98 protein-coding genes and 1 riboswitch (2 of these 99 running past the window's edge) are annotated in these 115,343 nt (G+C 42.3%); of the genes, 52 read left to right on the top strand and 46 right to left on the bottom strand.

The features are described from left to right. The 3 genes in view from fdhF to GNIT_RS13590 are tightly spaced (at most 15 nt apart) and all read left to right on the top strand, a layout consistent with a single transcriptional unit that may run on beyond the window. Positions 1-1,934, top strand: the 3' portion of a protein-coding gene (gene fdhF / locus GNIT_RS13600) for a formate dehydrogenase subunit alpha (RefSeq protein ID WP_014109832.1). The gene continues 172 nt to the left of window position 1, outside the view; only the last 1,934 of its 2,106 coding nucleotides appear in the window; its start codon lies off the left edge, out of view; the stop codon is at positions 1,932-1,934. Between the two features lie 15 nt (positions 1,935-1,949). Next, positions 1,950-3,026: a 4Fe-4S dicluster domain-containing protein gene (locus GNIT_RS13595; protein WP_014109831.1), complete on the top strand. Its 1,077-nt coding sequence runs from the start codon at positions 1,950-1,952 to the stop codon at positions 3,024-3,026. Continuing rightward, on the top strand, positions 3,014-3,865 hold the full coding sequence (locus GNIT_RS13590) for an FAD/NAD(P)-binding protein (protein ID WP_014109830.1): 852 nt from the start codon (positions 3,014-3,016) through the stop codon (positions 3,863-3,865). The genes GNIT_RS13595 and GNIT_RS13590 overlap by 13 nt, the downstream gene beginning before the upstream one ends. A 100-nt stretch (positions 3,866-3,965) precedes the next feature. On the opposite strand, the gene GNIT_RS13585 is transcribed toward GNIT_RS13590, so the two are convergent. The 4 genes from GNIT_RS13585 to GNIT_RS13570 all read right to left on the bottom strand — a co-directional run bounded on the left by GNIT_RS13585 (position 3,966) and on the right by GNIT_RS13570 (position 7,213). Then, complete coding sequence (locus GNIT_RS13585) at positions 3,966-4,652, bottom strand: DUF2202 domain-containing protein (protein WP_014109829.1); 687 nt, start codon at positions 4,650-4,652, stop codon at positions 3,966-3,968. A 264-nt stretch (positions 4,653-4,916) separates the two neighbouring features. Then, the gene (locus GNIT_RS13580) at positions 4,917-5,339 is read right to left on the bottom strand and encodes a cytochrome c (protein WP_014109828.1); all 423 of its coding nucleotides are present in this window, start codon (positions 5,337-5,339) and stop codon (positions 4,917-4,919) included. Between the two features lie 192 nt (positions 5,340-5,531). Next, positions 5,532-6,182 carry a peroxiredoxin gene (locus tag GNIT_RS13575; RefSeq protein WP_014109827.1) on the bottom strand — a complete coding sequence of 217 codons (651 nt, stop codon included), beginning with the start codon at positions 6,180-6,182 and terminating at the stop codon, positions 5,532-5,534. Positions 6,183-6,523: 341 nt separating this feature from the next. Next, positions 6,524-7,213, bottom strand: a complete 690-nt coding sequence (locus GNIT_RS13570; RefSeq protein WP_041246436.1) for a pseudouridine synthase — start codon at positions 7,211-7,213, stop codon at positions 6,524-6,526. A 229-nt stretch (positions 7,214-7,442) separates the two neighbouring features. On the opposite strand from GNIT_RS13570, the gene GNIT_RS13565 reads away from it, so the two are divergent. Then, a complete protein-coding gene (locus GNIT_RS13565) occupies positions 7,443-8,279 on the top strand; it encodes a cation diffusion facilitator family transporter (RefSeq protein WP_014109824.1) in 837 nt (278 codons plus the stop codon). A gap of 162 nt (positions 8,280-8,441) precedes the next feature. On the opposite strand, the gene GNIT_RS13560 is transcribed toward GNIT_RS13565, so the two are convergent. The 4 genes from GNIT_RS13560 to GNIT_RS13545 form a co-directional block, all read right to left on the bottom strand. Further along, positions 8,442-9,878 (bottom strand): aldehyde dehydrogenase family protein, encoded by a 1,437-nt coding sequence (locus GNIT_RS13560; protein WP_014109823.1) that lies wholly within the window; start codon positions 9,876-9,878, stop codon positions 8,442-8,444. 163 nt (positions 9,879-10,041) lie between these two features. After that, positions 10,042-11,682 (bottom strand): acetolactate synthase large subunit, encoded by a 1,641-nt coding sequence (locus tag GNIT_RS13555; RefSeq protein WP_014109821.1) that lies wholly within the window; start codon positions 11,680-11,682, stop codon positions 10,042-10,044. Between the two features lie 116 nt (positions 11,683-11,798). After that, positions 11,799-12,410: a peptidylprolyl isomerase gene (locus GNIT_RS13550; protein WP_014109820.1), complete on the bottom strand. Its 612-nt coding sequence runs from the start codon at positions 12,408-12,410 to the stop codon at positions 11,799-11,801. A gap of 1 nt (position 12,411) precedes the next feature. Next, a complete protein-coding gene (locus GNIT_RS13545; RefSeq protein ID WP_014109819.1) occupies positions 12,412-13,584 on the bottom strand; it encodes a methyltransferase in 1,173 nt (390 codons plus the stop codon). Positions 13,585-13,637: 53 nt separating this feature from the next. On the opposite strand from GNIT_RS13545, the gene GNIT_RS13540 reads away from it, so the two are divergent. The 3 genes from GNIT_RS13540 to GNIT_RS13530 all read left to right on the top strand — a co-directional run bounded on the left by GNIT_RS13540 (position 13,638) and on the right by GNIT_RS13530 (position 16,341). Continuing rightward, entirely contained in the window at positions 13,638-14,246 is a 609-nt protein-coding gene (locus tag GNIT_RS13540) for an alpha-ketoglutarate-dependent dioxygenase AlkB family protein (RefSeq protein ID WP_041246435.1), read from the top strand. Between the two features lie 116 nt (positions 14,247-14,362). Further along, positions 14,363-14,677, top strand: a complete 315-nt coding sequence (locus GNIT_RS13535; RefSeq protein ID WP_014109817.1) for a BolA family protein — start codon at positions 14,363-14,365, stop codon at positions 14,675-14,677. Between the two features lie 98 nt (positions 14,678-14,775). Then, on the top strand, positions 14,776-16,341 hold the full coding sequence (locus tag GNIT_RS13530; protein ID WP_014109816.1) for a SulP family inorganic anion transporter: 1,566 nt from the start codon (positions 14,776-14,778) through the stop codon (positions 16,339-16,341). Positions 16,342-16,431: 90 nt separating this feature from the next. On the opposite strand, the gene GNIT_RS13525 is transcribed toward GNIT_RS13530, so the two are convergent. The 7 genes from GNIT_RS13525 to ccoG all read right to left on the bottom strand — a co-directional run bounded on the left by GNIT_RS13525 (position 16,432) and on the right by ccoG (position 24,181). Beyond that, on the bottom strand, positions 16,432-16,707 hold the full coding sequence (locus GNIT_RS13525) for a peptidylprolyl isomerase (RefSeq protein WP_014109815.1): 276 nt from the start codon (positions 16,705-16,707) through the stop codon (positions 16,432-16,434). Between the two features lie 13 nt (positions 16,708-16,720). Further along, positions 16,721-17,659: a class I SAM-dependent methyltransferase gene (locus GNIT_RS13520; RefSeq protein WP_014109814.1), complete on the bottom strand. Its 939-nt coding sequence runs from the start codon at positions 17,657-17,659 to the stop codon at positions 16,721-16,723. A 21-nt stretch (positions 17,660-17,680) separates the two neighbouring features. Then, positions 17,681-18,400 carry a thiol:disulfide interchange protein DsbA/DsbL gene (locus GNIT_RS13515; RefSeq protein WP_014109813.1) on the bottom strand — a complete coding sequence of 240 codons (720 nt, stop codon included), beginning with the start codon at positions 18,398-18,400 and terminating at the stop codon, positions 17,681-17,683. Positions 18,401-18,754: 354 nt separating this feature from the next. Beyond that, complete coding sequence (locus tag GNIT_RS13510; RefSeq protein ID WP_014109811.1) at positions 18,755-19,378, bottom strand: thiol:disulfide interchange protein DsbA/DsbL; 624 nt, start codon at positions 19,376-19,378, stop codon at positions 18,755-18,757. Positions 19,379-19,566: 188 nt separating this feature from the next. Further along, a complete protein-coding gene (locus tag GNIT_RS13505; RefSeq protein ID WP_014109810.1) occupies positions 19,567-21,474 on the bottom strand; it encodes a TonB-dependent receptor plug domain-containing protein in 1,908 nt (635 codons plus the stop codon). Between the two features lie 54 nt (positions 21,475-21,528). Continuing rightward, positions 21,529-21,753, bottom strand: a riboswitch (cobalamin riboswitch). 36 nt (positions 21,754-21,789) lie between these two features. Continuing rightward, positions 21,790-22,758 carry a serine/threonine protein kinase gene (locus tag GNIT_RS13500; protein ID WP_014109809.1) on the bottom strand — a complete coding sequence of 323 codons (969 nt, stop codon included), beginning with the start codon at positions 22,756-22,758 and terminating at the stop codon, positions 21,790-21,792. Then, complete coding sequence (gene ccoG / locus GNIT_RS13495; protein WP_014109808.1) at positions 22,751-24,181, bottom strand: cytochrome c oxidase accessory protein CcoG; 1,431 nt, start codon at positions 24,179-24,181, stop codon at positions 22,751-22,753. Before ccoG ends, GNIT_RS13500 begins: the two co-directional genes overlap by 8 nt. Before the next feature lie 293 nt (positions 24,182-24,474). Here ccoG and GNIT_RS13490 point away from each other — a divergent pair, with 293 nt between their 5' ends. The 4 genes from GNIT_RS13490 (at position 24,475) to GNIT_RS13475 (ending at position 26,759) form a co-directional block, all read left to right on the top strand. Beyond that, on the top strand, positions 24,475-24,825 hold the full coding sequence (locus GNIT_RS13490; RefSeq protein WP_041246433.1) for a hypothetical protein: 351 nt from the start codon (positions 24,475-24,477) through the stop codon (positions 24,823-24,825). An 80-nt stretch (positions 24,826-24,905) separates the two neighbouring features. Further along, positions 24,906-25,508 carry a DUF3016 domain-containing protein gene (locus tag GNIT_RS13485; RefSeq protein ID WP_014109806.1) on the top strand — a complete coding sequence of 201 codons (603 nt, stop codon included), beginning with the start codon at positions 24,906-24,908 and terminating at the stop codon, positions 25,506-25,508. Between the two features lie 272 nt (positions 25,509-25,780). Then, positions 25,781-26,248, top strand: a complete 468-nt coding sequence (gene ybaK, locus GNIT_RS13480) for a Cys-tRNA(Pro) deacylase (RefSeq protein WP_014109805.1) — start codon at positions 25,781-25,783, stop codon at positions 26,246-26,248. 28 nt (positions 26,249-26,276) lie between these two features. Continuing rightward, positions 26,277-26,759, top strand: a complete 483-nt coding sequence (locus GNIT_RS13475; protein WP_014109804.1) for a GNAT family N-acetyltransferase — start codon at positions 26,277-26,279, stop codon at positions 26,757-26,759. 170 nt (positions 26,760-26,929) lie between these two features. Here the strand turns inward: GNIT_RS13475 and GNIT_RS13470 are convergent, their stop codons facing one another. After that, a complete protein-coding gene (locus tag GNIT_RS13470; RefSeq protein ID WP_202945464.1) occupies positions 26,930-27,406 on the bottom strand; it encodes an Lrp/AsnC family transcriptional regulator in 477 nt (158 codons plus the stop codon). A 166-nt stretch (positions 27,407-27,572) separates the two neighbouring features. Here GNIT_RS13470 and GNIT_RS13465 point away from each other — a divergent pair, with 166 nt between their 5' ends. Then, positions 27,573-28,841 carry a methionine gamma-lyase gene (locus GNIT_RS13465; protein WP_014109802.1) on the top strand — a complete coding sequence of 423 codons (1,269 nt, stop codon included), beginning with the start codon at positions 27,573-27,575 and terminating at the stop codon, positions 28,839-28,841. Positions 28,842-28,899: 58 nt separating this feature from the next. Here GNIT_RS13465 and GNIT_RS13460 read toward each other — a convergent pair whose 3' ends face one another. From GNIT_RS13460 to GNIT_RS17735, 3 genes are all read right to left on the bottom strand, one after another. Then, positions 28,900-29,820, bottom strand: coding sequence for a DMT family transporter (locus tag GNIT_RS13460; RefSeq protein ID WP_014109801.1), 921 nt, complete (start codon positions 29,818-29,820; stop codon positions 28,900-28,902). Between the two features lie 85 nt (positions 29,821-29,905). Continuing rightward, complete coding sequence (locus tag GNIT_RS13455; RefSeq protein WP_014109800.1) at positions 29,906-31,666, bottom strand: acyl-CoA dehydrogenase family protein; 1,761 nt, start codon at positions 31,664-31,666, stop codon at positions 29,906-29,908. A gap of 145 nt (positions 31,667-31,811) precedes the next feature. Next, a complete protein-coding gene (locus GNIT_RS17735) occupies positions 31,812-32,177 on the bottom strand; it encodes an NUDIX hydrolase (RefSeq protein WP_014109799.1) in 366 nt (121 codons plus the stop codon). A 310-nt stretch (positions 32,178-32,487) separates the two neighbouring features. Here GNIT_RS17735 and GNIT_RS13445 point away from each other — a divergent pair, with 310 nt between their 5' ends. Together GNIT_RS13445 and GNIT_RS13440 are read left to right on the top strand one after the other, a co-directional pair. Then, complete coding sequence (locus tag GNIT_RS13445; RefSeq protein WP_014109797.1) at positions 32,488-33,567, top strand: efflux RND transporter periplasmic adaptor subunit; 1,080 nt, start codon at positions 32,488-32,490, stop codon at positions 33,565-33,567. Positions 33,568-33,575: 8 nt separating this feature from the next. After that, complete coding sequence (locus GNIT_RS13440) at positions 33,576-36,713, top strand: efflux RND transporter permease subunit (protein ID WP_014109796.1); 3,138 nt, start codon at positions 33,576-33,578, stop codon at positions 36,711-36,713. A gap of 326 nt (positions 36,714-37,039) precedes the next feature. Here the strand turns inward: GNIT_RS13440 and rpoD are convergent, their stop codons facing one another. The 4 genes from rpoD to rpsU form a co-directional block, all read right to left on the bottom strand. Next, entirely contained in the window at positions 37,040-38,869 is a 1,830-nt protein-coding gene (rpoD, locus tag GNIT_RS13435; RefSeq protein ID WP_174268989.1) for an RNA polymerase sigma factor RpoD, read from the bottom strand. A 370-nt stretch (positions 38,870-39,239) separates the two neighbouring features. After that, positions 39,240-41,009: a DNA primase gene (gene dnaG / locus GNIT_RS13430; protein WP_014109794.1), complete on the bottom strand. Its 1,770-nt coding sequence runs from the start codon at positions 41,007-41,009 to the stop codon at positions 39,240-39,242. Between the two features lie 4 nt (positions 41,010-41,013). Beyond that, entirely contained in the window at positions 41,014-41,457 is a 444-nt protein-coding gene (locus tag GNIT_RS13425; protein WP_014109793.1) for a GatB/YqeY domain-containing protein, read from the bottom strand. Between the two features lie 135 nt (positions 41,458-41,592). Continuing rightward, positions 41,593-41,808 (bottom strand): 30S ribosomal protein S21, encoded by a 216-nt coding sequence (rpsU, locus tag GNIT_RS13420; protein ID WP_014109792.1) that lies wholly within the window; start codon positions 41,806-41,808, stop codon positions 41,593-41,595. Between the two features lie 358 nt (positions 41,809-42,166). On the opposite strand from rpsU, the gene tsaD reads away from it, so the two are divergent. Beyond that, the gene (tsaD, locus tag GNIT_RS13415) at positions 42,167-43,180 is read left to right on the top strand and encodes a tRNA (adenosine(37)-N6)-threonylcarbamoyltransferase complex transferase subunit TsaD (RefSeq protein ID WP_014109791.1); all 1,014 of its coding nucleotides are present in this window, start codon (positions 42,167-42,169) and stop codon (positions 43,178-43,180) included. A gap of 126 nt (positions 43,181-43,306) precedes the next feature. On the opposite strand, the gene plsY is transcribed toward tsaD, so the two are convergent. Beyond that, positions 43,307-43,909 (bottom strand): glycerol-3-phosphate 1-O-acyltransferase PlsY, encoded by a 603-nt coding sequence (gene plsY, locus GNIT_RS13410; protein WP_014109790.1) that lies wholly within the window; start codon positions 43,907-43,909, stop codon positions 43,307-43,309. A gap of 83 nt (positions 43,910-43,992) precedes the next feature. Here plsY and folB point away from each other — a divergent pair, with 83 nt between their 5' ends. The 5 genes from folB (at position 43,993) to GNIT_RS13385 (ending at position 47,022) form a co-directional block, all read left to right on the top strand. After that, the gene (gene folB / locus GNIT_RS13405; RefSeq protein ID WP_014109789.1) at positions 43,993-44,346 is read left to right on the top strand and encodes a dihydroneopterin aldolase; all 354 of its coding nucleotides are present in this window, start codon (positions 43,993-43,995) and stop codon (positions 44,344-44,346) included. After that, positions 44,337-44,849 (top strand): 2-amino-4-hydroxy-6-hydroxymethyldihydropteridine diphosphokinase, encoded by a 513-nt coding sequence (gene folK, locus GNIT_RS13400; RefSeq protein WP_014109788.1) that lies wholly within the window; start codon positions 44,337-44,339, stop codon positions 44,847-44,849. The genes folB and folK overlap by 10 nt, the downstream gene beginning before the upstream one ends. Next, positions 44,846-45,646: an undecaprenyl-diphosphate phosphatase gene (locus GNIT_RS13395; RefSeq protein ID WP_014109787.1), complete on the top strand. Its 801-nt coding sequence runs from the start codon at positions 44,846-44,848 to the stop codon at positions 45,644-45,646. Before folK ends, GNIT_RS13395 begins: the two co-directional genes overlap by 4 nt. A gap of 46 nt (positions 45,647-45,692) precedes the next feature. Further along, the gene (locus tag GNIT_RS13390) at positions 45,693-46,055 is read left to right on the top strand and encodes a histidine triad nucleotide-binding protein (protein WP_014109786.1); all 363 of its coding nucleotides are present in this window, start codon (positions 45,693-45,695) and stop codon (positions 46,053-46,055) included. 133 nt (positions 46,056-46,188) lie between these two features. Continuing rightward, complete coding sequence (locus GNIT_RS13385; RefSeq protein ID WP_014109785.1) at positions 46,189-47,022, top strand: HDOD domain-containing protein; 834 nt, start codon at positions 46,189-46,191, stop codon at positions 47,020-47,022. A gap of 429 nt (positions 47,023-47,451) precedes the next feature. Here GNIT_RS13385 and GNIT_RS13380 read toward each other — a convergent pair whose 3' ends face one another. Further along, positions 47,452-47,907 carry a hypothetical protein gene (locus GNIT_RS13380; protein ID WP_014109784.1) on the bottom strand — a complete coding sequence of 152 codons (456 nt, stop codon included), beginning with the start codon at positions 47,905-47,907 and terminating at the stop codon, positions 47,452-47,454. 364 nt (positions 47,908-48,271) lie between these two features. Further along, positions 48,272-49,168, bottom strand: a complete 897-nt coding sequence (rdgC, locus tag GNIT_RS13375; RefSeq protein WP_014109783.1) for a recombination-associated protein RdgC — start codon at positions 49,166-49,168, stop codon at positions 48,272-48,274. Between the two features lie 437 nt (positions 49,169-49,605). Between rdgC and phoB the strand changes: the two genes are divergently transcribed. From phoB to GNIT_RS13320, 11 genes are all read left to right on the top strand, one after another. Then, positions 49,606-50,295 (top strand): phosphate regulon transcriptional regulator PhoB, encoded by a 690-nt coding sequence (gene phoB / locus GNIT_RS13370; RefSeq protein WP_041246875.1) that lies wholly within the window; start codon positions 49,606-49,608, stop codon positions 50,293-50,295. After that, on the top strand, positions 50,296-51,609 hold the full coding sequence (phoR, locus tag GNIT_RS13365; RefSeq protein WP_014109781.1) for a phosphate regulon sensor histidine kinase PhoR: 1,314 nt from the start codon (positions 50,296-50,298) through the stop codon (positions 51,607-51,609). Between the two features lie 68 nt (positions 51,610-51,677). Continuing rightward, a complete protein-coding gene (locus tag GNIT_RS13360; protein ID WP_238526900.1) occupies positions 51,678-52,742 on the top strand; it encodes a PstS family phosphate ABC transporter substrate-binding protein in 1,065 nt (354 codons plus the stop codon). Positions 52,743-52,954: 212 nt separating this feature from the next. Then, complete coding sequence (locus tag GNIT_RS13355; protein ID WP_014109779.1) at positions 52,955-55,741, top strand: hypothetical protein; 2,787 nt, start codon at positions 52,955-52,957, stop codon at positions 55,739-55,741. Positions 55,742-55,888: 147 nt separating this feature from the next. Then, positions 55,889-58,561, top strand: a complete 2,673-nt coding sequence (locus GNIT_RS13350) for a TonB-dependent receptor domain-containing protein (protein ID WP_041246873.1) — start codon at positions 55,889-55,891, stop codon at positions 58,559-58,561. Positions 58,562-58,795: 234 nt separating this feature from the next. After that, positions 58,796-59,563 carry a DUF3450 domain-containing protein gene (locus tag GNIT_RS13345; RefSeq protein ID WP_014109777.1) on the top strand — a complete coding sequence of 256 codons (768 nt, stop codon included), beginning with the start codon at positions 58,796-58,798 and terminating at the stop codon, positions 59,561-59,563. Between the two features lie 97 nt (positions 59,564-59,660). Then, positions 59,661-61,025, top strand: a complete 1,365-nt coding sequence (locus tag GNIT_RS13340) for a MotA/TolQ/ExbB proton channel family protein (RefSeq protein WP_085948164.1) — start codon at positions 59,661-59,663, stop codon at positions 61,023-61,025. A gap of 3 nt (positions 61,026-61,028) precedes the next feature. Further along, positions 61,029-61,556 (top strand): MotA/TolQ/ExbB proton channel family protein, encoded by a 528-nt coding sequence (locus tag GNIT_RS13335; protein WP_014109775.1) that lies wholly within the window; start codon positions 61,029-61,031, stop codon positions 61,554-61,556. Between the two features lie 24 nt (positions 61,557-61,580). Further along, the gene (locus GNIT_RS13330; RefSeq protein WP_014109774.1) at positions 61,581-61,982 is read left to right on the top strand and encodes an ExbD/TolR family protein; all 402 of its coding nucleotides are present in this window, start codon (positions 61,581-61,583) and stop codon (positions 61,980-61,982) included. A 6-nt stretch (positions 61,983-61,988) separates the two neighbouring features. Continuing rightward, complete coding sequence (locus tag GNIT_RS13325; protein ID WP_014109773.1) at positions 61,989-62,597, top strand: energy transducer TonB; 609 nt, start codon at positions 61,989-61,991, stop codon at positions 62,595-62,597. Positions 62,598-62,601: 4 nt separating this feature from the next. Further along, positions 62,602-63,939, top strand: a complete 1,338-nt coding sequence (locus GNIT_RS13320; protein ID WP_014109772.1) for a tetratricopeptide repeat protein — start codon at positions 62,602-62,604, stop codon at positions 63,937-63,939. A gap of 176 nt (positions 63,940-64,115) precedes the next feature. Here GNIT_RS13320 and GNIT_RS13315 read toward each other — a convergent pair whose 3' ends face one another. From GNIT_RS13315 to GNIT_RS13305, 3 genes are all read right to left on the bottom strand, one after another. Next, positions 64,116-64,667 carry a VOC family protein gene (locus GNIT_RS13315; RefSeq protein ID WP_014109771.1) on the bottom strand — a complete coding sequence of 184 codons (552 nt, stop codon included), beginning with the start codon at positions 64,665-64,667 and terminating at the stop codon, positions 64,116-64,118. Further along, the gene (hppD, locus tag GNIT_RS13310) at positions 64,664-65,764 is read right to left on the bottom strand and encodes a 4-hydroxyphenylpyruvate dioxygenase (protein WP_014109770.1); all 1,101 of its coding nucleotides are present in this window, start codon (positions 65,762-65,764) and stop codon (positions 64,664-64,666) included. The genes GNIT_RS13315 and hppD overlap by 4 nt, the downstream gene beginning before the upstream one ends. A 365-nt stretch (positions 65,765-66,129) precedes the next feature. Next, the gene (locus GNIT_RS13305) at positions 66,130-67,383 is read right to left on the bottom strand and encodes a diguanylate cyclase (protein ID WP_014109769.1); all 1,254 of its coding nucleotides are present in this window, start codon (positions 67,381-67,383) and stop codon (positions 66,130-66,132) included. A gap of 347 nt (positions 67,384-67,730) precedes the next feature. Here GNIT_RS13305 and GNIT_RS13300 point away from each other — a divergent pair, with 347 nt between their 5' ends. The 5 genes from GNIT_RS13300 (at position 67,731) to GNIT_RS13280 (ending at position 73,805) form a co-directional block, all read left to right on the top strand. Further along, a complete protein-coding gene (locus GNIT_RS13300) occupies positions 67,731-68,225 on the top strand; it encodes a GNAT family N-acetyltransferase (protein ID WP_014109768.1) in 495 nt (164 codons plus the stop codon). Positions 68,226-68,368: 143 nt separating this feature from the next. After that, on the top strand, positions 68,369-69,514 hold the full coding sequence (locus GNIT_RS13295; RefSeq protein WP_014109767.1) for a 2-hydroxyacid dehydrogenase: 1,146 nt from the start codon (positions 68,369-68,371) through the stop codon (positions 69,512-69,514). A 226-nt stretch (positions 69,515-69,740) separates the two neighbouring features. Further along, a complete protein-coding gene (locus GNIT_RS13290; protein WP_014109766.1) occupies positions 69,741-71,585 on the top strand; it encodes a bifunctional acetyl-CoA hydrolase/transferase family protein/GNAT family N-acetyltransferase in 1,845 nt (614 codons plus the stop codon). Further along, on the top strand, positions 71,586-72,503 hold the full coding sequence (locus GNIT_RS13285; RefSeq protein WP_014109765.1) for a histone deacetylase family protein: 918 nt from the start codon (positions 71,586-71,588) through the stop codon (positions 72,501-72,503). A gap of 249 nt (positions 72,504-72,752) precedes the next feature. After that, complete coding sequence (locus tag GNIT_RS13280; protein WP_014109764.1) at positions 72,753-73,805, top strand: aldo/keto reductase; 1,053 nt, start codon at positions 72,753-72,755, stop codon at positions 73,803-73,805. A 21-nt stretch (positions 73,806-73,826) separates the two neighbouring features. Here GNIT_RS13280 and GNIT_RS13275 read toward each other — a convergent pair whose 3' ends face one another. Beyond that, a complete protein-coding gene (locus tag GNIT_RS13275) occupies positions 73,827-74,972 on the bottom strand; it encodes an HDOD domain-containing protein (RefSeq protein ID WP_014109763.1) in 1,146 nt (381 codons plus the stop codon). A 195-nt stretch (positions 74,973-75,167) separates the two neighbouring features. After that, the gene (locus GNIT_RS13270; protein WP_014109762.1) at positions 75,168-76,337 is read right to left on the bottom strand and encodes a DcaP family trimeric outer membrane transporter; all 1,170 of its coding nucleotides are present in this window, start codon (positions 76,335-76,337) and stop codon (positions 75,168-75,170) included. Positions 76,338-76,598: 261 nt separating this feature from the next. Here GNIT_RS13270 and acs point away from each other — a divergent pair, with 261 nt between their 5' ends. Beyond that, on the top strand, positions 76,599-78,542 hold the full coding sequence (gene acs / locus GNIT_RS13265; protein WP_014109761.1) for an acetate--CoA ligase: 1,944 nt from the start codon (positions 76,599-76,601) through the stop codon (positions 78,540-78,542). A gap of 10 nt (positions 78,543-78,552) precedes the next feature. Then, positions 78,553-79,197 (top strand): response regulator transcription factor, encoded by a 645-nt coding sequence (locus GNIT_RS13260; RefSeq protein WP_014109760.1) that lies wholly within the window; start codon positions 78,553-78,555, stop codon positions 79,195-79,197. A gap of 47 nt (positions 79,198-79,244) precedes the next feature. Here GNIT_RS13260 and GNIT_RS13255 read toward each other — a convergent pair whose 3' ends face one another. From GNIT_RS13255 to GNIT_RS13245, 3 genes are all read right to left on the bottom strand, one after another. After that, a complete protein-coding gene (locus GNIT_RS13255) occupies positions 79,245-81,296 on the bottom strand; it encodes a GAF domain-containing hybrid sensor histidine kinase/response regulator (protein ID WP_014109759.1) in 2,052 nt (683 codons plus the stop codon). 180 nt (positions 81,297-81,476) lie between these two features. Next, on the bottom strand, positions 81,477-82,370 hold the full coding sequence (locus tag GNIT_RS13250) for a DNA ligase (protein WP_014109758.1): 894 nt from the start codon (positions 82,368-82,370) through the stop codon (positions 81,477-81,479). 208 nt (positions 82,371-82,578) lie between these two features. After that, complete coding sequence (locus tag GNIT_RS13245; RefSeq protein ID WP_014109757.1) at positions 82,579-83,604, bottom strand: MBL fold metallo-hydrolase; 1,026 nt, start codon at positions 83,602-83,604, stop codon at positions 82,579-82,581. Between the two features lie 362 nt (positions 83,605-83,966). On the opposite strand from GNIT_RS13245, the gene GNIT_RS13240 reads away from it, so the two are divergent. The 3 genes from GNIT_RS13240 to GNIT_RS13230 all read left to right on the top strand — a co-directional run bounded on the left by GNIT_RS13240 (position 83,967) and on the right by GNIT_RS13230 (position 85,688). Further along, complete coding sequence (locus tag GNIT_RS13240; RefSeq protein ID WP_014109755.1) at positions 83,967-84,719, top strand: PRC-barrel domain-containing protein; 753 nt, start codon at positions 83,967-83,969, stop codon at positions 84,717-84,719. Between the two features lie 68 nt (positions 84,720-84,787). Further along, entirely contained in the window at positions 84,788-85,228 is a 441-nt protein-coding gene (locus tag GNIT_RS13235) for a host attachment protein (RefSeq protein ID WP_014109754.1), read from the top strand. 85 nt (positions 85,229-85,313) lie between these two features. Further along, positions 85,314-85,688 carry a VOC family protein gene (locus GNIT_RS13230; RefSeq protein WP_014109753.1) on the top strand — a complete coding sequence of 125 codons (375 nt, stop codon included), beginning with the start codon at positions 85,314-85,316 and terminating at the stop codon, positions 85,686-85,688. Between the two features lie 205 nt (positions 85,689-85,893). On the opposite strand, the gene GNIT_RS13225 is transcribed toward GNIT_RS13230, so the two are convergent. Continuing rightward, entirely contained in the window at positions 85,894-89,331 is a 3,438-nt protein-coding gene (locus tag GNIT_RS13225; protein ID WP_014109752.1) for a PAS domain-containing hybrid sensor histidine kinase/response regulator, read from the bottom strand. 255 nt (positions 89,332-89,586) lie between these two features. Between GNIT_RS13225 and GNIT_RS13220 the strand changes: the two genes are divergently transcribed. The 5 genes from GNIT_RS13220 to GNIT_RS13200 all read left to right on the top strand — a co-directional run bounded on the left by GNIT_RS13220 (position 89,587) and on the right by GNIT_RS13200 (position 95,681). Further along, positions 89,587-89,853 carry a DUF4212 domain-containing protein gene (locus GNIT_RS13220; protein WP_014109751.1) on the top strand — a complete coding sequence of 89 codons (267 nt, stop codon included), beginning with the start codon at positions 89,587-89,589 and terminating at the stop codon, positions 89,851-89,853. Positions 89,854-89,856: 3 nt separating this feature from the next. Beyond that, the gene (locus tag GNIT_RS13215; RefSeq protein WP_014109750.1) at positions 89,857-91,569 is read left to right on the top strand and encodes a sodium:solute symporter family protein; all 1,713 of its coding nucleotides are present in this window, start codon (positions 89,857-89,859) and stop codon (positions 91,567-91,569) included. A 254-nt stretch (positions 91,570-91,823) separates the two neighbouring features. Continuing rightward, the gene (locus GNIT_RS13210) at positions 91,824-93,656 is read left to right on the top strand and encodes a DUF294 nucleotidyltransferase-like domain-containing protein (protein ID WP_014109749.1); all 1,833 of its coding nucleotides are present in this window, start codon (positions 91,824-91,826) and stop codon (positions 93,654-93,656) included. Continuing rightward, complete coding sequence (locus tag GNIT_RS13205) at positions 93,656-94,327, top strand: 3'-5' exonuclease (protein ID WP_014109748.1); 672 nt, start codon at positions 93,656-93,658, stop codon at positions 94,325-94,327. Before GNIT_RS13210 ends, GNIT_RS13205 begins: the two co-directional genes overlap by 1 nt. A 151-nt stretch (positions 94,328-94,478) precedes the next feature. Further along, positions 94,479-95,681, top strand: a complete 1,203-nt coding sequence (locus GNIT_RS13200; RefSeq protein ID WP_014109747.1) for a tetratricopeptide repeat protein — start codon at positions 94,479-94,481, stop codon at positions 95,679-95,681. A gap of 115 nt (positions 95,682-95,796) precedes the next feature. On the opposite strand, the gene GNIT_RS13195 is transcribed toward GNIT_RS13200, so the two are convergent. The 3 genes from GNIT_RS13195 to udk form a co-directional block, all read right to left on the bottom strand. Then, positions 95,797-96,636 carry a 2OG-Fe(II) oxygenase family protein gene (locus tag GNIT_RS13195; RefSeq protein WP_014109746.1) on the bottom strand — a complete coding sequence of 280 codons (840 nt, stop codon included), beginning with the start codon at positions 96,634-96,636 and terminating at the stop codon, positions 95,797-95,799. 27 nt (positions 96,637-96,663) lie between these two features. Further along, positions 96,664-97,881, bottom strand: a complete 1,218-nt coding sequence (locus GNIT_RS13190) for a NupC/NupG family nucleoside CNT transporter (RefSeq protein WP_014109745.1) — start codon at positions 97,879-97,881, stop codon at positions 96,664-96,666. Positions 97,882-98,004: 123 nt separating this feature from the next. Further along, on the bottom strand, positions 98,005-98,637 hold the full coding sequence (udk, locus tag GNIT_RS13185; protein ID WP_014109744.1) for a uridine kinase: 633 nt from the start codon (positions 98,635-98,637) through the stop codon (positions 98,005-98,007). A 418-nt stretch (positions 98,638-99,055) separates the two neighbouring features. Here udk and GNIT_RS13180 point away from each other — a divergent pair, with 418 nt between their 5' ends. Beyond that, positions 99,056-102,259, top strand: a complete 3,204-nt coding sequence (locus tag GNIT_RS13180; RefSeq protein ID WP_014109743.1) for a TonB-dependent receptor — start codon at positions 99,056-99,058, stop codon at positions 102,257-102,259. Positions 102,260-102,386: 127 nt separating this feature from the next. On the opposite strand, the gene nspC is transcribed toward GNIT_RS13180, so the two are convergent. The 4 genes from nspC to GNIT_RS13160 all read right to left on the bottom strand — a co-directional run bounded on the left by nspC (position 102,387) and on the right by GNIT_RS13160 (position 106,708). Continuing rightward, entirely contained in the window at positions 102,387-103,526 is a 1,140-nt protein-coding gene (gene nspC / locus GNIT_RS13175; protein ID WP_014109742.1) for a carboxynorspermidine decarboxylase, read from the bottom strand. 209 nt (positions 103,527-103,735) lie between these two features. After that, positions 103,736-104,938 carry a saccharopine dehydrogenase family protein gene (locus GNIT_RS13170; protein ID WP_014109741.1) on the bottom strand — a complete coding sequence of 401 codons (1,203 nt, stop codon included), beginning with the start codon at positions 104,936-104,938 and terminating at the stop codon, positions 103,736-103,738. An 88-nt stretch (positions 104,939-105,026) separates the two neighbouring features. Then, complete coding sequence (locus tag GNIT_RS13165) at positions 105,027-105,461, bottom strand: hypothetical protein (RefSeq protein WP_238526899.1); 435 nt, start codon at positions 105,459-105,461, stop codon at positions 105,027-105,029. Positions 105,462-105,592: 131 nt separating this feature from the next. Continuing rightward, a complete protein-coding gene (locus tag GNIT_RS13160; protein ID WP_014109739.1) occupies positions 105,593-106,708 on the bottom strand; it encodes a 1-aminocyclopropane-1-carboxylate deaminase/D-cysteine desulfhydrase in 1,116 nt (371 codons plus the stop codon). 91 nt (positions 106,709-106,799) lie between these two features. On the opposite strand from GNIT_RS13160, the gene GNIT_RS13155 reads away from it, so the two are divergent. Both GNIT_RS13155 and GNIT_RS13150 read left to right on the top strand, forming a co-directional pair. Next, complete coding sequence (locus tag GNIT_RS13155) at positions 106,800-107,441, top strand: chalcone isomerase family protein (protein WP_014109738.1); 642 nt, start codon at positions 106,800-106,802, stop codon at positions 107,439-107,441. Between the two features lie 115 nt (positions 107,442-107,556). After that, positions 107,557-108,114, top strand: coding sequence for a DUF3833 family protein (locus GNIT_RS13150; protein ID WP_014109737.1), 558 nt, complete (start codon positions 107,557-107,559; stop codon positions 108,112-108,114). Positions 108,115-108,211: 97 nt separating this feature from the next. On the opposite strand, the gene GNIT_RS13145 is transcribed toward GNIT_RS13150, so the two are convergent. After that, the gene (locus tag GNIT_RS13145; RefSeq protein WP_041246432.1) at positions 108,212-109,618 is read right to left on the bottom strand and encodes a sensor histidine kinase; all 1,407 of its coding nucleotides are present in this window, start codon (positions 109,616-109,618) and stop codon (positions 108,212-108,214) included. 11 nt (positions 109,619-109,629) lie between these two features. Then, a complete protein-coding gene (locus GNIT_RS13140; protein WP_014109735.1) occupies positions 109,630-110,313 on the bottom strand; it encodes a response regulator transcription factor in 684 nt (227 codons plus the stop codon). Between the two features lie 207 nt (positions 110,314-110,520). Between GNIT_RS13140 and GNIT_RS13135 the strand changes: the two genes are divergently transcribed. Further along, on the top strand, positions 110,521-110,907 hold the full coding sequence (locus GNIT_RS13135; protein ID WP_014109734.1) for an MAPEG family protein: 387 nt from the start codon (positions 110,521-110,523) through the stop codon (positions 110,905-110,907). Positions 110,908-111,030: 123 nt separating this feature from the next. Here GNIT_RS13135 and aceK read toward each other — a convergent pair whose 3' ends face one another. Then, the gene (gene aceK / locus GNIT_RS13130; RefSeq protein ID WP_014109733.1) at positions 111,031-112,902 is read right to left on the bottom strand and encodes a bifunctional isocitrate dehydrogenase kinase/phosphatase; all 1,872 of its coding nucleotides are present in this window, start codon (positions 112,900-112,902) and stop codon (positions 111,031-111,033) included. 252 nt (positions 112,903-113,154) lie between these two features. Here aceK and GNIT_RS13125 point away from each other — a divergent pair, with 252 nt between their 5' ends. Both GNIT_RS13125 and GNIT_RS13120 read left to right on the top strand, forming a co-directional pair. Then, positions 113,155-113,697: a DUF2937 family protein gene (locus tag GNIT_RS13125; RefSeq protein WP_014109732.1), complete on the top strand. Its 543-nt coding sequence runs from the start codon at positions 113,155-113,157 to the stop codon at positions 113,695-113,697. Positions 113,698-113,953: 256 nt separating this feature from the next. Then, complete coding sequence (locus tag GNIT_RS13120; protein WP_014109731.1) at positions 113,954-115,216, top strand: DEAD/DEAH box helicase; 1,263 nt, start codon at positions 113,954-113,956, stop codon at positions 115,214-115,216. 39 nt (positions 115,217-115,255) lie between these two features. Here GNIT_RS13120 and GNIT_RS13115 read toward each other — a convergent pair whose 3' ends face one another. Continuing rightward, positions 115,256-115,343, bottom strand: the 3' portion of a protein-coding gene (locus GNIT_RS13115) for a flavohemoglobin expression-modulating QEGLA motif protein (RefSeq protein WP_014109730.1). Its footprint extends 1,067 nt past the window's final position; 88 of the gene's 1,155 nt are visible here — the last part of the coding sequence; the start codon falls outside the window, past its right edge; its stop codon occupies positions 115,256-115,258.

Below are 115,343 nucleotides of genomic sequence, written 5' to 3'. Positions count from 1 at the left end.
ATAATCGTATAACTCAACCGTTAATGAAAAAGAATGGGCTATTTGAAACGGTGACTTGGCAAAAGGCTCTATCCTATATCGCAAAAAATTTAAACACCTTTATAAGTGAAAGTGGCTCTTCAACTGTAGGCATAATTAGCAGTGCGAGAGCAACAAACGAGGATAACTACGCCGCACAAAAGTTTGCTCGGGCCGTATTAAAAACCAATAACGTTGATCATTGCGCGCGAATTTGTCATAGCCCTTCAGTTGTGGGCCTGAAACAAACGGTAGGTTCGGGTGCAATGACAAACAGTATCGATGACGTGAGCAAGGCCGACGTCATTTTGGTGATCGGCGCAGACTCTACCGAAAATCATGCAATTATTGGCGGGCACATTATGCGGGCAAAGCTTCGAGGTGCTAAACTTATTGTTATCGATCCTCGCCAAACCCGCCTTGCACAGATTGCCGATTTGCATCTGCAGCTTAAGATCGGAAGCAACATCGCGCTGTTGAATGGTTTACTGAATATTATCTTTCAGCATAATTGGCAAAACGGTGACTTTCTTGCGCGCCGTTGCGAGGGCGTAGACGCATTGAAAGAACATGTTGCTAATTATTCCCTCGAAAAAGTTGTAAAACTGACTGGGGTGGAAGGTCAAAAGTTAGTCGAAGCTGCCAAACTATATAGCCAAGCAAATGCCGCTTTTCTTGCTTACGGAATGGGAATTACGCAATTCATCAGTGGTACAAATAATGTAATTGCAGTATCAAATCTTGCGCTTGTTTGTGGACAAATTGGTAGGGAAGGCACGGGTATAAATCCCTTGCGCGGGCAAAATAATGTGCAGGGTGCCTGTGACATGGGAAGTTTGCCCAACGTGTATCCGGATTATCAAAGTGTGGCTGATGAAAAAGTTCGAGCCAAGTTTAGCTGTGCTTGGCGCACTAATGTGCCCAAAGCACCAGGGTTAACCTCACTTGGAATGAGCAATCAGGCGCGCAATGGTAATTTCAGAGGGCTAATTATTTTTGGTGAGGATCCTGTTGTAACCGACCCTGATCGTAATCAGGTTGAACTGGGCATGAGGGCGATGGACATGCTGGTGGTTGTGGAGCTGTTTATGACTGAAACAGCCAAAATGGCAGACGTTATTTTGCCTGCTGCTAGTTTTGCTGAAAAACAAGGAACCTTCACAAACTGCGAACGCCGAGTTCAACTAATCCATAAAGCCATTGAACCACCAGGAGAAGCTAAGGTTGATTGGCAAATACTTTGTGCGCTTGCCAAAGCCATGGGCGCAGGTAATTTGATGAATTGGCAAAGTAGCGAGCAGGTCTTTGATGAAATGGCGCAATTGACTAACTCGTTCAGTGGGATGAATTACGCTCATTTGGCTGAACGAAACGGCTTGCAATGGCCATGCAACGCTGAGCACCCAATGGGCACTCGTTGGCTACACACTAATGTATTTCCCATCGGAAAAGGAAAGCTTATTGCGGTTGATCAAGTGTCCAGTGATGAGCAACCTAATGCTGAGTATCCTTTTTGGTTTACGACGACAAGACTGCATTATCATTATGGTTGTGGTTCCATGACTCGCCAATCGCCTTTACTTGAGCGAGAGACACCAAACGGGATGCTGTTTATTCACCCTCAAGATGCTGTGGATCTTGGCTTAAAAAACCATCAAGCGGTAACTGTTTCTTCTCGGCGAGGTTACCTTGAAACACGTATTGTTTTGAGCGATCAACTGGTGCCGGGCTTGCTGAGTATGCCTTACCATTTTAAAGAGGCACCTTCTAACTTACTAACAAATGATGCGATGGACCCTACAACTGAAATGCCAGAGCTTAAGGTTTGTGCAGTTAGGCTTGTCCCATTGCCAGACAATCAATCGCCTCACCCTTCTTCTATATCAAACAATATAGAAAACAGAGTTGTTCAATAAGCCAAAGGAATGAACATGGTTAACGATGCCTATTTACTCAACGATTTAAGCCTATTAAGCAACCATCTTGCTAAGCATTACACAGTGGTGCAGCTGACTAAAGGCAGCACTAATGAAGTGTATTGGGCTGAAGCAGATGAAGGGGCTACTGAGCCTTTGTTTGGCCATGCTCATTTGCCGCTGAGCTCTCCGAAGGCATTTTTCTTCCCAGAGCAAGAGCCTTTATATAAATTTGATGGAAATACTTTTGAAACCATACAGCCGGAGATTAAACCCATTGTCCTGTTGGGAGTTCAAGCTTGCGATTTAACGGCAATCGCATACCAAGATCAGTTTTTCAGACACGACCCTTACTATCAGAAAAGGCGCAATAGTGTGCTGTTGGTTGGCATTGATTGCGAGGCTCCTTGTGAAAACGGTTTTTGTCCAGAGGTGAATGCTGGCCCACATGTTAATAGTGAAACTTCAGATTTGATAGTAAGCCGTTTGAACACTTATGAACAATCAAATATATCTCAGTGGCTTATTGTTGCAACGAGCGAAAAAGGCGCACATAGCTTGCAGCATATTGAGCTCGAAAAAGCGGAAAAAGAGCACCTAAAATTGCGAACCAAACTAGGTCATAAAGTACGTTCTAAGTTTGCCGACTTTGGCTATATTACCAATGCAATTGAGTACCTAAACGATAACTCAATTCCGGCTGAATTATGGGAGGAATTGAGTGTTAGATGTTTGAGTTGCTCGGGTTGCACAAGCCTTTGTCCCACGTGCTCTTGTTATAGTACTTTTGAAGTTATTGAACCAGAGCCAGCTGCTAACACAGCGCGTTCAGGAACGGCGCAATCAAAAACAGTCCGCCTTTGGGATTCGTGCCTATTTGAATCATTTCAGCGTGAGGCTAGCCAGCATAACCCCAGTAGTAATGCAGCTCAAAGAGTAGAACGGTTTTGGTTTCATAAGTTTTCGGACGAATACCTTCCCCAGTTTAATCGATATGGTTGCGTCGGATGTGGGCGGTGTGAGCAAACTTGCCCAGGCACAATTGGTGTCCATTCTGTTATGAAAAGGATTGATCAAGTATGCTGCAATTAACTCCGAAAACTATTCGCATAGTCGATTTTTATGAAGATGGAACAGACAGTCGACATTTTACTTTTGAGCCTAAAGGCTTTGCACATAAAGAGCCTATTGCGATTGGGCAATTTTTTATGTTGACTGTTCCAGGCGCAGGATTAGCGCCATTTACGTATACTTCACTTCCCGATAATCAAGGTCGCTTTACGGCGCTTATTAGAAAGGTAGGAAAATTAACTGATAAATTATTCACCTTAAAGAAAGGGGACCTTTTGGGATACAACGGACCTCATGGTAATGGTTGGCCAGTGGCACAAATACACCAAAAAGAAGTGCTAATTGTGGCTGGTGGATGTGGTTTAGCGCCAGTTTCAACCGCAATTGATTATTTAATAGAGGCCGGTAGAGCTGCTTCGGTCACGCTTTTATATGCTGCTCGAGACAAAGAGTCGCAAGTGCTAAAACAGGAAAGGGCTCGCTGGAATTCAAAAATTAAGGTATTTGAAACACTCGATACTCAAGGTGATAGGGGCCATTCTGGACTACCGACGCAATATCTTTCTACTGTATTAAGTCAATGTCATCGCCAGCCTAATATGCTGCTCACTTGTGGACCTGAAGCGATGATGAAAGATATTGCAAAAATGTGCTTAGGTTTAGGTTTTGAAAGCTCAGATATTTGGCTGTCTATTGAGCGCAGGATGCGCTGTGGTGTCGGTCTTTGTGGTCATTGTTACATAGGCAGTAGTTACGCGTGTAAACAGGGCCCAAGCTACTGTTATGATGAACTCATTGCATTTGAGAATAATCACAATACTGGCTTATCTGGATATATGGAACACTTTCAGTATTGTTAATATTTACGACTGTTCTTTTTGGCAAAACCGCAGCGCTAAGTTAGCCTCTGTCAAGAGGAAACAGCAATCTAATTCGAGCAATAATGAACGCCTTTTCATACTAGTTTCTTTCTATTGAAGAGTTAATAATACTGTCGTATAGCTCTTGGCTAATATAAACCGGAGTATAAACCCCACCATTATTTTTGATTTGCTTATCAAACGAGCGCAGATGATTGCGAGAGCCCTTCAACAAGTTATCGTAAACGTAAATAATGTCAGCGTTATCAATTACATTGTCTTTTTGGTTTTGTAGGTCATAAATATCTAACTCCTCAACGGTAGCACCAACAAATAAACCCTCTAACAGTGAAATTGAGCCTGATGTTACCAGCGTATCGTAGATGAGTTGCAGTTCACTATTGACAAATATGCCAAAAGTATCAGTTTGCATTGGATCGACTAATTCATATCGTTCAATAAGCGCAAGAACAGCGTCTGTGTGGGTTTGCTCACTTGCAGCAATATTAGTAAATATCTTTTGCCCGTATATGTTATGTAGGGCGGTATATACATCTCTGGCTAGCTTTTCCTCTTCTCGCATAAAGGCTAGGCTTTCCTCTTCAGCAGCTGATAAATCACTTGGCAGAATATTATTGAGGTTGCTGGCAAGTGTATTGGAGTTAATTGTGGTTGAACCATCTAAGTCAACTTCGACTAGTGGGGGTGTATAGTTTGAGCTTCCGCCGCACGCGTTTAGGATAAATAGAGTCAATAAAATCGTGCTCAGCGCAATTAATTTTTTCATGGGATGCTCTCTTGTCTGGTTTGTCGGCTTGAAAAATGTGCCTCATAAGGCTAATTTTTTGCAGGTTGCATAGGCGTTTAGCAATTGCTGTACCACATTTAAAAGAGTGAAATACGGTTGATTTATAGAATATTTTTAAAACCTAGCGAAAATTTCTAATTTTATTTACTTTAAAAATGACAAATTCGACAATAAGAATGACATATTCGACACCATTCAAACGATTCTTGCGTTCTGTCTCATCTTGTTCGCCTAACGCAAAAGCTACTCAATTCTATATGAGCGGTGGCACGCGTTGCATGTAGACATAATTGTCACAATTTCTTTTTGTATTAGCACCGCATCTGTATTTTCTTTGGCTAGCGCTTTCCATTGACTGTTCATTTGTTTGCTCATTTGTTGAAATCCAACTGGCATTGAGTCATGTAAACCATCAGGATGATTTTCTCTCGTATATTCAAATAGTAAGCTTACTAAATTATCCACTTTTTCTGGTGATCCTTGCACTAAAGATTGCTGGATACCGGTTAGTGTTTCTAACATCCGACGCATCCGTTCCAGAACAAAATCTTTTTGCTGAACGTTCAAATTAATCGGTGTTCGCGCGTCCGTTGACGCAATGTTTTCATCACTTGCTAGAGCAGCTGAGCTGACCAACAACAATCCAATAACTAGTTTTGCTTTCATGATTTTTCCTTTGCCTTATATACGATGCTTGTATGTCGGTAATATAGTAAACATTGTTTAGCAAGTTTGAGGCCATAGTTCAGTGCCACGAATTCCTTTAAATAAATCTGAGACGGCATCGTTAGAAAAGCTGCAGGGTGCAGCAAAAAAGGTGAGGAGTCCGAGATAGGTCTCGGACTCAATCGGTCTTGGTTACAACGATTTTTTGCTGAAATACCAATCAACATAGTTATAGCCTTTCTCTTTTCGGCCATTAGCATCGGCGACAGTATGTGGCGGCGGGACAATCACCTCTTCACCTTCTTTCCAGTTCTCTGGGGTTGCTACTGAATTAGCATCGCTAGTTTGCATTGCTTTAACCAGTCTCACAAACTCATCAACACTGCGCCCATTACTCATTGGGTAGTAGACCATTGCTCTCAATATACCTTCTGGGTCAATAATAAAGGTAGCACGCACTGCTGAAGTATCGCTAGCGCCCGACTGAACCATGCCATATGAGTTTGCTATATCCATGGATAGATCGGCAATAATTGGGAAAGGGATATCGACATTGAATTTCTCTTTAATGTTAAGCACCCATGCAATGTGAGCGTGAACACTATCAATTGATAAGCCTAATAGTTCAGTATTCATGTCCGCAAATTCTTTCGCGACACCAGCAAACGCAATAAACTCAGTGGTGCAAACAGGTGTAAAGTCTGCAGGATGAGAGAAAAGTACCAGCCACTTTCCTTTATAATCTTCTAATGTACGTTGACCGTGTGTTGTTTTTGCATCGAAGTAGGGTGCAGGCTTATTTAGTTGCGGAAACTGCGTTGTTTTTTCATTTGTATCACTCATTTGTATTCTCCAAATATTGTAAGTTGTGCCAAAGGACAAACTTATAATAGTTATAAGATATACCAAAAGACAATAAGTAAAACCAGTTGTTCTAATCGTAAAAAACGATGAGTTTGGGTTTATGCAGTTTTTTAAACAATAAGAGATAAGGTCTTAAAAGGTATTAGGCGTGGTGAGGGCATACGGAGAGTGAGCGAATGTTTCAAAAATACACCTTTATCGTTGTATTTTATCTCAGTTCTTTCTAGCCGAAGCTAATGCACCGTCAACTGCTTTGTCACTCTCTATGCGAGGGATAAAACAGACTTTTAGTATTTTATTTTGCAAATATTGGCTTCAATTTAGTTTACAAAAGACTTCACTTCATCATCCGTTAAATAACGCCACTGACCCACTTCAACATCAAGATGAATATCTCCAATTCTTTCTCTGTGAAGCGAAACCACGCGATTACCGACAGCAGCAAACATGCGCTTTACCTGGTGAAACTTACCTTCTGTAATGGTCAGCAATGCTTCACGCGAACCGATTTTTTGTAAAGTTGCAGGCCGTGTTAATTGTTGCTCTCCTTGCAACTGCACACCTTTTTTTAATGCGATAGCAGCATCGGCTGTTAGTTCTTTTGACAAGTGAACTCGATACACTTTAGGGCAATTTCGCGATGGCCTGGTAATAGAAAATGACCAGCGGCCGTCATCAGTAATCAAAATTAATCCGGTTGTATCGGCATCTAAACGTCCGGCAATATGAAGTTCTGAGAGCTTTTCAACGGGTAGATAATTGAACACTGAGGGATAGACTTCATCAACATTTGAGCAAATCGTATTGGCTGGTTTATGCATCAAAATATAACGAAAACCGCGTGCTTTTAGCGTTTGCTCATTCCAGGCTACCTTATTACTTTCATGAACCTGAGTCGCTCCATTCGTGATGACTTTGCCATTCACGTATATCTCTCCAAGCTTGATACATTCGATTGCTTGGCTTTTTGTCAACTCTGTACTTTTGCAAACAAATTTATCGAGGCGCATGGTAAGTAATAGCAAGGATAATAAAGGACAAGACCTTAGCTTTTCGATATGTTAACTGTCAACGGCTGATTATTGTCATATGAACAAATATAGTAAAACTTAGTTGGAAGGGCTTGATCAGCATCAATCACACTACTTTTGTAACGCTGTATTATCGCTTGGGTTGTTATGCTTACTATCAAACAAGCGATGCTTATTTTCTATCAGAATTATCACTAGGCCGAGATAAATGAATGTAAAACGCGTGCTCATTATAGAAGGTCTGGTTAACCTATTGATGATTGTGACTAAACTTATCGTCGGCATAATTACGGGTTCGGCGGCACTTACGGCAGATGCTCTGCATTCGTTTACTGATCTTATTAACAACGTCGTTGCTTTTTTAGCAATTAGAATGAGCGAAAAACCAGCGGACGATGATCACCACTATGGTCATCAAAAGTTTGAACAACTAGCGGTATTTTTTTTGGCAACATTACTTTTTGTTGTTGCTATTGAAGTGGTAATTAGGGCAATTTCTAGGTCGTCAGACGTAGTTGAGCAAAACAAGGTCGGTTTGATTGTGCTCGTTGTTGCTGTTGTCATTAATTTAACGCTATCCCTTTGGGAGAGGTATTGGGCCAAGAAACTTAAATCAGATCTCTTGCATGCTGATGCCAGTCACACGTTTAGTGATGTCCTAACGTCGGTTGCTGCTATTGTCGGATGGCAACTAGCTGCTTTGGGCTTGTACTGGGTTGATACTTTGTTTGCGCTCATTGTGGCGGTTATGATTGGTGTACTAGCGTATCGTTTATTTTCAAAAGCGGTGCCTATTTTAGTGGATCAAAGTCACTTTGATCACGGTGTTGTAAAAAAAAGCATTAAGCAATTAGTTAATGTTACGTCGGTGAAAAAACTCAGAATACGAAGTATGGGAAAGCAACACTTCGCTGATGTTACGGTTGCTGTGGAGGCTAAACTATCGTTGCTTGAGTCTCACAATATTGCTGACCAGATTGAGAATATGTTAGCGCAACAGTTCAATATTCACGACACAACTGTGCATGTAGAGCCGGATAGTTGAAATAAAGGGAACAAAAACAGAGTAATGTAATGCAAGCCCAATCGTAATCTGTGCTTGCATACAAGTTTAGCTGAAATGAAAATGCGACTCTAAGTCCATCTTGATATGAGTCGCATTCCTTGTGCAGAATCTCACATCATTGATGTAAGTTCCGCCTGCTTGCTATTGCGGTGTGCGCAAAACCATTAACCTAATCTCAGTCATGTCTTCTATCGCATACTTGATACCTTCGCGACCGAGCCCTGATTCTTTTACTCCTCCGTATGGCATATTATCAACACGCCAGCTAGGCACATCACCAATAACTACGCCACCTACATCTAGTTCATCCCAAGCTTTATGAGCTTTGTAAATGTCTTTTGTAAAGATACCCGCTTGCAAACCGAATTGACTATCGTTGACTTGTTTTAACGCTTCATCGAAATCGGAAAACGGCGCAATGGTAGATACCGGGCCAAATGCTTCCTCGGCATTTATTTCGCAGTCTCTAGGCACGTCTTCAAGCAATGCGGCTTGCAGCATAAGTCCCTCTCTTGAGCCGCCACAGAGCAGTTTTGCTCCGGCGTTAACTGCATTTTTTATCCAGCCTTCAAGACGTTTAGCTTCTGATTCAGAAATCATTGGACCGATGAATGTATCTTCGTTTAGAGGATCACCGTGAACCAAGTTCGCCACTTTTTCTTTATAAGCAGCTTTGAATTTTTCATATATTGATTCATGAATGAAAATCCGCTGCACACTAATACAGCTCTGGCCTGATTGATAATAAGCACCAAAGACGATTCGTTCGATAGCGTCATCAAGATCGGTATCATGGTCGACTATGCAGCCAGCGTTGCCGCCTAATTCTAAGATGACAGGCTTTTTGCCCGCTTTTGCTTTCAGTTCCCAACCTACGCTTGGTGAACCTGTAAAGCTTAATAGCTTGAAGCGGTCGTCAGTTGTGAATAGATCTGCGCCATCTCTGCTACAAGGGAGTATTGAAAATGCACCGTCGGGTAAGTCTGTCTCGGCAAGTACTTCACCAATAATGAGCGCTCCTATTGGCGTTCTGCTTGCAGGCTTTAATACAAAAGCACAACCAGCAGCAATCGCAGGTGCGACTTTGTGAGCGGCTAAGTTTAAAGGAAAATTGAAGGGCGAAATGAATGAACAAGGGCCAATCGGTACTTTCTTGTATTGTCCTTGGTATCCTTTTGCTCTCTCGGTAATTTCTAAGTTAATTACCGCTCCTTCAATTCGTACTGACTCTTCAGCAGCAATTTTAAAGGTGTCAATTAGCCTTGTTACTTCGCCGCGCGCATCTTTAATCGGTTTTCCTGCTTCGATACACAAAGCATAAGCGAGCTCATCAAATCGTTCTTTAAATCTTGTTACGCAGTGCTCTAATATTTGTTGGCGCTTGTAAGGAGGCATCTTATTCAGAATTTTCTGACTTTTTTCAGCCGCATCAATGGCTTTATCTATTATCTCTGCGTCAGCCAGCGCAACCGTTGTGGCGACTTCGCCTGTATATTTGTTAGTTACTTCTAAGTCTTGATTGGCAAACACAGCTTTGTTTGCAAGATAGTAGGGATATTGTTTCGCTAGCTTTGTCATGATTATTGTCCTTTTATAAAGACACACCTTATTGTGAAACAGGTGTGTCTAGTTTTAGGTGCTATTTTAAGCTCGGTGGTGAAAATAATGAAAAGCGCTTAATAGGTGTGTCTTTATTTAGCTTTCTTTATTTAGATTCACTGAGTTAGCATATTTTTAGAAATTATAGCTTCGCACTAAGCTTTCGAATCGTTTTGTTCAACGTTTCATCATTAAGACTGTAGTCAACCGGCACATCTATAAGATGAACAGCGGGTTCGGTTAAACATTTTTGTACGGTAGGCAGTAAGTCTTTGGTTGCTGATATTCGCCAGCCTTTGCCGCCATATGATTCTACATATTTAACAAAATCTGGATTGCCATAGTCTAAACCGAAGTTCTCAAACTCCATGTTGGCTTGCTTCCACTTAATCATTCCATAGGCATCATCACGCAGTATGATGACGACAATATGCAGATTTAGCCTAACCGCCGTTTCTAATTCCTGACTATTCATCATAAAACCACCGTCACCACAAACGGTAATAACAGCCTTCTCGGGATAAACGAGCTTCGCCGCAATTGCTGAAGGCAGTCCTGCACCCATGGTTGCTAGCGCATTATCGAGTAGCACTGTGTTCGGCAGATACGCTGGGTAGTTGCGAGCAAACCAAATTTTGTAAACGCCGTTGTCTAAGGTAACAATACCGTCTTTGGGCATGGCTTTTCTGATTTCTCGAACAAACCGTTCGGGTAATATAGGAAAACGGTCATCATCTTCTGATGCGTTTCTATGCTCAATATAGGCATCATGAACATCTCTATAAAACTCAAGCTTCCAACTATCTTGCGGCTCTATGGTTTCTTTGATTTGCCAAATACTGTTTGCTATGTCACCAATAACTTCTAACTGTGGGAAATAGACAGGGTCAACCGCTGCAGAATCAAAGTTAATGTGAATGACCTGCTGACTGTCGTCCTCCATAAAGAAAGGGGGTTTTTCAACAACGTCATGTCCAACGTTGATAATTAAATCAGCTCTTTCAATAACTCGATGAACAAAATCGCCTGAAGACAACGCTGTGTTGCCCATAAACAATTTTCCACTTTCATCTAAAACGCCTTTACCCATTTGTGTTGTTATATAAGGAATTCCAGTTTTGTCGACAAACTCTTGAAGCATTTTAGCTGTGAGTTTTCGATTCGCGCCTGCTCCTATCAAGAGCACTGGCGATTTTGCTTTTTCAATCATATCGACAGCGCGGCTAATGGCCTTATATTCTGCAATAGGTCTTCTAGCGACGCTTGGTTTTAACAAGTGAGCGCTTGTTGATTCATCAGCAATATCTTCTGGAAGTTCAATATGGACTGCACCAGGTCGCTCTTCTGAAGCCAGTCTGAATGCTTCTCTTACAACGGAAGGTATGCGGTCACCACTGACAACTTGCGTCGTATATTTTGTAATAGGGCGCATCATATCGACAACATCAATGACCTGAAATCGTCCTTGCTTGCTGGTCTTGATGGGCTTTTGTCCGGTGATCATCAGCATGGGCATGGCACCGAGTTGTGCATATGCTGCCGGGGTTACTAAATTTGTTGCGCCAGGGCCTAAGGTTGATAAACAAACGCCGACTTTTCCGGTCAAACGACCATAAGTGGCCGCCATAAAGCCGGCACCTTGTTCATGCCGGGTTAGAATAAGTTTGATGGATGAACTACGTAAGGATTCTAATAAATCGAGGTTTTCTTCCCCCGGTATACCAAAAATATACTCAACGCCTTCTGCTTCTAGCGCTTTTACCATTAAATCAGATGCTTTCATCATTTTCCTTTTTCTTAACTAAGTGTTCAGTATAGACAGGTAAACTCGAAATACATATTCAGTTTAAGAATAATGTATTTAGCTAATTCTTCAATAACGTTGGGAGCGCCATTAATTTATAATTGTGGTTCGGGTAAAACCGTGGCTGAGATCAGCACCACATCTTCTTTTGGAGCGTCTTGAAAACGAATAAGAGCTTTGTATTCTGTTTCGACTAGTCCAATTTTATCAAGCACATCAGTGCCTTCAATTACGGTGCCGAAAACGGCATAGCCCCAAGTCTTCCCCGGATCCAAATTATCGTTATCCTTCATATTAAAAAAGAACTGACGTTTTGCAGAATGCGGGTCGTCCTCTCTTGCCATCGCAATGCTATACATTTCATTTTTTAGCCCGTTGCCCGATTCATTTATAATTGTGCGACCAGCTTTTTTCTCTTTATATTCAGGCGCGTAACCACCACCTTGCACTATGTAACCCGTAACAACGCGATGAAACAGAGTATTGTCAAACTCACCTCTTACAACGTAGTTTAAGAAATTATTAACGGTAACAGGGGCTCTTCTTCTATTCAGTTCGATAACTAAATCACCCAAGCTTGTTTCAAACTTCACCATTGGATAATAATTGTCTTTCTGGATGTTTTCACCGGGCTGCTTCTGTGTGTTAGCCGCTAAGCTAAAGCTGATTGCAAAAAGAGCGAGAAACGATAATGCCAGTCTAGTCATGTTATTGCCTTGCTTTGTAAGTTGATAAAATACTGAACTTTTTATTACTATCAATGACTTCGTAACCACCAAAAAGTTTCTTTAACTTTATTGGATAATCTAAGTGTCTATTACCTACGATTCTTAATTCCCCGCCATGCTTGAGTGCCATTTTAGCATCGTTAAACATTTGATGAGCCACGTGATCAGTAATTGTGTTTTGTTGATGAAATGGCGGGTTACATAGCACGATGTCATAGTTCGACGATTCAACTTTTAACAATTCCTCTAAGCAATTACTGACGATAAATGTTGCTCGGTCTAGATTGCCAATGTGGTTCATTACATTTTCTTTTGCCGATTCAACCGCCATAAATGACTCATCCACGAAGGTGACATGTGCATCTTTGTTTTGGTCCAATATAGACACACCTATTACGCCATTGCCACAGCCTAAATCAATCACCTTTTTATCAAGTGCATTTGGCAGATTCTTTAATAATATTCGAGCACCAATATCCAAGTGTTCTCGGCAAAATACATTTGCATGATTGCTAAGAGAAAATGGTATTAACGGGTCAGATACGATTGTGGGATAGGGGGATTTTTCTGTTTTGATGCCGTCATATTTTGAAAAAATCAGCCTAGCTTTCTTTTTTGCTAAAGACGTTGTTGTTTTGCCGATGTATTTTTCGAATAACTTCAAAACAGAGTTTTGTACGGTTTTTACTTTACCTGCTGCAATAATAGTCGAATCTTTATCTAACACAGACTGCAGCGTTATGAGCTGTTGCTCTAAAAGCGCGAGTGAGCGTGGTATTTTTATCAATACAACTTTCGCTTTTGTATTAATTATGTCCTTGAGATCAGTCAGTGCATCACAGAATTCGACATTGTCGGTTTCCAATCCATTGATCATGAGATTTGTCATAACACTTTTATGAGAAATCCATGAGTCTGAAATAAAGATCGGATTTTTGTCGCTAAACCAACAGGTCAAGGCGCCAAAGTCGTCATTAATCACGATAACAGGTGTGTCTTTATTTGAGCTGTTCGTTAATAATGAGCAGGTTTCAACATGCTCAATAATGTACTCATCAGCGGCATCCCATGCTTGAAGGCTGACATGTTGATGCTTCGCTGGGTAACGTTCTAAATGTAAATTGCGCTCAAATACAGTAAAGTGTGTATTCATTGAATTACTCGTGTTGTCGACTTTGAGCAACTCAACCTAATTTCTGAGATTTTATGCAGCAATGTCTTTTTTCCAATAACAGTCCGCAGAGTCTACCCTTGGCTGATGCAAAGGTACAATATTTAGCTAATTGGCTCGATAATAAAACAGCTGATTCATTGTATGAGCTGTTCCAACGAGAGCTGGATTGGAGCGAAGGGCTTATTAAAATCTTTGGTAAAACGGTAAAAATACCTCGACTGCAAGCTTGGTATGGTGATGCTGGAACAGATTATGAGTATTCAGGGGTGAAAATGTCACCACTTCCTTGGCAGGACGACCTGCATAAATTGAAAGTAAAATGCGAACGGCAATGTGGCTCATCATTTAACTCAGTGTTGGCTAATTTTTATCGGTACGGGAAAGATAGCATGGGAATGCACTCTGATAATGAGCCAGAACTTGGTCCGGAACCAATAATTGCCTCGGTGTCTTTAGGTGAAGCAAGAAACTTTGACTTCAAGCATAAAGTTAATGGTGAAAAGTTCAGATTGCCATTGGAACACGGCTCATTATTGATTATGAGTGGCAAGACTCAAAAATACTGGCAGCATGGAATTGCTAAGACAAAAAAACAAATTGAACCTCGGTTAAACTTCACTTTTCGCAAAATTATGGTGTAGGTAATTTTATGACTTGAGTGTAAATAGGTGTGTCTTGTTTAACAGCATGTTGAATTAACGGCATGCCAATTTAAGAATGTGTTATTGCGAATGACAACAATAAAGAGAGAGACGAAATGACAGTAGAGCAAGGTATTATTGATAAACTAAATAAAAACTTCGAGTTATCATATTTGGAAGTATTAAACGAAAGTCATATGCATAACGTGCCTGCAAACTCAGAAACCCATTTCAAAGTGACGATTGTTTCAAGTGACTTCGAGGGTAAAAGGTTGATTCAACGACAGCGTTCAGTAAATCAACTATTGTCAGAGGAATTGGCGGGTCCGGTGCATGCATTAGCTCAGCATACCTATACTTTAGAGGAATGGAATAAGAAGCATGGCGTGTCTCCCGATTCTCCAAATTGTTTGGGAGGAGGGGCCAAGTAAAATTAGAGTAAACACAGCATTTTTAACATTCTGTTAAAAGAAATTGAGCATATTATCTGCTAGACTCGCGCCAATTTTGAAACAATAGAAATATAAGTATGTTTAATTTGATAAATGGTACCAAAGGGAATGTGAAGAATGACATTCTCTCTGGTGTCACCGTTGCTTTTGCTTTAGTTCCTGAAGCGGTGGCATTTGCGTTTGTAGCTGGTGTTGAACCCATGGTTGGTTTATACGCCGCTTTCATGATGGGACTGATAACATCTGCAATAGGTGGTCGCCCTGGAATGATTTCAGGTGCAACAGGCGCGATGGCGGTAGTCATGGTTGCTCTAGTTGCTCAACATGGTGTTCAATATTTGTTTGCCGCTGTGATATTAGCGGGCTTTTTGCAAATCATGGCCGGTGTATTCAAGCTTGGTAAGTTCATTCGTTTGGTGCCTTATCCGGTTATGCTCGGATTCGTCAATGGCTTAGCGATTGTTATCTTTCTAGCACAATTGGGTCAGTTTAAAATAATGGGGCCTTTAGGCGACCTAGAGTGGATGAGTGGGACGGCGCTCTACATCATGCTTGGTTTAGTCGGTTTAACGATGGCGATAATTTATTTATTGCCAAAATTGACGACAGCAATACCAGCCTCTTTAGTCGCGATCGCTGCCGTCACTGCGATAGTGCACGGTTTCGATTTGGACGCAAGAACGGTCATCGATTTCGTTCGAGAAATGGTGCCAGAGGCGCAGCAAGATTCGGTTACTTTAGCCGGCGAATTACCAACCTTCGCAATTCCCGTTATCCCTTTTACCCTTGAAACACTCTACATTATTTTACCAACGGCAGTTATCTTGGCGCTTGTAGGCCTGATTGAATCATTATTAACCTTGTCGCTCATCGACGAGATGACGGATACCAGAGGTCGTGGTAATCAAGAATGTGTGGGTCAAGGTGTGGCTAATACGGTTAATGGTTTCTTTGGTGGTATGGGTGGTTGTGCCATGATCGGTCAGAGTATGATCAATATCAATTCAGGCGGGCGAGGACGGTTATCCGGCATCACTGCGGCATTGGTACTTCTTGGTTTTATCCTATTCGCAGCGCCGCTTATCGAAATGGTTCCACTGGCAGCATTGGTTGGCGTTATGTTTGTTGTTGTTATCGCGACATTTGAATGGGCCTCTTTCAGAATTGTTCGCGGCGTGAATAAAGAAGATGCTTTTGTTTTGTTTTTGGTAACAGGGGTGACTGTTATTGCCGATTTGGCCATAGCTGTTGTGGTCGGTGTTATCGTGTCTGCGCTGGTATTCGCTTGGAAACATGCGACACACATTATGGCAAAGAATTATACGGATGATGATGGTTGGAAAGTTTACGATTTAGAAGGGCCTCTTTTCTTCGGCTCGGTCACTCATTTTAGAGAAATATTTGATCCGCAGAACGATCCTAGTGATGTCGTTATTGATTTTAAAGAATCACGAATTTGGGATTCATCTGGCATTGATGCATTAGATGGCCTCGCTGACAAATACAAGGAGCAAGGTAAAAAACTGCACATCAGGCATATCAGTCCTGAATGCAGAGTGTTGCTTAAAAAGGCCGGTGAGTACGTTGAAATTAACGTGAATGAAGATCCACGATATCGGGTTGCTTCAGATACCTTAGGCTAGCGCTTGGCTGCACTCACTTAATTGAGACAATAAAAAGGGAGCTCTATCGCAATGATATGCTCCCTTAGTTTTGCTAAAGCTATAAAGGCACTAAGCTCTATAAAGCGTTTTTATAAGATGAAAACCAAATTGTGTTTTTACAGGGCCATGAACGGTCAATATTTCTTTTTTAAATACGACATTTTCAAATGCTGGCACCATGTCACCACGGCGAAATTCACCTAAGTCTCCACCTTTCTTGGCCGAAGGGCATAAGCTATGCTTCTTAGCTAACGTTTGAAAGTTTGCACCTTTGTCTAACTGAGATTTAATACGGTCAGCTTCTTCTTTCGTTTTGACCAGGATATGACATGCAGATGCTTTCATAGTTTAAAATACCTTATTGAGCTTTTTTGAATAAAAGCGTCATGCGATTGGATTCACCGATAGCGTCAACCTTATTTTTTAATAGAGGGTCGTCAGCAGTTCCACTGTATGATGGAGGAAGTCGCCAGACTATCTCTTCTTCAGTTGGCACATCTTTGCGATTTTCATTAATATCAGACTCGGCAACAAGCTCAAATCCTGCTGTTTTAAAGGCTTCTATTACAGCTGATTTCTTAAGATAACCTGAACCACCATTAGCCCAATCATCTGAATTCTTTTCAGGCCCTTGATGTTGAACGACGCCGACTAATCCATTTTCCTTCAACATCATATGGGCAGCTGCCAATGCACCTGACATTGTGTCGGCTTCATTCTCGAATCTACTCAGATTATGCAGGGCTCTAATAAATAACACTCGGTCAACTGTACCGGCTAATTCCTTGGGCGCACTGTTAAAGGTAAAGCCTGAAGATTGGGGACCTTGTTCCGCAAATCCGCTCACCATCTCTGGAAACTTGGTTGTTTGTTCAATTGATTTTTGAATGCTTTCTTCATCAAAAAATCCAAACCTAGCCCACATGTCATCATTGTAGTTTATACCGTACAGCGTTCCTTCTGAACCTAGATACCTAGCTAGAACTTTTGAATACCATCCGCCGCCAGGTAGCGCTTCTGCGACCACCATTCCAGGAGCCACTTGAAAAAACTCAAGTGTTTCAATTGGATTGCGGGCGCCGTCTCTGGATTTATCTTCATCGTTTCGTGCTTGCACGGCGTACTCTAGCTTGGCTTGATTCACTGTGACGATGGCTTTTTCAGGAGATTTAGCTTGTTCCACCATCTTCTGTGCTGATCCAGCAACCGGGAGTTCGTTTTTAGGTGCTTCTGAACATCCGAATGTTACCGCGAGTGTTAACCCGAGAGCTGGTAAAGTAATCGACTTATTCAACATGATAATCCTTATTGTGCTTAATTACTTTTGTTGGCTAAGCCAATTAACTAATTCAACAACATCTAGCAGTGTCATTTCTCTTGTGAATTTGGCTTGATATTTTCCATTAACAACAATATTTGGAACGCTGTTGAGATGTTCCTTAAATTGCGTTATCTCGTTATTGTTTTGTTCAAAAGCAGCAGTTAATTCATCTGTTGTTAGTGTGCTATCAAAATCCGCACCCGAGATGTCGTATGAGATAAATAGCTGTCTAAGATCGCTCATTCCCTCTATTTTTTGCTTTTGTTCGTGAATATGCCCAAATATTGCAGCATTCATTAGTTCCTCCGTGCCCATTTGTCTGCCGATAAGCATGGCTTTAGTCGCCTGTTCTTGAATGTCTGGCGTTGTAAAACCCATGAAATTAACGTGGACTTTTCTGAAGGTAACGTCGTCAGCTAATTTTGATTTTATTTGATCTGCAACTGCCTCAAAGCCATAGCAGGCGGGACACCAAAATGAGAAATACTCGACGACTTGTTTTTGTTCAGAAGCTGAATCAGCAATAACATTGTAGTGTGTGCCCTCAATCCATTTTGATGGCATTAGGGGAGATACTGCTACTGGCTGTTGTAAGTCGGCTTCAGCTTCAGCAACTGTATCTACTGAACTAGATGGAGGAGGTGGCGCTTCTGAGCATCCACTTAGCGTCAAAGAGAATAATAGAGCTGCAAAAAGTATGATTGAAGATTTTGTCATGTAACTTCCTAAAATAATTACCATTGGTTAAGCATATGATTATAGATGCTTTTGAACAATGGTAAACCTATTCGATGTAATTGGGACGATTCCCAGCTAAGTCGCAATAAAAAGTCAGAATAAGGACACACCTATTTCGAGATGAAAAAGTTTGTCTTTACTACAGGCTATTTGACACTAAATAGGTGTGTCCTTGTTTAGGTGTTTGACACTAAATAGGTGTGTCCTTGTTTAGGTGCTTGTTTAGGTGTTTTTGACTCAAAATAGGTGTGTCTTTGTTTAAGTGTTTGTTCAGGTGAATTTGAGCACAAAAAAAAGGACCTTTCGGTCCTTTTTGTAACAATCTGCTTTTAGCTATGGTTGTTTAGTTAGCCATACAATGAGGTTCACAATATCGTCGGGGGTCATGTCTCTTGAGAATGTGGCTTGGTATTTGCCGTTTACGATAAAGTTTGGTACGCCAGTTAAGTGTTTGCGATATGTATCAATTTCTCGGTTGTTTTTGTTAACCAAGCTCTTGACGCTAAAGCTTTTCGCTAATTTATCAAACTCTTCAGGATCAACACCGTTGATGATGAATACGCTGCGCAAGTCTTTTAAACCAGTAACGGTTGAGCGTTGTTCGTGGATGTAATTGAAAATAGAAGCATTTAACGCTTCTTCATTTTTCATCGCACGGCCAATAATCATTGCTTTAGTGGCGTCGTCTTGAACTGATGGTCCAGCGCTTTGCATAAAGTTAACTTGCACTTTATTAAACGTAACGTCTTCGCCTAATCCTTCCTTCATCTGTTTTACCAATGGTTCAAAACGGTAGCAAGCGGGACACCAAAAAGAAAAGAACTCAGTCACTTCTGGCTTAGCGGTTGCTTTCTCGCTGATCACATTGTAGTGAGTGCCCTCTTTCCATTGGTCGGCCGCATTGACAGCAAATGGCAATAGCATTGCAACCACAAGTATTGAAAACAGCTTTTTCATATAAAATCCTTTAATTGGAGAAATATTAATATTTATAATAATGTAAATTGATACCTGCTCGCAGAATACCACAAAGCAAAATGCCTTTTCAAAATATAAGGTCGAATAAACCCAGTTATCCGACCTTGTTCAGTTAATATTCAGATTCAAGACTTAATGCCACTGGCATTCGATAAGTGCTTAGCGACTTAGTTCAATTGGTATTGCATATTAAGGACAATTTTTCGCGACTGCCCGACAAACCCAACGACATCTTCAAAATTCTCATTCAATAAATTGTCAATCCGAAGTCCAAATTTTATATTTTTATTGTATTTATATTGATAGTTTGCACTAACTAACCAATAAGGGTTCAGCCCAACAATTTCCGACGGGCTCGGAAACGGAGGAAAGAATCTATCCTGCTTTGACCCGGTATAATCTGCTTGAATATAAAGGTTACTGACTGCATTCAAGGCATAGTTGATGGTTGTGGATCCTGAATGACGCGATCGTCTAAGCTCGACCTCGGTTGGTGCCTTGGCATCTAGGTAAGCATAACTTGCCGTCCAACTTAGGTCTTTCCAATCTCCAGAGAGTGAAACTTCAAGGCCTTTTCTTGTCGATGTTTCGTCAATGTTTTGCGCAGTAAAAGCACCGGTTGTGGGTTCGAAAACAAAACCGTTGATTTCATTTTCTAATTTGGTGTCGAAGTGAGTTAGTTCAGCATTCAACCGACTTGATAAACGATAGCTTAATCCAATTTCGTTCGCATAACTTGATTCTGGAACTAAAGCTGAATTGCCAGAAAAAGTGCCAGGAAAGAATCCAAACCTTTCAGTAAATGTGGGATTCTTAACTGCTTTTCCACGGCTAATAAACGCTTTTAGCTTGTCGGTAAAATGGTAGCTAAGGCCTAATCTAAAACTATTAGCGCTATCAAATTCATCGCTTGCATCCGTGCGCACGCTGTAGCTAGCATACAGCTTTTTTATAAGTTCATATTGCCCATCACTCAACACCGAAATAGTTTGGTTGTTTTGTGTCTGATTTGGATTACCAAAAACAATAGGACCGCTTTGTTCAAAGTCTTCTTTTACACTATCAAGTCCAATATTAAAAAAATCATTTGCTCCTAAGTCGATATAGTTTATCCAATTGAGTCGTTGAGTCTTACCCACAGTGCCCCCAGAAAACACGTCTTCTGAATAACTATCACTTGCAAAACGATTCAACTGATAGCTCAATGATTGCGACCATATGCTTTTTGACGGATTGAAGTCCCATCTCAATAAGGCATTGTGTTGATTACCTGTTGAATAATTATCAGCGTCGACTGATAGTCCGGTATTGACGAAGTCTGTGGCGTCAAATTCAGTAACAAAATCTAGCAATCTCAGGTTAAAGGTCACTTTATGTTCTTTATTAAACTCATAACTAAGATTCGTGTTGAAAGAAGTGTTTCGATAACCGTCATCTTCAGAGCCTTGACGAGATATGTTGTCACCATCCGTTCTCAAATGGCGTAAATTTGCAGACAACGACAAGCCATCTTGACGCGTCTTATAAGACAAACCTACTTGGCGCGTTGCTTGCGTGCCCATTCCTAGATTAGCTGCTAACCTGTGCTGCCCTGAAAGCTCTGCCTTTTTTGTGGTGATGCTTATGACGCCAGACACCGCGCTACTTCCCCACAGGGCACTTTGTGGGCCGCGCAGTAACTCAATTCGCTCAATATCAGACACAAGCAAGTGGGCGAAGTTGACTAATCCGCCTTGACCAATGTCATTTATCTCAACACCGTCGATTAACACTAAAATATGGTTGCTTTCACTTCCTCGAAAGCGCACTTCGGTTAACGTGCCTGTTGGTCCGGACTGGCTAACATTGATACTAGCGAAGGAGCGCAATAAATCCGTCACCGTAATAGCACCGGAGGCTTCAATTGAGGCTGAGTTAATAAAAGAGACTGAACCAGCAAGCGTCGATTTATCAATCGGCGATCTAGAACCGACTACGCTGATAGTTTCAATGGACTGGTTTTGTTCAAAAGCAAAGGTTGAAGTTGAATAAGAGGCAGCAAGAATTGCAGCCAATAAAGGATGTTTTATTTTCATTAAATTAAGGCTCTGTATATGCTCCGCCCGAGCATGACAAAAAAGAAAGGCAAATTGCCCGTACCTATCAGGGCCGGTATCCGGGCTTACACTGTCTTATTAAAACCTTCCCGTGTTGAACACAGTGGATGACGCCAAGCATAATGTTGGTGAATAATAAGTGAAAGTCATCGAGCTACTTTCAATGTTTACCGTTGCGGGGGCAGCGCTGGATTTACACCAGTTTCCCGTTTAACTTCCTGCATTAATACAAAAAGCACCTTGAACGCTGCGAAGTATAAAGTCTTTGCGGGAGATGTGAATGATTATTTTGTTTTAAAGCCTAAGAGGCGGCTCTTGGAGTGCAGAAAACTGCTCTTTTAGCGCCAATATTTGGTTTTCCCAGTACTTATCTTCCGCGAACCATGGAAACGCATGCGGAAATGCAGGGTCTTCCCAACGTTGACTTAGCCAAGCCATGTAGTGGACCATTCGCATCGCGCGCAGTGGCTCAATGAGAGATAATTGATTGGTATCGAATTCATGAAATTCATCATAAGCTTCAACAAGTGTATCGAGTTGAATGAACTGCTGTTGGCGATCGCCTGATAGCATCATCCAAAGATCTTGCACCGCTGGCCCCATCCTGCAGTCATCGAGGTCGACAAAGGTGGGTCCATCGCGCCACAAAATATTGCCTGGATGCAGGTCGCCATGTAAGCGCATCGACTTGTAATTTGTCGTAAATTTACTTTTAGTTTCGGCAATCACCATATCAAGAATAGTGTGAAATGCCGTTTGCAAGTGATGCGGAACAAGCGAGCCAGTGAGCAACACTTGCTTGGGTATATCCAGATAACTTTTTGTGCAAACTTCGGGGCGATGCGCAAACGGTTTGGATTGCGCAACTCTGTGCATACGACCAATGAAACGCCCCATCCATTCGAGCTGATTGAGGTTATCAACTTCAAATTGACGCCCGCCTGCTGAGGGAAATAGCGCGAATCGATACTCCGCATGTTCATGCAAGCTCTGACCGTTGATGACTAATGGCGCAACAATCGGGATTTCTTCTCCCATTAACTCAAGTGCAAAATCATGCTCCTCTTGAATTTGCGCATTGGTCCATCGTTGAGGGCGATAAAATTTGGCGACATAACGTTTGTTATCTTCCGCTAGGAACTGATAAACCCTATTTTCATAACTGTTTAATGCCAGTAATCCGGATGACGCTTGGATATCAACACTTTCAATAGCATCGAGGATAAGGTCTGGGTTGAGTCCTGCAAATGAGAAATCAGACATCAGTAAAAATAAACCGACTAGTTTCTTGAATTTTAATTATTTCACCATTTTCATCTTGAGTTTCAACGTGAAAAGTAAAATTGGTTACTTCTTCTGTTAAAGAATATGGGCTGGTAACGACGCTGATAGGCAGTGTGTAAACTCCACCTCCGCGCACGTTAACCACTGATTCACCGACATATTTCGCTCCTTCAATGCCACTAATGGAGACAGTGAAGGTACGATCATTTTGCGATTTATTTAATAACTTTAATGTGTAGACGTTTTCTATCAAGCCCTGATTCGTCTCTCTGTAAAGCGAGTTTCGATCCTTGATAATATCAATCTCTAATGGCGCTCTCGTGTATATATCTAGCACCAATAAGCTTGTCATAATAAGCAAAACAACAGCATAGCCGATCAATTTGGGACGTATAATCTTTGTCGTTCCGCCAGAAAGTTGATGCTCAGAAGTGAAGCTAATTAATCCTTTTTCATATCCCATTTTATCCATAACGCCGTTACAAGCATCTACGCAGGCACCGCAGTTAATGCACTCATATTGCAAGCCGTTGCGAATATCTATTCCTGTAGGACAAACCTGAACACAGAGGTTGCAATCAATACAGTCGCCAAGTCCTTTTTCTTCTAATTGTTCATGCGGGATTTTGCGAGAACGTGGACCTCGCTGTTCGCCTCTGCTTGGGTCATAAGCAACGGTAAAAGTATCTTTATCAAACATTGCCGATTGAAACCGAGCGTAAGGGCAGATATGCGTGCACATAATTTCGCGCATATATCCAGCGTTGCCATAGGTACAAACTGTAAAAAATATAATTGAGAAACCGGCCCAAAAACCCACATCCAATGTAAAAAAGTCGACGAACAGTGCATCAATGGGGGTGAAGTAGCCGACAAATGTGATCGCGGTAAGGAGTGCCACCGAAACCCATGCAAAGTGTTTTAACGTTTTGCGAATGAATTTATCGGCATCCATTTTTCTTTCATCAAGCTTCATTCTTTTGTTGCGGCTGCCTTCAATCTTTTCTTCAAACCAGATATAGATAAAAGTCCATGTAGTTTGCGGACACATAAAACCGCACCAGACTCTTCCGGCAAAAGTGGTAACGAAAAACAAGGCAAAGGCGGAGACGATAAAAATATATGCCAAAATGGTCAGGTCTTGCGGCCACAAAGTCATTGCAAATATATTGAATCGTTGCTCTCCAATGTCAAATAGCACCGCTTGATTGCCGTTGTATTGGATCCAAGGAATAACGGCGAATAATCCTAAAAATATTAATCCAAAAAAGCGTCTAATGTTCTCCAGCATCCCTTCAACTGCGCGGACATAAATGCGACTTCTCGCCGAATAGTTAGCGCTTTCTTCCGGCTTGTGAATTTTTACCGGTGTAACATCTTTAATTTTTATTTGTTCGCTCATGAAACGCTCCGGAAAGGATTAAAGTTAGTACGCAAAGCTGTTTGAAGAGGCGCACTATTGGAAACTAGTAGAGTATATCAAGTTGAGGTAAAGAATTGTTATTTCAGATCAAAAAACACCGCTTTCTTTGTCAATCTAAAAATTATACGTATAAGGGAGATTGCCAGCGGCACAATTTATACAGATGTATTGCTGAATATCTTTGTTTTTGCCTGCAAGGCAACTAGTATACTTACCGTTAGAAAAGAGTATTGTTATACGTTGCTATATCTAAAGAGGATACTTACTTACCCATGTGGCGAACTTTTGTCATTTTCATCGAAGTATTAATATTAGTCGTTGTACTAAGGACTAGTTTTGTTCAATATTTCTTATCGGACATACAACAAACTGTTTCAGGATGGATTGAATCGGTAGTGGATATTCCTGAACAACAATCTTTATCTGCATTGAGAGAACGCTTTTTTTATAACAATATGTCGCTTCAACCGCATCAAACAGACTACGTTTTAGACATTACGGAAAGTAGAGAGAAATTAGAATCATTTAGGCAGTTCTACTGTATCAAAAAAGATAAAAATCCGTTTATCTACGGCCAGAACCTCATCCGCCTATGCGATCAAATTGAAGATACAAAGTTTTAATACGCATAAACTGTGAACTTATGGCTTGTATAATTGGTCATATATAATAAGTTCATCAGCAACTGCTGTCGGAGATCTCTATGTTTAATTTTGTTAAATCACTTGTCTTAGTTTCTGCTTTACTCGTAAGTATTCAAACAACGGCGTCTAACGTTCAGCGCAGTCTCGCTCAAAACCTAGATCCACAGATGGGCACTGAACCGAAAGCAACCGAAAGTAATGTTTCTATAGAATGGATTGACCCGCAAAAGTTTCGAGATGTTCAGCATCCAACAACATCCAGGAAACGGTATAGAGAATCTGTATTTCTTGAATTAGAAACTTTTTTTGCAACCTTAGGGGAAGCACTTCCTTTGGGTTATACCCTTCATTTGAAAGTGACTGATCTGGACATGGCGGGAGCAGTTCAAACCCCTGGTATGGCCGGTTTAAACAATTTCTCGAATCAGGGGCGCTTCGGAATGCAGGACTATCGAATTATGAGAGATATTGATATTCCTCGTATGACCTTCTCATATGAATACCTTGATGAAAAGGGTCAATTAGTAAAGCAAGAAGATGTTGATTTAAAAGACATGAGTTACCTGTCAAGAGGCAGTTCGTTCAATAAAAATACATCTCTGCATTACGAAAAAGTCATGATTTCACGATGGTTTGAAGATACATTTCAAGCTGAAGGCTGATGCGGCTAAGTGCTTCGCTCACACAAAGTGTCCTGTCAAAGAGCCAGCTTAAGCTGGCTTTTTGCTTTACGCGATGCTTAAAAGGATGCTTAAAAGGATGCTTAAAAGGACACACCTGTTTAACCGAAAATCAATAAACAGGTGTGTCCTTTTAAAATAACTTATCAAACGAATCGCATATATTTCCCGATAAAAAACATCAATGGTTGGACTTCATACTTTGCAGCCATTACATTACTTCTATCATTTCAATTATTTTTGATAATTTATATATGACACCAGCGATTTTATTCTTGGAGAAGCAAAAAGCATCTTTTGACGTTCTCGAATATTTGCATGATCCCAATAATCAAAGTTTCGCTAGTGAAGCTTCAGCAAAGTTAGGTATAGCTCCGGAAACGGTTTTTAAGACACTCGTTGTTGAAGTTGATACTCATCATTTTGTTGTGGCAATCGTGCCATCTGATAAACAACTTAGTATGAAGAAGCTGGCCAAAGCAGCGTCAGGTAAAAAAGCTATAATGGCAGACGCTAAAAAAGTAGAGAGCATGTCAGGATATGTACTTGGTGGCGTCAGTCCGTTTGGGCAAAAGAAAAAGTTAATGACGGTATTGGATATCAGCGCAAGCAACTTTGATACAATCTACGTAAGCGGCGGCAGAAGGGGACTAGAACTAGCCATTTCTCCAAATGCTATAGAAAAACTTCTAAGTGCGTCGGTCCAAGACATCGCCGCATAATTACATTTTATTTAAATACAGGTATGAAATGAACATCACACTAGAATTGGTCGATTACGACAACGAAAAACAAGCAAATGAATTACTTTCTCTGCTGAATGAGTACGCCAAAGATCCCATGGGTGGCGGTAGCGAGTTGGCGTCATATTCTAAAAACAACTTGATAGCTGAGTTGAAAAAACGTTCATTCATTTTCTCTATCATTTGTTATGTTGACGGAAAACCGGCAGGGTTTTCAAATTGTATTGAAGGTTTTTCTACATTTAAGTGCAAGCCTCTCGTGAATATCCACGACTTTGCGGTTAACCCTGAGTTTAGAGGATTACAGCTAAGTCAGTTACTAATGAATAAAATTGAAGAAATTGCGATATCGAAAGGTTGTTGCAAGATTACATTGGAAGTTTTAGAAGGTAATCACGTCGCAAAGAACGCTTATATCAAGGCTGGTTTCAAAGGGTATGAATTGGATCCTGAAATGGGTAAAGCGGTGTTTTGGGAAAAGCCACTTTAACGTTATTACTGAGCAAAAAAGTTAGTCTACACTGTGATATCAATAAACGACGGAGCATGCCGCGGAGTGTTGAGCTCTAAATTTTGAATAAACAGGTGTGTCTTTATTCGGAGTTTCTTTATTCGGAGTTTAAGGAAATTGTAGTGAGACTAACAACGCGTCTTCCAAGGCTATATTCGTGGGAAAATGCCTGTCTTTTTCACTGTAGCATAGGCAAAACTCGTGTCGATAGAGGCAATACTGCCAATAGGATGCAAAACTTTTCGCACAAATACTTCATAAGCATGCAGATCTGCAACCACTATTTTCAAAAGATAATCCGACACACCCGTCATGACATAACACTCTAACACTTGCTCGGCAAATTCAATGTGCTGCTCGAAATTCGACACTACGTCAGCAGAATGCTTCTCTAACTGCACGCGAGCAAACACCGTAATGGGAAGCCCGTAGGCTTGTGCATCTACTTCAACACCGTAGCCCTTGATAATGCCTTCATTTTCTAAGTTTCTTAGTCGACGCAAACAAGGTGACGGGCTTAAATTGACCTTTGCGGCTAATTCTTGATTACTTATTCGTCCATCGGTCTGCAGTTCTCTAATAATTTCGCGGTCCTTGCTGTCCATATTTATCTTTGAATCACTCATTTTGGCATTATCTGCTAATTTTGGTTCAATATAGCGCTAAACTAACACGAATAAACCTTTCACTGAAGCATATAATTAACAATATAGTGCAAGTTCGTACAATGCCAATACCTAATAAAAACAGGCAGAACCCATTGTAGAATTCTCAGATTATTTTGGAGGTTTTATGCAAGGCACAAACAAAAATTTTTCAACGCTCGCTATTCATCACGGCTACGACGCCCAAGCCAATGAAGGCGCATTAACTCCGCCTGTTCACTTTACTTCGACTTTCGCTTTCGAAACCGCAGAAGCGGGTGGACAAATGTTTGCAGGTGAAAGAGATGGTCATTTTTATTCTCGTATTTCTAACCCAACCCTAGACTTGCTCGAGAAGCGGATTGCGATACTAGAGGGCACAGAGGCTGGCCTCGCTCTAGCTTCTGGCATTGGCGCTATCTCTTCAACCATGTGGACACTGCTTTCTCCTGGTGATGAGATTATTGTCGATAAGACGCTATACGGCTGCACATTTACATTTTTGCACCACGGCCTAGCCAAGTTTGGTATCAAAGTAACTCATGTCGATTTGTCCAATCACGAGCTTCTAAATGACGCTATTTCGGATAATACCAAAGTGGTTTATTTTGAAACACCAGCAAATCCAAATATGCGCTTAGTAGATATCGAAGCAGTGTCAAAAATCGCGCATAAGTATAAATCCACTGTCGTTGTCGACAACACCTATGCAACGCCTTATCTAACGCAGCCGATTAAATTAGGCGCAGATATTGTTGTTCATTCGGCGACTAAATATTTAGGTGGCCATGGTGATCTAGTGGCCGGCTTAATTGCGGGGCCTAAAGACATCGTTAGCGAAATTCGTTTGTACGGAATGAAAGACATGACCGGTGCTTGTATGGCGCCGTTTAACGCTATGTTAGTCATGCGTGGAATGAAAACGCTTGAGCTAAGAATGGATAGACATTGTCAAAGTGCCATGCGCGTTGCAAAAATGCTCGAGGCAAATCCAGTAGTTGAAACAGTATGCTACCCAGGCTTACCGAGCTTCGAACAATATGAATTGGCTAAAAAGCAGATGTCAGATTTTGGTGGCATGATCACGTTTGAAGTGAAAGGGGGAGTGCAAGCAGGAATAAAGATGATGAACAAACTGCAAATGATACAGCGTGCCGTTTCACTTGGCGATGCCGAGACATTGGTGCAGCATCCTGCAAGCATGACGCATTCAACTTACACACCAGAAGAGCGCTTGGAACACGGCATAAGTGATGGTTTAATTCGTTTGTCAGTGGGTTTGGAGGGCGTTGAAGATATATTAGATGATTTACAACAGGCGCTCAATTCAATTAGCCATGAAGCGCTGGGAAAAAATCTTGAACACGTTGATAGTCTCGTTACTCAAAACAATAGCCAAGCCGCAATTCTGAAATAAGGCAATAACAGGTTAAAGCAAATCGACTTAGAGAGTATCGGCTCTAGAAAATAAGCTCTTACTCTCTTTTCGGCAGTAAAACAACAATAGCAACGCCACCTAAAATACTGATTGAGGCAAGCGCTAATCGAATACTTACTTCTTCTCCGAGCCACACCACACCGCCAATCGTTGCTATTACCGGAACAGTTAACTGTAGTGAAGCTGATGAAGCCGCTTTTAAAAATGGCAGAACAGCATACCAAATTGCGTAACCGATACCGGAGGTAAGGGCTCCTGAAGCAATTGCCAATAAGGCCCCTCGTGAAGATATCGAGATGTCATTGATAAAAATAAGGCTCAGCAGTAGCGTGATTATGCTAGCTCTTATAAAGTTTTCTGTTGTCGATTGAGTAGGGTTGACGACCCGTTTTCCTAAAATCGAATAGACGCCCCACGCAATTCCAGCGATACCCATGAGAGTTGCGCCTAGTAGAGGAGGAGCGCTAATTCCAGGTAAAAATAGATACACAAGCCCAACCAACGCCATTGCAAAGCCAAACCATTGTGCCAAACTAAATCGAGACCCCTGAACTAAAGCGTAAGACAGCATTGTAATCTGCACCATGGCAAAAAGGATCAATGCGCCTGTGCCTGTAGGCAGTGAAATATAGGCGAAGGAAAAACCAGCAGCGTAGGCGAACAGCGAGAATCCACCTAACCAACTACTTTGCTTGAGTGAAAGTAGGCGAAAACATTTATTAACATAAACGTCATTGCTGTTTGCGTCCCCGTCAGCGCTTAACGGTTGTTCCGCAAGCATGAGCTTTGGAATAGACAGCAGCAAAATGGTTAATACGATTGCCCCGCTGAGCAGTCTTATTGATGTAAAACTAGCGGGGTCAATCGTAAGCTGCTCTGAAGCCAAGCGACATAAAACTGAATTTCCGGCGAACGCTAGCATGGCTGTGACGGTACCAACGATTAAGCGAAAATTCATTATGTTAGTGCTAATCCTTTAAGCTATATGTTTTTGTGAGACCGCTGACTATCATCTATTTGTATGTCCGATAGTTGACAGAAACTTACACGTAATCAAATTGCTGATCTTCAACGGCCATAAGATCGTCAGCGGCAGCTAGCACAACTGACTTGTGGATGTCCTTTCTAGGCAGTATTCGTTTCATATAGAACGCGCAGGTATTTGCTTTCCCTTTAGCAATGAGCTCATTAGAGCTATGCGCCGCCGCACTTGCCATATCTAGCCACAATACGCCCAACAACGAATATGCGCTGTAGTGTAAGTAGTCAGTTGCGGCGCCGGCAACATCTTCAGCTTTAGCACCTAACAATGCCTGAGAGGTTTCATTCCATTCTGCCAACAATGAACTTGCTTGTGCTTGCTTTTCGCTATCCGTCATTGCTGCGATGCGCTCGGACAAAAGTTTGAACGTTGCTTGCTGCATGTCGCCGCCATCACGCGTTAATTTGCGACCGATGAGGTCGGCAGCTTGGATGCCATTGGTTCCTTCGTAAAGCTGGGCAATACGAGTATCTCTAACCAACTGCTCCATTCCCCACTCGCGCACGTAACCATGGCCACCATAAACCTGTATACCTATGTTTGTGACTTCGGTGCCCATGTCGGTCATAAAACCTTTACAAATAGGCGTTAAGAAGGCGATCACTTTTTTGGCCTGAGCATGACGTTCATCGCTCGTGTATTTTTCAACGTCCATTTGATGTGCATAAAGCATCGCTAACGCTCTACAACCCTCAGTTAACGACTTTTGGGTAAGGAGCATTTTTTTCACGTCGGGTTGATGTAATATTGCATCAGCTTTCTGGTCTGGCTGTTGAACACCTTGTGGCGCTCTTGATTGCAAGCGTTCGCGTGCGTAGGTTAGCGCGCCTTGATAGGATGCTTCTGCAGCACCTAAACCTTGCAAGCCAACTTGGAAACGAGCATCGTTCATCATGGTAAACATGCAGGCAAGACCCTTATTTTCCTCACCTACAAGCCAGCCTTTAGCGCCGTCATAATTCATAACACAGGTAGGGCTTGCTTTAATGCCCATTTTCTTTTCGATACTACCAACACTTAATGCGTTTCTTTCACCAGGCTCGTCATTTTCATTCAATAAGAACTTAGGCACTAGGAAAAGGCTGATCCCACGAACGCCAGCAGGCGCATCAGGTAATCGGGCTAATACCAAGTGAATGATGTTGTCAGTCCAATCATGATCACCACCAGTGATGAATATTTTGTTTCCAGTCACGGAATACGAACCGTCTTGCTGTGGTATTGCTTTTGAGTTTAATAAGGCAAGATCGGTTCCGGCGTGAGGTTCTGTTAGGTTCATTGTGCCAGTCCATTCACCGCTGATTAGTTTGGAGAGGTACTTGGATTTTAATTCAGCCGTTGCATGCTTGTCGACGGCAAGTACGGCGCTCTCTGTTAGCATGGTAGTTAAGCGCCAGCTCAGGTTCGCGGCATTAAGCATTTCATGAACAGGAACTGCGGCTGAGTAGGGAAGATCTTGTCCATCAAACTCAGGATTTCCGAGCATGGCATTCCAACCGTTCGCAATATATTCATGGTAGGCTTGGGCGAAGCCAGCAGGAGTCGTCACTGAGCCGTCAACTAATTTGCAGCCTTCTTCATCACCCTCACGATTAAGCGGTGCTACCGCCTCTTCTGCAAACTTGGCTCCTTGTGCAATAATTTCATTGACCAACTCTGAATCCATTCCCTCGGCGCCGATGTCTTGGTAGTGTTTGTCAATGTCTAACCAGTCATTTAATAAAAATTGAACGTCTGCGATTGGGGCTTTAAATTGCGGCATAGAAACTCCGAAGTATGCGATTGTGATTATGTAAACGTACTGATAGAAATAAAATACGTGAAAAACAGGAAAAAGACGACTTTTTCGATAAATTTTGTTGTTAAAGTGCTGTATCTGGCTCAGAGTGATTATAATTTGTTCTACTTTAGTCATCCCCGACAGCAACAAAGCCGTCTCTATACATAATGAGATTATCAGGTTGTTGCCAAACATCGTATCGTGTATCGAAAGGACTTATAAATTCGATCTGTTGAATATTGCTATTAGCCCAACTCGGCGGCTCAAGTGGGCCATCATCGCTGGTAAAACCACTACTTAGCCCACACGAAAACAGCATCATTCCAGATTGACTAACGCCGAGTAGCTGATCAACCTCAACATTAAAACCAGTTTGTTCCCAAGTATGACGATGCGCCGTGCATTGCGCAGACTCATTTGAAATAGGATCGCCAAAAGGCAGGTCATATTGCCCTGATGAACTATATTTAATGACAAGCAGTGAGTTTTGCACTCGGATAAGACATCCCGCAGGGCCCTTATAATCAGCGTTAAACGCTTTTGCTATGCGACATGTAGGAGAAGGTGGCGGTTTTGCACAAGCAACCAAAACGAGAACAAATATTAAAAGTAAAAGTTTAAATCCAGAATTCAGCATTAGTAGTATTAATAAACCATAAAACAGCACACTAAAGTGCAATTAAGTCAGAATCAAGTCTATGCGTAAAGTAAGTGTAAAGATTTACCTTTAAAGTTATATAGAAATCGTAAAATCGCTTATAATAACGCCGTCAGATATTGCTCAAAATTCAATAGGAATAATAATGCCCAAGTTTGTTAAATTTTCACCGCTGTTAATCGGCGTGGCAGCGCTGATCGGTTTTGCTATTTATATCAATTTGCCAGTTGAAATTGACGCTGGAAATCAGCGTGATGGCGGCGGTATAACATCGGTTGTGAGTGCTAAAGCTGAAACACAAGCATTCCCTATTATTGTTGAAGCATTAGGTACTGCAGTAGCAAACGAATCAGTGAACATTACTGCACAGCAAGCAGAAACAGTGAGAGCGGTGCTATTCGAAGACGGTGGCCTTGTAAAGAAGGGGCAGCTACTGATAGAACTGAATGACCGTGAGGAAAAAGCACGTGTTCATGAACTGGCTATTAATATTGCAGAGGCAAAACGCCAACTTACTCGAATTAAAGGTTTAGCCAAGCAGAGTGCAGCGTCAGAACAATTGTTAGATGAACAAAAGGCGCGCGTTGATTCACTCGAAGCACAAAAAGACGTTGTCGATGCGCAGTTGTCTGAGCTGCAGGTACGTGCTCCATTTGCCGGTCGCTTGGGTATTCGCCAAGTTAGTATTGGCAGCTTGGTTCGTCCTGGCGATATTATCTCTACCCTTGATGATTTAAGCATCATGAAAGTTGATTTTAGTATTTCCGAGTCCCATTTAGCTAGCGTTGCGAATGGCCAAAGTGTCGTTGCAAATTCGATCGCTTACCCAGGAGAAAACTTCAACGGTAGCATCACAAGCATCGGTTCGAGAATTGATCCTGTGACTCGTGCTATTCAAGTTAGAGCTCAAATAACGAATGATGACTTGAAACTACGTCCAGGCATGTTATTACAAATTAACCTCGAAAAACGAGTCGTAGACGCACTGGTAATTCCCGAAAGCGCCCTTATCCCAGAAGGTGAATCACAGTTTGTTTTTGTGATAGACGAAGAAAATAAAGCGCGCAAAACAAAAGTGACGATTGGTCAAAGAAAACCTGGGTGGATTCAAATTCTTGATGGCCTTGATGCAGGCCAAGAAGTCATTATAGAAGGAACGCTGAAAGTCCGTGATGGTGGCGGCGTAAAAGTAGTTCCTGCTAATGCTGTTGCAAGTAAAGTTTAGGGGGCTGTATGTTACTATCTGATGTCTCCGTAAAACGCCCTGTTTTTGCTTCTGTTGTTAACCTAATTCTCTTGGTTTTTGGCATTGTCGCTATTACCTTTCTCTCGTTGCGAGAATATCCGGATATCGATCCGCCAATTGTGTCGGTCAATACAAGCTATCCTGGCGCTTCAGCTGAAATTGTAGAAACCAGAATTACGCAACTTCTGGAAGACCGAATTAGCGGTATTGAAGGTATGAAGAATATTACTTCATCAAGCCGCAACGGGCGCTCAAGTATCACCATCGAGTTTAACTTAAACCGAGATATTGATGCTGCTTCTAACGACGTTCGAGAGAGAGTTTCTCGAGCACTAAACAACTTACCTGATCAAGCACTACCACCAGAGGTTTCTAAATCGAACAGTGATGAAGATGTCATTGTTTGGTACAACTTGCGAAGCACTAACTTAACGACTATGGAGCTGACCGATTTTGCTGATCGCTTCATTGTGGATCAGCTCTCCACTGCTGATGGCGTAGCGCGGGTTCGAATTGGCGGTAGCCGCACTTATGCGATGAAAGTTTCTGTTGATCGTAACGCAATGGCCGCTCGAGGCATCACTGTCGGTGATATCGAGCGAGTCATTCGCTCCGAAAACGTCGAACTTCCTGCAGGGCGAGTGGAATCAAACGAACGTGATTTTGACGTTCGCGTGGCTCGCTCATTTTTGACACCAACAGATTTCGCAAATTTGACTATAAAAGCGGGCGCAGATGGCTTTTTAGTAAGATTGTCAGAAGTAGCTAATGTTGAACTAGCCGCGGAAGATGATGAAACTGACTTCCGTGGTGACGGCGTCAATATGATTGGTTTGGGCATCGTAAAGCAATCTAAAGCAAATACACTGGATGTTGCAAGAGAAGCTAAAGCTGCCGTGAAGCGCATTGAAGCAACGTTACCTGATAATATTTATTTTGTGGAAAGCTATGATTCGTCGGTGTTTATTGAAGAGTCGATTAACGAAGTTTACAACACGCTTGCCATCGCTATGTTTATGGTAATCGTGGTTATCTATCTATTCTTAGGCAATATTAGAGCAACCCTCATACCCGCTGTAACCGTCCCCGTTTCATTGGTTGCTTCGTTCATTGTTCTATATATGCTGGGCTATTCTATCAACTTGCTGACGCTCCTCGCGCTCGTATTGGCCATTGGCTTGGTTGTGGATGATTCCATTGTGGTGCTCGAAAATATTTATCGCAGAATAGAGATGGGCGAGCCACCCATATTAGCGGCTTATCGAGGTGCGAGAGAAGTTGGCTTTGCCGTCATCGCCACCACTTTAGTACTTATCTCAGTATTTCTTCCCTTAGTATTTTTGGAAGGAAACATAGGCAGATTATTTACCGAGTTTGCCATTGCCATTGCAGCGGCGGTCGCATTTTCTAGTTTTACGGCATTGACGCTGTCTCCTATGCTTGCTTCTAAGCTACTGAAGAAAAGAGAGCGTAGCTCAGGCTTCGGAAAGTGGGTAGACGTTAGCTTTAAGAAGCTAGAACTAAGATATTACAACAGCTTAACGACAACCATTAAACAACCCATTTTGATGTTACTAATGGTCGTAGTGAGTATTGTGCTTTTGGTGCAATTACAAAGTAAAATTCCTGAAGAGTTTGTACCCAAAGAAGATCGCGGAAACTTCTTTATATTAATGCAGGCTCAAGAGGGCGCGAGCTATGAGAGCAATGCACGAAACTTGAAGGTGATTGAGGATATATTATTGCCCTATAGAGATTCTGGTGAAGCTAAGCGTGTGTTAGTTAGAACGCCTGGTTTTGGTGGGACGGCTGGCATCGCGATTGTTGGTGCAGCTGATTGGGACACTCGAGAGCGTTCAACGTTTGATTTAATGAATGAAATCAGTGGGAAATTATCTGAAATTCCAGACGTAAGAGCTTTTGCTGTTATGCGCTCTGCCCTTGGTGGTGGCGGTTTAGGTCGCCCGGTGCAATTTGTACTGCAGGGAAATACCTACGAAGAGCTTACCAGCTGGCGTGATACTTTGATCGAAAAAGCAGCTGAAAATCCTAAGTTGTTGCGTATAGATTCTGACTACAAGGAAACGTCACCGCAACTATTAGTTAATATTGATAGGGATAGAGCCGCTGACTTAGGCGTGTCGATATCTGAAGTTGGCCGAACCTTGGAAACCATGCTTGGGCAAAGACGGGTGTCGACTTATCTCGATCGTGGCCAAGAGTATGACGTTATACTGGAAGGCAACGAGGCGGATTATCGAAGCCCTAGCAGCATAGATAACATCTATGTTCGTTCCGATAGAACCGGCGAATTGATACCGATGGATAACCTCTTGAATATTTCTGAAAGAGCAACGTCAAATACACTCAACCGTTATAATCGTATGCGAGCGATCACTATCAGCGCTAATTTGGCAGACGATTACACCATCGGCGAGGCGCTGGCTTTTCTTGAAAATATAGTGGCAACTGAATTGCCTAGTGGTGTTTCTATAGATTACAAAGGAGAGTCGCAGCTTTATCAAGAGTCTGGTTCGTCTTTCATCTTTATATTTCTATTGGCTTTAGCGGTGACGTATTTGGTACTCGCAGCGCAATTTGAAAGCTGGATCCACCCCCTAGTAATCATGCTGACAGTGCCTTTAGCTTTGGTAGGCGCCTACGTCGGCCTATATTTGGCGGGGATGTCGATTAACATATACAGCCAAATAGGATTAGTCATGCTAATAGGACTCGCCGCTAAAAACGGGATCCTCATTGTAGAGTTCGCAAATCAGCTTCGGGATTCGGGCGTTGAATTTGAAGAGGCATTGAAAAAAGCGTCAATGTTGAGACTGCGCCCTATTGTCATGACCGGTTTCACAACTGTGTTTAGTGCGCTGCCGCTAGTTTTAGCTACAGGGCCGGGGGCGGAATCACGCGCTGTGATCGGTATGGTGATCTTTGCTGGCGTTATGTTTTCAGCGTTTATGACATTATTTATCGTACCAACGGCCTATTCATATTTGGCAAGAGGAACGGGTTCTCCAGAGAAGCTAGCGAAAGAACTGACAGAGCTGGAGGAAGAAGTACCGTATAAAAAGGGCGAAGAACAGCTGCAGGAAGAGGCGGCAGCTTCCAAGTAAAGCCTATGTTATTCGCTAAGCTTCAACGTTGAATTGAGTGATTAGCGCTTAAGGAAGTTATATGAACAGGGTGGGTCGTTATGACCCACCTTTTTTTATGTGCTAAATAGATTATCGCTCAAACAAGACACACCTATTTCGGCTTAACAATTAGGTGTGTCCTGTTTGCGCTTCTGTTTGCGCTTCGTTCAGTTGAAGAAATAGGTGTGTCCTTTTTGTGTCCTTTTTGTGGGGAGTTGCTTAAGTCGACTTTATGTTGGACATAAAAAAAGCCCTAATATTAATTAGGGCTTTTGTTTTCTCGAGTTGTTCAAGAATGATAAGTGTTATTCGTCTAAGAAGCTTCTCAGTTGCTCAGAGCGGCTAGGGTGACGGAGTTTACGCAATGCCTTCGCTTCGATCTGTCTGATACGTTCACGTGTAACGTCGAACTGTTTGCCTACTTCTTCCAAAGTATGGTCGGTGTTCATATCAATGCCAAATCGCATTCTCAGTACTTTCGCTTCGCGAGCTGTTAGGCCAGCCAGCACTTCTTGAGTCGCGTTTTTCAAGCTACCGCCAGTGGCAGAGTCAAGAGGCTGTATAATGGTGCTGTCCTCTATGAAATCCCCTAAGTGCGAATCTTCATCATCACCAATTGGTGTTTCCATGGAGATTGGCTCTTTGGCAATTTTAAGCACTTTACGGATTTTGTCTTCTGGCATTAACATGCGTTCTGACAACTCTTCTGGTGTTGGCTCTCTACCCATTTCTTGAAGCATTTGACGTGAAATACGATTCAACTTGTTGATCGTTTCAATCATGTGCACAGGAATACGGATCGTTCTTGCTTGGTCAGCAATAGAGCGCGTAATCGCCTGACGTATCCACCAAGTAGCATACGTTGAAAACTTATAACCACGACGGTATTCAAATTTATCAACGGCTTTCATCAAACCGATGTTACCTTCTTGAATAAGATCCAAGAATTGTAAACCGCGGTTCGTGTATTTCTTCGCTATTGAGATTACCAAACGTAAGTTTGCTTCAACCATCTCTTTCTTGGCGCGGCGAGCTTTCGCTTCACCAATCGACATTCTGCGATTGATGTCTTTAATATCAGGGATAATTAAGCCAGTTTCAGCTTCAACAGCATTCATTTTGCTAACACTACGCTCAATTTCTTCTTTAAACTCAAGAAGCTTTTCAACGTAAGGTGCTTTGCCTTCAAGTGCTTTGTACAACCAATCTATACTTGTTTCATTACCTGCAAACGCCTTGATAAAATCTTTCTTCGGCATTTTTGCATTCATGACGCAGTACTTCATGACCAAGCGCTCTTGAATACGAACACGATCCATCATTCCGCGCATATTCTTAACCATGCGGTCGAATTGCTTAGGTATTAAACGGAACTCTTTGAATACTTCACTCAACTCATGAATTTCTTTGCGTGATGCTTTATGCGAGCGTCCTTTCACTTCAATTACGCTCATTACTTTATTGTATTGATTACGCAATGCGGTGAATTTTTCTCTGGCTAACTCAGGGTCAACGCCTGTGTCTTCCTCTTCTTCGTCCTCATCGTCAGCATCGTCATCTTCATCATCAAGTTCTTCTTGTGACAATTCTGAACCAATATGCGTTGCGGTTGGAGCTACGTCTTGTTCGTTAGGGTCGACAAAGCCGATGATGATATCGCTAATTCGAATTTCTTCAGCTTCGAACAAGTCCCATTGATCAAGCAAATAGGTAATTGCTTCTGGATATTCTGCAACAGAGCACTGAACTTGGTTAATACCATCTTCAATGCGTTTCGCGATTTCAATTTCGCCTTCACGTGTTAATAGCTCAACTGTGCCCATTTCTCGCATATACATACGAACGGGGTCAGTTGTGCGACCGATTTCACTCTCAACTGTTGCTAGCGCTTGCGCGGCAGCTTCAGCTACGTCTTCATCCGCAGACGAATCTTGCATAAGCAACTCGTCAGCGTCTGGAGCAGACTCCGAGACTTTAATCCCCATGTCGTTGATCATGCGAATGATATCTTCTATCTGATCAGAATCTACAATGTCTTGAGGGAGGTGATCGTTTACTTCGGCAAAGGTCAAGTAACCTTGTTCTTTACCTTTGGCAATCAGGAGTTTTATCTGGGACTGCTTGCTCTGCACAATATACCTTACACTTAATTAGGAGTTGTTAAACGCGAATAAACTACCTGTTTCAATAGTAGTTTATTTTCAACCCGTTAAACGATACCAAGGATGTACACCCTTAGCTTGCTTTATCGTAGCGTTTGCGAATTAGCTAGTCTAACACAAAACGGCTACTTCTGACTATCAATTGTTGTTACGAATTTCATTTAATATGGGTTCAAATTTGCTCTTTTCAAGTATCGACATAATTATATTTAGCAGTAGGCAACAGAGCCTGAACCATTTTTTATTAGTAAATTATTTTGAATGTCCTACACCGTATCGGCAATTCAAAACAAAACAAAAAGCTTATTTATTATGAATTAATATACTGGATTAAATATAGACCCTAATGCAGTTTGCGCATTAATAAATTCAATTCTTGTTGTTCTTGTTCCGTTAACTCTGAAAACTTTGTTTTTGCTTCCAATTCATCTAAGCGCGCCCTAAAGTGCCATTTAATTAGATTTTTAAAGCAATCGACATATAGGGGCTTTACGTTGGTGTCCGACGATACAACGTCGCTCTCTAGCAACTGGGCAAGGTGTCGACTGTTCGGGTGTTCTCGAAAAGCCTCCAAAACCATCCCGGTACTCGCCTTCGGGTTCGCGTAACAATACGAATGCAAGTCGATCAACAAGGGAATACCTGAAATCGCTGTATTCTTTAAAGGTGCCAACTTTACATTTGGGCAATCTGATGCAAGGCTTGGCGAATCCATTAACAGCCTAAGCATCATGCGCAGTGGTGATTGTTTGATTTTTTGTGGTAGCTGATAGTCCATTTTTCGAGGCGCTTTACGACTGTTAGCATCTTTCATATCACGAGCGAGCGTTTCTTTTGCTTCCTCACCGAACAATTTGCTTAGGTCGAACATCAAAAGGTCTCGTTGGTTATCACCTTGAATTTTCTCGATCAAAGGCACTGCTTCTGCTTTAAGCGCGGCTTTGCCTTCATTTGACGCAATCGAATGGCGCTGTAATAGGTTATCAAAAAAGAATTTTGACAAAGGAACCGCTTTGCTTAGTAAGTTTTCGAAAGCTTCTTTTCCTATTTTGCGAACCATTGTGTCAGGATCTTCGCCATCGGGCAGGAATAGGAACTTCATGCCAACGCCGTCTTTTAGGAATGGTAAAGCATTTTCAAGCGCACGCCATGCTGCTTCGCGGCCGGCTCTATCACCATCGTAGCAACACACAATTTCTGGTGTCGACTTGAACATTGCTTGAATATGGTCAGGCGTGGTTGCTGTGCCAAGCGCGGCAACCGCATAATCAATCTCGAATTGAGATAGTGCCACCACATCCATGTAGCCTTCTACAACTAACAAGCGGTCAAGTTTTCGATTGTTTTGACGCGCTTGATATAGACCAAATAGTTCAAAGCCTTTGTGGAAAATGGGTGTTTCGGGGCTGTTAAGGTATTTAGGTCCATCGTCCTGCATTACGCGGCCGCCAAATCCGACAACACGGCCTCGTTTATCTCTAATAGGAAACATCACGCGATTTCGGAAAAAATCGAAGCGTCTCTTGTTATCGTTTTCTGAAATTAGCTTTAATTCAAGTAGCCTAGACTGCTTGTGTTCGTCAGTACCGAATGTTTTTAATACCGAATCCCATTCAGGAGGAGCAAATCCCATATCCCAAGCTTTAACAACGTCACCGCTGAGGCCCCGTCCTTTTAAGTATTCAATCACTTCAGGTGCCTGAGCATGATGTTTTAATTGATGCTGAAAATATCGAGTTACCGATTCCATCAATTGATAATCTTGTTCGCGCTGGCTTTTTTGCTGGGGAGTAGGTGCAGGTGCACCGCCTTTTTCTCGTGGAACATCAACCCCATAGGTTTTTGCGAGTTCTTCGACTGCTTCTGGAAACTCTAAGCGGTCAAATTCCATCAAGAAACTAATGACGTTCCCCTTCGCGCCACAGCCAAAGCAATAGTAAAATTGTTTTTCTTGGCTGACAGAAAACGAAGGGCTTTTCTCGTTGTGAAAAGGGCAGCAGGCCTGATGATTTTTACCTGCTTTTTTCAGTTTTACTCGGGCATCAATAATATCGACAATATCACTTCGAGCAATAAGATCGTCAATAAAGTCGCGAGGAATGCGGCCAGCCATAAAGTTAGGCTAGTTTAGCTTTGATGCTACCGCTTAATGCACCCATATCGGCGCGGCCAGTTACTTTTGGTTTCAACCATCCCATAACTTTACCCATATCTTGCATCGATTCAGCACCTGTCGCAGCCATTGCTTCGTCAATGAGTGCGTTGATTTCATCTGCTGTTAGCGCTTGAGGTAAGAATTTGGTAATAACGGCTATTTCAGCTTCTTCGATATCTACTAAATCTTGACGACCCGCAGCTCTGAATGGTGTGATAGATTCATTGCGCTGCTTCACCATCTTGGTCAATATAGCGAGAACGTCGGTATCATTTAATTCGATACGCTCATCCACTTCGCGCTGTTTGACAGCGGCAAGTGCCATTCTCAATGTTTTAAGCGTCGCTTTATCTTTAGCGCGCATCGCATCTTTTTGAGCTTCTTTTAATGTATCTAATAAAGTCATCGTTATCATTCCTTAATGAAGTCTTTTAGTCTCGGCTTTGATGTATTTCTATGTCGCAGAAACAAAAACGGACGTCATAAAGACGCCCGTTTTGAATTTAATTGGCTCGAGACCAGTTAAGTTACGCTACGCGATTTAGTACAACTTGATACGACGTGCGTTTTCGCGAGCTAACTTTTTCATGTGACGCTTTTTAGCAGCAGCTTTCTTGCGCTTGCGTTCCCAAGTTGGTTTTTCGAAAAATTCGCGACGGCGAACTTCAGATAGTACACCAGCTTTCTCACATGAACGTTTGAAGCGTCTAAGCGCGATATCAAACGGTTCGTTATCTCTTACTTTCACGATTGGCATTAATTCATCACCTTAAGATGTTTTATCTACCAGGTATGTTTTATTACCCGGGCTTAAAAAATGGTGCGGAATACTAAAACTTTTGCAACTGCTTGTAAAGAGATTTAGTACAAAAATATTCACTTTTGTTTGTTTTCCGTCAGCGATGCGCAGTATATACTAGCAGCATATCGATTGCACTGTGATCATTCGCTATTTTAATGCTTTTTTGTTAGTTGCCACGTAAGTAATTGAAAGCATTACAAAGCTACTTTTAAGGCTTTTATAAAAGCGTGTCTCAAGGCTTATTTAACAGCTTTATCCTAGGGCCTGTATATACTACTACATATAGCGCTTTATTTTTTTACTGAGTATTTACATGAAAATTTTAGGTATTGAAACCTCTTGTGACGAAACTGGCGTCGCGATATACGATACAGACAATGGTTTACTAGCTCACGAACTTTATAGTCAAGTTAAGCTACATGCTGATTACGGTGGTGTTGTGCCAGAGCTGGCATCACGGGATCACGTCCGAAAAATCGTGCCTTTAATTAAACGTACAATAGCTAACTCAGGTTTGAGTGCTAGCGATATTGATGGTGTTGCATTTACCCGCGGACCAGGCTTGGTGGGAGCGTTACTTGTCGGTTCGTCAGTGGGGCGCAGTTTAGCCTACGCTTGGGGCGTGCCTGCCGTCGGTGTTCATCACATGGAAGGGCATTTATTAGCCCCGATGTTAGATGATAACCCACCGCCTTTTCCTTTCATTGCTTTATTGGTATCAGGTGGTCATAGCATGATTGTCGATGTGCAGGGCATTGGGCAATATACGGTATTAGGTGAATCATTAGATGACGCTGCAGGTGAAGCATTTGATAAAACAGCGAAACTCCTTGGACTTGATTATCCAGGTGGCCCTTTATTAGCGAAATTGGCAGAAAAGGGCGAAGCAGGGCATTACAAGTTTCCTCGACCAATGACCGATAGACCAGGCTTGGACATGAGCTTTAGCGGCTTGAAAACATTCGCAGCAAATACTATTCGAGCTTGCGATGGCAGTGAACAAACAAAAGCAAACATAGCCTATGCATTTCAAGATGCAGTGGTCGATACTTTGCTGATTAAATGCCAGCGTGCGTTAAAGCAAACAAAACAAAAGCGGCTTGTAATAGCGGGCGGTGTTAGCGCCAACAAACAGCTGAGGGCCACTTTGCAAGACTTGAATCGCCGTAAAGGAATTGAGGTGTATTATCCTGCTTTTGAATACTGTACAGATAATGGCGCAATGATTGCGTTTGCTGGAGCGCAGCGCTTGCTAGCTGGAGAATCTGTAGGGCTAGATACGAAAGCGATGCCACGATGGCCGCTAGATTCACTTCAAGCGATATAGAAACAAAAAAGCGAAAAAGGCGCTCAAAAGCAAAAATGCCTTGGCCAGAAAGAGTTATGTGACGTGGATAGTGAAATCCACTTTTCTATTTATCGTGATGTGAATGCCCGCTTTATAAAGCGGGCACTATTCATTTACCTTGCCTTTTTTCCAAATTTTACTTTCTTCTCCGCGTAATAAGCGACGAATATTATCGCGATGCTGCCATATAATAAGAATAGACAGCATAATCACTGCGTATAGATATTCGGGTTTGAAAAAAAGAGTATAAATTGGGGCAAGCATTACTGTAATAATGGCCGCTAATGACGAGTAGCCTGTCACTATGACGACTAATATCCAACTACCCAGTAACAAACCGGCTAAGTTAAATCCCATTGAAATGAGACAACCTAATGCAGTCGCTACGCCTTTTCCGCCCCTAAATTTAAAAAATACGGGATACATATGGCCAAGACATGCAGCGATCGCGATCGCTCCTATAGAAATGGCATCAACCCCTAATAGGAAAGAAGCATAAACGCTTACTGTTCCCTTCAATATATCGAAGACTAAAACTAAAACTGCAGCAAACGGCCCAGCTATGCGCAGCACATTGGTGGCACCTGGGTTTCCGGAGCCTTGGTTGCGCGGATCACCCTTCCCAAAAAGATAGCAAATGACAATAGCACTGGAAATGGAACCTAAAATATATGCAGCAAAAATCATCATCAGCGTGAATGAAATCATATACTTGGTCCCTATGTTGCGGTTACACTTGACGCTAGATTACTCGAAGGTGAAAAAAATCGCTAGGCGATTAAGTTATTGTCATGGATTTAGTTAAAATACAGGGCCTAACGGTCCACGCACTTATTGGTGTTTTTGATTTTGAAAGACACGCAAAGCAAAGATTAATACTCGACGTCGATATGCATACCGACCTTAGTGTAGCGGCCGCTACAGATGATGTTAGAAATACGATTGACTATGGAAAGGTGGCACAGCGTTTGGCTGAACTTGCAAATGAATCGTCATATTTTTTACTCGAGGCTTTAGCAAAAGAGATGCTCGATATGATAGTCGACGAGTTCAAGCCGCAAAAAGTGACGCTCACGGTGAATAAGCCGGATATTCTCAAAGAGGCCGAAAATGTCGCCATTAGTATGACCAGAGAATGCAATTAGTGCCGCATTTCATACTTATTAGTGTTGGCTCTAACATTGACAAAGCGGCGAATACCGATGCTGGGCTCAATGGCTTAAATAAGGCCTTTGATGGCATACAACTCTCACCTGTTTACGAAAGTGAGTCTGTTGGTTTCAAAGGAGACACCTTCTTTAATCTAGTGGTGTCGGCGAGTACGAATAAAAGCATCGCTCGCGTTTGTGAAATTTTAAAACAAATTGAAGATGAAAACGGTCGCGTGCGCGGCTCGGAAAAGTTTGCCCCTCGCACATTAGACTTGGATTTACTTACGTATGATGACACTGTCATCGATAACCCGATTGTTTTACCTCGCGAAGAAATTCTCTATAATGCTTTTGTGTTAAGGCCGTTAGCGGATTTGGTACCACAGCACATGCATCCCTTGGTAAAGAAAACATATCAATCTTTATGGCAGCAGTACGACAAACAAAAACAGAATTTGTGGGTTGCTGACTATACATGGAGCAAGACGAAAACATGACGTTTTTTGAAATAATCATCCTCGCTATTATTCAAGGTTTAACGGAATTTTTACCTATTTCTAGTTCTGCTCACCTAATTTTGCCTGCTGAAATATTAGGGTGGCGCAACCAAGGGTTAGCATTCGATGTGGCTGTGCATGTGGGTAGCTTAATGGCGGTTGTTATCTACCTGAGGAAAGATGTGGTTGACCTTACCGTTGCATGGTTCTCGCATGGTTTGGGAAAACAGCAAACAACGCAGAGCAAATTGGCCTGGTGGATCATTATAGCGACTATTCCCGGTGTGGTATTTGGCTTTTTAATGAAGGACTGGATCGCTCTTAACGCCAGAACTGCTTTAGTAATTGCGTGTACAACGATTATTTTCGGCCTGCTGCTCTGGTATGCGGATATAAAAGCAAAACAACTTAAAACGATTGAAAAAATTGGATTGAAAGAAGCTATCGTTATCGGCCTAGCTCAAGCTATTGCCATTATTCCCGGTACATCGCGCTCTGGCATTACGATGACGGCAGGCCTAATGCTTGGCCTTGACCGCGAAAGTACCGCAAAATTTTCTTTTTTATTATCAATTCCTATTATTCTTGGCGCAGGTCTTTTTTCTGTCTTAGAGCTACTCGGCAGTGTCGCTAAAGTCAATTGGAATGAGTTATTTTACGGAGCTGCATTCTCTTTTGTTGCTGCTTATTTATGTATATTCTTGTTTTTAAGTTGGATTTCTAAAATAGGCATGTTGCCATTCGTGATTTATCGTTTGGTATTAGGTTTCGTATTGTTATACATAGTTTTGGGTTAATTTATATACCCAAATTAGTCTATCGTTTACCAAAAGGGCTGTTAATATGACCGACACAATATTTACAAAAATTATTAATAAAGAAATCCCTGCCGATATATTGTTCGAAGACGAGAGAGTTATAGTGTTCAAGGACATCAATCCGCAAGCGCCAGTGCACTTTTTAGTTATTCCTAAAAAGGCAATTGCTACGACAAACGATATTGCTGTTGAAGACGAAGCGCTTGTCGGTTACATGCATCGCGTAGCGGCAAATGTCGCAAAAGGCCTAGGAGTCGCAGAGCAGGGTTTTAGAACGGTTATGAACTGTAATCAAGATGGCGGGCAAACGGTTTATCATATTCATTTGCACGTTCTAGCAGGGAAAGCGCTGGGGTGGCCTCCATATCAAGAGCGATTAAAGAGCTAAATAAATTCATAAGGTTGAAGCGGCTAGTAGCGATTTCCGGTTGTATCGTGTCAAAGTCAATCAACGAGTAAAATGTCAGCAAGGTTTGGCTACTTTGTTTGATGAAAATATAAAAATATAAGGTTTTATTTCCATGTCTACTCAAAATGCACTGTTAACCATACTAGTCGAAAAAATTAACAACGATACCTTGGTTTTACCCACTCTTCCTGCAATTGCATTAAAAGTAAGAAAGTCGGCTGACGACCCTAATATCAATCTAAACGGCATGGCGGATGTGGTCGGACAGGATCCATCATTAAGCGCACGAATGATTAAAATTTCCAATAGTGCTTATCTGGGACGTTCTATAAAGGTAACTTCAACAACGCAAGCGGTTACCCGTATTGGTTTGAATCAAGTTAAGAACATTGCAACTGCGTTAGCGATGGAACAACTGTTTGTTTCTAAGAATGAAATTGTCAAAAAGTACATGGCGAAGATGTGGACTGACACTATCGACATCGTGGCGAATGCAATGGCTGCTATGCTGACTTATAAAGCGGCGACGGGCAAAAAGAACCTGAGTTTAGATACTATTACGCTCTCTGCTCTCGTGGCCAACATCGGTGCTCTGCCTGTATTAACGGAAGCTGAGCGTCATGATAGTGTCTTCGCAAACCCAACTTTTCTTGATGTTGCAATTGAAAAGCTATCTGGTCGCATCGGCGGAAGCATAATGCGTGAATGGCAGTTTAATGATGTTTTCATTCAGTGCGCAGAGCACTGGAGAAACTTAGAATTCAATGAACCTACCGTTGGTTATATTGACTTTGTTCGCATAGGTGCGGCATTGTCTAATCAAGCAGAAAATGGAGACGAAATATTAACATTGGCACAGCAAAAAGGTATTTTTGATGACGTTGATGTTTACCAGTCACCCGAGTTTGTTGAAATGAGAGACAATGCGAAATCTATTTTTGCATAAGTACGCAATTTTTATATAGCACTGGTTGCATATCAGAACCGATGTAAATGAATCTAAAGTGTAAAAAGCTCAGCAAATGCTGGGTTTTTTTATGTCTGTAAATTGTGCATGGGTTGAGAAAGTCGCCTTAATTGATGATCCGATTAGGATGGTACTCGTTAGGCAAGCACTGTTGGCATTTTAGCCGCTTAGTAAATTTTGACGTATGGTGTTTGTTGGGGGAATAAGTCAAAACTTCTATTGCAGGTATGCAAACAAAGTGGCTATATTGATAAAAGAAGTATTTGAAAATAGGATGCGAAATTAGATGTTTGTTTTGCATTTTTTTTGCGATATGTCGCTGGATGGCAAGAGAAATAAAAATGCTTCTTTTTAAATCTCTCACCATATCAGGATTTGCTGGGAACTATCCTGTTCCGAATTCTTACTCTATAAAGAGAACGACTTTCCTGAAAACTTCTTAGCAAATATTTTTATGTCGCGATTGTTGCAAATAATGTTGTCATCTTGAATATCATGCTTCTCTAAAGCAGCATCAACGCCAATCATTACGGCATCCAAACACACTTGTGATTCTAACGCTTCGTCAGTAACGAACCTGATTTTTCTTGTCGCTTGTGTTTGTTCTTCGTTTGCTTGATTAAATGTTCTTGCAGCCTGAACCAAGGATTTACCGTTGCAGGTTAAAAGCGTCGTAAAGCGTTTGAAATTTTTGTCGCTTGCTTTCACTAATTCTTGCGCAGCCGTCAGTCCTTCAGTTGCTGCTGTGTAGCAAACTTTAGTTTCGAATGTATCGTCACCTTGACGAAACTGAACATTTTTTGCGGAAACAGAAGTAGTAAAAGTAATTGTCGCGATTGCGAGTGTAGTTAATAGTGTTTTCATATGAGTATCCCAGTAATAATATTGTGCAACAACATTGTTGCCTGATAAATAATACTGATTTACATGATGAGATCTAGTGTTTTTGTAATTTAATTACATTTTTATCGAAAATAATTGGTTTTTTAACTAAAATATGTAATTAAATTACTATGAGTTAACAAATTGGTCTTGCGATTTACGTTGTTTTTACAAAATACACAAAACCTACGCTTTCTTTAAGATGCACGTTAATAGTGAGTTTGCGCTATTTTGATGAGTTTTTTTGGTGCAGTTCTATTTTTGTATTTTAAGTTTGAGGTGAGCTAATTTTTTTGTAATAAAATTACATTTTGAGGTTGATCGAACGATCAACCTCGGAAAATCATTATTCTGCTTCAACGTCAAATATTTTGCGGAGCGCTTCTGCAAATTCAACGACTTCTCCAGACATAAGCGTAAAGTCAGCGTCTAGCTTAACATTGATTTCGTCTTTCGGAATATCCTCGTTTTGTTCTTTTACGACATCCGTAAATTTTAAACGCTTTATAGAAAGATCTTCGCCAATGATGCAAGTCAGTCGGTCTTGCCACGCAACGCTTAATTTTTGTACCAACATACCTGATTGCAAATGCGCTAGTATTTCTGGAGCATCCAGATCTTGTGATTTACATCTAATTGTTGCGCCATCTTCCGAAGGTGACTTAAATTCAGCCTCGTCAAGTATTTCAATTTGCTCTGGTGCATCTTGCATTACCCACGATGTTAACGTTTCCTGTTTGCTACTTTTCGCAAAGGGAACGACAGGAAGTGAACCAATACATTTTCTAATACAAGAGAGAAACGCTTCAGCTGCTCCATCAGAACTAGCATCAACAACAACAAGATTATGCTCGGGCGAAATAAAGCCATGTGTCACACTGTTTTTTGTAAACGCTTGAGGGAGCAAACGGTGGACAATTTCTTGTTTCAAATCTTGCTGTGATTTCTTTGGAACTGGCGATCCTGTCTCGGCCTCAATTTGTGCAACTTTTTCAGCGAGTTCATTATTGATAACTGACGCAGGCAATATACGCTCTTCTTTCTTAAGAACTAGCCAGTAACGATTGGCTGTTTTTTGGAACAACATGTCGCTATTTCTAAATGGCGAAGTCCATCCCATGGTTGCGATATCTTGAGAACCGCACGGACGAAAAGACATGCTTTCTAACTGCGTTTGAAGTTGTTCTTCGGTAAGCTCTAACGTGTTTGTTAGCTGATATAACTTAAGGTTTTTGAACCACATATTTATTCTAATAATTATCCATAAAAAAGTTGACGCACTCTACCAATCTGGACGCCGATGGTCAAAACCAATTTCTCTGTCGATCGTAAAAAGGACACACCTATATGAGGGCTCAAGATTTAAACAAGGACACACCTGTTTATACATTAAACAGGTGTGTCCTTGTTGTGACAAATTGGGCAAATAGCGACAATTTTTATTGCGCATTTATTTAAACCGCAAATAGGTGTGTCCTTGTAAGAGGGGTGAAATTATAGTTGATGTCATAAATGTTGGTATTAGCGCAACTAAACGCTAAGATGTAGTGGTTAATTGGCGTTTTTTTACTTATTTTTAAAATAATTTGTGAATTTTGCTAATTCTTTTAGAGATTTAATAAAACTGTCACAGAATACTTCAATAATGGCGGTCTATTAAATATGTCACGAGTTCAACAAATGTCTCGCACAATACTGTTAGTTGAGGACGAAGCCCCCATCAGGGAAATGCTTTCTTTTGTCTTAGAACAAGCTGGTTTTACTGTAGTTGAAGCAGAAGACTTCGATGTTGCTTTGGAAAAAGTGAAAGAACCTTACCCTGATCTTATTTTACTCGATTGGATGCTACCGGGTGGAAGTGGTGTTCAGTTGGCTAAAAAGCTTAAGCAACACGAATTCACCCGCGATATCCCAGTGATAATGCTCACTGCTCGAGGCGAAGAGGATGATAAAATTCGAGGTTTGGAAGCTGGCGCAGATGACTACGTCACGAAACCCTTCTCACCAAAAGAGTTGGTCGCCCGCATAAAAGCAGTCATGCGTCGTGTCACGCCCACTTCTAAAGAAGAACCTATCGAGTTTAATGGCTTAATACTAGAGCCTATCTCTCATCGCGTAACGGCTAACGGCGATCCCTTAGATATGGGGCCAACGGAATTCAAGATGTTACATTTCTTCATGACACACTCTGAGCGAGTATATAGTCGTGAGCTGCTGCTCGACAATGTCTGGGGCACCAATGTTTACGTCGAAGACCGCACCGTTGACGTGCATATTCGCCGGCTTCGCAAAGCCTTATCGCAACATGGCCATGATGCGATGATACAAACTGTCCGTGGCGCAGGATATCGTTTCTCAAATAAGATTTAAATGTATTACCCGCGTTCTTGGACTAAAAGTATATTAAGGCTATTTACCTATCTAGCCTTAATTGTGCTTGTAGGTGTTTACCTTGAAAATGTGACTTTAGTGCTACTGATCGCATCTGTGACCCTTATTGTTTTCAACTATCTTCATTTATATCGACTAACCAAGTGGCTCTGGCAAAGCAGAAAAATGTCACCACCATCTGCTCCCGGCCTATGGGAGCATGTATACGAAGGCGTTTATTACTTGCAGCGCCGCAATCGCAACAAGCGTCGGAACTTAGGTGAATTAGTTAAGCGTTTCCGCGAGGGTTCTGAAGCTCTCCCTGATGCGGTTGTTGTGGTGGATAAGGAAGCCAAAATTGTTTGGTGTAATCGTCATGCGAGAATAGAAATAGGCTTAAAGTGGCCAGACGATTCTGGGCGCAGAATTGATAATCTGATCCGGCATCCTAAGTTTATCGAGTATTTTCACTCTGGTGAATATCATTTTCCCATAGAAATTCCTGCGCCAACAAACCCTAGCAAAACGTTTGAATACCGGATTATGACGTATGGTGAAGATCAGCTATTGCTGATAGTCAGAGACGTATCTCGGGTTTCACAACTAGAAGAAATGCGCAAAGACTTCGTGGCAAATGTGTCGCATGAACTGCGAACACCATTGACGGTCATCAATGGCTATCTAGAAGTGCTTACAGCGGACAGTAACGACGAGAACCCATTTGTGCAAAAAGCGATGAACGAGATGGGAACACAAACTAAACGAATGCAGGCGCTCATCGAAGATTTGCTGATTTTGTCTCGTATTGAAGCGTCAGCAGAGCGAATATATGAAAACACAATCAATATGACGGCGCTGTTAAAGCAAGTTGAAACTGAAGCGAAAACGCTGAACATAGACAAACAACACAATATTTCGTTTAAAGTTGACGATGAACTTCGGATTTTCGGGGTTGAAACAGAAATGCGTAGCGCGTGTTCTAACCTGATCTTCAACGCCATCCATTACACGCCAGCAGGTGGAAATATAAAAGTACTGTGGAAGAAGCGTGCAGGTGGTGCCTATTTTGCAGTAGTTGACAATGGCGATGGCATCGAAGAAAAGCATTTGCGGCGACTAACAGAGCGCTTTTATCGCGTGGACAAAGCGCGCTCAAGAAAAACCGGTGGTTCAGGTTTAGGGCTATCAATTGTGAAGCATGTCCTGAATCATCACAATTCGTTTTTAAATATTGAGAGTAAAGTTGGAAAGGGCAGTGAATTTTCATTTATACTGCCCCCAGAACTTATTTATGAAAATAGCTTGGACTCGTGAGCCGCGCAATATCAAATAAAAATATCTTTGAAAAAATCCATAGCAGCCTTAAGGGCGAGAAGCTCCTTGTGTGTTTATGGCTTGGATTATTCTTATTGCTGCCAATGCATGTGAATGCTCAGTCGGTCGAAGATGAGCCTGCGTCTCAAGTGCCGATAACAAGTTTTCCTCAAGTAGAAACAGTAACTAGCAATGAGCGCACTATTGAACTGCCCGATACCATTCCAACTAACTTGGCAGCATTGAACAAGCAAGACAGCCTAGCGGGTGTGTATGGAAGCATATCGTCGGTTGGTTCCGACACCTTGGCTACATTAATTTCATTATGGTCTGAACGATTTAAAACTGCTTATCCGCACGTGAAATTTCAAATTCAAGCATCGGGTTCGGCAACTGCCCCTCAGGCCCTGACTCAAGGTACCGCGACTATTGGGCCAATGTCGCGTGCGATGACAGCGAGTGAAATCAGTCGTTTTACGCAAAAATATGGGTATCCGCCCACTGCGCTGATTGTTGCTGTTGATGCGATTGCCATTTATGTTGAAAAGAATAATCCCATCGAATCACTCACACTAAAACAAGTTGATGCGCTTTTTTCGGCAACTCGGTTTTGTGGTTCATCTAAGAAAATAGACACGTGGACTGACATTGGCGTGACTAAATTTGGTGAAAATCGAGAAGTGCTTTTATACGGTCGAAATTCCGCATCAGGTACCTACGACTTATTTAAGAAGCAAGCTTTGTGTGAAGGCGATTTCAAAGCCACAGTTAACGAGTTGCCGGGTTCATCATCGGTTGTGTTATCTATTGCATCTTCTGTTGGTGGTCTTGGTTATGCCGCTCTTGGGCGCTTTGATGAAAACGTAAAGGCGCTCTCTATTGGCACGCAAGCGCAGGGTGATACTGTATACATTGAGCCAAATACCGAAAACATCACTACCGGCACGTACCCATTCTCTCGCTATCTATATATCGTGGTAAATAAACCGCCAAACGAACCTCTACCTGTTTTAGAGCGTGCTTTTCTTACTTTTATTTTATCCGATGAAGGACAAAAAATGGTGAGTGAAAATGGCTACTATTCGGTAAATAAGCAGCTTAGGGACAAGCAATTAGTTTCTATTTTACGTTAAGCGATGCGGTTCACTAATGTGATTCCGCTTTTATTGCTCACTACCCAACAACAGAGATAAGTCAAATTCCTTCCTCCACTTATTGTAAGAATTTTTTTGTGTGAAATTTTTGTGACAATCCTGTCATGTAACATAACTGTCATTTACATCGAGTAATCTCCTCTCAAAATTTGTAGCAATAAATTCTTACTATTGATGTTTTGGAGAAAAAAATGAACTTGAACGGACTATTTAAAGTTTCTGCAATCGCAGCCACTTTAGCGCTAGGCGCATGTGGCGGAGATATTAATATTTCTGAAGGCGATATCGTTGATAACAGCGTTGTAAACAATGATAACAGCAATAATGGTGGCACTCCTGTTACGCCTACTCCGGATGATACAAAACCAGGTTCAGTTGATACTTTCCTAAGTGGTCAAGTGTCAACAGCATTGGGTCAATCGATTGAAGTAAGAGAGCTTTCTGGTCGTCTTACTGACGCAGACGCAGTTAACGGTGTCATTACACTGACTAACGATACGGTATGGGCATTGACTGGCCCGGTTTTTGTTGGCAATGACAAAGCAAATAGCGTCACATTAGAAATTGAGCCAGGCACCATTATTTTTGGTAGCCGAGGCGCTGATTATTTAGTTATTAGTCGTAATTCAAAAGTAGAAGCGGTAGGCACTGCTGCTGCTCCAATTATCTTTACTTCATACAACGACGTGATTGGTGAAGAAGTTCAAGCAGGCCAGTGGGGCGGCATGATTGTCCTTGGTAATGCACCAACAACCAAATGCCCAATTGATGGAACAGACTGTTCATTACAAGTTGAAGGCGCAGAAACCGGCGCAGTATTCGGTGGCGCAGACGATGCTGACAATTCAGGTACCTTGAAATACGTTGTGGTTAAATATGCTGGTTTTGAGATTGCTCCTGATAACGAATTAAACGGTATCACTTTTGGTGGTGTTGGTTCTGGTACGGAAATCGATTACCTACAAGTGCACGCAAATGCGGATGATGGCGTTGAGTTTTTCGGTGGTTCAGTTAACGCCAAGCATTTAGTACTTACTTCAATTCAAGACGACTCGGTAGACTGGGATAACGGCTATAACGGCAAACTACAGTATGTTTACGTCGAGCACGCACCGGATGGTTCTGATGCTAACCGCGGTATAGAAGGCGACGGCGACGGCGGTGACGGCGATGCATTCTCACTTCCAAAAATTGCTAACATTACGATTATCGGTAACAGTTTCGATACAGCAGACGCCGACTCTGAAGGTGTTTTATTACGGGACCAAACTGGTGCAAACATCATTAACATGCTGATCACTGGCCCTGCAGGTATGGGTGAGTGTTTAGAAATGGACAACGATGCAACCGTACAAGGCAACCTTGCTGACGGCGACATCACCATTACCAATTCAGTGATTGCTTGTTCAGAAGCATTTAACTTTGGTGAAACTGATGTTGATTTGAACACTTGGTTTGGCACAGAGCAGCAAGGAAATAGCGTTATTGCTTTCGCTGACAGAGCTAATGTTGGTATTAACAGCGACGGTACCTTGACTGCAGAAAGCGCACTACGCACGTCGGGTGGCAACCCAACAAACTTAGACACATTTTTTGACACCAATTCGTTCATCGGTGCGATTGGTGCTGATGATTGGCGCCAAGGTTGGGCGTTTGGATTTGGTGGCGGTGAAGTGGGTGTTGTCACCACAGCTTCGGGCTGCCCTGCTGGAACAACAACGATTCCGGCGGTTGATGGTACAACCAATACTTGCCAATTATCTGGTCGCATTACTGCTAATTTACGTTTAACTGCGGGTAATCACTATGCATTGTCTGAGGCAGTCTTTGTTGGTGGCGACAATGTTGATAGTGCTACACTTACTGTTGACCCAGGCGTTGTTGTTTACGGTAGCTCTGGTGCAGACTACTTAGTCGTTAGCCGTGGTTCAAAAATTGAAGCAAATGGTACTTCCACTTCTCCTATTACATTCACATCACGTCAGCACGTAGCTAACGGTGTTACTGCCGGTTTAGCAAACGGTACTGCGGGCCAGTGGGGCGGCATGGTTATTTTAGGTAACGGCACCTCTACTAAATGCCCAACAGACGGATCTGCATGCGCATTGCAAGTTGAAGGTGTACAAGAAGGTGCTGTCTTCGGTGGAACAAACGATGCTGATAATTCAGGTACTTTGCGCTATGTTCGAGTCATGCACGGTGGTTTTGAAGTTGCACCTGATAACGAGTTGAACGGTATTACTTTTGGTGCTGTTGGTTCAGGAACGGTAGTTGAATATTTACAAATTCACAAAAATGCGGATGACGGTGTTGAGTTCTTTGGTGGTGCAGTTAACGCTAAATATGTTGTGCTAACCGGCATTCAAGACGATTCAGTTGATTGGGATAATGGCTATACAGGTAAAATGCAGTTCGTACTTGTGAAGCACGCTGATGATAACTCAGACGCAAACCGTGGTATTGAAGGTGACGGTGACGGTGGTGCTGGTACTGCTTTCTCTAACCCAACGATTGCCAACATGACCATTATAGGTAACGCGTTCGATACTGCAGATGCAGACTCTGAAGGTGTATTGTTACGTGACCAAACAAACGCGCAACTTTATAACTTTGTGGTAACGGGTCCTGATGGCATGGGCGAATGTTTTGAAGCTGATTTATCAGATGGCGATACAACGCTTGAAGAGAACATGGATGGAACGAGTGCGACTCAGTTAGTGTTCCAGTCTTCGGTATTAGCGTGTACGCAAAACATCAATAACTCGGGTACATTTGACCAAGAAGCGTGGTTCCTAGCTCAAACGGGTAACTCAACTGCAGCAAATCAAGCAGCAGTATTGAATGGTATATTTACCATCGATGCAACAGTACCTACTGACGTAACGACCTTGGATAGTTTCTTTACTACTGTCGACTACATCGGTGCAGTAAAAGATGCAGACAATAACTGGACTGCAAACTGGACGGTAGGTCTTTAAGAGCTACGACAGTTTGAGAGCAATTGGCTCGCGAGTAAATGGATACAGGTGCGTTACTCTTAGGTAGCGCACTTGCATTTAAAAGATTCAGTTTTAGATGTTGCTAAATTTAGGTACTGTAAAAAATTAGCAACTAATGAGGTTAAAATGAACCAGCCTGCAAACAGGTTTCCAGTAAAGCAACTAACACTCGCTGTGTTAGCTTCATTTGCAGTAGCGCAGCCATTCTTCGCGCAGTCGGTAATGGCGCAGCAAGCAGATGAAGAAGAAGCAATTGAAGAAGTTGTTGCTACTGGAACACGATTAAAAGGAACAGCAACAGCTGTTTTAGAAGAACGTAAAAACCAAGCGTTCGTTGCCGATATTTTAGGTGCTGAACAAATTTCAAGAACGGGTGACGGGGATGCGGCCTCCGCCCTTCGTCGTGTAACCGGCTTGACCTTGGTAGATGGTAAATTCATCTATGTTCGTGGTTTGGGGGAGCGCTACTCAAGTACGCAACTGAATGGTGCAGCCGTACCTAGCCCTGATCCAACAAGAAACGTTATCCCACTTGATTTATTCCCCGCTGATATCATTGAAAGTTTGTCAGTACAGAAGTCTTTTTCGCCTTCTATGCCTGCTTCTTTTGGTGGCGGTAACGTTAATATTCGTTTAAAAACTATTCCTACCCAGTTCATATTCAACGTTTCGGGTAGTTTAGGTTACAACACTGAAAACTCAGGCGATGCGCTAGCTTATAATGGTGGTGGCAATGATTGGCAGGGTCGCGATGATGGTACTCGTGCCGCGCCTGCTTCGATCGCAACGCGTTGGGAAAACAAAGCATTTTTAGACTCTCTTGACCAAGATGTCGCACTTGCATTATTACGCGACGTTAATCGTGACTATGACCCCTTTTTAGATAGTGTAGGCCCCGATATGGGATTTAACTTCTCATTAGGCAACAGTTTTGATATTGACGATAAATGGCGCTATGGCTTTTTGGTAACCAGTAGCTACGATAATGAAACAAGCGTGTCTGAAGAATACGAACTGCAGCAAGCCGACCGCGTGCAGGATTCAATCAACATCGTGCGTTTCTTTGACGATATTTCGGTTACCGAAACAAGCGTTAAATGGTCAAACATGGTCAACTTAGGTATCGACTACAATCGTAATCACCGAGTGGATTACAGTTTGATCATATTGAACGATACGCGTGATCAAATTAGTGAAAAATTCGGCAATACTGAAAATCTAAGCCAGGCTGAAGGTTTGCGTATTCGTGATGTTGAAGTTGAATACGAAGAACGTAAAATGTTTACCAATCAGCTTCGCGGCATGCATACTTTTCCTCAGTTTAATTTTGCAGGAATTGACTGGAAATATAGCCTAGGGCGTTCAGTTCGAAATGCGCCTGGAAACTTCGAGTCACGCTTTGTCATTAGTGACCTTAATAGCGATGGTACGTTTGATACAACTAATGAAATAGCCTTGAATAACTCGACAACGGCAGCGCGATATTCATTTCAAACACTTCACGACAGGCTAGAGAATGCGGGTTACAACGTAACCATGCCGTATTCTATCGAAAATTGGGAGATGGAGTTTAAGTTTGGTGCTGATTTCTTGACTAAAACTCGTACTGCTGAGAACCGTCGATTTGACATTAATACGCGGGCTTTCACTGATCCAGACTTATTACTCGGCAACTCATATTCCAGTATTTTCAGTGATCAAGCGTTAAGCGATGAGACTAATTTTGGCGGAGCGGGCCCTGCAATAATAAGAGATACAACGATTGCCGGCGATGATTACGCGGCAGGTCAAAAAGTCGATGCTTATTATGTTGAAGGTGATTTCTTCTTCAAGAACAAATGGCGCTTTAGTGGCGGTGTTCGTTTTGAAGATTTCCGTCAAGTGGTTGCCCCGTTCGACCCACGTACGAATCAGTTCGACTTGCCGGATGAAGCCGACCGTTCGCAGCTAGCGTTTCAAGAAGATGATTTTTACCCTGCAATTGCAATGACCTACATCAAAGATGAGGGCGTGCAGTTTAGAGCAAGTATTGGTCAAACGGTAGTTCGTCCTGATTTGCGTGAAGTATCATCTTCAACGTTTATTGACCCGCTAACTGAATTTCCAATTGCGGGTACACCAGGTATCAATACCACGTCTATTATTAACTACGATCTTCGTTGGGAATGGTATCGAGAAGCTGGTAACAACCTGTCGGTTGGTTTGTTCTATAAGGACATGGATGCGCCCATTGAATCGGTTCAGTCGCCAGCTCAGGATGGTCCGCCGTTAATACGGATTGCGAATGCCGAAACGGGTGAGCTTTACGGTATCGAAGTGGAGTTTTTACAAGGTCTAGAATTCATTGGTGAGGGTATTTGGGACAATATGTTTGTGTCAGGTAACTTAACCTTAAGTGATTCTGAAATTCAGCTTGATAGACAAAACATTGTAGATCAAACCGGTGTTTCAGCTGCTGTCACTAACTTACAGCGCCGTTTAACCGGTCACTCTCAATATGTAATGAACCTGCAAGGCGGTTTCGATTCTGACAATGGGGAACACTCACTTTCAGTCGTTTATAACGTATTCGGTGAGCGTATTTTGATACCCGGTATCGATGGTTTTGACGATAGTTACGAGCAACCTTTTCACTCTTTAGATACGGTTTATAAGTTTTATCCTGACTTCAACACCACAGTGACGTTCAAAGTTCAAAATATACTGGGCGAAACTAAAAAGCTAGAGTTCGAAAATGTGCTATTGCGTTCCGAAACTCGAGGACGTGAATTGAGTTTGTCAGTAAAGTACGATTTTTAACTGACACAAAAAGTTCATAAAACTCACTCCGTTGCTTAAAAGCTGTGCCATGTAACCCTTCTACACACGTGGCACAGCTTTTTTATTCTTAGATCCCGCCAGACTTTCCTGAATATGACAGTTATGTAATAAATCTGTAATAGAATACCTCTATCCTTTGCGCAGATTTTGCTGTGGCTGTTAGCGCTTAATTGCTAACACCCAGTCTGTTTATTTTGAACTTAGGATGCGTATATGAAGGTTTTTCAAACGTTAATAGCGACTGCAGTCACGTCAGTGTTACTCAGCACGTCTGCTTTTGCACAAGAAGATAAGTATCTTGACCCAGCGGCCAAAAAGGCCACTGAAATTAATGAATCTGCGGTTAAGTCGCAAAGTAAAATTAATAGCATCACAGATCAAATTGATGACAAACTTCAGCAGTTCAAAGCACTAAGCAAAGAAATAGAAGGCTTAGAGGTTTATAACGAGCAGTTGCGTCGTCAAATAGCCAACCAAGACCAAGAAATGATAGACCTCAACCAGTCGATAGACGAAGTGAGTGTCATAGAGCGTCAAATCACGCCATTGATGCTGAATATGATTACTGGCTTATCTCAGTTCGTCGGATTGGACGTTCCCTTCCTTGCTGAAGAACGTGGCAACCGCATCCTCGATTTACAAAACATGATGGACAGAGCCGATGTGTCGTCTTCTGAAAAATTCCGTCGTGTGATGGAAGCTTATCAGGTTGAAATGGACTACGGCAAAACAATTGAAGCTTACCCTGGCTTAAAAGATATCGATGGCCAAGAACGCTCTGTTGAGTTTTTACGCATTGGCCGCACGGCATTGATTTATCAAACGCGCGATGGCAGCTATCAAGGTGCGTGGAATAAGCAAACACGCCAGTGGGAAGAACTTGATTCAAGCTACAAAAACCAAATATCCAAAGGTTTGCGTATCGCGAAGAAGCAACTAGCACCGGACCTATTAATGGTTCCAGTCGCGATTACGGATTAAGGGAAAGATGATGAACATATTCTTTTTTAAAAACACAGACAAAAGCAAGCGTAAGAACGCGCGCTCAAACAACACGCCAATGACCTTTGCAAAATCGATGTTAGCGGCAACGGCAGCTGTCGTTTTATCTTTCTCTGTTCAGGCACAGTCAGATACTGCGCTTGACCTAGATGCACTTCTTAAGCAACTAGAAGAGGGTAAGTTTGCACAGTCTGAGCAAAATAAATCGCGTGAACAAGACTTTATGTCGAAGCGAGCGCAGCAAGACCAGATTTTACGTGACACGCTCAAACTTCGTGATGCGCAATTAGCGATGTCTGAAAAGCTAGAAACGCAGTTTGAAGAAAATGAGTTTAAAATAACAGATTTGAATGGCGCACTTGATAACCGCCTAGGTTCGTTAAAAGAGTTATTTGGTGTGTTGCAGCAAGTTGCTGGTGACACTAAAAACAAATTCTCGAACTCAGTAATATCAGCGCAAATTCCTGGTCGTTCTGAGTTCTTAGATGAGATGGCTCAGTCAATGGGCCAGTCAACCAAACTTGCATCAATTGCCGAGATAGAGCGTGTTTGGTTTGAAATTCAGCGTGAAATGACAGAGTCGGGCAAAGTCACTCGATTCAATACAGATGTCGTTGAAGCTAACGGTGAAAAGGTGAATAAAGAAGTCGTCCGAGTGGGTCCATTTGGCTTAATTTCAGATGGCAAATACTTAGAGTATCAAGGTGCAACGGGCGTTGTTTCTGAACTACTTCGCCAGCCAAAAGACCGTTTCGTTGAGTCAACCGCTGCCCTACAAGCATCTTCAGGTGAATTGGTTACTTTCGGTTTAGATCCAACGGGTGGTTCAATTCTTGGTCTACTGATCCAAGCGCCTTCATTAGAAGAGCGTATTCATCAAGGTGAATTAGTTGGTTACATCATTATTGCAGTGGGTGCTGTGGGTATCTTGGTAGCGTTCTGGCGCTTTATCGTGCTAACGCTGGTGACTTCAAGCGTTAATCGCCAGCTTAAGTCAGACAAATTATCAGACAATAACCCATTGGGTCGTGTACTGAAGGTAAAAGAGAAATATCCTGATGTGGATACTGAAGCACTAGAGCTTCATTTGACTGAAGCTATTTTAGGCGAAGTACCTAAGCTAGGCCGCTACCTCACGCTCGTAAAAATGATTTCAGTGGTAGCACCTCTTGGCGGTTTGTTAGGAACGGTAACGGGTATGATTGTGACCTTCCAACAAATTACCTTGTTTGGTACAGGCGACCCGAAAATCATGGCTGGTGGTATTTCATCAGCCCTAATGACAACGGTATTAGGCTTGGTAGTGGCAATTCCAACCACATTGCTTTACGCACTATTAAGTACGCAAAGTAAAAACGTTGTGATGATTCTACAAGAACAGGCCGCTGGCGTTATTGCAGAGCGGGCTGAAAAGCAAGCGCTTAAAAACCCAAAGGCATAAATCATGTTTGTAGATATTTTCGAATCAATTCGTGACTTTACCGAAACTGGCGGGACTATCCTGCTGGTTATCGGGGCGCTTATCTTCGTAATGTGGATATTGATACTCGAGAGAATTCTATATGTGACCAATGGCCACAAAAAAATGATGAAAAATACCATTGCTGAGTGGCACGCACGCATCGAACGTAACTCGTGGAATGCCGTGCAAATACGCCAAGCAATGATTTCTCGAGTAAGTTTAAAACTGCGTTTTAGTTTACCTATCATTCAAGCCCTTGTAGCTCTATGTCCTCTGCTTGGACTTATGGGAACCGTCACCGGCATGATTATGGTGTTTGACGTAATGGCAATGACAGGTGGCGGTAACGCCCGTTCAATGGCTGCAGGGGTGTCTCAGGCGACTATCCCTACAATGGCAGGCATGGTCGGGGCACTTTCGGGTGTATTTGCGTCAACTTGGTTAACCAGAACCGCAAAAACTGAACGTATGCATTTAGAAGACGCTTTACAACTGCAACGCAGCGAATAATCGCTGGTTGGTTAAGGAATACTTATGAAACATTTACAAAACTTAGTCGAAGAAGAAGAAGCAACAATCGATATGACGCCAATGCTTGACGTGGTATTTATTATGTTGATTTTCTTTATTGTTACGGCGTCTTTTGTAAAAGAGTCTGGCATTGACGTTAATCGTCCAGATGCACCGACCGCAGTGAAAAAAGACCGTGCAAATATCTTAATTGGTATCAGCGATAAAAATGAAATTTGGATAAACAAACGTCAAATTGATGTGCGTGCTGTGCAGGCAAACGTTGAGCGTTTGCATGCTGAAAATCCACAGGGTTCTGTGGTTATTCAAGCCGATCGTAAATCAACAACTGAGTTCTTAATCAAAGTCATGGACGCTTCGCGCGCTGCGGGTGTGTCCGACGTTTCTATTGCTGCACAAGAGTAGATTGTTATGCTAAGACTCCTGATTGCTATTGTCTTAGCTGCTGTTATCACACTGAGCTTGTTCTTTTTGATGCAAGCCTTGATAGCCAGCGGTGATAAGACATTATCTGAGCCACCGGTAGGTAAAGTGCTTGATTTTGTGCGTGTTCCGAAAGAAGAAAACGTGCAGAAAAAAGACAACAAGCCTAAGCGCCCACCTAAGCCGGAAGCGCCGCCTCCTGAAATGGAAGCGCCGCAGATGGATTCTCCGACACCCGACGGCGAAGGGGCTGCACTGGATTTTGGCGCTGATGTATCGAATGATATCGCGCTAGACGGTGGTTTGGCTTTGGGTTCAGGTGATGGGGAATACTTACCTATTGTAAAAGTAACGCCTGTTTACCCGAGACGTGCGCTGCAGCGAGGCATCCAAGGCTACGTAATTGTTGAATTTACAGTGAGTAAAATTGGTGCGGTGGTCGACCCATTTGTGGTTGAAGCTAACCCAGAAGGTATTTTCGACCAAGCAGCAATAGATGCAGCAAAAAAATTCAAATATAAGCCACGTGTTGTGAATGGTGAACCCGCCGCTGTTTCTGGGGTTCAGAACCGTATAACCTTTAAGATTGATGGATAAGGGGATGATGATGAAAAATAAAATCTCTTTGCTTTTATCGATAGCATTAGCCTTTACGACAGTGTTTCTAATTTCATCGTTGAATAATGTGGCGTTAGCACAAGATACTGAGGCCGCAGAGTCTTCTGAAATCTCGCCTGGCGAACGTAAAACCAGACGTGTACCTGCACTACGCTCCAGAGTGTATGAGCAGCTATCCCGCGCACAAACTGCAGGCGATGCAGGCAATGTTGCTGAAGCGATCGCAATACTGGACGAAGTGAGAGATAAAGACAGCTCGATGAACGGTTACGAAAAGTCGATGATGTATAACTTTTACGGCTTTATTTATTACAACAATGAAGATCTTGAAAAATCGATTGAAAGCTTTGAGTTAGCGGCGGCTCAAGACCCCATCCCAGAAAAGTTTGAGCAGACAACGCTGTTTACTTTGGCGCAGCTTTACATGGCCACAGGCAAGTTCGAAAAGAGCATCGAGAAGCTAGAGCAGTGGGAGGCGCTTAATAACGGTGTCATTCCACCTAAAAACTATGTTCTAAAAGCGCAAGCGCATTATCAGAATAAAAATTACGCTGAATCGGCTCGATATATTGAGTTAGCGATAGACGGCCATGAAGCGGAAGGGTACTTGCCTGACGAATCTTGGTTGATTCTGCAGCGCGCGGTTTATTATGAAATGAAGCAGCCCGAAAAAGTAAAAGAGATATTGGCTAAAATGATCCGCCTGTACGACAACCCAAAATACTGGATACAGCTAGCGGGCATGTACGGTGAACTTGGCCAAGAAAAACGTCAGCTAGCCATGATGGAAAGCGCCTACCAGTTAGGCTATGTCGAATCTGCGTCAGATATATTTAACTTTGCACAGTTGTATTATTACCACGAGGCGCCGTTTAAAGCTGCTGCGCTAATGGACCAAGCGCTTAAAAATGGCCTGCTTGAACGCAACCTACGCAATCTTAAGTTCTTATCCATTTGCTGGACGTCGGCAAAAGAGCAATACAAAGCGATTCCTGTGTTAATCGAAGCTGCTGAATTAGCGGAAGACGGCGAGCTCGATGCGCAGCTTGCCCACCTTTATTATAATAGTGATAAATTCGATAGCGCGATTGCCTCATCGAATGCGGCTATTGAAAAAGGTGGTTTGAGTAACCAAGGTTCGGTTCATATGCTTCTTGGCTTGGCGTATTACAATCAGAAAGACTTTGTAAAAGCCTTGGATGAATTAGCTAAGGCTGAGGAATTTAAGTCCAGCAGGGCCGCTGCTCAGCAATGGAAGCAGTTTGTTGGCAGAGAAAAGTATGAAACTGAACAGTTGCAAATTGAGTTAAACAGTATTTAGGTAGTAAATTGTTAGGTTTTTGAATGTCTATGCATCAAATAGCATTCAGCATTGTAGTAGAGTACAGTTTCTTCACTAATACTGTAAATAGATATAGAGCCTGCTAGTATTGATTGTTACAAGCAAAAAAGGCAGCGCTTCTCCGAAGCGCTGCCTTTTTATTGCGACGTTAAATACTATTTATCGTTAGCAATTTTCTCATGCAGCCAAGCAGCATGTCGCGGTGCTTTTTTAGTTTTGCTCCATTCTTCCAGCATGTCAGGGGCAACTCTATGTAGCTCTTGCATCTGCTCACTGGTGTGCGTGTTCGCAGCGAGTTCTAAACGATGACCGTTTGGATCGAAGAAGTAGATCGACTTGAATATGCCATGATTAGTCGGTCCAATAACATCGATGCCGTGACTCTCAATCGATGCCTTCGCTGCTTCTAATGCTTCTAAGCTATCAACCTTAATCGCGATGTGCTGTACCCATTTAGGGGTGTTTTGGTCGCGATCCATATCAGGTTGTTCTGGCAGCTCAAAAAATGCTAAAACGTTACCATTTCCTGCATCCATGAAAATATGCATGTAGGGGTCGTAGGCACCAGTAGAGGGAACGTGATCTTCAGCTATCGCTAGCTGAAAATCCATACCCAATACGTTTTGATAAAACTCAACGGTTTCCTTCGCATCCTTGCAGCGATAAGCTACATGATGAAAGCCATTTAGCTGAATTGGGTGGCTCATACGCCCTCCTTTTCCTCAGTTTTTTTACTTGTGTCCAACACACCGCGATTAATTTGATCACGTTCAATAGATTCGAATAGGGCTTTGAAGTTACCTTCACCGAAACCGTCGTCACCTTTGCGTTGAATAAATTCAAAGAATACCGGGCCTAGCTGTGTTTCAGAGAATATTTGAAGCAGCAAGCGCGGGCCGTCTTCTGTCGTGCCATCCATTAAGATACCGCGAGTTTGTAGCTCCTCAACTGATTCGCCATGATTTGGTAAGCGGCCTTCTAAAAGCTCGTAATAGGTTGCTGGTGGTGCAGTCATGAAAGGCATTCCCATGTCTTTCAGGCGATCCCAACAGGCCAGTAAATCGTCACAGCTAAAAGCGATATGCTGGATGCCTTCGCCATTAAATGCGCGCAAGAACTCTTCAATTTGTCCTTTACCGCCTTCGCCTTCTTCGTTCAAAGGAATGCGAATTTTGCCGTCTGGCGCTGTCAGTGCTTTCGACGTCAAACCAGTGTATTCACCTTTGATGTCGAAGAAGCGAATTTCTTTAAAGTTGAATAACTTTTCATAAAAATCAGCCCAATATTTCATTCGGCCGCCATAAACGTTGTGCGTCAAGTGGTCGATAACTTTAAAGCCTGCGCCTACTGGGTTGCGATCAACGCCTTCAATATAGTCAAAGTCGATGTCGTAAATTGATAAGCTGTCGCCATAACGGTCGATCAAATAAATGATAGCGTTGCCGATACCACGGATAGCGGGCAAACGAAGCTCCATCGGACCTGTTTCTACCTGCACCGGTTCTGCACCTTGTGCCAATAAATATTTATATGCTTTTACAGCATTCTTAACGCGAAAACCCATACCACAGGCAGATGGACCGTGCTCACGTGCAAAGTACGAAGCTGCTGATTTTGGCTCGTAGTTAGCGATAAGATTGATACCGCCTTGGCGCCATAGCTGCGCGTCTTTAGTGCGGTGATTAGCAATGTGGGTAAAGCCCATCACAGTAAATACTTTTTCTAGGTGGCCTTTTTCAGGAGAAGAAAATTCGATGAATTCAAATCCATCTAAGCCCACTGGATTTTCAAATAAGTCTGCCATTGTTCCCTCTCTTTATCATTGTGTATTAATTATTGTGTATTAATTACTACGTATTAATTGTTATGTGAAAATATAGACGCGCTTGGCGCCAAATTTTGATGGGCGCAGTTTAGGTTATTTCGCTAAAAATTACCCGAGAAGGGCACCCTGAGGCACAGTCGCAATTTAATCAAAAACACGCGATTGTAAATATTATGATACGGAAGTGAGGTTGCAGGGCGCATTTTTAGGTTTTAACTATCTATGCAGTATGTTGAAGCTGCGTATTCTAGCTTTCTAAGAAGAAAACAAATATCGCTTTTATTATTGGTGTGAACTGGGTCAGTTTGTGATCGCTAATAAATACCGCTTTTTTGCTTAAGAACTCATCCGTCGCCTATAATACAGTTTCTGCCGCCGTCTTTTGCTTTGTATAGGTTTTCATCTGCATAGCCAAGCATCGATTCAACTTTACGTTTGAATTTGCTTGTAACGCCTATACTTACAGTACAGTTAATTCCGACACCCTTACGGATGAAGCGTTTTTTGCTGACGGCTACGCGAAAGCTGTCTAGCAGAGGGATGGCCTCTTCTAAACTTACATTAGGTAAAAATACACAAAATTCCTCTCCGCCAAAGCGCGAGATACACTGTGTGCTGAAATGTTTAGCCAATAATTTAGAGAACTCTTTTAGTACAATATCCCCGTGGTCATGGCCATAGCTATCGTTAACTGTTTTAAAAAAATCCAGGTCCATTAGCGCTAGTGTTTTGTGCTCTAAATCGCGATTTAGATACTCATTTACTTGCGAAAAGAAGTGTCGGCGGTTGGGCAAGCCAGTCAGATAGTCGGCGTTTGCTGTCTTTCGAATTAGCTCAATTTGCTCTAAATATTCTATATTTTGAATAACCCGAACAAAGAACTCTTCATGGCAATAGGGCTTTGCTAGATAATCATCCGCGCCGCTTTTGATAAAGTTTGCTAGCGCTCTCGAAGAAGCCTCGGTTGCGGAGCTTGATGATGAGCCAATTATACTTAACGTGTCCTTGTGGAAATGTTTGCGCACGTCGGCGACGACATCAACACCTGCTTCATTTTTAAGGTCGTTGTCTATAATCATAAGTTTAATATCAGCGTGTTCACTCAGATAATTGTTAAGTGACTCGGCGTTTGGGCGCTCATGAGTAATAAAGTTGTGCCGTTTTAAGAGTGAGGTCATTGCATTTCGTTGTTTTCTTTGGGAATCAACTACCAGTACACCAATGTTTTTATTTTTTTCTAAGCGAATTAACAGCCTGCTTAGATATTCGTATATCTGTGCATTCTTTTTGGGGATGTAGTCGACGACCGCTTTACTCAGGATATTGTTTCTAACATCATCTTCTGTGCTTGATGTAATAACCACGACAGGTATGAATGAATCAATTGCGAAATCAATTGCTTCCCCGTGTTGCGCATCAGGTAGATTGTAGTCTACAACTGCGCATAAATAGGCTTCGGGTGAGGTATTGCTAAAAATAGCTTTTGCTTGGGTTAAGGTCGTAGCGCTAATGACATCTAGATTGGCTTTGCCGATGACGCGCTTGAGCACTCGTAAATTCACAATGTCGTGTTCAATTAGCAAAACTTTATACTTCATCGGTAAATCTCGTAAAATCCGAACCTGTGATGCGTATACTAATTTATTCTTATGCGCTGTGCGATGATAAATCGCGTATATTTTTTTTCTGTAGTGGTCTGGCGGCTAAATTTACTGGGTTCTCCATTTATCTGCTTGACTCCTTTTACCAGTGCTTTACTTTATCAACGGTAATCTATTGAAGGCACTCTATTAATATTCTCAAACTGACTTTTGGCCACACTACCGAGGTCGAAGTTTAGACGTGAGAAGTCGGCGTGCATGTTGATTATTTTGAAGTGACTTCAATAAAACATGTAACCCGTTCTATTTTCGAAAATAAATAAAGAACAATGAAAAAGCACTAAATGGACACAGCAGCAATGAACGATAAAATTGAAATTCTCCCTTTTAGCGACCAACTTGCTCCTCACTTTGAAAGCATTAATGCGCAGTGGATAAATGCGATGTTTATACTGGAAGACATCGACAAGCAAGTACTGCAGCAGCCACGCAAATACATTATTGATAAAGGCGGCAAAATTTGGTTCGCAAAGCATTCAACACTCGGTATTGTCGGTGCCTGTGCCTTATTAAATAAAGGTGATGGCAATTTTGAATTGACAAAAATGGGGGTTTTAGAGACGGTGCGCGGGCTAAAAGTGGGTGAGGTGTTGCTTCGCTATGTTATTCAGGAAGCGATTAAAATGCAGGTTAGCTGTTTGTTTTTGCTTACTAATGCAAAATGTGAAGCTGCTATCCATCTTTACGAGAAGAATGGCTTCATACACGATAATGAGATAATGCAAAACTACGGCAAAAGTTATGAAAGATGTAATGTGGCTATGCGTTTTGTTGCTTGACATATTTTTTAGCAACACTAAGCGCCGACCTTTTTCAAATACCTTTTTTGACCGAACACTACACTAGCCATTAGCATCTATAATGAGTTTACAACATACAGAGTTTTAAATTTTTGCACCTTCGTAAAGCACAAGGAAAGATGATGAGCATCCAAGATAAAGAACGAATGAAGTTTATTAATGAGTTACTCGCACAGTATGAAGGTATATCCGCTGCTGCTTACCAACAAATTATAGAAGCTCTGGAAGTTCAGCAAGAATCCTTTGGTTACAATGCAAAAAAACAGCTTAAAGTTGCCATGTTCGATGCACGCTCATACGATATTGCTGCGTTCGACGGTGAGTTCCATTCGCATATTCAAGCCATCAATATACCAAGCTCATTAAATTTAGTATCTGCTATTCAGGCTAAAGGATGCTTAGCGGTTTGCGTTTTTGTTAACGATGAATGCAACGAACCCGTTATCGCGAAGTTAGCGGCATATGGCGTAAAGCTTATCGCTTTGCGTTGTGCGGGGTTTAACAATGTTGATTTAGAAGCCTGCAAAAAGCATAAAATCGATGTCGTGCGGGTGCCTGAATATTCACCTTATGCAGTGGCTGAGCACACCGTCGCACTGATGATGATGCTCAATCGGAAGCTACATCAGGCGTATATGCGGAATAAAAATGGGCAGTATGTTTTAGATGGGCTTGTAGGCTTCGATATGTTCGGCAAAACGGTTGGGGTTATTGGTGTCGGAAAAATTGGTCGTTGTTTAATTAATATTCTACTTGGTTTTGGTTGCAAGGTGCTGGCTTACGATATAAACGTCGATGAAGCGTTTCAGGCTAATCCAAATGTGAACTTTGTCTCCCTGGATCAACTTCTTGAATCGAGCGACATAATTACGCTTCACGCACCTTTAACAAAGCAAACGCAGCATGTGATTGATGAAAATGCGCTTAATAAAATGAAAGAGAAGGTGATGATAATCAATACAAGCAGAGGCGGGCTAATTGATACAAAGGCATTGGTTCAAGGTTTGAAGTCTGGGCAAATTGGCTCGGCGGGTCTGGATGTATATGAAGAAGAAGCGAGTATTTTCTTTCATGATAAAAGTGGAGAAGTTATCACCGATGACGTCTTCGCAAGGCTAACTACTTTTAATAATGTGGTAATTACTTCACATCAAGGATTTTTAACAAAAGAGGCTTTGAGTAATATTGCGCAAACCACGCTGGATAGTTTTGCTGAGTTTATAGATGGAAAAAGAGGCTCAGAATTAAGCTATAGCATCGGCAGCTAGTCTTGCTGAAATTCGGCGCTTGCAACAAATACGCAGTTAAATGTAGGAGTAAGCGAAGTATGTTGCTTGGCTTACTTTGAGTTCGTTGGAAAATAAGACTATGGTTAGTGCATACCAACTAGCGAATATTTAACGCGCAAGTTTGGTTCAGATCAATGCACATAGACATTGAATTCATTATCATAAGGGAGGTTCTTAGTTTCCCCCCTTTTTATGGAAAATATTCATGCAATCAGTTGTCTCTCAGTTCAACAATCAAATTGATTGGTCGTCTATTATCAAGTCGGGCGACCGCATTTTTCTCGGTTCTAACGCCGCAATTCCAAATGCACTTGTTGATAGTTTGATCGAAAATGGCAAGAAGATTAAAGATATCGAAGTGACTCATATTGGCACCTTGTCTGACGAACGTTGGGCACTTCCAGAGCACCAGCAACAGTTTAAAGTAAACACCTTTTTTATTCACGGTAAGGTAATTCGCCAAGCCGTAGACGAGGGCAGGGCAGACTACACACCTTGTTTTTTATCTGAAATTTCTAGTTTGTTTGCGAATGATATTTTACCCTTAGACGCTGCGCTTATTATGGTTGGCCCGCCGGATCAACTCGGCTATTGTTCTCTTGGTGTGTCAGTTGATATTGTGATGTCTGCGGCACGCTCTGCGAAAAAGATCGTCGCCCAGATAAATCCGCAGATGCCGAGAACTGCAGGACATTCTTTTCTTCACATTTCCGAATTTGCCGCATGTATTCATCATGAGCAAAAGCTGCCGGAAATTAAGCCTGCTGAAAGGAGCGACATTTACGAGCGTATCGGTCAATACGTGGCGATGCTGGTGGATAATGGTTCAACTTTGCAATTGGGTATAGGTAAAATACCGGATGCGACACTCAGCTATTTGGGGAAGCATAAAAACTTGGGCATTCACAGCGAAATGATCAGTGACGGTGTTATCGAGTTAATTCGAAGTGGCGTTATCAATAACCGCGCTAAAACTTTTCACCCAGGTAAATCGGTTGTCAGTTTTTGCATGGGCACGCAGCATCTTTATGATTTTGTGCATAACAATCCGCACATTGAATTTTACCCATCGAGCTATGTCAACAAACCCACTAATATTGCTAAAAACGATAATCTTGTTTCCATTAACAGTGCGTTGGAAGTCGACTTAACGGGTCAAGTTGTGGCCGACTCAATAGGACACGATTTTTACAGTGGCATTGGTGGTCAAGTTGATTTTGTCACTGGAGCAACACTAAGTAAGGGCGGTAAGCCAATTATTGCATTGCCCTCAACCGCAAAAAATGGAACAGTTTCTCGTATTGTTGCGAACATTAAGGAAGGCGCTGGCGTCGTTACGTCTCGCGGCAACGTGCATTATATTGTGACTGAATTTGGCGTAGCGAGTTTAAAAGGTAAGAGTATTCGTGAGCGCGCGCTGGAGTTGATAAGAGTAGCGCACCCCAAATTCAGACAAGCGTTATTAGAATCGGTGCGGCAGCACTATTGGGTACCCGACTATCAAACTAAGTTTCCTACTGATATTCCCGAATTAGGTGAACTGCAGCTACAAGAAATGGAAATTCAGGGCGAGATGTTTTATCTGAGGCCACTTAACCCGGCAGATGAAAGGCGTCTTCAAGAATTTTTCTATTCACATACTAAAGAAACTTTGCGTTTACGCTACAACTACGTGCCTCAGGGAATGAGTAGGCAAAATTCGTGTGATCTAGTGAGCGTTGATCAAACGAAGGACATTGCGCTAACAATAGTGAATCAGCAAGGTTCTAGCGTTAAAATTGAAGCTGTTGGGCGTTATTATTTGAATCCTGACAATTCATGTGAGGTTGCCTTTATTACCCGCGAAAACCAGCAAGGTAAAGGTATGGCATCTCGATTGATGAAGCAGATGATCAGCATTGCTCAGCAAAGAGGTGTGTCTAAAATGGTGGCTTACGTGCGCAGCGAAAATAAGCCGATGATCACCGTGTTTGAGCAATTTCAATTCAAGCGCGTATTCAATCCAGATCCTGCAGAAGTTGAACTGGTATTGTTTTTACAGGAGAGCTAAATGCCAATTACATTTATAAGTAGCCCTAAGTGCTTATTGCACGATATGGACCCAGAACATCCGGAACAGCCAGCAAGGTTACACAGTATTAACGATCAAATTATCTCATCAGGCGTTGAGTTTGCGATCCACTTTGCTGACACGCCGCCTGCCGATTTGGCCCAGCTTTATCGCGCTCACGACAAGCATTTCGTAGATAAGATCATTAAAGAAGCGCCAACAGAAGGTCATAAATGGTTAGATGACGATACGCTGATGATGCCACAGTCACTTAATGCTGCAATGCATGCTGCGGGAGCTGGAGTGCACGCAGTGGATTTGATTATGAGCGGTGATTCGAATAAGGCATTCTGCTCTGTTCGTCCCCCCGGCCATCATGCTGAACATGCTAAGTCAGGCGGCTTTTGTATTTTCAATAATGTTGCCGTTGCCGCGCTTCACGCGCTTGACCAATATAACTTGAAGAAAGTAGCTATTGTTGATTTTGACGTGCATCACGGTAATGGGACTGAAGATATTTTTAAGGATGATCCACGCGTGCTATTTTGTTCTTCATTTCAGCACCCGTTTTATCCTTTTAGTGGTGATAAGCCCACCAATGATCACATTCTCAATATTCCGATCCCTGCGGGTACAAAGGGCAGCGAATATCGTGAATTGGTAATGCCTTGGTTTGATAAACTTGATACATTCGCACCTGAAATGATATTTGTATCCGCTGGCTTTGATGGTCACGCTGAAGATGCTTTAGGTCACTTGCGCCTTGTCGAAGCTGACTACGAATGGCTTACATCACAAATTAAACATATTGCAGATAAACACTGCGGCGGGAAAATAGTGTCTATGCTTGAAGGCGGATATGCACTCAGTGCACTATCACGCAGTGTTGTGGCGCATATTAAAGCTTTGATGAATTAATGTAGAGAAAGTGTTTTAAAAGGACGTAGAAAAAAGAGAAGTGCAAAGACAGTGAAAAAGAGTGTTAAAGAAAGAGAAACAAAGTAGCAATCGACTTTTGAAAAACTACGTATATTCTATGTCTACAATTATTATAACAAGAACCCTGAACGTGAAGCGGTCGCTATAGGGGCTTTTAGATTGAAGCCCTCGTGCTGCTGACTAGTAAAATAGTTTCGCGTAGTCCAGGTGAAAAAGGAATAAACAATAATGAAATACTCTCCTCTTGGAAGTTCTGGTTTATCGGTGTCTCGCGTCTGCTTAGGAAGCATGACGTGGGGGATACAGAACACACAGGCCGATGCTGATGAACAAATTGAATATGCGATTGAGCGTGGCGTTAATTTTATTGATACAGCAGAGATGTATCCAGTGCCGCCCTCAGAGCAAACTCACGGTGATACCGAGCGTTGCATAGGAAACTGGCTAGCCCGCAACCCAGAACAACGAGCAAAGCTGATTATTGCAACTAAAATTTCAGGCCCTGGTTTTGAATATGTGCGCGATAATTCAATGATCAGTGGTGCTACAATTGAGCAAGCACTCGACGATTCTCTCGAACGACTGCAAACTGACTATATCGATGTTTATCAACTGCATTGGCCGAATAGAACATCACCGCACTTTGGCAAGCATTGGCCTAATCAAGTGATGGCTACGCAGCAAAATGTTAAAGCAGAAAAAAAGCGTATGCGCGATATTGTTTTAGGTTTAGGGAAAGCGCTTGATAGCGGAAAAATAAGACATTGGGGACTATCAGACGATACGACTTGGGGGATCCATACTTATTTGACGCTTTGTGAAGAGTTGGGTGTAGCAAAGCCAGTTTCTATTCAAAATGAATTTAACTTACTTCACATAAAAGACTGGCCGTACTTGATTGAATCTTGCGTATTTGAAAACATTGCTTATTTGCCTTGGTCTCCGCTCTCTAGTGGCATGTTGTCGGGCAAATATATCGGTGGTGCAAGGCCCGAAGGGAGTCGCTGGACGCTTACCCAACGCCAAGGTTTATTCCGCAATACCGAGCATTCGGAGCAAGCTATTATTGCGTACTGTGAAGTCGCGAAAAAGCACGGTATGACGCCAAGCCAGATGGCGCTTGCTTGGTGTGATCAAGTGGATGGAGTAACGTCGACTATTATTGGGGCGACTAAGATGTCGCAGTTGAAAGAGAATATTGACGCTTTTGATTTAACGCTATCTGATGCTTGTTTGGCAGACATTGAAGCGGTATTGCAACGATATACAGCGCCGTTTTAGGGCGCTAGAGGGCCGATTCATTTAGGAATCGAGCCCTAACTTTTCTATGATTGCGTTCACATCGTCCTTGAAACGTGGCTTTCTCAAGGTGCCGTTTATTCTACCTAAACCATAATGCTCTATTTGTGCTTGTGAATAGAAAAAGCTTTCGCACCTGCTCTCGGCAAAACTAATTTCCTCTAGGTTGATAGTATCCATCGTCCGTTCAAACACAATCAAATCGGTAATACGGCTAACATAATAACTAAAAACTACGACGCTTTGTTGCTCTTGCGACAATAGCTCTGAATCTTTGAGTTTATCAACCAGCGGGAGCATGCTGGCGCTAATACTGTCAATAATCTCTTGCGGCAGTTCCGCATTTTTTGCAAAGCTTGTTCCCATTATTGCGGAATTAGTTCCTAGCTCTTTTTGAATCCCTCTCACTCGCGCAAAATAACTAGAGTGATTCAAATAGTATTTAGCAATTTTAGGTTTTGCTGTTAGCAATGAAATATCACCTAAATAGTCTAATAAACAGCGCGTTGATAGTTCGGCTGAGTTTTCTAACTTTAGATCTTTAGCAATCAATAAGCCTATTGAGCTTGCGAGGAAACTCGCCTTCCAAATCTTATGGTAGGCTTGCTTTTGCTCATTCGTTACGAACTCTGCACTGCTTTCTAGTGCAAACTGCATCGCAATATTTTTTGCCTGCAGAACGCCCAGATAAACAATGGCATGGTTGATGGTGGTAATCGATTTGCGCAAAGCGAATAAGGATGAGTTTGCTACTTTGATGACTTTTACGACTAATTCCGGGTCGTTCTTAATGATATCCATTAGCTCTTTTGGGTCGTTGATGTTTCGAGTGAGGGACATCAACAGTGGATGCGGTTTTTTTAAACTTGTCGCCGACTCGAACAGTTTGCGTTGTTTTTCGTCAGCAATTTCTTCTAGGAGCTCGAAGCTGGTGAAATCTTCAGATAACGCCGGAACATCCTTAGGGTTTCTAAGTTTTGGGCTTGGTTCTGAAGCCTCTCCAATCCCCGCAAAAGTCCCAGTGTTGATGGTGCTTTTCATTTTTGGGTTTTTGGTCGCAATAGTCGACTTCTTACTCATGCGATATAAGAACAGTACTAAAATTAGTCCTGCTATTGCAATTGAGTTAATGATGATATCTAAGGGCACAGGGCGCCTCGCGTAAGCTTTAGTTGTCTCTGTATCTTACTATAGGCATGAGTTTGGGTTATGCATAGAATTTGATCTAAAGGTATATTTTTAGCAGAACAATACAAAAGTTTAAAAACGAGGTCGAATAAAAAAGTCTACGCTTATCGGCGTAGACTTTTATTCTTACACTATATAGCTAACTGGGAGTAAACCTTAAAATGCGTATTTCATCGTAAATTGAACGCGGGTCATATCACCGTCTGCGCCTGATTCTACTTCTCTCGTTGCTTGTTTAATTTCGCCGCCCACCGTAATTTTGGCAGTGGGTGAATATAGTAAGTTAGCACTTACGCTGTAGGTGCTTTCCGTTGCTGATAAACCGGTAAGTGCAACATCGTTGTCAACAGACAGTGCTGAATACGAAACGGTTGAGCGCATTTTATTGTTCCAAACATGTCGATAGGCAACTGCATAGGCAGTTGAATCGATGGTTTCTAAGTTGCCACTTGCGTCAAGCACTGCACCATTGACCGTGTTTAATCCAATGTAGCGACCTAAACCCGAGCCCGTTGTAAATGACAATCTGACATCATCTTTGTCACCGACTTTGATTTTTGAAGTAATGCTGATACCAGCCGATGTTACCGAGTCATCAATTGCATTTGGAACTTCAAGGTTTAACTGACGAAGAAGACCTGCAACTGATACATGGCCCCAGTCAGCCGTGTGCGTATAACGGACGACTGCGTCTGGAACCGCGCCGTCATCGGATACAATTCTTGCACCGCCACCAAAAGGCGTTATTGTGGATTCAGAGTTTTCAAGTGCGAACTCCCACGCACCTGTTGTATATTTAACAAGTGCTTGGCGACCGAAGACTACACCATCCGTTGTGCCAACAAAATCAACTGACTCCGGCAACGTTTTAACATCTTGGAAAGTTGTCCAAGTTTGTCCAACTGTCCAACCTTTGTAATTAATAAACGCATGGCGAATACGTGGAACATATGAGTTACTGACACGCTCATTACCTCCCGGGGTTACCAAGAAATCTAATTCTAAAACGCCTGTAATACTGTCCCCTTCGTCGGTCTTTGTGTTGGAGGTAAAACGAAAGCGAGTTTGCTTAGCGTGCGCATCAAATTGTGTACTTTCTTCGGCGCCACCAACTGGGGTTAAGCTTGGCACATAAAAATCTCGACCAAGATTTTGAGCGGGTAATGAACCATCAGAGTAATTACTGAACATAGCGTCTACTTTGAAATATCCACTGAATTTTACATCGGTACCTTGCAACATATCTGCTTGGGCATTCAATGAAACAGCCGAAACGCCTAGTGCTAAAGAAACCGCTAATGCGGACTTTAAAATTGAATTTTTCATATTCGTATCCATATTCTTAAACGTTAATAGTGTGTGTTTTATAGTTAATAGCGTGTAAATTATTGGTTAATTTTTGTGATTTTACGCGAACTAATTAAATTGCAAATTAGCGAATGGTCTATAAGACTAAAGTCGCAGTTAATTAACAAGAATAATTATTTTCTAATCATACCAAAGTCTCATTTTTGTTTGCTCATTTAAGTTTATTGTAAGAGCATTAATGGAAATTATTTTTAGAATGTTTAAAACGGGGACAACATTATGTCGGCCAAAAAGCTTTATCCAGTACCTGAATCCTATAAGAAAGAAACGTTGCTTACGCCAGAGCTTTATGCGTCGATGTATGAGCAATCGGTAAACGATCCTGACGCATTTTGGGCTGAGCAGATGACTCAGATTGAATGGTACAAAAAGCCCACTATCATTAAAAACACAAGTTTTGATGCTTCAAATCTGTCAATTAAGTGGTTTGAAGACGGTGAATTAAACGTTAGTTATAACTGTATTGATCGTCATTTAGCAACACGTGCCAAAAAGACGGCTTTATTTTGGGAAGGTGACTCTCCTAATGATAGCCAAAAGGTGTCTTATCAAGAGCTTCACTATGAGGTTTGTAAACTTGCAAACGGTTTGAAAAAGCTGGGCGTGAAGAAAGGCGACCGCGTTGCACTTTATATGCCTATGGTCCCTCACGCTACTTATGCAATGCTAGCTTGCGCCCGCATTGGCGCTGTTCATTCGGTTATTTTTGGTGGTTTCTCACCAAACGCAATTGCCGATCGTATCAACGATAGCAAAGCTAAAGTGATTATCACCTGTGATGAAGGTCGCCGAGCGGGACGGTCAGTGCCCTTAAAAGCTAATGTGGATAAAGCGCTTGCAGATGGAGCTTGCTCGTCAATTACCGCTGTTGTTGTGCATAAATTAACTGGCGGAGACGTTACAACGAACAATGTCGATGTATGGTGGCACGATCTGATTGAAGACTGCTCGGCTCAATGTGAACCGGAAGTGATGAATGCCGAAGATCCTCTCTTCATTCTATATACCTCAGGTTCGACTGGCCAACCTAAAGGAGTGGTTCACACAACGGGCGGATACTTGCTGTATACAAGCATGACGTTTAAATACGCATTCGACTATCGTGAAGACGATATTTTCTGGTGCTCAGCTGATGTAGGTTGGATTACTGGTCACAGCTATATCGTTTATGGTCCATTATCAAATGGCGCTTCACAAGTCTTCTTTGAAGGGGTGCCTACTTATCCTGACGTGAGAAGAATTGCGCAAATCGTTGAAAAATATAAAGTGACCTCGCTGTACACTGCTCCTACTGCAATACGCGCGCTAATGGCGCATGGTGAAAAGCCTGTTGAAGGTTGCGATCTTTCTTCATTGCGGATCCTTGGGTCAGTCGGTGAACCTATCAATCCGGAAGCATGGGAATGGTATTACCGTACTATTGGACAAAGCAGATGTCCTATTATTGACACGTGGTGGCAAACAGAAACTGGCGGCATGATGATTGCGCCAATGCCAACAGTCCATGCGTTAAAACCAGGCTCAGCATCGCGCCCAATGTTTGGTATTCAGCCTGCACTATTTGATGCTGAGGGAAATGAATTAGAAGGTGTTGCTGAAGGTAATCTGGTTATCAAGGATAGCTGGCCAAGCCAAGCACGAACAGTTTATGGCGATCATAAACGGTTTATTGAAACTTATTTCAGCGCCTATCCAGGCGTATACTTTACTGGCGATGGATGTCGTCGCGACGAAGATGACTATTATTGGATCACTGGGCGTGTTGACGATGTACTCAACGTATCTGGTCACAGACTTGGCACTGCAGAAATTGAAAGTGCACTAGTGGCTCACCCTGATGTTGCCGAAGCTGCTGTTGTCGGTTTTCCTCACGACATAAAAGGTCAAGGGATCTATGTTTACATCACGCCAAACGAAGGTGTTGAAGTGAGCGACGAACTGACTGCTGAAATTCGCAAGTGGGTTCGCACAGAGTTAAGCCCAATAGCCACACCAGATATTATTCAGTGGACTAAGGGATTGCCGAAAACGCGCTCAGGTAAAATAATGCGCCGTATTCTTCGTAAAATTGCTGCGAATGAGCACGATAATTTGGGTGATACATCAACGTTGGCAGATCCATCAGTTGTTGATACACTGGTGAAGGAGCGATTGAACAAATAAGGGAATTGGTATGGTAAACCTGCTTATAGCAGACGACCATCCTCTGTATCGTGACGCCCTGAAAGGGGCGTTATGTATGGCGTTTAGTGATCTGAATATACTTGAATCTGGTGATTTAAATGAAACGGTAAAAGTACTGCACGAACACGATGTAGACTTGCTTTTACTGGATTTGCACATGCCTGGCAGCAGCGACTTGTTTGGATTACTGCATATTCAAAAAACCTTCCCTGACCTTCCTATTGCGGTTGTTTCTGGCACTGAGGATGCATCTCTAATATCTAAAGTAATTGGCGTTGGCGCAATGGGTTTTATTCCAAAAACAGCGAGCGCAAAAAATATTGGTGATGCGGTAAACGCAATGTTAGATGGTGACGTTTGGGTGCCGGAGAGCGTTAGGCAGCAAATTGAACACGTTGATGAGGACTTCTCTGTATTAGCTGAAAATGTTGCAAGCCTCACGCCAGCGCAATATAAGGTGTTGTGTTACATGCGTGATGGATTGCTTAATAAACAAATTGGCTACAACTTAGATATAGCAGAGGCCACAGTGAAAGCTCATGTTACTGCAATATTCAGAAAACTGAGCATCAACAATCGCACACAAGCTGTCTTAATCGCCAGTGAACTTCAGCTAGAGCCGCCAGCAAAGTAGCCACTGTTTGTTTGCAAACGGATTAAATGATGGGATAGAAAGCCCCCTTAGGCGAACTTCTCGAGCATAGAATACAATAACGAACGTTCTACTGGTTTAGATAAATACTCATTCATACCGCAGGCGAAACATTTGTCACGTTCCTCTGACATGGCGTTTGCAGTCAACGCAATAATAGGGATTGTTGCAATAGGTGTTGGTAGCTGCCTGATATGTCTCGTAGTGTCATATCCATCCATATTTGGCATTTGGCAATCCATTAAAATTAACGAAAATGAACGTCCACGGTCTGCTTCATGTTGAATATGTGCCAATGCTTCAACGCCATCATTTACAATGTCATAAGTAATGTTTCGCTGCTTTAACATTTCCCCTACAACCACCTGATTGATTTCATTGTCTTCAACTACTAATACTTCAAGGTGACTCAAATCTACCGTTTTAGGCATAACATCGTTGGAGTCCAACGTTTGTTCTTCGTCATCGATGAGCTCAACGCTGATCGTTGCTTTGAATTCGCTGCCTCTATTTAACGTGCTTTCAATGCCTATATCACCCCCCATTAGTTGGCATATCTTTTGAGTGATTGATAGTCCTAGTCCTGTACCACCGAATTTACGGGTAGTGGAAACGTCGGCTTGGCTAAAAGGTGAAAATAAATGCGCTTTCTGTGCCTCAGTGATCCCCATTCCGGTGTCTTCAACTATTATCGTCAACGTGGCTCGTTTGCTATCGCGCAAGGTCAGTTGGGTCTTGATATTGACCTGCCCATGATGTGTGAATTTAATTGCGTTTGACAGCAGGTTTGAGCAAATTTGACGCAGACGGGTTGGATCGGTAAGTGCCTTAACGCGCTGTGTAGAATCAAGTTGTTTTGTCAAACTTATTGATTTACTTTCGGCTCTAGGATTGAAAATATCGACGCAGTTGTTAAGTAATAGGTTGATATCTACGGGCACTTTTTCGAGGGTTAACTTGCCTGAATCAACTTTAGTGAAATCTAATATATCACTGATGATGCCTAGTAAAGATATCGCACTATCTTTTGCCAATCCCAAAAAGCGTTGCTGTTCAGAAGAAAGTGATGAGGTTTCTAATATTTGTAACATGCCTAACACACCATTGATGGGCGTGCGAATTTCATGGCTCATATTGGCTAAAAATAAACTGCGTGCTTCGAGCGCTAGAGATAGCTCTTTGTGTCTATTCTCTAACTGAACCCGAGAATCTACTTGTTTTGTAATATCTTGAAATGCACCGATTAACCTTACACATTGGCCATCGTCTAACTCTGCTCTTCCTTTTACGGCCACCCATTTAGCGGTGCCTTTTTGGGTGATAATTTCGAACTCTCCAGAAAAGTGGCCACCTTGTTGTATCACTCTATTAATTAATTGGGTGATACGATCTCGATTTTCTCCTTCTTTGTAAAAATTGATCCCTGTTGCTAGCTCAGGTTCGAAATCGGCATCCACATCATGAATTTTTTTGGTTACTGCAGACCAGTAAACTTTTTCACTAATAAGGTCAACTTCCCAAGCGCCGACACCAGCTAACTGCCCCATTTGTTCCAATATATCTTGCTGGCGAGCCATTGTCTTTTGTTGCTCATGCAGAAGTGTGAGCTTTTCACGAAGCGCTATTTCATTACCAACCCAATGTGAAAGTAATTCTATACATTCATGTTCCTCGTCGCTAAAAGGACTTGTTCTCGGAGATGCTGCTGAAAAGTTAATTGTGCCAAACCGTTTACCATCGACCACAAGAGGAGCACCTATGTAACTTTCTAAACCGAAATTTAGATAACACGGGTGTTGGGCTATATTACTCTTACCGGCATGATAGAAGGATAGGGCTTGGTTGTTCTCCAAGGTATGTAAACAATAAGTATCGGCTACTGAAAAAGTGGTGTCGACAAGCAGCGAGTTATCGGGCGATATGCCGTGCAGGACGGTATAAACGTCGCCATCGATTTTGCTTATAATAGCAAGTTCAAGCTTAAAATAATCCAAACCAAGCTGTAGCAAAGCATTCATTTTTTCGTCGTACGACAAATTGCTATTTGAGGTGATCTGATACAAGCCTTTGAGGTTTTGCATCGAATTCCACTCCTTGTTAACGTAAATTTTATCTAGCGAAAATAGTACATTGATTTGCTTAGATAGCCTGTCACTTCACTATATCGTGTAAATCAGGATTGGCAAAGGAGAGTTTGTTATATCGTACAGGTATGTTCCTGCGCGTCACGCAGATAATTATACTTTAGTTTATAATGGATTTTACGATGGCTTATACATTCGCAAGTAGCTGGCAAAACGAGGCACGCCCCGTTTAGTAAAGCCGTGATACTTGAAAGTAACAACGCTGCCTATTGGTGGCGGATTAGCTCTTTCCTCATCACTAAACCCGCTACCAATCTTGAACGTAATTTTACTGCCTGACGCGTTAGAATAAAGCACCAGTATCGCACCAACTTTGTCCCGGTATTTACCTTTTCCCTCTAAGTGAGCTAATACCCGTGCTTCGGCGTCCATATATGGTTTGAGCTTGAGCAAATTACTACTGCGTCCATCGGCGAATTTGGCATCAGCTTTTTGTAGCATTAACCCTTCAGCTCCCTCTGCGACATAATTTTTTAAATAAGCAGATAACTCTGCATTCGTAGTTAAGCTAAATTGGTCGACGGCTTTTACATGCGCAAGGTGTAAACTCTGTATTAAGCTGGTATAGAAAGTTGCTCTGCTTTGAAAGTCGGCGTTGTAGTTTGGCGCATCAAACACCATGTAAGTAATGTTTTTCCATTCGCTATTAACAGGAATATCTTTGTTGACGGTTGAAACCACATATTCGAAATCTCCTCTTCGATACCACAATTCACCGTCTAGCCAAACGTCTGGTAATCCCTCGGTAAACCAAGTTGGAGCATGAATAATATTTCCGCTTCGCGATTGCAGGGTGCGATCTTTCCAAATGGCACGAACGCCGTCATACTTTTCGCTGATAAGGTAATCTTGCACATTTTGCTTATCATATACTTCTGCAAGCTGCACATTGGGTAGGCTTGTGTCGTTAAAAGCTTGTGCGCTCTCAGTTGCTAAAAACAGCGCTAATACAAAAGATGCCAACAATAACAATATTGCTTTTGCAATTGAGAATTTAGAATAAAAGATCATCACACACTCCTTGCGTCTTCCGCTGTTGCTAAGATGAGCATCGTGCTTGCTGTATATGCGCGACCTTCATTTTTAAGAGGAATAAAAGCATTATCCTAAGATTAAAATGAGGTAATAGAAACTGTACCTAGCTGAAACTAGTCAAAAGGGCGGGGCGGAACATCATTGATTAATTGCGTTGCGCAAGACATTAAACTTCAGCCGAGGATTATTTTGATTTGAAGATAAACTGACCTTCCTTATTTATTTCACGGCTAAACTCACCTGAAAAATACAAATAATTAAGGTGTGAAATAGCTTCAGCTACTGCAAAAAACATATTGTGAGGATTAAGTTTGCGTTTAAACAAAATCGGAAGACAGTCATTGATGGTCTTAGCTTGTTGACAAAATGCACGTAAATTATCCAAGTGAAGATGATGATGCTCAATCAGTTCATTCACGCGAATATGTAATCCATGGAAAGGCTGTTTATGTGAAGGTAACACAAGCGTATTCTTCGGTAAGTTCAGGAATTGCGGCAGGGTAGTTAAATATTGCTCCAATGCATTCGCATTTGGTTCGGTGCTGTAAACGCCAATGTTGGGAGATATCCCCGGTAACACATGGTCGCCTGAAATAAGCACCGCTCTTTGCTCGCTATACAAGCAAACATGTTCAGGAGAGTGTCCACGACCGATCATAACCTGCCACTCGTCGCTACCGATGGGAATGGTATCTCCTTCCTCTAAACGCTCGTACTGTAGCGGAATAGGGCGAATAACCTGACCAACTCCTTTGCTCTCTTTGCGATTTTGTTTTGCCTTTGCTACATATTCTTGCGACATTCCGCAGCGCACTAAATATTCATCATCTTGCCAATCTGACGCACCTCGGCTGCCGGCAGATAGAGCTCGAGCAACAAAGTACTCGGAATGACTCATGTACAGCGGTACTCTGAATTTTTCCACTAGATATCCGGCCATGCCAATATGATCTGGGTGCATGTGGGTCACGATCACTTTGGTAATTGGTTTTTTTAACTCAGCAAGCAATGCCTCCCAAAGCTCTTCAACACGACTAGTCCCGATGCCGGTGTCGATCAACGCATATCCTTCATCACCATCTTCCAATAAATATAAATTAATATGGTCGAGGTCGAACGGCAACGGCATGCGCAACCAAAAAATATCAGGAGCCACTTTTTGCAGTGTGCCTGATTCTGGAATAGGCACGTCTATAAAAGTAATTGGCATGGATGCTCCGTAATATAATTATTCTTGAATGTTCATTAAAAACAATAATGCGCAGTAATACCAAGCACAATTATGAATTATCAAGTATTAGAAAACTGAATGCACAAGCGTTGTAATCGACAAGTGCTGGCTTGCAGCAACCATCATTTCAACTAGATTCTAATGATGTAAGCGTCGGTGGCGAGGTGGAATTTTTGATAATTTGAACTATAGTTAAGCTATGTATTCTAAACCAACACATGAGCAAAGCACTAAAGCGAATCTGCTTTAGTGTTAGTAAAAATAGGAAGTGAACCTGCATACGACAATGCGTTTAATGTTCCTTGTTTAGTAAATCCGATTCGATTAAAGAGGAGGAGAATATGTTTATAAACCTCAAGCAATTGACCTCAAAAAATATCAAGGCCAGTGATGGTGAGTTGGGAAGAGTAAAGGATGTCTATTTTGACGACCGCTACTGGACAACTCGCTTTTTAGTTGTTGACACCCACGCTTGGTTACCCCTCAGCCAAAAGGTCTTATTGAGTCCAATAGCATTGTTCAAATTCCATGTTGATGATGCTGAAATTAGAGTATCTATGACCAAAGAAATGGTTGAGAACTGCCCTAAAGTTGAAGAACAAGAAACCGTATCCCGTGAATTTGAAAAGAGGTACTTCGATTATTTTGGTTACGGTTATTACTGGACAGGGGAGAGTGCCTGGGGGGATTACCATTATCCTGGCGCTTTAACCAACCGTGATATGTTGTCCCATGCTGTCATTCAAAAAACGGAAATTGAGAAGACAAATCACCTGCGCTCCGCCGACGAGATCCAAGATTACGACGTGGAAGAAATTGATGGCAGCAAAGGCCACGTGCACGACTTCATTTTGGATACATACGATTGGTCATTGAAATATATTGTCATTGATACGAGAAACTGGCTCCCCGGTGGTAAAAAAGTACTGATAACTCCCAAACAAGTTGATGGCATAAGCTGGGAAAGTAAAACCGTAAAATGCAAACTAAGCATTCAAGAAATTGACGTCTGCCCGGAATATGAGCCAGACAAATTAAATGATACGGAATATAGGGCTAAAGTTACCCAAGACGCAAAGCGACTTAAATCTTAATAATACCTAGTTTTGCTACGTTTTAAAATTATTATAAGTAGCAAAAAATACCTAAGACGGAGAAATTTATGCAAAAGCAATCATGGCTAGTTGTCGCTAATGGTTCAGAAGCGACATTTTTCAAATACACTGACGAGGGCAAAAGCTTGCAGAAGATAGGAGGACTCGGTAACAGCTTCGCTCATAAACAAGATAAAGACATAGTAAGCGATCGACCCGGCGTGATGTCAGGAGGAAAGAATATTCATGGTCGAGATTCTATGAGCGTGGAAATGTCGCCGACAGATAAAGCCCGTGAAAACTTCGTTAAGGAAGTTGCAGACCAGCTTGAGCAGGCGCGAAAAAAAGATAAACTTCAGAGCGTCGATATTATTGCTGAGCCAAAAACAATGGGTTTGCTCAGAAATAATTTCTCTTCTAATTTAGCGGCCTTGATAGACCACACGATAAGTAAAGACGCAATTTCAAAGGATAATGTTGAACTGCTGAAATTAATTAATAAACATTAGCGCTTCTTGTAAAAAAACAAGCGCTTTGCTTTCGACTAATCGGTGTTGTACATTACTTCCTCAATCAATTTGTAAGGATGTTTACATGTTTAGTCACATCATGTTGGGCGCTAACGATATTCAAGAATCAAAGAAATTTTATGATGCTACTTTCGGAGCGCTGGGTTTTGAGCCTGGTGTCATAGACGAAAAGGGACGCTGCTTTTATTTTACCGATAGCGGTATATTCGCTGTAACTAAACCTATCGACGGTGAGCCTGCTAGTCATGGTAACGGGACCACTATTGGATTCTCCGCTGCTACAACAGATATTGCGGACGCTTGGCACGCGGCGGGACTAGCGAACGGTGGGACCGATTGTGAAGATCCTCCCGGCTGGCGTGAAGGCGGTAGCATGAAGTTATATTTGGCCTATTTGCTTGATCCAGCTGGCAACAAGTTGTGCGTTTTGCATCGATAAGGTAGCGTTACCGCGCTGAATTTATTAGCCATCGTCATGCGAGTTATGCTTTGACGATGGCTAATCCTTCGAGCGCAATTTCAATACTCGCAATCAATACTCTCAATCAATACTTCACCGCCCTCAGCATTGAGTTCACTTGCGCTTCTCTAATTGCAAAATACGGGAAGGAAGCGAGCAACGCGCAAATACCCGTTTGCCTTAACTATTTTGTTTTCACTTTTGCTGCTCTAATGAATTTCGTCATACTTTGAATTAATGTTCTCAATTTCGCCGGCTTCAATGGTTTACTGAGATAGTTAACACCTTGCTCTTGGCATAGTTTTACCAATTCGTCACCGCGTTTTGCTGTAACCAAACATGCGGGAATGACCATATTTAATGAGGCACGAATAGCTTCAATAATGGCTAAACCGTCAGGGCCTTTACCTAATTGATAATCTACCAGTATGATTTGCGGCAAAAAGTGTTGAGCAACGGCTACTGCTTGTTCGTAGTCTTGCGCGATTTGAACTTCAATCCCCCACTTGGTCAATAATGTTTGCATAGCGTCTAAGTTTTCTTGCTGATCATCAACGCACAAAATGCGCAGGCCACTGAATACAGAAGTGGCTTTGGAAACCACAATTCCTGCCGTCTCAGGAGCGTCAATTAAATCAAACATGATGGTAAAACAGCTTCCTTTTCCTTCTTCTGACATTACTTTAATACTGCATTGCAGTTGCTGTGAAAGACGCTTTACTACGCCTAAACCTAAACCAATGCCTTGTTCATTACTGTTTTCAACACGATAAAAATCACTAAATATCGCGGCTTGTTGAAGCGTAGGAATGCCAATGCCGGTGTCTCTAACTTCAATAATCACACTGTTTTTTTGTTTTCTAGCCGTTAGTAGAACCTTACCTGATTGGGTGTACTTAACCGCGTTTGAAACCAAATTTTGTATGATGCGATAAACATAAGTTCTATCCGCCCTTATCCACACCTCTTGTACGCGGTGTTTAAATATCAAGCCCTTCTCTGCAGCTTTCATGCTCATTTCATTGATAATAGGTGTGAGTGTTTCAACCACATTGACTGTTTCAATAAAGGGTTTCAACTCGCCTTGATCTAATCGCGAAATATCCAGAATAGTGCCTATCAATGCTTCGCTTGAGACGACTGAGTCATTTAGTTTATTGATTATCTTAGCTGTGTCATCGTCGAGCTTCGTTTCCTGCAGAGCAGATAAATAGAGCTTTGCAGCATTCAGTGGCTGCAGCACGTCGTGACTTGCCAATGCTAAGAATCTGGATTTACTTGCATTGGCATTTTCAGCCTCCTGTCTTGCTCTTATCAGCTCTTTTTCTGCACCATTTCTGCGTTCAATTTCTAGTCTAAGCTCAGCGTTAATTGAATGTACTTCTTCCGTTCTTTTGCGCACGCGCTGTTCAAGTGAAATATTGGTTTCTTCTAAAGCTTGCTGTAACTCTACGTGTCCTGTGATGTCGTGAAAACTGGTTACGAAACCGCCTCCGGGTAGAGGATTGCCAATAGTCTCAATCACTCTGCCGTCATCGCGCTTACGCGTAAATTTATGAGCTTGGCCTGATTTAAGGCGTTCAATTCGTTTTTGAACGCGAATTTCAATTTCACTTGGCGGACCATCACTGTGCGCAATGTTAAAACGGATTAATTTCTCTATTGGCATGCCAACTGATAGTATTTCCGCTGGAAAATTAAATAGATCAACATAGCTTTTGTTCCAGGCAACTAAATTAAGGTTTTTGTCGACCACGCTTATACCTTGCTCAAGGTTTTCGAGTGAGGTCATTAACGCGCTAATATTAAATTCTACGGCCTGTGCATTCTCTTCAAAGAAGTTAACTACCTCCGAAATATCGAGCTTTTTACCTCTTACTAAGCTGTCAATTAGTGCTTTTGAGCTAGAAGAACCGACAACTCCACCCAGTGCGCGTTCGCAAAATGATAAGAAACTGTCGTTCGCTGGGTCTTGCATTCTCATTTCTTTATTAGTGCGTCTAGCATAGTCGTTAAACAACTGCTCACATCGCTCTACGCCGCTGAATCGAGAGATAAGAGTATGTAGGTCATCTACCGTAACCGTTAGCGGTTGCGTGGATATCAGCGGAGAACGAATATCGGCAGGTGACACAAATGCTTCGGCCTGTATTCTGTCAATCAAGCGAGAGCTGGTAATCATTGAAAACGTGATATAGGCAATAATATTGGCTAATAAGCTGACCATGGCTGCTTGGCTGAGTGATTCGGATTGATCAATGCCGGCTGACGCACCACCGAGAATTGGCAGCATTAACCACATTGTCCAAACCACAATTCCCGCGACTAGTCCCGCATATACGCCATGTGCGTGGCCGCGTTTCCAGTATAAGCCTCCAACGATGCTGGGTAATAAATGAATCACTAAGGAGAATGCTAAGAGTCCAATGGAAGCTAAACTCGTTTCATTTGTCATTTGTTGTTGATATAAAAACGCGAGTGTTAAAATTAGAAAAATGATGATGCGGCGCAGCAGCTTTATACGTCTTATTTTATTGGTTTTTTGACTGGATATCCGTTCTAGTATTTTCGGTAAAATAACGTCATTGGTTATCATTGTGCTAAGGGTGAGCGTGGCAACAATGATCATTGCGGTTGCCGCTGACAAACCACCGATAAAAACAATTACTTGCAAAGCAATTGATTCAGATAATATCGCTAAGCCTAAAACATAATTGTCTGCCTTAATATCCGATTGACTAAATATAGCATCGCCCGCGGCAGCAATAACCGGAATGGTGCAAGCTATAATGAGTAAGTAAAGAGGGAAGACCCAGCGTGCTTGTTTTAGATGTTCTAGATTTAAATTATCAACAACGGCAACGTGAAACTGTCTTGGCAAACAAATAACAGCGGCTGCAGCCATCAGTGTTTGCGCCCAAAAGGTGAAAGAATAGAATGTCCCAATCGCTTCGTCAGACTTAAATTCAACAAAAATATCATTGCTTGGATTTGCTTCGTAATATTGGTAAGCAACAATGGCAACCAACACGAGAGCGAGTAATTTTATGCACGACTCAAAGGAAATCGCCAGCATCAAACCGCGTCTGTATTCGGTTACATCTGTGTTTTTAGTGCCAAAATACATCGCAAAAATAGCGATAAACACAGTGGCGATCACGACAACGAAATTTGAATGCTGTTGTTCAGATATGGATGTAAATAGTGAGCCAATCGCTTTCAGTTGAAGGGCTATATAAGGAATTGTGGCGAGCAAGGCAATTATGGTAACGAGAAGAGCGACAACTTGACGCTTGCCATACCGAGCACTGATAAAGTCGGCGATCGTACTGATATGTTGCTTTTTACTTACCAAAATTAACTTACGTATAAATCGATAAAACACCACATAAACAATAATGGGGCCTAACAATATTGGCAAATATAACCAGTTGTCTCGACTGGCTTGTCCTACGGCACCGAAAAATGTCCACGCCGTGCAATAAATGCCCAAAGCAAGAGAATAAACTAAGGGAGTTGAAGTGAGCCATCTGGAGGTTGGCGTATTACGATCACCCCACTTTGCAATCCAAAACAGCAAACAAAGATAAATTAGTGCGAGAGCAAGCCATCCCAATGACATATGTTTTCCTAACAAACGTTTAACAATTCAAACCGTATCATATTCTATGAGTGGTCTACGACCCCTAAGACCATCGTCTCATTTTACCTTTTTTTGTGAACATATACAGTATGCCTAACAGTGCTAATGTCAGGTTTTGCAGTGGTTTGGCTCAAACTTCTATAAGAATTGATAGCGAACACCACAGCCAGCAAAGGTTTACGTTAGCAAAATGTTAAACGAACACATCTTATTAACTTGCTGAGGAACGCAAAGATGGCTTTTAAAAATGAAGGGGATCAGAAGGCTTACTGGAAAGAGAATTTATCTCTCCTGTTTAAACTTCTCATAGTGTGGTTCGTCGTCTCGTTTGGCGCCGGCATTATTTTCGTTGAGGTCTTAAATCAAATCCAGTTTTTCGGGTTTAAACTTGGTTTTTGGTTTGCACAACAGGGCTCAATATACGTTTTTGTCGCAATTATTTTCATCTACATGAAGAAAATGAACGACTTAGATAAAAAATACGGCGTGGGAGAGGAATAACTCATGAGTGTACAAGTATTAACATTTATTATTGTTGGGGCATCATTTTTGCTCTACATGGGCATCGCCGTGTGGGCGCGTGCAGGATCGACTAACGACTTCTATATTGCTGGTGGCGGTGTTCATCCAGTACTGAACGGTATGGCAACGGCAGCCGATTGGATGTCAGCAGCGTCGTTTATTTCTATGGCAGGCTTAGTGTCTTTCATGGGTTATGACGGTGCAGTGTACTTAATGGGTTGGACAGGCGGCTACGTATTACTCGCACTATGTTTAGCACCTTATTTGCGTAAGTTCGGTAAGTTTACAGTGCCAGACTTCATCGGCGATCGATACTACTCACAAACAGCAAGAACGGTTGCTGTAATTTGTGCTATTTTCGTGTGTTTCACATACGTAATTGGACAGATGCGTGGTGTTGGTGTTGTATTCAGTCGCTTCTTAGAAGTTGAGCTTTGGCTGGGTGTTGTTATTGGTATGGGTGTGGTTTTCTTCTACACAGTACTTGGCGGCATGAAAGGCATTACTTATACTCAGGTTGCTCAATTCTGCGTCCTCATCTTTGCTTACTTAGTACCAGCAGTCTTCATCTCAATCATGCTCACAGGTCACGTGTTACCACAAACTGGTTTCGGTGCTACTTTAGCTGATGGTTCCGGCATGTTCTTGCTCGAAAAATTGGATATGTTGTCAACTGACTTAGGATTTAACGAATACACGTCAAACACTAAATCGTATTTAGATATTTTCTGTATTACTTTCGCTCTTATGGTCGGTACTGCAGGTTTACCACACGTAATTGTGCGTTTCTTCACTGTTCCTAAAGTAAGTGATGCGCGTAAGAGTGCTGGTTGGGCATTAGCCTTTATCGCTATCCTTTACACTACAGCTCCTGCACTCGCTGCATTCGCTCGTGTAAACATGATTGAGACTATCAACGGTCCAGAAGGCCAAGGTATGTCTTACGCTGAAAGACCAAGTTGGATTGAGAACTGGGAAAAAACCAATCTTATCTCTCATGATGACAAGAACGGCGACGGTAAAATGTTCTATGCTCAAAAAGATGATCCACGCAGTGAGATGACGATTGACCGTGACATCATGGTATTAGCGAATCCTGAAATTGCGAATCTACCTGCTTGGGTAATTGCATTAGTTGCCGCAGGTGGTGTTGCTGCTGCCTTGTCAACGTCAGCAGGCTTGCTATTGGTTATCTCGACATCGGTTTCGCATGATTTACTCAAACGAAATTTGATGCCGGATATTACCGATAAGAAGGAGCTATTGTCTGCGCGAATAGCAGCGGGGGTAGCTATTCTAATAGCCGGTTACTTTGGCATCAATCCGCCAGACTTTGTGGCCGCGATAGTCGCCTTTGCCTTCGGTCTTGCTGCTTCAAGTTTCTTCCCAGTGATTATCATGGGTATATTCAGCAAGCGTATGAATGATAAAGGTGCTATCTCAGGGATGATTACGGGTATCGTGTTCACCGCTGCGTATATCATATACTTCAAGTTCGTTAGCCCTGAAATGAATAAACCTGACAACTGGTTGTTCGGAATCTCTCCAGAAGGTATTGGTACTATTGGTATGATAATTAACTTTGTCGTTGCTTATGTAGTATTCAAATTTACAGATGATGCACCACAAGAAATTCAAGATCTTGTTGAAAGCATTCGTTTCCCTAAAGGAGCTGGTGCCGCAACTGGGCACTAATAAGATGTAACACTGAAAAGCCCAGCAACGCTGGGCTTTTTTATCACTGAAAACGACAAGCCCCGATATTAAGTATAAGATTATTTCTCTGTGAGGGGCCCTATCGCATAATGAAGACCGCTGTGACGCTGGCGCGTCAGGCCATCCCTGGCCCGCTTACAATCGCCATCCCTGGCGATTGAAGTCTTCATTATGCGATAGGGCCCCTCACAGAGAAATAATCTTATACTTACCACCTCCCAAAGGAGTGAACTATGACAGCCGTGCCACAACAGGTGACTGATTTCCTCCAACAGTCAGGGCCTTTTGATGTCTTAGATATCGAGCAGCTGCATGATATTGCTCGACATTCTCACATTATTTACCTTGCGGCTGAAAACCAAGAGGAGATGCTCGCAACGCATAAAAACTCGCTTTATTTGATTCAAAGCGGACAGTTTTCAATAAAGGATTGTGATGGTGCGCTGAAGCACTTGAGTGACGGCGATTATTTTGGTTATGCCGCATTGCTCGATAACGTAAATTATAAGCTAAATGTCACAGTAGAAAGCCCCGGCCTAGTTTTGTGTATGCCTAAAGAGTGGTTTGACAAAGCCATGACCCATCCTAAAATTAGCCAGTTTTTTAATGCCGCCAAGGATGACGTTCTGCAGCATGATGCTGTAACAGATTCAAACTCAATGTGGCTGCATAAACCCCTCTTTGAAGTAGCGGAAACGCTGCCAATCACTATTTCCCAAACGGACTCTATACAAAGCGCAGGCGCGTTGATGAGCGAAAAGCATATTTCATCAGTGCTGATCATCGAAAATAACAAGCTAATGGGCATTATCACCGACCGCGATTTGCGCAATCGGGTAGTAGCAGTTGGTCTTAATATGCAACTGCCGGTGAAGCAAATAATGACTGAAAATCCGGCTTATCTAACCAAGAATAAAACCTTGTTTGATGCGGTTTGTATAATGAATGAAAAGTCGATTAATCACCTGCCGGTATTGGACGAAATTACTAATAAACCGATAGGGATGATTACTGCAACAGACATTTTTAAACAGCAGCGCAACAATGTTTTATTTGTGATCAGTGATATTTCAAAAGCGAATAATTTGTATGAACTCACGCGTTGTTCTTGGCAACTACCGCATTATTTTGCATCGAGCGCGAAACGTCCCGGTGATTTCGATATTGTAGGCAAGGTGCTCTCACAAGCGACCGATGTCATGACGCGTAAATTAATCACTTTTTTTCAGCAACAAAACGGTCAAGCACCCATGCCTTATTGTTGGATAGTGTATGGCTCTCAGGCGCGGGAAGACCAAACAATGGGATCTGACCAAGATAATTCCCTGTTATTGGCTGAAGAGCCTAATGAAGAGCAAGCCGTCTATTTCGAAAAAATGGCGCAATATGTGTGTTTAGGCTTGGGAAAGTGTGGCATAAAATTATGCGATGGAAATATTATGGCGTCTAATCCTAAGTTGCGTAATTCATTAAGTGAATTGATTCAACAATCGAAATCATGGGTTCGTGAACCGACACCAGAAGCAATGCTATCGTTTAATATTTTCTTAGATGCTCGCGCTGCGGCAGGTGACGCAAGCTTGTTTTCACGTTTGCAGGATGAGCGCAAAACGCTGTTCCAACAGTCGATGTTCTTAGCTGCGCTAGCGCGTCAGGCGAATGAAGGTTCTGTGCCGCTATCAATGTTCCAAAAGTTTGTTTTTGCAAAAGACAGAAAAGAAAAAGACAGTATTGATTTAAAGCATACAGCCATAGCCATTATCAATAATCTAGTGCGAATTCATGCTCTAGCGAATGGAATTAGCATTCCGGCAACGGTCGCTAGGTTGGATGCATTGCCCGCAGATTGCGGAGTTTCATCAGAAGATATTAAAAATTTACGAGACATATGGTTATTTTTAAATCGACTACGCTGGCGCCATCAGCTGAACAATAAAGTACAGGATAACTTTATTCGCGTGAGCGATCTATCGTCTATAGAAAAGCACCAATTAAAGGCAGCCTTTCAAGCCATCCACAGAGCCCAACAAACCGCTGTTCTGAAATATTCAGGTGGAATTGGGTAATGGCGTCGCTCTTTTCTAAACTTTTCAAGCGAGCACCCACGCTGCCAGATAAATGGAAAACGATGCCTATTAAGGACACACCTCTTTTATCTATCGATTTAGAGCTGACCGGTTTAGATACTACGATTGCTAAAATCACGTCTATTGGATGGGTAAACGGAACGCATCAAAGTATTGATTTGAGCTCTGCATTTTACACCGTTGTGCGTGCTTCAGGCGATTTACAGCAAAGCCCTGTCATCCATGGTTTAACCGCTAGAGACTTATTGAAGGGTGAGCATGTTAAAAATGTGATTGATCAATTACAAGCATTCGCTAACACGCATGTTTGGGTGCTGCACAATGCCTCTTTGGATATGCAAGTGTTAGACAGAGTCGCCAAAAGTTTAGGGATCCCAGAGACCCAAATAACGACTATCGACACCATGCTGCTTGAACTTTACTTTCTAAATAAAACTCAGGATATGGTTAAGCAAGGGGCTGTTACGCTCGAGCAATGTCGCCAGCGCTATGGTTTTCCTGAAGCACCAAATCATAACGCATTGGATGACGCGGTCGCTACGCTCTCGCTTGCTTTTGCGCAGTGGTATAAGTTCGATAAACAGACATCAGCGCCTCTTTCTGATTTAGCGCACACCAAAGCGATTAGAGTCTATACCATAGGTGAATAGTAGAGTTTTCAGCGGCTTCTAAACGTTAGCACACGGAATAACGAACATTTTTAGCAATAACTGTCGCCTGATGCTTTCTCGTTAAATAAAATCACGCTTATTGCTTTTATGAGCTAATATTAAAATAGAGATATACTTAGGAGTGCGCTTTATGAGTGTTTCTTTTCAATCTACTCGTTTAATGTTGCTTGTGTTATTTTTTAGTTTATTCGGCTCGGGATGTGCTGCAACACTGCATAAAAATACTGATTTATTGCCCGCTGAAGAATATCTCAAAGATGATGCCTTTCCCCACTTTCGCGCATACCCAATTGAACAAGCCCGCGAAATATTTGCATTAGATGACGATGCCAAAGCTTTTGTTGCGAAAGCAACGCAAGGTCTTCACTCTGACGAAGACAATATCAAAATGTTGATACGTCGTATTTTCTCGCGATCCGAGCTGGATTTGATCTACACCGCTTCCGCAAATACTATTGCAAGTGATACCTTTCAAAATGCTTCCGCAAACTGCTTGTCGCTGTCGATAATGACATTTTCGATGGCAAGAGAGGCTGGCTTTATAAGCGAGTTTCAGATAATCGACATACCTGAATATTGGACCCGGCGAGCTGGATACTCGATACTAAATGGGCACATTAATTTACGCATTAAATCGAATAATAGAGCGAATAAGAAGGTGTTGTTCGAGAAAAGTTTTGTCGTTGATTTTGATCCAGTAAGCGGTGCCGACCAATTTATAAGTCGTGATGCCTCAGTACCCGTTGTCCTTGCTATGTTTTATAACAACAAGGGCGCAGAAGCGCTGATGAAGAAAAACAATGACTTGGCTTATGCATACTTTCGAGAATCTATATTGGCGGATGATGGCTACCCTGGCGCATGGGTGAATTTAGGACTGCTTTATCGCAAAATAGGGCTTTATGATTTTGCCATGAACGCATACCAAAAGGCCATCAGACTCGATAAGGATTATAATACTGCATGGGAAAATTTAGCGATATTGCAGAAACATTTAGGTAACGTCAAAGCAGCCTCTGATATTAACCGAAGACTAGACGCAAAACGAAATGAAAACCCGTTCTACCATCAAATGCTCGCAGAAGTTGATAGAGAAAAAGGTCGCTTTGAAAGTAGCATTCATCATTACGAAAGAGCGATTAGATTGAATCGTAATCAGCATGAGTTTTACTTGGGCCTAGCGTCTGTCTATTTTGAAAAAGGTGATTTTAAAAATTCAAAACGTCTTCTAAATACAGCTAAAAAGAAGGCGGGGAAAAGCAAAGTCGCGGACATTTATGTGAATAAATTAACCGCACTCTCAAACTTCATTGCTTCTGCTCATATTAATTGACTAAGTTTTTTACCGAAGTAATAGAGTATCACAAACAAAAAAATCAGCTTCATAAGCTGATTTTTTCAAAGAGGTATCACTTTCTTGTTCGAAAGCCTGTTCGCAATTATGACCCTTAAAGTACGCCTAGCTCAGTTAAGCGTTCTGTAAGGTAGGTTCCAGCTGTATGACGTTCAGACAATTTAACATCAGGACGCGGATGCAAAAATAAGGGTAACGAAATGCGCGATTTGGTCACGTCAGTACCTTCCGGGTTTATTACTCGGTGAGTGGTTGACGGGAAGTAATGACCTGAAGCTTCTTGCAGCATGTCACCAATATTGACAATCAAGTTACCAAAGTCACAGGGTACATCTAACCAACTGCCGTCGAGTGCTTTTACCTGTAAGCCGGGCTCATTCGCAGCAGGCAATAGCGTGATTAAGTTAATATCTTCATGCGCGGCAGCACGAATAGCGTCAGCTTCTTCATCGCCTGCTAGTGGCGGATAATGCAACACTCGTAATAGCGTTTGATCGCTTCCATCTATCATTTGCGATAGCGGCATACTGTAGTGCTTACTGACTTCTGCTGGTGACTCTTGCTCTATCCAATTCAATAATTGAGCGGCTAAACTAGAGGTGTTTTTGTAATAATCACTTAACTCATCTCTTAGTTCTTCAGGGCACTGGCCCCAAGGATAAAAGTGGAAGTATTCTTTAATGTCTTTCTTCTTAAAGCCTTTTGCAACTTCAGACACGCTTTGCGGAAAAAATCCGTCTTGCTTATCTTTGTTATACAAGTATGACTGTTTTTCTTCACTGTTAAAAAACGCCTGCCAATTAGCATAAATACTTGCCACGCTGTCTTGCGATATAGGGTGATTTTTCAACACACCAAAGCCGGTTTGGCGCAAAGATTCAACAAATTTTTGCTGGGCGTCGGGCGCGGTAAAGTCAACTGCTTCTAATTTCATATCGTGGTAAACCTATTTCTATTTTTTCTACAAACTCAATGAGATAAATATACCAGCGAGTGCTGCGCTCATTAAGTTGGCTAATGTTGCTGCAAAAACGGCTTTTAGGCCAAGTTGCGCTATTTCTTTACGTCGTGTTGGTGCTAATGCGCCAATACCACCCATCAGTATCGCAATGGATGAAAGGTTAGCAAAACCGCATAGTGCAAATGTAACTATCGCTTGCGTAACCGGCGACAGTTCTGCGCTATATTTTATAAAATCTAAGTACGCAACAAACTCATTCACGACCACTTTCTGGCCAATAAAACTGCCCGCTAAATTAGCCTCGTTCCACGGCACGCCAATTAACCATGCTATTGGTTGGAATACGTAGCCTAAAATAAGCTGAATAGATAGGTCGCCTTGGCCAAATAGTGCACCAATGCCGCCAAGCATTCCATTCAGAAGTGCGATCAACGCGATGAAGGCAAGCAGCATTGCGCCAACATTCACAGCAAGCTTCAATCCTGCAGTTGCACCGCTTGCTGCAGCGTCGAACACGTTAGCATATTCTTCATTGTCAGCTTTGACATCGGTCACTTCTTCGTTGGTTTTCTGCGTTTCTGGTTCCAACATCTTTGCCATCAGCAAACCGCCGGGAGCTGCCATGAAACTGGCTGCCAATAAATATTTTAACTCTACTCCTAAACCGGCATAACCAGCCATGATAGAGCCTGCAATAGAGGCTAAACCGCCTACCATTACTGCAAATAACTCTGAACGAGTCATGCTAGGTAAAAAAGGCTTTATAATAAGTGGCGCTTCGGTTTGACCGACAAAAATATTAGCCGCGGCAGACATTGATTCTGGTCGACTTGTGCCAAGCAGTTTTTGCAATGTACCACCTATGATCCTGATAACCCAAGACATGATGCCTAGGTGATATAGCACGGCAATTAATGATGAGAAAAATATAATGACAGGTAGGACGTTAATCGCAAAAATGAAGCCTAATGACTCATTGCCTAAAAGATTGCCAAAGAGGAAACGAATGCCATCTGCGCTGTAAGAAATAATATTAGCGACATAAATAGTTAAATTATTAAGGAATCGGATACCCCATTCAGAATAGAGTATGAACCCGCCCAATAGAGCCTGAATGGCAAAAGCGCCACCTACGGTCCGCCAATTAATATTCTTCCTAGCTGAAGAGAACAAAAAAGCCATGCCCAATAAAAAGGCGATCCCTAATAATCCTGTCATTTGATTTTCACTTATTTTTATTTTTATAATTATTTTTTAAATAGCGCATAAATCTATCTCAAATTGGCTTTGCAAGCACTAGTGAGTTTCTACAATAGCAAGAAAAAACGAATTACAGGCCTTCTAAGCTATTTTTGATTTACCTTCAAGCAAGTATGAACTTACTACGTCTACTGCCAAGAGATTTTCACCACCGTGCGGCACAATTAAATCTGCAAAGGTTTTACTAGGCTCAATAAATTTGTGGTACATCGGTTTAACGGTCGCTTCGTACTGTTTAGCGACGGAACTTATGGAACGGCCGCGCTCTTGTGTGTCGCGCAACATGCGTCTCATCAAACAGACGTCAAGTGGTGTGTCTACGAATACTTTAATGTCAAATTGGTCAAATAACTGAATTTGAGTCAGCAACATAATACCCTCTAAAATAATGATCGGGGCAGGGCTAATAACTTCGAAATCAGGAAGTCGGGTATGCGTTACATAGCAGTACCGAGGGTACTCTATGCTGTTACCCGCGTTCAACTCTTGTAGCTGTTGGTTTAGCAGATCATGCTCAAAAGCGTCAGGGTGGTCATAATTAGTGCTAACACGCTCTTCCATCTCAACGTGGTCTTGCGCTTTGTAGTAATGGTCTTCTTGGAGGACTAACACTTCTCGTTCATGTTGGCGTAACTTCAACGCTAAGTTCTGGGTGAAGAGTGATTTACCAGAACCTGATGCGCCTGATATTGCGAGGATGATTGGTTTTTGCATGAATCTAGTGAGAGCCAATGATGATAGTGCTTATAGGATACCCTTTCGATGCATTTCGATCAATTTAAGCTTACACATATGGTCGTAATTAATAAACTTGCTTGTTAAACGTACAGCTCTACTATTACCGCCGAGTTGGTTAACGTTGGTAAATGACGCGTGTTTAAAAAGTGAAAAAAACCTTAGCGTTTTAGTATGAGCCTTATACGCAAGCTCACTGTGCTTTTGGCGCTTTTGCTGATGCGCGTCACAATGGCATTTTATATTATTACTAACATTTTAGTCATTAAAATGTCATAATTTATCTGGTACTATTCACCGCGAATTTTTAGGTCTTAGAAATTGTGAAGCAGCGCGCAAAGACTGTAGGCAATTTACGGCTAATTAGAAAAAACACACTTTACTTAGGATGAACACAATGTTGAAAAAAAACAAACTGAATCGTGTTGCGATTGCAGTTGCACTGACCGTGGGTCTTTCCACATCAGTACTTGCGCAGACGACCACCTCGGCAATTCGAGGCAACGTTTCCAGTGAAGCAGGATCAATTGTTTCTGGAGCGACTGTAACAATAACACATGTTCCATCAGGCACTGTGTCGACAGCAACGACAAACGAAAGTGGCGTTTTCTCGGCTCGCGGTTTGCGTGTTGGTGGGCCATACTCAGTTACTATTACTGGTAGCGATTTTACGTCTGTACAAATTGATGACCTTTTTGTATCACTCGATCAAACATTGTCACTTCCGATTGAAGTTCAAGGTAACGCAAATAGAGAAGTTATTGTCGTTACGGGTACGCGCGCTCAAGGTGGATTCTCTAACGATGGACTAAGCACCAGTCTTGGTCTTGAAGCATTAAACGAAGTTGCTTCAATTGACCGTGATATTACAGACGCTGCTGAACTAGACCCTTTCGCGTCAGTAAACTTTCAAAGTGGCGGCGCTAAAGAGTTAACAATTGCGGGTGCAAACAACCGCTTTAACTCTTTAACTATTGACGGTGTTGCTCTAAACGACCGTTTCGGTTTGAATGCCAATGGTTACCCTACTCAGCGTTCACCAATTTCTTTTGACGCCATTGAGTCACTTTCAATTCAGACAGCCCCTTTCGACGTTGAATACAACGGTTTTACTGGCGGTACTATTAACGCCGTAACAAAATCAGGTACTAACGAATTCCATGGTTCTTTAGGCTATTATCATACGAGTGATTCGTTAATCGGTGATAAGAATGGCGATGACGATTTTGACTTCGCTTTTGAAGAAGACACTTTTGTTGGAACACTTGGTGGTGCAATCATCAAAGACAAGTTGTTCTTTTTTGTTGCTTACGACAAATATGAAGAAGTTGCGCCACTTAACAATGGACCAGTAGGTTCAGGTGCAGTTAACATCCGTGAAGACATCACGCTTGATGATGTTGCTCAAGTTGGTCAGATCGTTTCTGACGTTTGGGGCTTCGATATCGGTGACTTTAACAAAGGTCCTGCTAAAGATGAAAAAATCTTAGCGAATATCGACTGGAACATCACAGACGACCATCGCGCAAAATTCACTTACCTTTTGACTGACGGGAACACTATCCAAGAGCAGAACGGTAATAACTTTCTTGCATCAGACAACATTCTTGGCGCTTCTTCAGCGTGGTATGACAACTCTGAGCGTGTAGAAAGCTTTATCGGACATGTATTTTCAGATTGGACCGCGAATTTCTCGACTCAAGTTAAAATTGCAAGCACAACACAAGCAACGGGTCAGGATTCATTAAGTGGTAACGAGTTCCCGAACTTCGCAGTGTTCTTGCGTGAAGTAGATGGCGATGAGAATTATCTGACTATCGGTCCTGACCGTTTCCGTCATGGTAATGAACTAGATCAAGATTTTATGCAATACAAGTTCGTAGCTGAATACTCAGTTGGCGATCATATTTTGAAAGCGGGTTACGAGCGTGAAGAAGTTGAAGTAAATAACCTCTTTGCACAAAACTCGGAAGGTTCATATGTATTTGATAGCATTGAAGACTTGCGCAATGCAACAGCGTCAGGTTTGCTATACGACAATGCTGTTACAAACAATGAAAACGATCTTCGTGCAATTTGGGGCTATAACTCTAATTCACTTTACATCCAAGATTCTTGGGACGTTAATGGTTATCTAACTATCGACGCTGGTCTTCGTTATGATTGGTATGAATCTGAAGGTCAAATTCGTGAAAACCAGAACTTTATTGACCGTTATGGTTACAGCAATGCGAATGATATTGATGGTTTAGACGTTATTCTTCCAAGAGTGTCGTTTAAATGGCTAGCAACAGAAGATCTTACAGTGCGTGGTGGTTTAGGTAGATTCTCTGGTGGTGCTCCTGGCGTATGGATTTCAAACAGTTATTCAAACGATGGTGTAATATCTGACAGTTCAAATGCATTCGGAACAATCAACGTTCCAACTACACCAGATCCAGCAACGGGTCAGTACATTCCGCAAGACGTTCTTAATACTTTGGCAACTGAAGCACCAGACGGCTCGGTAAACGCGCTTCGTCCTGACTTCGAAATACCAACAACGTGGAAGCTTAGCTTAGGCGCAGCTTACGCAGTTGATATTCCTTATTTAGGCGAAGACTGGTTACTATCAGGTGATTTCCTTTATAACAAGTTGGAAAATGCTTCTTATTGGTATGACCAACGTTGTGAAAACCCAGTAGATACTGCTCCAGACGGTCGCGGTGTTTATGACTGCAGCAATGGTCCTGAAGCGATAGCGGTTGGTTCAGTTGATGACGGTGACGGTATGTTACTTGCGTTCTCAGCGTCTAACGACTGGGATACTGACTACGGTCGTTTTGATATGTTCACAAGCTACACCTATGCAGATGTAGAAGATGTTGGCTACGGTACGTCTTCAACAGCAACGTCAAACTACTCTGACTTTGCAGCATATGATCGTCAAAAGCCGCGTGCTGGTACTTCAAATTACCAAACAGAGCATTTGGCAAAAGTTCGCTTTAATTGGTCGAAAGAGATAGTTAATGGCTATCAAACTAAAGTATCAATTTTCGCAACGCGTCGCTCTGGTCAGCCATATAGCTACACGTTCAACGAAAACAATGCTTGTGTTCTTGATGTAGGCGGCGGTCGTTGTGCTCGTGAGAGCCGTAACGATGACGCTGGTCACTTGCTTTACGTACCAACGGGTGTGAACGATCCATTGTTTGCTGCTAGTTCGTTTGGTGGTGATGCTGCGGCACAACAAGAGTTCTTTAACTATATCAATAGCTCAGAACTAGGCCAGTATGCAGGTGGTATTGCACCTAGAAATGGCGACAACTCACGTTGGTCAACCATTATTGATTTAAGAATTCAGCAAGAGTTACCGGCTATCAACGAAGACCACAAGTTCTTATTGTTCTTTGATATTGAAAACTTTGGTAACCTACTTAATTCTGATTGGGGTCGTGTAGAGCGCACTCGCTATGAATACGAGAGATCAGTAGTATCGGCTAGTATCGTAGACGGTCAGTATGAGTACTTCAGCCTAAGAAACCCAGACAGCATTAAAAACTTAGAAGTACTTTCTCAGTCTGTTTGGCAAATTCAGTTTGGTCTGAAATACGAATTCTAATTCGCTAATATCTTTTAAGCGAAAGATTCGAAACTAAAAAAACCCCGAGTGCTTGATAAAAGCATCGGGGTTTTTTATTTATACTGAGAGCTTACAAAGTAAAATTTTGCTTGGCACTGACTTTTGGCTATGAAAGCCGCGCTTTAAACTCCTCATAAGTAAATTCTTTTACAAGATCAAAAGTACCATCTTTTCGCAAAATACCAATCGCCGGATGCTCCACACCGTTAAAGAAAGTGGTTTTCACCATAGTGTAATGCAGCATGTCTTCAAATATTAAGCGCTCACCTGGCTTCACTTCATGATCGAAACTGTATTCTTCAATAACATCGCCTGCTAAGCACGAGTTGCCGCCTATTTTGTAGGTGAATGCTTTTTCATTTGGCATGCCTGCACCCGTGATTTTAGGCCGGTATGGCATTTCTAAGACATCTGGCATATGCGCGGTAGCACTGATGTCCAATATCAAAATTTTCTGTTCATTCTCGACGATATCGACAACTTCACAAACCAGCGGACCCGCTTGCCAAGCAACGGCAGAGCCGGGTTCCATGATGATGCGCAAATTAGGGTACTTTTCTTTGAATACAGTTAAGGCGTTTATAAGGTGATCAACGTCATAACCTTCTTTTGTCATTAAGTGACCACCGCCCAAGTTTAACCATTTAAGCGTGGGCAGATACTTTGCAAACTTTTTTTCAATGGCATGCAAAGTACGCTCTGTTGCGAACGAATCACACTCGCATAAATTGTGCACATGGAAGCCGTCAATGCCGGTAAGGTCTTGGCCTTCTAACTGCGATGCTAAGATGCCTAAGCGAGAGCCAGGTGCACATGGGTCATATAGTGGAGTGTCTGCTTCTTGGTTCTCTGGGTTAACTCGTAGGCCCGCAGAAACTGAACTTTGCATCACCTGTTCTTTGAATTGATTCCACTGGTTCATACTGTTAAAAGACAAGTGATGAACTAGGTCTAACAGTTGGTCCATATCTTTCTGCTTGTAGGCAGGAGAGTAGCAGTGTACTTCGCCGCCCATTTCGTAATTGGCGAGTTTGGCTTCCCACACAGCGCTGGCGGTTGCACCCTTCAAGTATTGCTTTACCAACGGAAAGGTTGACCACATTGAAAAGCCTTTTAGCGCTAAAATAATATCTACGCCCGCTTTATTCTGAACGTGCTGCATCAACTGCAAATTTTGCTCAAGCTTTGCATCGTCACAAACGTAACAAGGTGAAGGTATATCGTCTCTCAAAAATTTGTTAGTCATTGTTGATTATCCTGAAGTGATGGCTTTTGGTTTCTGGCTTTTAATTGAAGAACAGCTTGTTCTGGAAGGGGCTACCTTGTGCAATAAAGACCGCTATTGGCTTTGTCTCTTTGCTCCGGCTTCGAAGAAATTAGTTCCAGCTTCGAATAAAAATAGCATTCCGGACTCGGAGCATAAAAGCCCGAATCCGGGAATGAAAAACCGCTCGCTTATTTCGCGAAGGGGCTGCTTTCGCATTCGATTACATGCCAAGGTAGGCCATGGTCGTTAAGCATTGCCATGAATGGGTCTGGATCGAATTGCTCCATATTCCAAACACCTGGCTTGTTCCACGTTTTGTTCAGCATGAGCGCTGCACCAATCATCGCCGGTACACCCGTTGTGTATGAAACGGCTTGAGCGCCCACTTCATCGTAACAAACAGCATGGTCGCAGTTGTTATAGATAAAGATGGTTTTTTCTTTGCCGTCTTTTATACCAGTAATGTAAGTACCGATGCACGTTTTGCCTGTGTAACCCTCAGCAAGCGAACCTGGGTTTGGTAATACTGCTTTTAAGAATTCTAAGGGAACGATTTGTTGGCCTTGGAAGTCAATAGGAGCAATACTGGTCATGCCGATGCCTTCAAGCACTTTTAAGTGATTCAGATAGGCGTCACCAAAGGTCATCCAGAAACGAGCGCGTTTTAGCGTAGGGAAGTGCTTAACTAGCGACTCTAACTCTTCGTGGAACATCAAATATGAGGCTCTTACACCAATGTTTTGGTAGTCAAGGTCTTCGCGAACCGTCAATGGCTCGGTTTCTTTCCATTCGCCGTTTTCCCAGAAGCGACCGCGTTGTGTGATTTCACGGATATTAATTTCAGGATTGAAGTTTGTTGCAAATGCTTGACCATGATCACCACCGTTACAATCGACAATATCTAAGTAATGGATTTCATCAAAGTAATGTTTCGCAGCATAGGCTGTATAAACGTTAGTTACGCCGGGATCGAAGCCACTGCCAAGAAGCGCCATAATGCCCGCATCTTGGAATTTTTGCTGATATGCCCACTGCCAAGAATATTCGAATTTAGCTTCATCTTTAGGCTCGTAGTTGGCAGTATCTAGGTAATCTGTTTTGGTTGCTAAGCAGGCGTCCATAATTGGTAGATCTTGATACGGTAGCGCTAGGTTTACGACTAAGTCAGGTTTAACCTTGTTGATTAATTCGGCAACGGCGTCTGCGTTATCAGCATCTACAGTAAACACGCCTTTTAAACGATCTGCGCCAACTTCTTTCTGCAATGCTTCACATTTTGATAATGTGCGACTTGCCAAATAAATTTCATCAAACATTTCAGGCAATCGAGCACACTTTTTTACTGTAACGGATGACACGCCGCCAGCGCCGATGATTAATACACGAGACATAAGAGTTCCTTACTAAATAATTTGGCTGCATCGTAACAGCAATTTTTGAATTGGCAAGTTTAATGGAAAAGCGTGCAGAACGATAGGCTCAGTCTGAAAAATCGCAGGTAAAAGGTTTGCCGATTGTGATTGAATTTTGCTCAAACTCATAGGGATAAAGAGTTAGAGTGTTCTCACCGTTCGAATCACAAATACTAAACATGAGCCCGTCTTTCTCTTCTTTATGAGGCGTACGGATAGTTGCGGCGTAGACTAACATGCCAATTGTTGATTTTGTTTGCATTTTGTAAAGTTGCAGCTGTTGTTCGAGCTTCTCAATCATGCCGAAGTGCGCGCCATTGGGGTGCCGATTATTATAATCTTCATCACTAAGAAAAATGCAATGGGTATCGCCATCCACAGAAAGGGCGGCAAAGGGATAAAGTGTTTCCGAACGGGAAAGCATGGTCTCACACAAACTTAACGCTTTTTGAATCATCGGTGCGTATTGCACCTGCTGCTTTAGAATCATTTTGTGCTTCACGCGGATAACCTCAATTGTTTATTTACTACTCTGATACAAACCCCTACTCACGGCCGATGAATGTGTATTGTTCATGTTTAATTAACGACATTTGTAGAAAAATAGTTCAGTCGAATAATTCGAACCTTTTGTCAGCCTGTATGAACTTGTTGGCGAGCGCCCTGCAATCCGCCCGTATGAATAAGCAATATTTTACTATTTGGCGGGAAATAAGCCTGCTGGATAAGCGTTTTAAGAGCAAAGAAACATTTGCCTGAATAAACGGGTTCGATGCAAATAGGTGTGTCTTGTTTCGATTCCTCTTGTTGCGATACCCTTTGTTGCGATACCCTTTGCCGCGATTTACTATTCGCTAAGTTCACTTGCTGTTGGTTGAAGTCTTTGCAGAAGGCGTCTAATTCAGCGCTGCTTTTAGCATAGCCTCCGAAATGGAAGTTGTGGTTGATGTGCCAAGGCAAATAAGGTGTGTCTTTGTTTGCGCTTTTACTGCAGTTGCTTATATTGGAATTGTTCAGGAATTGTTTGACGAGATCTTCTAGGTATCCTTCTCCTTTGAGTACGCCGATCCCAATTATTTGCGACGCGGTTTCAGCGTGGCAGCTTTTCACCACTCCCGCCATGCTTGCTCCGCTGCCAACAGGGATCAGAATGGCATCGAACGACTGGTTTGAGCTAGCTGCATTAATTTCTTCGACCATAGCCTGCATACCGAAAAGCGCATCTGGCTGTGAACCGCCTTCGGGAATGATGATGTCTGCGTTGTGCTCTTCTCGCAGTTTGCTTAAATAGTGTCGGTCGGTTCTTTGTTGATAGGTTTGTTTATCCACGAATACCAAATGTGCATTCCACTGTTCCAAATCTTTGAGGGTTTGGTTTAAGTCTTGTTCTTTTAAATATGCGCCACGAATTATTGCAGTAAATTTGATGTTAAGTTGTTTGCAGCAATACGCTAGTGCGTGCAGATGGTTTGAATAGGGACCGCCAAAACTAAGGACGTGCGATGGTGGAGCTTGCGTGAAATCATGCAGGGGCTTCACCAGCTTACGCCACTTGTTTCCTGATATTAGCGGGTGCAGTAAGTCGTCACGCTTGCACCAAACCTGAACTTGGTGGCTCGTCGCTGGTTTTTTCGATCCTTCTTGGCTGGTTGAGAACGCAGTCCACTCAGCTTCAACTCGCTGTAAAGGCGAGGGTGTCAGAATTGAAAACTGGCTCTCGATGCTGCCTGTTAGCGGATAGGTTAACAAAGTTTAATCCTTTATACTGATCTCTTGCTGTAATGTTACGCGTTAAAAGCTGTAATATATCTGCATTATTACAGATAATAAGGAAACGACCATGAAATTAAGACGATTAAACAATAAACAGGCGACATATCCACGGAAAATATTAAGGTCGATACTAATTGCTGCACTACTTAGTTCATTCGGCTTTTCCACCCTTGGCCATGCATATTCGCCGGAAGCAGAAAAGAAACTCAGCGTTTCTAGCGCCGCGGTAGCAAATACGCCCTTGAGTTTTTCGCAGATTACCGAAAAATACATCGATAGTCCAAAGGTGGTGGGTGAAGCACAGCTCAAAGTCATGTTCTGGAAAATTTACGACGCCAAATTGGCAGCGCCCAACGGCGAGTGGAAAAAGGACACACCTTTTGCGCTATCCCTGACGTATTTACGCGATTTTGACGGAGAAGAGATTGCGAGTCGCTCGATAGACGAAATGAGAGACATTGGCTATGAAGACGAAGTGTTGCTAGCTAAATGGTTTGAGCAAATGCGCTCGGTTTTTCCTAATGTAAAAGAAGGGGAGAATATCACCGGCGTGATGGATAAGCAGCAGCACACGCACTTTTACTACGATGGTAATTTGATTGGAAGCATTGATGATCAATCATTTGGCCAAGCCTTTTTCGATATTTGGTTAAATGAAAAAACTTCTGAGCCAAAAATGCGTAAACAACTGCTAGGGCTTAAAAAGTAGAGGCTGCTATCATTAACAGTGTTGAACAGTTGAGGCTCAATATTTGCGTGCTATTAGTAAACTAACAATGAGTAGCAGCACGCTGTAACCGAAAGTAAGCTAAAAAGGAGCAACAATGAATTTTCCAAAGATCGCAAAAAAAGTAAGTATGCTAGCGGCCATCGCAGCGTCAATGCTTTTTCTTGGCGCATGTTCAGTATCACTGGACGCAAAAAAATACGAGCAGATGGAGCCGAAGTTTGATATCGACAGTTTCTTTGACGGCAAAGTAAAAGCGTGGGGAATCGTTCAAAATAGAGACGGTGACATAGTCCAGCGATTTACCGTGGATATAAATGGATATAAAGAAGACGGTAACTTGATCCTAGATGAAAGCTTTGTATATGGCTTTGGCGACGGAGCAAAATCACGCGTATGGAAACTGAGCAAAAATGCAGACGGAACATACACTGGGAATGCTGGCGATATTGCAGGCCCTGCTAAGGGAACACCGCATGGTAATGCGTTCAACTTCTCATACGAAATGGACCTAGCTGTGGGTGATTCTACTTATCGCGTCAACTTCGACGACTGGTTTTTTGCATTTGACGACGACACAATGATGAATCGTTCCTATATTAAAAAGTTTGGCATTGTAATGGCTGAAGTCACCATTTTCATGCAAAAGCAGTAAGCCAGTTACGCACATTAAATAATACTTGGACAAGTTAACAGGAGGGTACGGAGCTTAATGCACGTACCTTCTATATAATTGCATCATAGAATCAACTTCATTTAGGCAGCATAATTTCACAGCCTAAACCTGATACAGTTTTTAAAGGCTTATCAATGAATCGCATGCTTCCCTTGTGCAGATTAACGATTGCCAACACTAAGGCCAAACCTAATCCATTGCCACTTTTACTCCGGCTACTGTCTTCACGATAAAAACGTTGGGTTAATTTCTCAAAAGCTTGTGGCGTAACTCCGTTACCCGAGTCAAATACTCGAAAAACAAGATGCTCGCGCTGACTTGTGACGCGCTCGTTTTCGTCTGTCGGCTGCTGAGCTAGGTGCTCTGAACCTAATGAAACCAGAATGTTACCGCCTTCCTCATTAAACTTGATTGCGTTATCTATCACATTAGCAAAAGCTTGGAAAATCAGGTCCTTATCGCAGTAAAGCTGTGTGTCTTTAGCGCGGATGGTCAATTCTAAATGAATGTTATTGTCCTCAACAATCGGTAAATAAAGATCAATGACATCTTCGAGTATTTCCTCCACATTATATATCGCAAATGCACTGGTTTTCTGTTCAGATTCCAGATCTGCAATTCTGAGTAATGAATTGAAAATTGATAATAAATTGTCAGACTCTTTAAGGAGGGCAAACTTGTCGTCTCCGTCAGGCATCACTTCTATATGCGTCTTAAGCCTAGCGAGGGGCGTCCGCAGATCGTGAGCAATATTGTCTGATACAGATTTAATCCCTTCAATTGACGACTCGAATTGGTCGAGCATTTTATTCAGCGCCATCGTCAGCTTACTTAAATCGTCCCAATTGCTGTCTACCGGCAAGCGCTCTGTTAATTTGCCTGAAGAAATAATATCGTCGGCTTTATCGGAAATAATATTAATTCTATTTACAACATAATAAGCGACCCAAATACTGGTGACGGAAATAAGGCAAAGGATTAATATCATTATCCAGCCGAAGGTTTTACCAACCCACTGTGCAATTTCGATATCGTCTATATTGCGGCCAATCAGCAATTGATGGCCGTTGGTGAATACCATTATCTTCGCTATTACGTCGTATTCTTTTGATGCGCTGTCGCCGATTTTTATCGACAGCACCCCGTTCTTAACGCTCTGTGCATCTTCGCTGGGCCAAAATAGCATATTGCCAGTGATGAATTTGTCTTGCTCAGTTTTTAAATGATAGAAGAAATCGTTTCCGTTTTCTGCAATCCTATCGTTTAAGGCCTTTTCCACCGCCTTTAAACCTGCTGCTCTATATAATGAGTTAAAACCACGGATATCAGCGTTGATCGCCGCTTCTGATTCTCTTACCAGTAAATCATCGTTAGAAATAATCAGAAAGTAGGTGATAAACACAACGCCCATCATAAGTAGACTAGTAAACAGGATACTAAGGGTAAAACTCGAACTTTTACGAAAAGCGGTGATGGCTCTCACGAATTAAGCTCCTATGTCTTGGGTTCGGATACTAAATAACCGGCACCGCGAATAGTTTCGATAATTGGATAGCTAAAGCCTTTATCTATTTTGTTTCTTAATCTACTGATGTGCACGTCAATGACGTTCGTTTGCGGGTCGAAATTGTATTCCCACACTTTTTCTAACAACATCGTTCTCGTGACAATCTTGCCTTTGTTTTTTAATAGGTACTCAAGTAATTTGAATTCTTTTGACTGCAAATCGATAATCGTGCCGTTGCGGGTTACTTGCCTGTTGATTAGGTCGAGCTTTAGTTCACCTAATACGATCTCGGTAACGGAGGGCACGGCGCCCGATTGACGAGAAGCTACAATTTCGATTCGAGCTAAAAGCTCCTCAAAAGCAAAAGGTTTTGTCATATAATCGGCGGCGCCTGAGCGTAGACCTTTCACTTTATCTTCCACTTTGTTTTTTGCGCTAAGAATAACCGCTGGGGTATTGTCTCCCGAGTCTCTTATGGTATTCAGGATAGTAATGCCGTCGATATGCGGCAACATTCTGTCGAGGACAATAACGTCATAGCTATTCGTTGTGGCTAGGAGTAGCCCTTGCTTGCCGTCATTTGCAACGTCAGGGGTATGGCCAGATTCTTCAAGACCCTTGGAGATATAACCAGCAACGGTCAAGTCGTCTTCTATTATCAGTATTTTCATTTTAGTCATTCTTCCATTTGACACAGCGTGCGATGTTTTGACGTTGCTAGCGCATACGCATTGCTTACCAGAACTTTAGTGCCCGTTAATTAGAATTTTCGTTTATCATTGTCGCCATCGAAGGCTATTTTACAAACTTTTACGTAGAATTTTCCAATAAAGACTTATCCGCGCACTTTTTGCAGGGATTTAAATAAGGAGAGATGCATGACAATAGTGGTAATTTGTATGGCAATAGTTGTTTTTATGCCCATGCTGGCGAAAGTGCCTTTGGCGCTGATGATGAACAAAAGCGGCGGGTACGACAATAGAATGCCGCGTGAACAGCAAAAAGCACTAAAGGGGCTTGGAGCGAGGGCGAAAGCTGCGCATGAGAATTGCTTTGAAGCGACCACGTTTTTCGCACCCACTGTATTACTCGTGCTGGCGCTGAATGCGGTTAATGATACGACAGCATATTTGTGTATTGCTTTTGTGGTATGTCGTCTCGTATACCTAGCTTGTTATTGGGCCGACTGGCATTTGGCAAGAAGCGTATTTTGGGGAATTGGGATGATCACCATTGCTGCGCATTATTTCCTCATTTTTGGCTAACAATTGTATAGCGAAACTGATGCTTAAATTCCAATCATCAGTTTCGTGTTCGCTATTGCAAAGCCGTCAGCGAAGCAACGTTAATAAATATTGCTGTTTGCGACAGTCATCATCAAAAAACAGTTAACGCACAAAACGGTACTGCTCAGGATATGGCGTAAAGTTTTGAATAATACCTTGAGCCGTTATACGCTGTGTTTCGAGCCAGTATTCTGTTGTCATCAGGTCGCCGTGCAGTTCTTTAAGAATATCTTTAAATACTTTTTTTCCGACAATGAAGTGCTCGAATTGCTCCGGAAACACATCCGTTGGTCCGACCGATAGAGTATCAATTGCATAAGGATCGTCATTCTTAGGTAAACTGCGAAACTGGCGTTCAGACATATAACAAATTTCATCATAGTCATAAAATATAACCCTTCCCGTTTTCGTCACACCGAAATTTTTATGCAGCATATCACCCGGAAAAACATTGGCTAAGGCTATTTGTTTGATGCAAAGCCCAAGTTCATTTAGCACATTACGAATTTTTTCAGGGTCGGTTTGCTGTTGTAAATACAAGTTGAGCGGCGTCATTTTTCGCTCAATGTAGAGGTGGGAAATAATCAATTCACTGTCGGTCAATGTCACGCTGCTAGCGCAAGTATCGAGCAGATATTGCAGTAATTCTTGATCGATACGATTGCGTGGGAAACGAAAGTTCATATACTCATGAGTATCGGCCATGCGCCCAACCCGATCGGTACTTTTAACCAATCTATAGCGATCCTTGACGTATTCGCGTGTGATTTTTTTACTCTCTGCAAACTCATCTTTAATGACTTTAAATACCACCCCGTACGACGGCAAATGAAAAACAGTCATCACAAGGCCTTTAATACCCGGTGCAAGCTCAAATTTATCAGCGCAGCTTAATTCTACTGTTTCGCCCTTATTCACTGTCGTGCCCGAGGTATTTTCCAAGTGTTGTAAATAATTACGGTAAAACACCGTTTTGCCGTGTTTATAAAATCCCAGCGACATGTAAAGCTCAAAATGCTTTTTATGTGGTAGCAGTTCCTGTAAGAAAGCAACAACCTCTGCGGGGTTTTGCGTATCAGCCATGAAGTACGAGCGGGCAAAACTGAATATCACGCTTAAATGATGTTGTTCAGTTAGCAATGCATCGACCATGAGTTTACCGTCATCCGTCATTTGCATCGCGATAACAAACGGTAATGTTTCGCTTGGCATACAAATTCTGCCTACCAAGTACGCGGCCTTTCCTCTATAAAAAACAGGCTTTAACATTTCAACGGCATGCACGCTGGCTAATTGCTCTCGGTTTAGCCGCGCTCGCAGCGCTTTGTCCATGTTCTCTAAGTCGAGGGAAAGATTGTCGAAGGGGGTTTTGAATCGATAAGTATTAAATATAGATTCGTGCATAGCTCTAACGGTGCCTGAAGTGTCAAAGCTGTAAATAACCTTGTCGCGATCCGGACCGGGTAAATAGCAGCGACTTGGCTGCACAAACATCATATTGTCGTCAATTTTACTGTGTTTAAAAATGCGTCCAATAACCGAGTTGTAAAAAGTTTCGGCCAGCTCAAACTGTGGGTGGTCGTTGAGCAATTTAGTGTATTGATTTTTTGCTGCCTTCCAAAAGTGCTGGTCTTGTTGCTTTGGATGCACTTGTTGATACAAGTCGATAACGATATCCATCAGGCTTTGTTCGTAAATGGCAATTCTTTCTTTAATGGCAAGTTGAGACTCGGCCCATCGTTCATTCTCAAATCGCTCTTTCGCACCTGCGGTGATGCGGCTATGCCAGCGATACGATTTATCAAAGCCGCTGATAATTTGATAAGCGAATTGACGCGCAATGGCGTCTAAGGCCTTTTGTTCCTCGGAGTCATGGTTATCATCTTGCGGCACATGATTGCTTCCAACAGAATTAGGTGAGCTATTTGAACGTTGTGGCTGAATGCTGCTTTGTGAGGGGGGCTTTTTTTTCATTATTTAACTATTCATCATTGCTTTACATTTGTTTATGTTAGATCAGCTAAATACTTGACTAAATAGTGCGTATTAAAAACGGAACTAAACGTTTTGGAACGATTCGTATATAAAGTACATGAGCTTTCAGTAAACGACAATTTGTTGCTTAAGTAATAATAAAACTAGCGCTAAAGTTACAATAAGTCATATCACGTTACGCTATGTTTACTATAGTATACGAGTAGTAAGCTAGTCACACAGGAATTTACCTTGATATTTAAAACACTCGACAAGCTATTTTTTGGTGTCACATTAGTGTTGGCTTTACAGGTGCCTCAGTTGGCCGATCATTACCAGCAATTTTTAGCGGGCATGTATGAATCAAGCCAGTGGCAAATTGAGGGCTATCAAGCAACTGCGAAAAAGTATAATTACGCTTCTGTAGACGCCATGATAGCGCATCATCTTCAAAATGAAGTGCCGAGCGTGCGCGATGATGCAATTCAGAAGCAAAAAACGATTATTCAATATAACGAGCTGAGTGAAGGATTGTCTGTTTTTCAGAACGGCAACATCATAGAAAAGCTGATTTTTATGCTTTCGCCAAGCGGGTGGCAATACATAGACAATACTTTAGAGAATTTTAAATTTGGATTGCCTATTACGACGGAAGGGATTTTATTCGGTGTGCTTTTTGGTCTGTTTTTAAATTTATTGGTGAGCGCGCCAACATCCATGATCGCCAAGAAACAGCGAGAGCGTAAGCAACAGAAAGCCATTAGAAAACGACCTGTTAGCAATTCAAAAGTGTAATTTATATTAACAAAAACAATGCTGTAAAATAGTAGATAAACGCGCACGGCATAATAGTGTCTCTTAATCTTGCTGGCTCATGCAGTTTCCTTAGGTGCCTTAATGTTGTTATCGAGTAGAAAAACATCAATTAATCTCACTAAATCGTATAAAATACTGTATATTCCGCACTCATTTTTTGACTGTAGCCAGTGTTTATTGGTCTTTCATGCCATTAAACGATCACATTACAGAAAATAGCTACAGAGGACCCCACATGAAATTTTCAACTTTAGATTTACATCCATTACTTGAGCAAGCCGTCGTCGCTTGTGGATTCAGCGAAATGACGCCGGTTCAAGAGCTATCGATGCCGAAAGCGCGCCGAGGTAAAGACCTGCTGGTACATGCTCAAACGGGCACAGGCAAAACGGCAGCTTTTGGACTTCCGATATTACAACAGATGTTAGATGCGCCGAAGGAGACTGTTTCAAGCAGCCCTAGAGCCCTTATTTTGACGCCAACCCGCGAACTTGCAGAACAGTTGGCTGACGCTATTGGCAGCTATGCTCAATTCACGGAATTAACGGTTACTGCTCTATACGGCGGCGTTAAGTTGGGTGGGCAAACGAGTAAACTTAAAAAAGGCACGGACATCCTTATTGCGACGCCGGGTCGATTGCTCGAGCACATGGCGTTGAATAATGTCACCTTGGCGAATGCAGAGTTTGTCGTATTGGATGAAGCTGACCGCATGCTAGACATGGGCTTTATTACCGACGTGAGTCAAATAATGCAGCACACGGCGAAAAAACGTCAAACGCTGCTTTATTCGGCAACTAGTTCGCCAGCCGTCAATGAATTGTGCCACAAGATTTTAAGCAACCACGTTGAAATTCGCGTGAGTAAGGCCAATGCAACGGCTGACACCGTTAATCACGTTATGTATCCGGTTGAAGAATCTCGCAAAATTGATTTATTTAAGGCCTTGCTAAAAGAGCAGAATTGGTTTCAAGTGTTGGTTTTTACTAGTACAAAAGAACAAGCAGACAAATTAATGGCTGCGCTCAAGCAAAGCAAAATTGATGCGGCCGTTTGCCACGGCGATAAAAGCCAAGGCTCTCGTCGTCGCGCATTGGCCGATTTTAAGTCAGCCAAGCTACAGGTGTTAATTTCCACAGAAGTTGCAGCACGAGGTCTGGATATTCAAGGTTTAGACTTTGTGGTCAACTATAATCTGCCTTATTTACCAGAAGACTATGTGCACAGAATTGGACGAACGGGCCGCGCTGGAAACACAGGCAACGCAATTTCTTTCGTCAGTCGTGAAGAAGAGCGCACGGTAAGCCGCATTGAGGCGCTTATTGGTAGCTCGATAAAACGCGTGGTTAAGAAAGGATTTGAAGTAAGCGACCGTCAAAGCTTGTTAAAAAGCATTTCAAGGAATGGCCGCCCAAGTAAAACCAATAAAGTGAGCAAAACACAAATTACGGGTGATAGTGTTAAAGCGAAAAGACGCAGCCCTTCAAAAAGAAAATAGCGCGCTTTCTGCTGCTCACGCTACTTTATATCGCTTAAGCTACTTTATAGCGTGAGCGATATACTGCTTTATTTCGCTTAAGCTTTCTGGTTGCTTGAAAATAGTAGACACATATTGCGGCTTTTGC

Source organism: Glaciecola nitratireducens FR1064 (assembly GCF_000226565.1).
In the GTDB taxonomy this organism is placed as follows: Bacteria; Pseudomonadota; Gammaproteobacteria; order Enterobacterales; family Alteromonadaceae; genus Glaciecola; species Glaciecola nitratireducens.
Note: the sequence above shows the minus strand (reverse complement) of the source record. Positions and strands in the feature narration are given on the sequence as shown.

What these genes read in the sequence shown, in the direction of transcription:
- GNIT_RS13595 (WP_014109831.1), top strand. Translation starts at nt 1,950, where the DNA reads ATGGTTAACGATGCCTATTTACTCAACGATTTAAGCCTATTAAGCAAC.
- GNIT_RS13590 (WP_014109830.1), top strand. Translation starts at nt 3,014, where the DNA reads ATGCTGCAATTAACTCCGAAAACTATTCGCATAGTCGATTTTTATGAA.
- GNIT_RS13585 (WP_014109829.1), bottom strand. Translation starts at nt 4,652, where the DNA reads ATGAAAAAATTAATTGCGCTGAGCACGATTTTATTGACTCTATTTATC.
- GNIT_RS13580 (WP_014109828.1), bottom strand. Translation starts at nt 5,339, where the DNA reads ATGAAAGCAAAACTAGTTATTGGATTGTTGTTGGTCAGCTCAGCTGCT.
- GNIT_RS13575 (WP_014109827.1), bottom strand. Translation starts at nt 6,182, where the DNA reads ATGAGTGATACAAATGAAAAAACAACGCAGTTTCCGCAACTAAATAAG.
- GNIT_RS13570 (WP_041246436.1), bottom strand. Translation starts at nt 7,213, where the DNA reads ATGCGCCTCGATAAATTTGTTTGCAAAAGTACAGAGTTGACAAAAAGC.
- GNIT_RS13565 (WP_014109824.1), top strand. Translation starts at nt 7,443, where the DNA reads ATGAATGTAAAACGCGTGCTCATTATAGAAGGTCTGGTTAACCTATTG.
- GNIT_RS13560 (WP_014109823.1), bottom strand. Translation starts at nt 9,878, where the DNA reads ATGACAAAGCTAGCGAAACAATATCCCTACTATCTTGCAAACAAAGCT.
- GNIT_RS13555 (WP_014109821.1), bottom strand. Translation starts at nt 11,682, where the DNA reads ATGAAAGCATCTGATTTAATGGTAAAAGCGCTAGAAGCAGAAGGCGTT.
- GNIT_RS13550 (WP_014109820.1), bottom strand. Translation starts at nt 12,410, where the DNA reads ATGACTAGACTGGCATTATCGTTTCTCGCTCTTTTTGCAATCAGCTTT.
- GNIT_RS13545 (WP_014109819.1), bottom strand. Translation starts at nt 13,584, where the DNA reads ATGAATACACACTTTACTGTATTTGAGCGCAATTTACATTTAGAACGT.
- GNIT_RS13540 (WP_041246435.1), top strand. Translation starts at nt 13,638, where the DNA reads ATGCAGCAATGTCTTTTTTCCAATAACAGTCCGCAGAGTCTACCCTTG.
- GNIT_RS13535 (WP_014109817.1), top strand. Translation starts at nt 14,363, where the DNA reads ATGACAGTAGAGCAAGGTATTATTGATAAACTAAATAAAAACTTCGAG.
- GNIT_RS13530 (WP_014109816.1), top strand. Translation starts at nt 14,776, where the DNA reads ATGTTTAATTTGATAAATGGTACCAAAGGGAATGTGAAGAATGACATT.
- GNIT_RS13525 (WP_014109815.1), bottom strand. Translation starts at nt 16,707, where the DNA reads ATGAAAGCATCTGCATGTCATATCCTGGTCAAAACGAAAGAAGAAGCT.
- GNIT_RS13520 (WP_014109814.1), bottom strand. Translation starts at nt 17,659, where the DNA reads ATGTTGAATAAGTCGATTACTTTACCAGCTCTCGGGTTAACACTCGCG.
- GNIT_RS13515 (WP_014109813.1), bottom strand. Translation starts at nt 18,400, where the DNA reads ATGACAAAATCTTCAATCATACTTTTTGCAGCTCTATTATTCTCTTTG.
- GNIT_RS13510 (WP_014109811.1), bottom strand. Translation starts at nt 19,378, where the DNA reads ATGAAAAAGCTGTTTTCAATACTTGTGGTTGCAATGCTATTGCCATTT.
- GNIT_RS13505 (WP_014109810.1), bottom strand. Translation starts at nt 21,474, where the DNA reads ATGAAAATAAAACATCCTTTATTGGCTGCAATTCTTGCTGCCTCTTAT.
- GNIT_RS13500 (WP_014109809.1), bottom strand. Translation starts at nt 22,758, where the DNA reads ATGTCTGATTTCTCATTTGCAGGACTCAACCCAGACCTTATCCTCGAT.
- ccoG (WP_014109808.1), bottom strand. Translation starts at nt 24,181, where the DNA reads ATGAGCGAACAAATAAAAATTAAAGATGTTACACCGGTAAAAATTCAC.
- GNIT_RS13490 (WP_041246433.1), top strand. Translation starts at nt 24,475, where the DNA reads ATGTGGCGAACTTTTGTCATTTTCATCGAAGTATTAATATTAGTCGTT.
- GNIT_RS13485 (WP_014109806.1), top strand. Translation starts at nt 24,906, where the DNA reads ATGTTTAATTTTGTTAAATCACTTGTCTTAGTTTCTGCTTTACTCGTA.
- ybaK (WP_014109805.1), top strand. Translation starts at nt 25,781, where the DNA reads ATGACACCAGCGATTTTATTCTTGGAGAAGCAAAAAGCATCTTTTGAC.
- GNIT_RS13475 (WP_014109804.1), top strand. Translation starts at nt 26,277, where the DNA reads ATGAACATCACACTAGAATTGGTCGATTACGACAACGAAAAACAAGCA.
- GNIT_RS13470 (WP_202945464.1), bottom strand. Translation starts at nt 27,406, where the DNA reads ATGAGTGATTCAAAGATAAATATGGACAGCAAGGACCGCGAAATTATT.
- GNIT_RS13465 (WP_014109802.1), top strand. Translation starts at nt 27,573, where the DNA reads ATGCAAGGCACAAACAAAAATTTTTCAACGCTCGCTATTCATCACGGC.
- GNIT_RS13460 (WP_014109801.1), bottom strand. Translation starts at nt 29,820, where the DNA reads ATGAATTTTCGCTTAATCGTTGGTACCGTCACAGCCATGCTAGCGTTC.
- GNIT_RS13455 (WP_014109800.1), bottom strand. Translation starts at nt 31,666, where the DNA reads ATGCCGCAATTTAAAGCCCCAATCGCAGACGTTCAATTTTTATTAAAT.
- GNIT_RS13445 (WP_014109797.1), top strand. Translation starts at nt 32,488, where the DNA reads ATGCCCAAGTTTGTTAAATTTTCACCGCTGTTAATCGGCGTGGCAGCG.
- GNIT_RS13440 (WP_014109796.1), top strand. Translation starts at nt 33,576, where the DNA reads ATGTTACTATCTGATGTCTCCGTAAAACGCCCTGTTTTTGCTTCTGTT.
- dnaG (WP_014109794.1), bottom strand. Translation starts at nt 41,009, where the DNA reads ATGGCTGGCCGCATTCCTCGCGACTTTATTGACGATCTTATTGCTCGA.
- GNIT_RS13425 (WP_014109793.1), bottom strand. Translation starts at nt 41,457, where the DNA reads ATGACTTTATTAGATACATTAAAAGAAGCTCAAAAAGATGCGATGCGC.
- rpsU (WP_014109792.1), bottom strand. Translation starts at nt 41,808, where the DNA reads ATGCCAATCGTGAAAGTAAGAGATAACGAACCGTTTGATATCGCGCTT.
- tsaD (WP_014109791.1), top strand. Translation starts at nt 42,167, where the DNA reads ATGAAAATTTTAGGTATTGAAACCTCTTGTGACGAAACTGGCGTCGCG.
- plsY (WP_014109790.1), bottom strand. Translation starts at nt 43,909, where the DNA reads ATGATTTCATTCACGCTGATGATGATTTTTGCTGCATATATTTTAGGT.
- folB (WP_014109789.1), top strand. Translation starts at nt 43,993, where the DNA reads ATGGATTTAGTTAAAATACAGGGCCTAACGGTCCACGCACTTATTGGT.
- folK (WP_014109788.1), top strand. Translation starts at nt 44,337, where the DNA reads ATGCAATTAGTGCCGCATTTCATACTTATTAGTGTTGGCTCTAACATT.
- GNIT_RS13395 (WP_014109787.1), top strand. Translation starts at nt 44,846, where the DNA reads ATGACGTTTTTTGAAATAATCATCCTCGCTATTATTCAAGGTTTAACG.
- GNIT_RS13390 (WP_014109786.1), top strand. Translation starts at nt 45,693, where the DNA reads ATGACCGACACAATATTTACAAAAATTATTAATAAAGAAATCCCTGCC.
- GNIT_RS13385 (WP_014109785.1), top strand. Translation starts at nt 46,189, where the DNA reads ATGTCTACTCAAAATGCACTGTTAACCATACTAGTCGAAAAAATTAAC.
- GNIT_RS13380 (WP_014109784.1), bottom strand. Translation starts at nt 47,907, where the DNA reads ATGAAAACACTATTAACTACACTCGCAATCGCGACAATTACTTTTACT.
- rdgC (WP_014109783.1), bottom strand. Translation starts at nt 49,168, where the DNA reads ATGTGGTTCAAAAACCTTAAGTTATATCAGCTAACAAACACGTTAGAG.
- phoB (WP_041246875.1), top strand. Translation starts at nt 49,606, where the DNA reads ATGTCTCGCACAATACTGTTAGTTGAGGACGAAGCCCCCATCAGGGAA.
- phoR (WP_014109781.1), top strand. Translation starts at nt 50,296, where the DNA reads ATGTATTACCCGCGTTCTTGGACTAAAAGTATATTAAGGCTATTTACC.
- GNIT_RS13355 (WP_014109779.1), top strand. Translation starts at nt 52,955, where the DNA reads ATGAACTTGAACGGACTATTTAAAGTTTCTGCAATCGCAGCCACTTTA.
- GNIT_RS13350 (WP_041246873.1), top strand. Translation starts at nt 55,889, where the DNA reads ATGAACCAGCCTGCAAACAGGTTTCCAGTAAAGCAACTAACACTCGCT.
- GNIT_RS13345 (WP_014109777.1), top strand. Translation starts at nt 58,796, where the DNA reads ATGAAGGTTTTTCAAACGTTAATAGCGACTGCAGTCACGTCAGTGTTA.
- GNIT_RS13340 (WP_085948164.1), top strand. Translation starts at nt 59,661, where the DNA reads ATGTTAGCGGCAACGGCAGCTGTCGTTTTATCTTTCTCTGTTCAGGCA.
- GNIT_RS13335 (WP_014109775.1), top strand. Translation starts at nt 61,029, where the DNA reads ATGTTTGTAGATATTTTCGAATCAATTCGTGACTTTACCGAAACTGGC.
- GNIT_RS13330 (WP_014109774.1), top strand. Translation starts at nt 61,581, where the DNA reads ATGAAACATTTACAAAACTTAGTCGAAGAAGAAGAAGCAACAATCGAT.
- GNIT_RS13325 (WP_014109773.1), top strand. Translation starts at nt 61,989, where the DNA reads ATGCTAAGACTCCTGATTGCTATTGTCTTAGCTGCTGTTATCACACTG.
- GNIT_RS13320 (WP_014109772.1), top strand. Translation starts at nt 62,602, where the DNA reads ATGATGATGAAAAATAAAATCTCTTTGCTTTTATCGATAGCATTAGCC.
- GNIT_RS13315 (WP_014109771.1), bottom strand. Translation starts at nt 64,667, where the DNA reads ATGAGCCACCCAATTCAGCTAAATGGCTTTCATCATGTAGCTTATCGC.
- hppD (WP_014109770.1), bottom strand. Translation starts at nt 65,764, where the DNA reads ATGGCAGACTTATTTGAAAATCCAGTGGGCTTAGATGGATTTGAATTC.
- GNIT_RS13305 (WP_014109769.1), bottom strand. Translation starts at nt 67,383, where the DNA reads ATGAAGTATAAAGTTTTGCTAATTGAACACGACATTGTGAATTTACGA.
- GNIT_RS13300 (WP_014109768.1), top strand. Translation starts at nt 67,731, where the DNA reads ATGGACACAGCAGCAATGAACGATAAAATTGAAATTCTCCCTTTTAGC.
- GNIT_RS13295 (WP_014109767.1), top strand. Translation starts at nt 68,369, where the DNA reads ATGAGCATCCAAGATAAAGAACGAATGAAGTTTATTAATGAGTTACTC.
- GNIT_RS13290 (WP_014109766.1), top strand. Translation starts at nt 69,741, where the DNA reads ATGCAATCAGTTGTCTCTCAGTTCAACAATCAAATTGATTGGTCGTCT.
- GNIT_RS13285 (WP_014109765.1), top strand. Translation starts at nt 71,586, where the DNA reads ATGCCAATTACATTTATAAGTAGCCCTAAGTGCTTATTGCACGATATG.
- GNIT_RS13280 (WP_014109764.1), top strand. Translation starts at nt 72,753, where the DNA reads ATGAAATACTCTCCTCTTGGAAGTTCTGGTTTATCGGTGTCTCGCGTC.
- GNIT_RS13270 (WP_014109762.1), bottom strand. Translation starts at nt 76,337, where the DNA reads ATGAAAAATTCAATTTTAAAGTCCGCATTAGCGGTTTCTTTAGCACTA.
- acs (WP_014109761.1), top strand. Translation starts at nt 76,599, where the DNA reads ATGTCGGCCAAAAAGCTTTATCCAGTACCTGAATCCTATAAGAAAGAA.
- GNIT_RS13260 (WP_014109760.1), top strand. Translation starts at nt 78,553, where the DNA reads ATGGTAAACCTGCTTATAGCAGACGACCATCCTCTGTATCGTGACGCC.
- GNIT_RS13255 (WP_014109759.1), bottom strand. Translation starts at nt 81,296, where the DNA reads ATGCAAAACCTCAAAGGCTTGTATCAGATCACCTCAAATAGCAATTTG.
- GNIT_RS13250 (WP_014109758.1), bottom strand. Translation starts at nt 82,370, where the DNA reads ATGATCTTTTATTCTAAATTCTCAATTGCAAAAGCAATATTGTTATTG.
- GNIT_RS13245 (WP_014109757.1), bottom strand. Translation starts at nt 83,604, where the DNA reads ATGCCAATTACTTTTATAGACGTGCCTATTCCAGAATCAGGCACACTG.
- GNIT_RS13240 (WP_014109755.1), top strand. Translation starts at nt 83,967, where the DNA reads ATGTTTATAAACCTCAAGCAATTGACCTCAAAAAATATCAAGGCCAGT.
- GNIT_RS13235 (WP_014109754.1), top strand. Translation starts at nt 84,788, where the DNA reads ATGCAAAAGCAATCATGGCTAGTTGTCGCTAATGGTTCAGAAGCGACA.
- GNIT_RS13230 (WP_014109753.1), top strand. Translation starts at nt 85,314, where the DNA reads ATGTTTAGTCACATCATGTTGGGCGCTAACGATATTCAAGAATCAAAG.
- GNIT_RS13225 (WP_014109752.1), bottom strand. Translation starts at nt 89,331, where the DNA reads ATGTCATTGGGATGGCTTGCTCTCGCACTAATTTATCTTTGTTTGCTG.
- GNIT_RS13220 (WP_014109751.1), top strand. Translation starts at nt 89,587, where the DNA reads ATGGCTTTTAAAAATGAAGGGGATCAGAAGGCTTACTGGAAAGAGAAT.
- GNIT_RS13215 (WP_014109750.1), top strand. Translation starts at nt 89,857, where the DNA reads ATGAGTGTACAAGTATTAACATTTATTATTGTTGGGGCATCATTTTTG.
- GNIT_RS13210 (WP_014109749.1), top strand. Translation starts at nt 91,824, where the DNA reads ATGACAGCCGTGCCACAACAGGTGACTGATTTCCTCCAACAGTCAGGG.
- GNIT_RS13205 (WP_014109748.1), top strand. Translation starts at nt 93,656, where the DNA reads ATGGCGTCGCTCTTTTCTAAACTTTTCAAGCGAGCACCCACGCTGCCA.
- GNIT_RS13200 (WP_014109747.1), top strand. Translation starts at nt 94,479, where the DNA reads ATGAGTGTTTCTTTTCAATCTACTCGTTTAATGTTGCTTGTGTTATTT.
- GNIT_RS13195 (WP_014109746.1), bottom strand. Translation starts at nt 96,636, where the DNA reads ATGAAATTAGAAGCAGTTGACTTTACCGCGCCCGACGCCCAGCAAAAA.
- GNIT_RS13190 (WP_014109745.1), bottom strand. Translation starts at nt 97,881, where the DNA reads ATGACAGGATTATTAGGGATCGCCTTTTTATTGGGCATGGCTTTTTTG.
- udk (WP_014109744.1), bottom strand. Translation starts at nt 98,637, where the DNA reads ATGCAAAAACCAATCATCCTCGCAATATCAGGCGCATCAGGTTCTGGT.
- GNIT_RS13180 (WP_014109743.1), top strand. Translation starts at nt 99,056, where the DNA reads ATGTTGAAAAAAAACAAACTGAATCGTGTTGCGATTGCAGTTGCACTG.
- nspC (WP_014109742.1), bottom strand. Translation starts at nt 103,526, where the DNA reads ATGACTAACAAATTTTTGAGAGACGATATACCTTCACCTTGTTACGTT.
- GNIT_RS13170 (WP_014109741.1), bottom strand. Translation starts at nt 104,938, where the DNA reads ATGTCTCGTGTATTAATCATCGGCGCTGGCGGCGTGTCATCCGTTACA.
- GNIT_RS13155 (WP_014109738.1), top strand. Translation starts at nt 106,800, where the DNA reads ATGAAATTAAGACGATTAAACAATAAACAGGCGACATATCCACGGAAA.
- GNIT_RS13150 (WP_014109737.1), top strand. Translation starts at nt 107,557, where the DNA reads ATGAATTTTCCAAAGATCGCAAAAAAAGTAAGTATGCTAGCGGCCATC.
- GNIT_RS13140 (WP_014109735.1), bottom strand. Translation starts at nt 110,313, where the DNA reads ATGAAAATACTGATAATAGAAGACGACTTGACCGTTGCTGGTTATATC.
- GNIT_RS13135 (WP_014109734.1), top strand. Translation starts at nt 110,521, where the DNA reads ATGACAATAGTGGTAATTTGTATGGCAATAGTTGTTTTTATGCCCATG.
- aceK (WP_014109733.1), bottom strand. Translation starts at nt 112,902, where the DNA reads ATGAAAAAAAAGCCCCCCTCACAAAGCAGCATTCAGCCACAACGTTCA.
- GNIT_RS13120 (WP_014109731.1), top strand. Translation starts at nt 113,954, where the DNA reads ATGAAATTTTCAACTTTAGATTTACATCCATTACTTGAGCAAGCCGTC.